Annotated in this window: 113 protein-coding genes and 2 tRNA genes (2 of these 115 only partly in view); 78 read left to right on the top strand and 37 right to left on the bottom strand. The window is 71.5% G+C overall.

Features of this window, described 5'->3' with window-relative positions:
* Together MUB56_RS23675 and MUB56_RS23670 are read left to right on the top strand one after the other, a co-directional pair.
* Nucleotides 1–1520, top strand: partial view of a M14 family metallopeptidase gene (locus tag MUB56_RS23675; protein ID WP_244929463.1) — the end only. It extends 1744 nt beyond the left edge of the window; 1520 of the gene's 3264 nt are visible here — the last part of the coding sequence; its start codon lies off the left edge, out of view; it ends in the stop codon at nt 1518–1520.
* Between the two features lie 79 nt (nt 1521–1599).
* Nucleotides 1600–2007 (top strand): cupin domain-containing protein, encoded by a 408-nt coding sequence (locus MUB56_RS23670; protein ID WP_244929462.1) that lies wholly within the window; start codon nt 1600–1602, stop codon nt 2005–2007.
* Nucleotides 2008–2069: 62 nt separating this feature from the next.
* Here the strand turns inward: MUB56_RS23670 and MUB56_RS23665 are convergent, their stop codons facing one another.
* Both MUB56_RS23665 and MUB56_RS23660 read right to left on the bottom strand, forming a co-directional pair.
* Nucleotides 2070–2717, bottom strand: a complete 648-nt coding sequence (locus tag MUB56_RS23665; protein ID WP_244929461.1) for a response regulator transcription factor — start codon at nt 2715–2717, stop codon at nt 2070–2072.
* Nucleotides 2714–3676: a histidine kinase gene (locus MUB56_RS23660; protein WP_244929460.1), complete on the bottom strand. Its 963-nt coding sequence runs from the start codon at nt 3674–3676 to the stop codon at nt 2714–2716. Before MUB56_RS23660 ends, MUB56_RS23665 begins: the two co-directional genes overlap by 4 nt.
* Nucleotides 3677–3817: 141 nt before the next feature.
* On the opposite strand from MUB56_RS23660, the gene MUB56_RS23655 reads away from it, so the two are divergent.
* From MUB56_RS23655 to MUB56_RS23630, 6 genes are all read left to right on the top strand, one after another.
* Complete coding sequence (locus MUB56_RS23655) at nt 3818–4285, top strand: SPFH domain-containing protein (protein WP_244929459.1); 468 nt, start codon at nt 3818–3820, stop codon at nt 4283–4285.
* A complete protein-coding gene (locus tag MUB56_RS23650) occupies nt 4282–5808 on the top strand; it encodes a potassium/proton antiporter (protein ID WP_244929458.1) in 1527 nt (508 codons plus the stop codon). The genes MUB56_RS23655 and MUB56_RS23650 overlap by 4 nt, the downstream gene beginning before the upstream one ends.
* Nucleotides 5805–7091 carry an ArsB/NhaD family transporter gene (locus MUB56_RS23645; RefSeq protein ID WP_244929457.1) on the top strand — a complete coding sequence of 429 codons (1287 nt, stop codon included), beginning with the start codon at nt 5805–5807 and terminating at the stop codon, nt 7089–7091. Before MUB56_RS23650 ends, MUB56_RS23645 begins: the two co-directional genes overlap by 4 nt.
* 7 nt (nt 7092–7098) lie before the next feature.
* Nucleotides 7099–7836, top strand: a complete 738-nt coding sequence (locus MUB56_RS23640; protein WP_244929456.1) for an SDR family oxidoreductase — start codon at nt 7099–7101, stop codon at nt 7834–7836.
* 235 nt (nt 7837–8071) lie between these two features.
* Complete coding sequence (arcC, locus tag MUB56_RS23635) at nt 8072–9019, top strand: carbamate kinase (RefSeq protein WP_244929455.1); 948 nt, start codon at nt 8072–8074, stop codon at nt 9017–9019.
* Nucleotides 9019–10113: a ring-opening amidohydrolase gene (locus tag MUB56_RS23630; RefSeq protein ID WP_244929454.1), complete on the top strand. Its 1095-nt coding sequence runs from the start codon at nt 9019–9021 to the stop codon at nt 10111–10113. The genes arcC and MUB56_RS23630 overlap by 1 nt, the downstream gene beginning before the upstream one ends.
* Before the next feature lie 213 nt (nt 10114–10326).
* On the opposite strand, the gene MUB56_RS23625 is transcribed toward MUB56_RS23630, so the two are convergent.
* On the bottom strand, nt 10327–10929 hold the full coding sequence (locus MUB56_RS23625; RefSeq protein WP_244929453.1) for a DJ-1/PfpI family protein: 603 nt from the start codon (nt 10927–10929) through the stop codon (nt 10327–10329).
* 58 nt (nt 10930–10987) lie between these two features.
* On the opposite strand from MUB56_RS23625, the gene MUB56_RS23620 reads away from it, so the two are divergent.
* Together MUB56_RS23620 and MUB56_RS23615 are read left to right on the top strand one after the other, a co-directional pair.
* Complete coding sequence (locus tag MUB56_RS23620) at nt 10988–14197, top strand: ATP-dependent DNA helicase (RefSeq protein ID WP_244929452.1); 3210 nt, start codon at nt 10988–10990, stop codon at nt 14195–14197.
* Nucleotides 14194–17454: an ATP-dependent DNA helicase gene (locus tag MUB56_RS23615; RefSeq protein ID WP_244929451.1), complete on the top strand. Its 3261-nt coding sequence runs from the start codon at nt 14194–14196 to the stop codon at nt 17452–17454. Before MUB56_RS23620 ends, MUB56_RS23615 begins: the two co-directional genes overlap by 4 nt.
* 165 nt (nt 17455–17619) lie before the next feature.
* Here the strand turns inward: MUB56_RS23615 and MUB56_RS23610 are convergent, their stop codons facing one another.
* Complete coding sequence (locus MUB56_RS23610) at nt 17620–18711, bottom strand: NAD(P)-binding domain-containing protein (protein ID WP_348536702.1); 1092 nt, start codon at nt 18709–18711, stop codon at nt 17620–17622.
* Between the two features lie 21 nt (nt 18712–18732).
* Here MUB56_RS23610 and MUB56_RS23605 point away from each other — a divergent pair, with 21 nt between their 5' ends.
* Nucleotides 18733–18918, top strand: a complete 186-nt coding sequence (locus MUB56_RS23605; RefSeq protein ID WP_244929450.1) for a hypothetical protein — start codon at nt 18733–18735, stop codon at nt 18916–18918.
* 76 nt (nt 18919–18994) lie between these two features.
* Here the strand turns inward: MUB56_RS23605 and deoD are convergent, their stop codons facing one another.
* Complete coding sequence (gene deoD, locus MUB56_RS23600) at nt 18995–19708, bottom strand: purine-nucleoside phosphorylase (protein ID WP_244929449.1); 714 nt, start codon at nt 19706–19708, stop codon at nt 18995–18997.
* 22 nt (nt 19709–19730) lie between these two features.
* On the opposite strand from deoD, the gene nudC reads away from it, so the two are divergent.
* Nucleotides 19731–20639, top strand: coding sequence for an NAD(+) diphosphatase (gene nudC / locus MUB56_RS23595; protein ID WP_244929448.1), 909 nt, complete (start codon nt 19731–19733; stop codon nt 20637–20639).
* Here the strand turns inward: nudC and MUB56_RS23590 are convergent, their stop codons facing one another.
* Nucleotides 20640–20891: a mycoredoxin gene (locus MUB56_RS23590; protein WP_280637330.1), complete on the bottom strand. Its 252-nt coding sequence runs from the start codon at nt 20889–20891 to the stop codon at nt 20640–20642.
* Nucleotides 20892–20969: 78 nt separating this feature from the next.
* On the opposite strand from MUB56_RS23590, the gene MUB56_RS23585 reads away from it, so the two are divergent.
* The 6 genes from MUB56_RS23585 to MUB56_RS23560 all read left to right on the top strand — a co-directional run bounded on the left by MUB56_RS23585 (nt 20970) and on the right by MUB56_RS23560 (nt 24647).
* Nucleotides 20970–23009 carry an ATP-dependent DNA helicase UvrD2 gene (locus tag MUB56_RS23585; RefSeq protein ID WP_244929447.1) on the top strand — a complete coding sequence of 680 codons (2040 nt, stop codon included), beginning with the start codon at nt 20970–20972 and terminating at the stop codon, nt 23007–23009.
* A 227-nt stretch (nt 23010–23236) separates the two neighbouring features.
* Nucleotides 23237–23476, top strand: coding sequence for a hypothetical protein (locus MUB56_RS23580; RefSeq protein ID WP_244929446.1), 240 nt, complete (start codon nt 23237–23239; stop codon nt 23474–23476).
* 107 nt (nt 23477–23583) lie between these two features.
* The gene (locus MUB56_RS23575; RefSeq protein ID WP_244929445.1) at nt 23584–23898 is read left to right on the top strand and encodes a WhiB family transcriptional regulator; all 315 of its coding nucleotides are present in this window, start codon (nt 23584–23586) and stop codon (nt 23896–23898) included.
* 83 nt (nt 23899–23981) lie between these two features.
* Entirely contained in the window at nt 23982–24146 is a 165-nt protein-coding gene (locus MUB56_RS23570) for a hypothetical protein (protein ID WP_244929444.1), read from the top strand.
* A 29-nt stretch (nt 24147–24175) separates the two neighbouring features.
* Nucleotides 24176–24370 carry a hypothetical protein gene (locus MUB56_RS23565; protein ID WP_244929443.1) on the top strand — a complete coding sequence of 65 codons (195 nt, stop codon included), beginning with the start codon at nt 24176–24178 and terminating at the stop codon, nt 24368–24370.
* 106 nt (nt 24371–24476) lie between these two features.
* A complete protein-coding gene (locus MUB56_RS23560) occupies nt 24477–24647 on the top strand; it encodes a hypothetical protein (protein WP_244929442.1) in 171 nt (56 codons plus the stop codon).
* A gap of 1 nt (nt 24648) precedes the next feature.
* Here MUB56_RS23560 and MUB56_RS23555 read toward each other — a convergent pair whose 3' ends face one another.
* Nucleotides 24649–25428 (bottom strand): TOMM precursor leader peptide-binding protein, encoded by a 780-nt coding sequence (locus MUB56_RS23555; protein WP_244929441.1) that lies wholly within the window; start codon nt 25426–25428, stop codon nt 24649–24651.
* Between the two features lie 142 nt (nt 25429–25570).
* Nucleotides 25571–25729 (bottom strand): DUF5679 domain-containing protein, encoded by a 159-nt coding sequence (locus tag MUB56_RS23550; RefSeq protein ID WP_091115022.1) that lies wholly within the window; start codon nt 25727–25729, stop codon nt 25571–25573.
* 185 nt (nt 25730–25914) lie between these two features.
* Here MUB56_RS23550 and MUB56_RS23545 point away from each other — a divergent pair, with 185 nt between their 5' ends.
* From MUB56_RS23545 to MUB56_RS23535, 3 genes are all read left to right on the top strand, one after another.
* On the top strand, nt 25915–26709 hold the full coding sequence (locus tag MUB56_RS23545) for an enoyl-CoA hydratase-related protein (RefSeq protein ID WP_244929440.1): 795 nt from the start codon (nt 25915–25917) through the stop codon (nt 26707–26709).
* Nucleotides 26710–27043: 334 nt separating this feature from the next.
* Complete coding sequence (locus MUB56_RS23540; protein WP_244929439.1) at nt 27044–28087, top strand: PHP domain-containing protein; 1044 nt, start codon at nt 27044–27046, stop codon at nt 28085–28087.
* Between the two features lie 46 nt (nt 28088–28133).
* A complete protein-coding gene (locus MUB56_RS23535) occupies nt 28134–28682 on the top strand; it encodes a M48 family metallopeptidase (protein WP_244929438.1) in 549 nt (182 codons plus the stop codon).
* Here MUB56_RS23535 and MUB56_RS23530 read toward each other — a convergent pair.
* Both MUB56_RS23530 and MUB56_RS23525 read right to left on the bottom strand, forming a co-directional pair.
* Nucleotides 28598–29230, bottom strand: coding sequence for an NUDIX hydrolase (locus tag MUB56_RS23530; RefSeq protein ID WP_244929437.1), 633 nt, complete (start codon nt 29228–29230; stop codon nt 28598–28600). The genes MUB56_RS23535 and MUB56_RS23530 overlap by 85 nt on opposite strands.
* Nucleotides 29227–30543 (bottom strand): zinc-dependent metalloprotease, encoded by a 1317-nt coding sequence (locus tag MUB56_RS23525; protein WP_244929436.1) that lies wholly within the window; start codon nt 30541–30543, stop codon nt 29227–29229. Before MUB56_RS23525 ends, MUB56_RS23530 begins: the two co-directional genes overlap by 4 nt.
* A gap of 54 nt (nt 30544–30597) precedes the next feature.
* Between MUB56_RS23525 and MUB56_RS23520 the strand changes: the two genes are divergently transcribed.
* The 22 genes from MUB56_RS23520 (at nt 30598) to leuE (ending at nt 54988) form a co-directional block, all read left to right on the top strand.
* Nucleotides 30598–31026, top strand: coding sequence for a molybdenum cofactor biosynthesis protein MoaE (locus MUB56_RS23520; protein ID WP_244929435.1), 429 nt, complete (start codon nt 30598–30600; stop codon nt 31024–31026).
* A 35-nt stretch (nt 31027–31061) separates the two neighbouring features.
* Nucleotides 31062–31289, top strand: a complete 228-nt coding sequence (locus tag MUB56_RS23515) for a hypothetical protein (RefSeq protein WP_244929434.1) — start codon at nt 31062–31064, stop codon at nt 31287–31289.
* 90 nt (nt 31290–31379) lie between these two features.
* The gene (locus tag MUB56_RS23510; protein ID WP_244929433.1) at nt 31380–32429 is read left to right on the top strand and encodes a PDZ domain-containing protein; all 1050 of its coding nucleotides are present in this window, start codon (nt 31380–31382) and stop codon (nt 32427–32429) included.
* A 1-nt stretch (nt 32430) separates the two neighbouring features.
* On the top strand, nt 32431–33009 hold the full coding sequence (locus MUB56_RS23505; protein WP_244929432.1) for a PPA1309 family protein: 579 nt from the start codon (nt 32431–32433) through the stop codon (nt 33007–33009).
* On the top strand, nt 33006–35975 hold the full coding sequence (locus MUB56_RS23500) for a UPF0182 family protein (RefSeq protein ID WP_244929431.1): 2970 nt from the start codon (nt 33006–33008) through the stop codon (nt 35973–35975). Before MUB56_RS23505 ends, MUB56_RS23500 begins: the two co-directional genes overlap by 4 nt.
* A gap of 48 nt (nt 35976–36023) precedes the next feature.
* A tRNA-Met gene (locus tag MUB56_RS23495) sits at nt 36024–36097 on the top strand.
* A 921-nt stretch (nt 36098–37018) separates the two neighbouring features.
* The gene (locus MUB56_RS23490) at nt 37019–39133 is read left to right on the top strand and encodes an MMPL family transporter (RefSeq protein WP_244932461.1); all 2115 of its coding nucleotides are present in this window, start codon (nt 37019–37021) and stop codon (nt 39131–39133) included.
* 24 nt (nt 39134–39157) lie between these two features.
* The gene (locus MUB56_RS23485) at nt 39158–40312 is read left to right on the top strand and encodes a histidine kinase (protein WP_244929430.1); all 1155 of its coding nucleotides are present in this window, start codon (nt 39158–39160) and stop codon (nt 40310–40312) included.
* Entirely contained in the window at nt 40309–40953 is a 645-nt protein-coding gene (locus tag MUB56_RS23480) for a response regulator transcription factor (RefSeq protein WP_244929429.1), read from the top strand. Before MUB56_RS23485 ends, MUB56_RS23480 begins: the two co-directional genes overlap by 4 nt.
* Nucleotides 40954–41436: 483 nt before the next feature.
* Nucleotides 41437–43059, top strand: coding sequence for an ABC transporter substrate-binding protein (locus tag MUB56_RS23475; RefSeq protein ID WP_244929428.1), 1623 nt, complete (start codon nt 41437–41439; stop codon nt 43057–43059).
* Nucleotides 43056–44438 carry an LLM class flavin-dependent oxidoreductase gene (locus tag MUB56_RS23470; protein ID WP_244929427.1) on the top strand — a complete coding sequence of 461 codons (1383 nt, stop codon included), beginning with the start codon at nt 43056–43058 and terminating at the stop codon, nt 44436–44438. The genes MUB56_RS23475 and MUB56_RS23470 overlap by 4 nt, the downstream gene beginning before the upstream one ends.
* Entirely contained in the window at nt 44435–45376 is a 942-nt protein-coding gene (locus MUB56_RS23465; protein WP_244929426.1) for an ABC transporter permease, read from the top strand. The genes MUB56_RS23470 and MUB56_RS23465 overlap by 4 nt, the downstream gene beginning before the upstream one ends.
* Nucleotides 45373–46281, top strand: coding sequence for an ABC transporter permease (locus MUB56_RS23460; RefSeq protein ID WP_244929425.1), 909 nt, complete (start codon nt 45373–45375; stop codon nt 46279–46281). The genes MUB56_RS23465 and MUB56_RS23460 overlap by 4 nt, the downstream gene beginning before the upstream one ends.
* Entirely contained in the window at nt 46278–48002 is a 1725-nt protein-coding gene (locus MUB56_RS23455) for an ABC transporter ATP-binding protein (protein ID WP_244929424.1), read from the top strand. The genes MUB56_RS23460 and MUB56_RS23455 overlap by 4 nt, the downstream gene beginning before the upstream one ends.
* Nucleotides 47999–49291, top strand: coding sequence for an acyl-CoA dehydrogenase family protein (locus MUB56_RS23450; RefSeq protein WP_244929423.1), 1293 nt, complete (start codon nt 47999–48001; stop codon nt 49289–49291). Before MUB56_RS23455 ends, MUB56_RS23450 begins: the two co-directional genes overlap by 4 nt.
* A complete protein-coding gene (locus MUB56_RS23445; RefSeq protein WP_244929422.1) occupies nt 49288–50547 on the top strand; it encodes a hypothetical protein in 1260 nt (419 codons plus the stop codon). Before MUB56_RS23450 ends, MUB56_RS23445 begins: the two co-directional genes overlap by 4 nt.
* A gap of 6 nt (nt 50548–50553) precedes the next feature.
* On the top strand, nt 50554–51378 hold the full coding sequence (locus tag MUB56_RS23440; RefSeq protein WP_244929421.1) for an aldo/keto reductase: 825 nt from the start codon (nt 50554–50556) through the stop codon (nt 51376–51378).
* Nucleotides 51379–51739: 361 nt separating this feature from the next.
* Nucleotides 51740–52264 (top strand): nuclear transport factor 2 family protein, encoded by a 525-nt coding sequence (locus MUB56_RS23435; protein WP_244929420.1) that lies wholly within the window; start codon nt 51740–51742, stop codon nt 52262–52264.
* Nucleotides 52261–53148, top strand: a complete 888-nt coding sequence (locus MUB56_RS23430) for an LLM class F420-dependent oxidoreductase (RefSeq protein WP_244929419.1) — start codon at nt 52261–52263, stop codon at nt 53146–53148. Before MUB56_RS23435 ends, MUB56_RS23430 begins: the two co-directional genes overlap by 4 nt.
* An 86-nt stretch (nt 53149–53234) precedes the next feature.
* Nucleotides 53235–53978: a hypothetical protein gene (locus MUB56_RS23425; protein WP_244929418.1), complete on the top strand. Its 744-nt coding sequence runs from the start codon at nt 53235–53237 to the stop codon at nt 53976–53978.
* A complete protein-coding gene (locus MUB56_RS23420; protein ID WP_244929417.1) occupies nt 53978–54295 on the top strand; it encodes a Dabb family protein in 318 nt (105 codons plus the stop codon). The genes MUB56_RS23425 and MUB56_RS23420 overlap by 1 nt, the downstream gene beginning before the upstream one ends.
* Before the next feature lie 36 nt (nt 54296–54331).
* Complete coding sequence (gene leuE / locus MUB56_RS23415) at nt 54332–54988, top strand: leucine efflux protein LeuE (protein WP_244929416.1); 657 nt, start codon at nt 54332–54334, stop codon at nt 54986–54988.
* A 19-nt stretch (nt 54989–55007) separates the two neighbouring features.
* Here the strand turns inward: leuE and MUB56_RS23410 are convergent, their stop codons facing one another.
* Nucleotides 55008–55751, bottom strand: coding sequence for a hypothetical protein (locus MUB56_RS23410; protein ID WP_244929415.1), 744 nt, complete (start codon nt 55749–55751; stop codon nt 55008–55010).
* Nucleotides 55748–56305, bottom strand: coding sequence for a TetR/AcrR family transcriptional regulator (locus tag MUB56_RS23405; protein WP_244929414.1), 558 nt, complete (start codon nt 56303–56305; stop codon nt 55748–55750). Before MUB56_RS23405 ends, MUB56_RS23410 begins: the two co-directional genes overlap by 4 nt.
* Nucleotides 56306–56540: 235 nt before the next feature.
* Between MUB56_RS23405 and MUB56_RS23400 the strand changes: the two genes are divergently transcribed.
* The gene (locus MUB56_RS23400; RefSeq protein ID WP_244929413.1) at nt 56541–56816 is read left to right on the top strand and encodes an HU family DNA-binding protein; all 276 of its coding nucleotides are present in this window, start codon (nt 56541–56543) and stop codon (nt 56814–56816) included.
* Between the two features lie 172 nt (nt 56817–56988).
* Here MUB56_RS23400 and MUB56_RS23395 read toward each other — a convergent pair whose 3' ends face one another.
* Nucleotides 56989–58647, bottom strand: coding sequence for an MXAN_6640 family putative metalloprotease (locus MUB56_RS23395; protein WP_244929412.1), 1659 nt, complete (start codon nt 58645–58647; stop codon nt 56989–56991).
* A gap of 98 nt (nt 58648–58745) precedes the next feature.
* On the bottom strand, nt 58746–59144 hold the full coding sequence (locus MUB56_RS23390) for an adenylyltransferase/cytidyltransferase family protein (RefSeq protein ID WP_244929411.1): 399 nt from the start codon (nt 59142–59144) through the stop codon (nt 58746–58748).
* 44 nt (nt 59145–59188) lie between these two features.
* Here MUB56_RS23390 and MUB56_RS23385 point away from each other — a divergent pair, with 44 nt between their 5' ends.
* Nucleotides 59189–60451 (top strand): DUF445 domain-containing protein, encoded by a 1263-nt coding sequence (locus MUB56_RS23385; RefSeq protein WP_244929410.1) that lies wholly within the window; start codon nt 59189–59191, stop codon nt 60449–60451.
* A 4-nt stretch (nt 60452–60455) separates the two neighbouring features.
* Complete coding sequence (locus MUB56_RS23380) at nt 60456–60704, top strand: RNA-binding S4 domain-containing protein (RefSeq protein ID WP_244929409.1); 249 nt, start codon at nt 60456–60458, stop codon at nt 60702–60704.
* 48 nt (nt 60705–60752) lie between these two features.
* Here MUB56_RS23380 and MUB56_RS23375 read toward each other — a convergent pair whose 3' ends face one another.
* Entirely contained in the window at nt 60753–61922 is a 1170-nt protein-coding gene (locus MUB56_RS23375; RefSeq protein WP_244929408.1) for a lactate 2-monooxygenase, read from the bottom strand.
* A 15-nt stretch (nt 61923–61937) separates the two neighbouring features.
* The gene (locus tag MUB56_RS23370; RefSeq protein WP_244929407.1) at nt 61938–62306 is read right to left on the bottom strand and encodes an FKBP-type peptidyl-prolyl cis-trans isomerase; all 369 of its coding nucleotides are present in this window, start codon (nt 62304–62306) and stop codon (nt 61938–61940) included.
* A gap of 152 nt (nt 62307–62458) precedes the next feature.
* Here MUB56_RS23370 and lepB point away from each other — a divergent pair, with 152 nt between their 5' ends.
* Nucleotides 62459–63199: a signal peptidase I gene (gene lepB / locus MUB56_RS23365; RefSeq protein WP_244929406.1), complete on the top strand. Its 741-nt coding sequence runs from the start codon at nt 62459–62461 to the stop codon at nt 63197–63199.
* A gap of 37 nt (nt 63200–63236) precedes the next feature.
* On the opposite strand, the gene MUB56_RS23360 is transcribed toward lepB, so the two are convergent.
* Both MUB56_RS23360 and hisN read right to left on the bottom strand, forming a co-directional pair.
* Nucleotides 63237–63668 (bottom strand): CBS domain-containing protein, encoded by a 432-nt coding sequence (locus MUB56_RS23360; protein ID WP_244929405.1) that lies wholly within the window; start codon nt 63666–63668, stop codon nt 63237–63239.
* Between the two features lie 73 nt (nt 63669–63741).
* On the bottom strand, nt 63742–64623 hold the full coding sequence (gene hisN, locus MUB56_RS23355) for a histidinol-phosphatase (protein ID WP_244929404.1): 882 nt from the start codon (nt 64621–64623) through the stop codon (nt 63742–63744).
* A gap of 41 nt (nt 64624–64664) precedes the next feature.
* Between hisN and MUB56_RS23350 the strand changes: the two genes are divergently transcribed.
* Nucleotides 64665–65111, top strand: a complete 447-nt coding sequence (locus MUB56_RS23350) for a DUF2231 domain-containing protein (protein WP_244929403.1) — start codon at nt 64665–64667, stop codon at nt 65109–65111.
* 127 nt (nt 65112–65238) lie between these two features.
* Here the strand turns inward: MUB56_RS23350 and rsgA are convergent, their stop codons facing one another.
* Genes rsgA through MUB56_RS23335 form a run of 3 tightly spaced genes read right to left on the bottom strand, consistent with a single transcriptional unit; the run spans nt 65239 to nt 68039 of the window.
* The gene (gene rsgA, locus MUB56_RS23345) at nt 65239–66231 is read right to left on the bottom strand and encodes a ribosome small subunit-dependent GTPase A (RefSeq protein WP_244929402.1); all 993 of its coding nucleotides are present in this window, start codon (nt 66229–66231) and stop codon (nt 65239–65241) included.
* Nucleotides 66231–67493 (bottom strand): 3-phosphoshikimate 1-carboxyvinyltransferase, encoded by a 1263-nt coding sequence (gene aroA, locus MUB56_RS23340; protein WP_244929401.1) that lies wholly within the window; start codon nt 67491–67493, stop codon nt 66231–66233. The genes rsgA and aroA overlap by 1 nt, the downstream gene beginning before the upstream one ends.
* Before the next feature lie 21 nt (nt 67494–67514).
* On the bottom strand, nt 67515–68039 hold the full coding sequence (locus tag MUB56_RS23335; RefSeq protein ID WP_244929400.1) for a DoxX family protein: 525 nt from the start codon (nt 68037–68039) through the stop codon (nt 67515–67517).
* 226 nt (nt 68040–68265) lie between these two features.
* Here MUB56_RS23335 and MUB56_RS23330 point away from each other — a divergent pair, with 226 nt between their 5' ends.
* From MUB56_RS23330 to rsrA, 6 genes are all read left to right on the top strand, one after another.
* On the top strand, nt 68266–68565 hold the full coding sequence (locus tag MUB56_RS23330; protein ID WP_244929399.1) for a helix-turn-helix transcriptional regulator: 300 nt from the start codon (nt 68266–68268) through the stop codon (nt 68563–68565).
* A 5-nt stretch (nt 68566–68570) separates the two neighbouring features.
* On the top strand, nt 68571–69875 hold the full coding sequence (locus MUB56_RS23325) for a type II toxin-antitoxin system HipA family toxin (RefSeq protein ID WP_244929398.1): 1305 nt from the start codon (nt 68571–68573) through the stop codon (nt 69873–69875).
* Nucleotides 69876–69943: 68 nt separating this feature from the next.
* Nucleotides 69944–70726, top strand: a complete 783-nt coding sequence (locus tag MUB56_RS23320) for an SOS response-associated peptidase (protein ID WP_244929397.1) — start codon at nt 69944–69946, stop codon at nt 70724–70726.
* Complete coding sequence (locus MUB56_RS23315; RefSeq protein ID WP_244929396.1) at nt 70723–71388, top strand: alpha/beta family hydrolase; 666 nt, start codon at nt 70723–70725, stop codon at nt 71386–71388. Before MUB56_RS23320 ends, MUB56_RS23315 begins: the two co-directional genes overlap by 4 nt.
* Before the next feature lie 63 nt (nt 71389–71451).
* Entirely contained in the window at nt 71452–72096 is a 645-nt protein-coding gene (locus tag MUB56_RS23310) for a sigma-70 family RNA polymerase sigma factor (protein ID WP_244929395.1), read from the top strand.
* On the top strand, nt 72093–72392 hold the full coding sequence (rsrA, locus tag MUB56_RS23305) for a mycothiol system anti-sigma-R factor (protein WP_244929394.1): 300 nt from the start codon (nt 72093–72095) through the stop codon (nt 72390–72392). Before MUB56_RS23310 ends, rsrA begins: the two co-directional genes overlap by 4 nt.
* Before the next feature lie 242 nt (nt 72393–72634).
* Here rsrA and MUB56_RS23300 read toward each other — a convergent pair whose 3' ends face one another.
* From MUB56_RS23300 to MUB56_RS23285, 4 genes are read right to left on the bottom strand one after another with little or no spacing between them, the layout of a single operon-like run.
* Entirely contained in the window at nt 72635–73003 is a 369-nt protein-coding gene (locus tag MUB56_RS23300) for a hotdog domain-containing protein (protein ID WP_244929393.1), read from the bottom strand.
* A complete protein-coding gene (locus MUB56_RS23295; RefSeq protein WP_244929392.1) occupies nt 73000–73494 on the bottom strand; it encodes a GNAT family N-acetyltransferase in 495 nt (164 codons plus the stop codon). Before MUB56_RS23295 ends, MUB56_RS23300 begins: the two co-directional genes overlap by 4 nt.
* Nucleotides 73495–73498: 4 nt before the next feature.
* The gene (locus MUB56_RS23290; RefSeq protein ID WP_244929391.1) at nt 73499–75175 is read right to left on the bottom strand and encodes an acetolactate synthase; all 1677 of its coding nucleotides are present in this window, start codon (nt 75173–75175) and stop codon (nt 73499–73501) included.
* A gap of 21 nt (nt 75176–75196) precedes the next feature.
* Nucleotides 75197–76045: a DUF2785 domain-containing protein gene (locus MUB56_RS23285; protein WP_244929390.1), complete on the bottom strand. Its 849-nt coding sequence runs from the start codon at nt 76043–76045 to the stop codon at nt 75197–75199.
* A gap of 83 nt (nt 76046–76128) precedes the next feature.
* Between MUB56_RS23285 and MUB56_RS23280 the strand changes: the two genes are divergently transcribed.
* The gene (locus MUB56_RS23280; protein ID WP_244929389.1) at nt 76129–77601 is read left to right on the top strand and encodes a PAS domain-containing sensor histidine kinase; all 1473 of its coding nucleotides are present in this window, start codon (nt 76129–76131) and stop codon (nt 77599–77601) included.
* 18 nt (nt 77602–77619) lie between these two features.
* Here the strand turns inward: MUB56_RS23280 and MUB56_RS23275 are convergent, their stop codons facing one another.
* On the bottom strand, nt 77620–77871 hold the full coding sequence (locus MUB56_RS23275; protein ID WP_011755173.1) for a WhiB family transcriptional regulator: 252 nt from the start codon (nt 77869–77871) through the stop codon (nt 77620–77622).
* A 259-nt stretch (nt 77872–78130) separates the two neighbouring features.
* Here MUB56_RS23275 and MUB56_RS23270 point away from each other — a divergent pair, with 259 nt between their 5' ends.
* On the top strand, nt 78131–78559 hold the full coding sequence (locus MUB56_RS23270) for a hypothetical protein (protein WP_244929388.1): 429 nt from the start codon (nt 78131–78133) through the stop codon (nt 78557–78559).
* Nucleotides 78560–78571: 12 nt separating this feature from the next.
* Here the strand turns inward: MUB56_RS23270 and MUB56_RS23265 are convergent, their stop codons facing one another.
* The 4 genes from MUB56_RS23265 to sodN all read right to left on the bottom strand — a co-directional run bounded on the left by MUB56_RS23265 (nt 78572) and on the right by sodN (nt 82508).
* Complete coding sequence (locus MUB56_RS23265; RefSeq protein ID WP_244929387.1) at nt 78572–79387, bottom strand: RNA polymerase sigma factor SigF; 816 nt, start codon at nt 79385–79387, stop codon at nt 78572–78574.
* A gap of 1 nt (nt 79388) precedes the next feature.
* Nucleotides 79389–79814 (bottom strand): anti-sigma factor, encoded by a 426-nt coding sequence (locus MUB56_RS23260; RefSeq protein ID WP_244929386.1) that lies wholly within the window; start codon nt 79812–79814, stop codon nt 79389–79391.
* A 163-nt stretch (nt 79815–79977) separates the two neighbouring features.
* A complete protein-coding gene (locus MUB56_RS23255; RefSeq protein ID WP_244929385.1) occupies nt 79978–81321 on the bottom strand; it encodes a hypothetical protein in 1344 nt (447 codons plus the stop codon).
* Between the two features lie 785 nt (nt 81322–82106).
* Complete coding sequence (sodN, locus tag MUB56_RS23250) at nt 82107–82508, bottom strand: superoxide dismutase, Ni (protein WP_244929384.1); 402 nt, start codon at nt 82506–82508, stop codon at nt 82107–82109.
* Between the two features lie 114 nt (nt 82509–82622).
* Between sodN and MUB56_RS23245 the strand changes: the two genes are divergently transcribed.
* The 9 genes from MUB56_RS23245 to MUB56_RS23205 all read left to right on the top strand — a co-directional run bounded on the left by MUB56_RS23245 (nt 82623) and on the right by MUB56_RS23205 (nt 92039).
* Nucleotides 82623–82955 carry a S24 family peptidase gene (locus MUB56_RS23245; protein ID WP_244929383.1) on the top strand — a complete coding sequence of 111 codons (333 nt, stop codon included), beginning with the start codon at nt 82623–82625 and terminating at the stop codon, nt 82953–82955.
* 147 nt (nt 82956–83102) lie between these two features.
* Nucleotides 83103–84284, top strand: a complete 1182-nt coding sequence (locus MUB56_RS23240; RefSeq protein WP_244929382.1) for an NADP-dependent malic enzyme — start codon at nt 83103–83105, stop codon at nt 84282–84284.
* Nucleotides 84285–84294: 10 nt separating this feature from the next.
* A complete protein-coding gene (locus tag MUB56_RS23235; protein WP_244929381.1) occupies nt 84295–85263 on the top strand; it encodes a zinc-binding dehydrogenase in 969 nt (322 codons plus the stop codon).
* A complete protein-coding gene (locus tag MUB56_RS23230) occupies nt 85263–85937 on the top strand; it encodes an SDR family oxidoreductase (RefSeq protein WP_244929380.1) in 675 nt (224 codons plus the stop codon). The genes MUB56_RS23235 and MUB56_RS23230 overlap by 1 nt, the downstream gene beginning before the upstream one ends.
* A gap of 79 nt (nt 85938–86016) precedes the next feature.
* A complete protein-coding gene (gene nhaC, locus MUB56_RS23225; RefSeq protein WP_244929379.1) occupies nt 86017–87495 on the top strand; it encodes a Na+/H+ antiporter NhaC in 1479 nt (492 codons plus the stop codon).
* On the top strand, nt 87492–88949 hold the full coding sequence (locus MUB56_RS23220; RefSeq protein WP_244929378.1) for a basic amino acid/polyamine antiporter: 1458 nt from the start codon (nt 87492–87494) through the stop codon (nt 88947–88949). Before nhaC ends, MUB56_RS23220 begins: the two co-directional genes overlap by 4 nt.
* A gap of 47 nt (nt 88950–88996) precedes the next feature.
* The gene (locus MUB56_RS23215) at nt 88997–90238 is read left to right on the top strand and encodes an arginine deiminase (protein ID WP_244932460.1); all 1242 of its coding nucleotides are present in this window, start codon (nt 88997–88999) and stop codon (nt 90236–90238) included.
* The gene (locus MUB56_RS23210) at nt 90238–91029 is read left to right on the top strand and encodes an META domain-containing protein (protein ID WP_244929377.1); all 792 of its coding nucleotides are present in this window, start codon (nt 90238–90240) and stop codon (nt 91027–91029) included. Before MUB56_RS23215 ends, MUB56_RS23210 begins: the two co-directional genes overlap by 1 nt.
* Nucleotides 91026–92039: a hypothetical protein gene (locus MUB56_RS23205; protein WP_244929376.1), complete on the top strand. Its 1014-nt coding sequence runs from the start codon at nt 91026–91028 to the stop codon at nt 92037–92039. Before MUB56_RS23210 ends, MUB56_RS23205 begins: the two co-directional genes overlap by 4 nt.
* On the opposite strand, the gene MUB56_RS23200 is transcribed toward MUB56_RS23205, so the two are convergent.
* The gene (locus MUB56_RS23200) at nt 92017–92637 is read right to left on the bottom strand and encodes a TetR family transcriptional regulator (protein WP_244929375.1); all 621 of its coding nucleotides are present in this window, start codon (nt 92635–92637) and stop codon (nt 92017–92019) included. The two genes, MUB56_RS23205 and MUB56_RS23200, sit on opposite strands and share 23 nt — an antisense overlap.
* 124 nt (nt 92638–92761) lie before the next feature.
* On the opposite strand from MUB56_RS23200, the gene MUB56_RS23195 reads away from it, so the two are divergent.
* Genes MUB56_RS23195 through MUB56_RS23185 form a run of 3 tightly spaced genes read left to right on the top strand, consistent with a single transcriptional unit; the run spans nt 92762 to nt 95189 of the window.
* The gene (locus tag MUB56_RS23195) at nt 92762–93850 is read left to right on the top strand and encodes a ferredoxin reductase (protein ID WP_244929374.1); all 1089 of its coding nucleotides are present in this window, start codon (nt 92762–92764) and stop codon (nt 93848–93850) included.
* Between the two features lie 20 nt (nt 93851–93870).
* Nucleotides 93871–94974: an acyl-CoA desaturase gene (locus MUB56_RS23190; RefSeq protein WP_244929373.1), complete on the top strand. Its 1104-nt coding sequence runs from the start codon at nt 93871–93873 to the stop codon at nt 94972–94974.
* An 11-nt stretch (nt 94975–94985) separates the two neighbouring features.
* Nucleotides 94986–95189 carry a hypothetical protein gene (locus tag MUB56_RS23185; protein WP_244929372.1) on the top strand — a complete coding sequence of 68 codons (204 nt, stop codon included), beginning with the start codon at nt 94986–94988 and terminating at the stop codon, nt 95187–95189.
* Between the two features lie 26 nt (nt 95190–95215).
* On the opposite strand, the gene MUB56_RS23180 is transcribed toward MUB56_RS23185, so the two are convergent.
* Nucleotides 95216–96397: a cytochrome P450 gene (locus MUB56_RS23180; RefSeq protein WP_244929371.1), complete on the bottom strand. Its 1182-nt coding sequence runs from the start codon at nt 96395–96397 to the stop codon at nt 95216–95218.
* 141 nt (nt 96398–96538) lie between these two features.
* Here MUB56_RS23180 and MUB56_RS23175 point away from each other — a divergent pair, with 141 nt between their 5' ends.
* Nucleotides 96539–97201, top strand: a complete 663-nt coding sequence (locus MUB56_RS23175) for a TetR/AcrR family transcriptional regulator (RefSeq protein ID WP_244929370.1) — start codon at nt 96539–96541, stop codon at nt 97199–97201.
* Here MUB56_RS23175 and MUB56_RS23170 read toward each other — a convergent pair.
* The 4 genes from MUB56_RS23170 to MUB56_RS23155 form a co-directional block, all read right to left on the bottom strand.
* Nucleotides 97095–97547: an MmcQ/YjbR family DNA-binding protein gene (locus MUB56_RS23170; RefSeq protein WP_244929369.1), complete on the bottom strand. Its 453-nt coding sequence runs from the start codon at nt 97545–97547 to the stop codon at nt 97095–97097. The genes MUB56_RS23175 and MUB56_RS23170 overlap by 107 nt on opposite strands.
* 4 nt (nt 97548–97551) lie before the next feature.
* Complete coding sequence (locus tag MUB56_RS23165; protein WP_244929368.1) at nt 97552–98181, bottom strand: acetoacetate decarboxylase family protein; 630 nt, start codon at nt 98179–98181, stop codon at nt 97552–97554.
* 99 nt (nt 98182–98280) lie between these two features.
* Nucleotides 98281–98457 carry a DUF6104 family protein gene (locus MUB56_RS23160; RefSeq protein WP_244929367.1) on the bottom strand — a complete coding sequence of 59 codons (177 nt, stop codon included), beginning with the start codon at nt 98455–98457 and terminating at the stop codon, nt 98281–98283.
* A 123-nt stretch (nt 98458–98580) separates the two neighbouring features.
* On the bottom strand, nt 98581–102342 hold the full coding sequence (locus MUB56_RS23155) for a multifunctional oxoglutarate decarboxylase/oxoglutarate dehydrogenase thiamine pyrophosphate-binding subunit/dihydrolipoyllysine-residue succinyltransferase subunit (RefSeq protein WP_244929366.1): 3762 nt from the start codon (nt 102340–102342) through the stop codon (nt 98581–98583).
* A gap of 168 nt (nt 102343–102510) precedes the next feature.
* Between MUB56_RS23155 and MUB56_RS23150 the strand changes: the two genes are divergently transcribed.
* Together MUB56_RS23150 and MUB56_RS23145 are read left to right on the top strand one after the other, a co-directional pair.
* Entirely contained in the window at nt 102511–103158 is a 648-nt protein-coding gene (locus MUB56_RS23150; RefSeq protein ID WP_244929365.1) for a hypothetical protein, read from the top strand.
* The gene (locus MUB56_RS23145) at nt 103155–104051 is read left to right on the top strand and encodes an LCP family protein (protein WP_244929364.1); all 897 of its coding nucleotides are present in this window, start codon (nt 103155–103157) and stop codon (nt 104049–104051) included. Before MUB56_RS23150 ends, MUB56_RS23145 begins: the two co-directional genes overlap by 4 nt.
* Nucleotides 104052–104101: 50 nt before the next feature.
* Here the strand turns inward: MUB56_RS23145 and MUB56_RS23140 are convergent.
* Nucleotides 104102–104174, bottom strand: a tRNA-Arg gene (locus MUB56_RS23140).
* 129 nt (nt 104175–104303) lie between these two features.
* On the opposite strand from MUB56_RS23140, the gene argS reads away from it, so the two are divergent.
* The 7 genes from argS to MUB56_RS23105 all read left to right on the top strand — a co-directional run.
* Nucleotides 104304–105959, top strand: a complete 1656-nt coding sequence (gene argS / locus MUB56_RS23135) for an arginine--tRNA ligase (RefSeq protein ID WP_244929363.1) — start codon at nt 104304–104306, stop codon at nt 105957–105959.
* A 2-nt stretch (nt 105960–105961) separates the two neighbouring features.
* Complete coding sequence (lysA, locus tag MUB56_RS23130; RefSeq protein ID WP_244929362.1) at nt 105962–107359, top strand: diaminopimelate decarboxylase; 1398 nt, start codon at nt 105962–105964, stop codon at nt 107357–107359.
* A complete protein-coding gene (locus tag MUB56_RS23125; protein WP_244929361.1) occupies nt 107359–108672 on the top strand; it encodes a homoserine dehydrogenase in 1314 nt (437 codons plus the stop codon). The genes lysA and MUB56_RS23125 overlap by 1 nt, the downstream gene beginning before the upstream one ends.
* Nucleotides 108673–108677: 5 nt before the next feature.
* Nucleotides 108678–109754, top strand: coding sequence for a threonine synthase (gene thrC, locus MUB56_RS23120; protein ID WP_244932459.1), 1077 nt, complete (start codon nt 108678–108680; stop codon nt 109752–109754).
* 90 nt (nt 109755–109844) lie between these two features.
* Nucleotides 109845–110750 carry a homoserine kinase gene (gene thrB / locus MUB56_RS23115; protein WP_244929360.1) on the top strand — a complete coding sequence of 302 codons (906 nt, stop codon included), beginning with the start codon at nt 109845–109847 and terminating at the stop codon, nt 110748–110750.
* Nucleotides 110751–111003: 253 nt separating this feature from the next.
* Complete coding sequence (gene rho, locus MUB56_RS23110; protein WP_244929359.1) at nt 111004–113058, top strand: transcription termination factor Rho; 2055 nt, start codon at nt 111004–111006, stop codon at nt 113056–113058.
* A gap of 104 nt (nt 113059–113162) precedes the next feature.
* Nucleotides 113163–113435, top strand: the 5' portion of a protein-coding gene (locus MUB56_RS23105; RefSeq protein ID WP_244929358.1) for a response regulator. The gene runs 99 nt beyond the window's last position; only the first 273 of its 372 coding nucleotides appear in the window; its start codon is at nt 113163–113165; the stop codon falls past the right edge of the window.

The following is a 113435-nucleotide window of genomic DNA, read 5'->3' as shown; positions in this document are numbered from 1 at the left end:
CGGTCCCGGCCGCGGGCACGGCACCGTCTGCGCCCGACTACGTCACCTTCGACGTCGCGGGTGTCTCGGACTACCGGGCGCTCAACGCGCTCCTGGAGGACGAGGTCCCGGTCTCGATGCTGGCGGACGGCTCCGCCGTCGTCGGCGCCGCGTCGTACCCCGCGGTGGTCGAGGCCGCCGAGGAGTTCGGCATCGACTTCGAGCCCGCCACGGACGCGGAGCTCGCTGCCCTCGACGACGAGGACACCAAGCCGCTGTCGGACCTGACGATCGGCTACGTCGGCAACCAGGACGACAAGCTGTCGCTCCAGCAGCTGGGCTTCGACGACCTGACCCAGCTCACGGCCTCCGGGCTGAACGGCAACCCGACGCTGCTGAACGGCGTCGACCTCCTGTGGGTCGGGACCAACTTCAGCACTGCGGACGTGCCCCCGAGTCAGACCAACCCGACCGGCACCAGCTTCGCCCCAGCCCGGGCCGCCGTCCAGAGCTTCGTGAACCGTGGCGGCTCCCTGCTGGGACGCACGAACGCCGGCTTCAACGCCGCGGTCGCGGCCGGCCTGATGACCGGCACGGTCACCAACGGCAACGGCTCGGGCAACGGCATCGTCGCGGTCGACACGCCGGCCGGCTCGGTGCTCGCGCCGTACGCCCAGGACACGTCGTTCATCTACCCGGCGTACTCCTTCTCCGCGCTGGGGGAGAACGTCAAGGTCGAGCAGACCTACGACGCGACGGACCCGCTGCTCGCGGGTCACTGGCGGGGAACGACGGCCACCAACGGTCCCGACTACGCCGCGGGCAAGGCCTCGGCCGTCTCGTCGGTGAACGCCACCACCGGGGCCAAGTCGCTCGTCTTCGGTACCTCGGTGTTCTTCCGCACCCACCCCAAGGGCGGGCTGAGCCAGGCGGCTCGGGCGCTGTTCTGGGCCGCTCCGGAGGGCACGGCCGTGGTCGCTCCCCAGGCGACCAGCGTCGCCATCGCCCCCGTCGCCGACGTGACCTACCCGGGCTCGGCGTCGGTCAGGGTAACCACCTCGACGGCCGGCACGGTCTCCATGCTGGCCGGCGGCAAGGAGGTCGCCAGCGGCCCCACCGCCGCTGGTGCGGCGACCCTGACGGTCTCGGGCCTCAAGCCCGGGTCCACCTCGCTGGTCGCGAGGTTCACGCCGAGCGACTCGAGCTTCGAGCCGTCGGTCAGCGCACCGGTGACGGTGCGCGTCGCGAAGGCGCGCTCGGCGCTGAGGCTCTCCGCCAAGGAGATCAAGGTCGCCAGGTCGGCGAAGCGGGGCAAGGCCAAGGTGACCATCACCTTCGCCGTCCCGAACGTGCCGACCAACGGCCGGATCGTGCTCACCGACAAGGGCAGGACGGTCAAGGTCGTCCGGCTCGCCGCCGGCCGGTCGATCACCTTCACGCTGAAGCTGACGAAGGGCAGGCACACGCTGCGCGCCAAGTATGCCGGCAGCAGCCTGGTCCGGGCCTCGGCCAGCCCGGTCAGGACGATCAGGATCCGCTGACCTGATCGGAGCTGACCCATCCGGACGGCCGGCATCCCGCAGGGGTGCCGGCCGTTCGGCGTCCCGGTACGGTCACGTCATGCATCCGCCGCTCGCCGTCTCGCTCGGCCTGGAGCCGCACCCGGAGGGCGGCTGGTACCGCCAGACCTGGGCGTCGCCGGTCGAGGTGGCGCTGCCCGACGGCCGGGTCCGCCCGACCGCGACGCTGATCTACTTCCTGCTGCCGGCGGGGGAGTCCTCGGCCTGGCACCGGGTGTCCTCCGACGAGCTGTGGCTCGCCCACGCGGGCGCGGTCACCCTCGAGCTCGGCGGCTCCGCCGAGAGCCCCGCCGACCCCACGAGCGTCGTGTGCGACATCGACAACCCGCAGGTGCTGGTCCCCGCCGGGGTCTGGCAGCGGACCGTCCCCACCGACGCCGACGCGCTGGTCAGCTGCCTGGTCTCACCCGGCTTCGACTTCGACGACTTCGAGCTGGCGTCGGGGTAGTCCGTCACACCAGGGATGGTTACTCGCGGGTAGACCCCCCTCGTGTGACGGACTACCCGGGATCACGGCTCGACCAGGCCCGCGCGGATCGCGTAACGGACCAGCTGGGTCCGGTCGCGCATCCCGAGCCGGGCCAGGATGTTCGCGCGGTGCCGCTCGACGGTCTTCACGCTGATGGTCAGCGCCTGGGCGATCTCCTTCGAGGACAATCCCTCGGCGATCAGCTTGAGCACCTCGTTCTCGCGCTCGGTCAGCGCGGTCATCGGCACCCGCTCGCCGCGGCGCAGCCGGTCCAGGTAGTCGCGCACCAGCGCGCTCATCGCGCCGGGGTAGACGAACGCCTCGCCGCGCATCGCCGACCGGCAGGCCGCGACCAGATCCTCGTCGGCGACGGACTTCAGCACGTAGCCGCTCGCGCCGACCTTCAGCGACTCGAAGAAGTACTGCTCGTTGTCGTGCATCGACAGCATCAGCATCCGCGGCGGCTCGCGGCGCCGGGCGATCTCCCGGGCCGCCTGCAGCCCGGTCATCCGGGGCATCGCGATGTCGAGCACGACCAGGTCGACCGGCACCTCCCGGAGCAGCGCCACCGCCTCGGCGCCGTCGCCGGCCTCGGCCACCACCTCCAGGTCGGGCTCCTGGTCGAGGATCAGGCGTACGCCGCGGCGTACCAGCGCGTGGTCGTCGGCCAGCAGGATCCGGACGGTCACGAGGACCCCGCCGGCACGCTCAGTCGCACCCGGGTCCCGCGGCCCGGGGACCCGGTCACCTCCAGCTCGCCGCCCACCGAGCGGGCCCGCTCCCGCATCCCGCGCAGCCCGGCGCCGCTCGCACCGGCCGGGAGACCGCGGCCGTCGTCCTCGACGCCGAGCACCACCCGGTCGCCCAGCCGCTGCAGGGTCAGCTCCACCCCGCGGGCGCCCGCGTGCCGGGCGGCGTTGGTCAGCGCCTCCTGGGCCACCCGGTAGACCACCAGCTCCGTCTCCGGCGGGAGCGCGGGCAGGCCCGGCGCGATCGAGCGGCGGATCGTCGCGCCGCCGTGCCCGGAGAACCCGGTCGCCAGCGCGGCCAGCGCGCTGTGCAGGCCCAGGTCGTCGAGCACCCCCGGTCGCAGCTCGCGCGCCACCCGTCGTACGTCGTCGAGACCGGCGCGCGCGCTCTCGCGGACCAGCTCCAGCTCCGCCACCAGCTCGGCCGGGGCCCGCTGCTGGACCTGCTTGAGGCCGAGGAGTACGACGGTCAGCTGCTGGCCGACCTCGTCGTGCAGCTCGCGGGCGATCCGGTGCCGCTCGTCCTCCTCGGCGGCCAGGGCCCGGGCGTCGCTGCTGCTGCGCTCGGCCTCCAGCCGGTCGAGCATCGCGTTGAAGCTGGCGACCAGACGGGCGCCGGGCCCGCCCGTGCCGGCCGGGAGCCGCTGCCCGGGCTCGAGCAGGTCGACCGTTGCCATCTGCCGCACGACCCGGTCGATCGGGGCGAGGCTGGCGCGCAGCAGCAGCGCGTTGGTCACCAGCATCACGGTCAGGCCCAGGGTCAGCACGACGGCCTCGGAGACCAGCGCCCGACGGGACACGCTGGCCGGCGACAGCAGCAGCGCGACGGTCCCGCCGAGGAACACGGTGCCGTTGATCAGGCACACCTTCCAGTACAGGGGCAGCGTCCAGGTGCGCACGCCGCCACCCTGCCACGCCTCGGCGCCGGGACCGGCGGGACCGGACCCGAACGGCCGAAGATGGGTGGTAGCCCCCATGGTCCCGATCCGGCCCTCCGCGAAGACTCGGAGGTGCCGGACGAGCACGGGACAGGAGGCGTCATGCAGGAGCCACAGGGTGCGGTCGTGGTGGTTCTCCTGCTGGTGTCCCTCCTGGCTCTGCTCGCCGGCGCCAGCTTGCGCTGGACGCCCCGCGACCACGTGCTGGTCGTCAGCCGGCGCGGCGTCGTACGTCGGGTCGTGGGCGGTGGGCCGGCCTGGCACTGGCCGCTGCTGGACGCGGTCGAGGCGCTCCCGCTCGAGGCGGATCCGCTCGCGGTCAGCGTGCACGCGACGACGCGCGACGGGCACGACGTGCGGCTGCTGGCCGAGACCACCGTGCCGGTCTGGCCGCCCTCCCCGGGTGAGCCCGCCGACACGGTCCTGCGCGCGCGGGCCGACGCCGAGGCCGACCTCGAGGACGAGCTGGCCCGCGCCGTCGGCGCCCGCGACGTGGCCGACCTCGAGCGGCTGGACGTGCGCGGCCTGGAGGTCGTCGGTCTCGACGTCGTGCTGAGGCCCGCTCGGTGACGACCGCCGAGCTCAACGTCGTCGTACTCATCGGCGCGGCGGTGCTGCTGGCCGCCGTGGCGGCCGTGCGCATCGTCAGCCGCGCCGGCCTGCCCAGCCTGCTGATCTACCTCGCCATCGGACTGGCCATCGGCGAAGGCGGGCTCGGCCTGCACTTCGAGGACGCCGACCTCACCCAGGTCCTCGGCACCGTCGCGCTCGCGGTGATCCTCGCCGAGGGCGGCTTCACCACCGACTGGCGGACCGTCCGGCCCGTCGCCCCGCTGGCCGGGGTGCTCGCGACGCTCGGGGTGTTCATCAGCGTCGCGGTCACCACCGGGCTCGTCCACCTGGTCCTCGACGTGGACCTGCGCACGGCGATCGTGCTCGGTGCCGTGGCCTCCTCGACCGACGCGGCGGCGGTGTTCTCGGTGCTGCGCCAGCTGCCGGTCCGCAGCCGGCTGCGCGCGACCGTGGAGGCGGAGTCGGGGTTCAACGACCCGCCGGTGATCATCCTGGTCACGGTCGTCACCTCGGACGCCTGGAACACCGCCGGACCCCTCGGCATCGCCGGTCAGATCGGCTTCCAGCTCGTCGTCGGGGTGCTGGTCGGCGGCCTGGTCGCCTGGGCCGGCACCTGGGTGCTGGTGCGCAGCGCGCTCCCGGCCTCCGGGCTCTACCCGCTGGCGACCATCGCCATCGCCTTCCTCGCCTTCGCGGTCTCCGGCGTGCTCGGGGCCAGCCCGATCATGGCCATCTACGTCGCCGGGCTGGTGCTCGGCAACTCCCGGCTCCCGCACCGCTCCGCGACCGAGTCCTTCGCCGAGGGCCTGGCCTGGCTCTCCCAGATCGGGCTGTTCATCCTGCTCGGCCTGCTGGCCAGCCCCGCACGGCTCCTCGACGCGCTCCCGACCGCGCTCGTCGTCGGCGCGGCACTCACGCTCATCGCCCGGCCGGTGTCGGTGATCGTCTGCGCGACGCCGTTCCGGATGCCGTGGCGTGACCAGGTCTTCGTCAGCTGGGCCGGCCTGCGGGGCGCCGTCCCGATCGTGCTCGCCACCATCCCCTTGAGCGTCGGCCTGCCCGGCGCGGAACGGATCTTCGACGTGGTCTTCCTGCTCGTCGTCCTCTTCACCCTGCTCCAGGGGCCGACCCTGCCCTGGGTCGCGCGGCGTACCGGCGCGGCCCGCCCGCACAACCCCCGCGACGTCGCGATCGAGTCGGCGGCGCTCGACGACATCGACGCCTCGCTGCTGCAGTTCACCGTCCCCGAGGGGTCCCGGATGGTCGGGGTCGAGATCTCCGAGCTGCGGCTGCCGCCGGGTGCCGCGGTCTCGCTGCTGGTCCGCGACGGCGAGATCTTCGCGCCGGCCCCGAGCACCGACCTGCGCGGCGGCGACCACGTGCTCCTCGCCGCGCCCCGCGAGGACGGGGAGGCGATCGAGCGACGGCTCCGCGCGGTCAGCGACAGCGGCCGGCTCGCCGGCTGGTACGACGGGGCCGTCGCGGCACCGCGCCTCGTCGACCTCGGTGGGCGCCGGTGATCACCGCCGCCGCGATCGGGGTCTTCCTGGTCGCCTACGCCTTCATCGCGACCGAGCGGATCGACCGGGTCGCCGCCGCCCTCGGCGGCGTGGCCGCGATGACGGTGCTCGGGCTCGTCGACGCCGACAGTGCGTTCTTCGACCACGACACCGGCGTCGACTGGAACGTCATCTTCCTGCTCTTCGGGATGATGGTCATCGTCGGCGTGCTGAAGCAGACCGGTCTCTTCGAGTACCTCGCGCTCTGGGCCGCCCGGGCCTCCGGCGGCCGGCCCGCGCGACTGCTGGGCCTGCTGATCGTGGTCACCGCGCTGGCGAGCGCGCTGCTCGACAACGTCACGACGGTGCTGCTGGTCGCCCCGGTCACGCTCTCGGTGTGCGCGCGGCTCGGGCTGCCGACCACGCCGTACCTGGTCTCGCTGATCTTCGCCTCCAACATCGGCGGCACCGCCACGCTGATCGGCGACCCGCCGAACATCATCATCGCGAGCCGGGCCGGGCTCAGCTTCAACGACTTCCTGGTTCACACCCTGCCGGTGACGGTCGTGATCGTGGCGCTCCTCGTGGTGCTGTGCCGGTTCCTCTACCGGCGCGAGCTGCGCGCCGTCGTACCTCTCGAGGACGCGGTGCAGCTCGACCCGGCGTCCGCGATCCGGGACCCGCGCCGGCTGGCGATCTGCCTGGTCGTGCTGACGGTGGTGATGGTCGCCTTCGGCCTGCACACGGTGCTGCACCTCGACCCGTCCGTGGTCGCGATGCTCGGTGCCGGCGCGATGGTGCTGCTGACCCGGACCAGCTCCGAGGAGTTCCTCGAGGAGGTGGAGTGGGGGACGCTGGTCTTCTTCATGGCGCTGTTCGCGCTGGTCGGCGCCCTGGTCCAGGTCGGCGTGATCGGCGACCTCGGCGAGCTGGCCGCCGACGCGCTGGGGGACCGGCCGCTGGTGGCCGCGACCACCCTGCTCTTCGGCTCGGCGATCGTCGGCGGCTTCGTCGACAACATCCCCTACACCGCGGCGACCGTGCCGATCGTGCAGGACCTGGTCGGGGCGTCCGGGGACACCTCCTCGGGCAACCCGCTGTGGTGGGCGTTCGCGCTCGGTGCCGACCTCGGTGGCAACACCACCGCGGTCGCGGCCGGCGCCAACGTCGTGGTCCTCGGCATCGCGCACAGCGCCGGCCGGCCGATCACCTTCTGGCAGTTCACCCGCAACGGCCTGATCGTGACCTTCATGTCGCTGTGCGTGGCCTGGCTCTACGTCTGGCTTCGGTACTTCGTGATGTGATCGCCGGGTGCGTCCTCTCACCCTGGTCACCGGCGGCACCCGCGGCATCGGGCGGGCGATCGCGCTCCGGCTCGCGGCCGACGGCCACGACCTGGTGCTCGGCTACCGCGCCGACGCCTCGGCGGCCGCCGCCTGCTCGGCCGAGGCAGCGGATCTCGGGGCCACGGTCATGCTGGTCGCGGGCGATCTCACCGAACCCGTCGCCGTCGACGAGCTCTTCGCGGCCGCGCCCCGGCCGCTGACGGGCGTCGTCAACAACGCCGGGGCGACCCTGCACCTCGGGCCGCTCGCGGAGACCCCGGTCGAGGTGGTGCGGCGCACCGTGGACCTGAACCTCACCGCCGCGCTGCTGGTCGCGCGCGCCGCCGTCCGCGCCCTCGGTCGCTCGTACGGCGGCTCCGGCGGAGTCCTGGTCAACATCAGCTCGGGCGCCGCGACCCTGGGCTCGCCGGGGGAGTACGTCCAATACGCCGCCGCGAAGGCCGGCGTCGACGCCCTCACCGTCGGCCTCGCCCAGGAGGTCGCCGCCGACGGGATCCGCGTCGTCGGTGTCGCGCCCGGCATCGTCCGCACCCGGATCCACGAGGACGCCGGTGAGCCCGGGCGGCTCGACCGGGTCGGCCCGCTGGTGCCGCTGGGCCGGGCCGGCGAGCCCGAGGAGGTCGCCGACGTGGTCGCCTTCGCGCTGAGCGGGCGGGCGTCGTACGTCACCGGTACGACGCTGCGGGTGGCCGGCGGGCGCTGACCCCTGGGCGGGGTCGTGGGGGACGCCCAGGGGCCTCAGGAGCCTCGGGTTCATCACGGTATGCAGGTGAGCTCGCACCTCCCATGGTGGGTACGCCGTGGGAGGTGCGAACTGATCTGCATACCGTGATGAATCTGCGATCGAGCTCCCGCACCCCCGGTCCTACCGCCCCCACCCCGATCCGTTGGCAGATCTCGCCAATGTCGCGCCGCGAGACCGCCCCTAGGTTCGACGCATGAGGGTCCTGCTCGCGCTCGGCGGCAACGCCATGACCAGCGCGGACGGTCGGGCCCGGCCCGAGGACCAGCTCGCCGCGGCGTCGACCGCGGCCGCCGCCGTCGCCGACCTGGTCGCGCGCGGGGACGAGGTGGTGCTCACCCACGGCAACGGCCCGCAGGTCGGCAACCTGCTGGTCAAGAACGAGCTCGCCGCCGCGGTCGTGCCGCCGGTCCCGCTCGACTGGTGCGGCGCCCAGACCCAGGCGACGCTCGGGTTCGTGCTGATGAACGCGATCGACGCCGCGCTGCTCGAGCGCGGCGTCGACCGGCGTACGGCGACCGTCGTGACCCGCACGCTCGTGGCCTGGGACGACCCCGGGTTCACCCGGCCGACCAAGCCGATCGGCCGCTACCTGCCGGCCGCCGACGCGGCGCTGCTCGTCGAGCACGGCGAGACCTGGGAGGACCGCGGCGAGAAGGGCTGGCGTCGGGTGGTCGCCTCGCCCGAGCCGCTGGCGATCGTCGACCTGGCCGCGATCGAGGCCCTGGTCGCGGCGGGCCTCGTGACCATCGCCGCCGGCGGCGGCGGGATCCCTGTCGTGGTCGACGCCGAGGGGCGGCTCCGCGGCGTCGAGGCGGTCGTCGACAAGGACCTCGGGGCGGCGGTGCTGGCCCGGGACCTGCGCGCCGACGTGCTCGTCGTCGCCACCGACGTACCGAACGCCGTGCTCCACTGGGGCACGCCGCAGGCCGAGCCGCTGGGCGAGGTGACCGTCCCGGACCTGCGGAAGTACGCCGCCGAGGGCCACTTCGCCAGCGGCTCGATGGCGCCCAAGGTCGAGGCCGCCTGCCGGTTCGTCGAGCAGGGTGGCCGGCGCGCCCTCATCACCAGCCTGAGCCAGATCACCGATGCCCTCGACGGCGCCGCCGGCACCGTCGTCGTACCCGAGAGGAAACCCGCCTGATGCCCAGCGCCATCGAAGTCCGCAAGGTCCCGATCCACTCCGTCGCCGACGCCAGCGAGCTCGCGAAGCTCATCGACGAGGGCGTGATGGAGGCCGGCCGCGTCGTCGCGATCATCGGGAAGACCGAGGGCAACGGCGGGGTCAACGACTACACCCGGATCATCGCCGACCGGGCGTTCCGCGAGGTGCTGGTCGAGAAGGGCGCCGACGCCGACGCCGTGAAGGAGATCCCGATCGTCTGGTCGGGCGGCACCGACGGCGTGATCAGCCCGCACGCGACGATCTTCGCGACCGTCGATGCCGAGCCGAGCGAGGAGCAGCGGCTGACCGTGGGCTTCGCGATGAGCGAGGTGCTGCTGCCCGAGGACATCGGCCGGACCGCGATGATCACCAAGGTGGCCGACGCGGTGAAGGTCGCGATGGAGCGGGCCGGCATCTCTGACGCCGCCGACGTGCACTACGTGCAGACGAAGACGCCGCTGCTGACCCTGAGCACGATCGCCGACGCGAAGTCGCGCGGCCAGGACGTCTTCACCGAGGACACCCTGCACTCGATGGACGTCTCCAACGGCGGTACGGCGCTCGGCATCGCCGTGGCCCTCGGAGAGATCGAGATGCCCCGCGACGAGGACGTGCTGAAGGACCGCTCGCTCTTCTCATCGGTCGCCTCCTGCTCCTCCGGCGTGGAGCTCGACCGCGCCCAGGTCGTCGTGGTCGGCAACGCGACGGGGGTCGGCGGTCGCTACCGGATCGGCCACTCGGTGATGAAGGACGCCCTCGACGCCGACGGCATCTGGGACGCGATCAAGGACGCCGGCCTCGACCTGCCCGAGCGGCCGCGCACCGGTGACCTCGACGGGAGGCTGGTCAACGTCTTCCTCAAGTGCGAGGTATCCCAGGACGGCGCCGTCCGCGGGCGCCGCAACGCGATGCTCGACGACTCCGACGTGCACTGGCACCGCCAGATCAAGGCCGCGGTCGGTGGCGTCACCGCCTCGGTGACCGGCGACCCGGCGGTCTTCGTGTCGGTCTCCGCCGCTCACCAGGGCCCCGACGGCGGTGGCCCGGTCGCCGCCATCGTCGATCTGGGCTGACGCCCGGGCCGTGCGCGGGTGACGGCCCGATCGGTGAGTTGTCCACCGTCTGCGGGCCCAGGACGGTGGATCTTTCACCCCCGCCACGGCGAGCCGCGCGACTCGCCGTACGGCGCGGTGCGTGGTCCACCTACTGCCGGTCCGTAACGGTGGATTGCCCACCGCCCCCCACGCCCCCCACACCCGGATCGGCCGACAGGCCCGCGCGGGCGGCTAGGAGCGCCAGCCCCACTCCATCTCGGAGACGGTCACGTCGCGGGTGTGCTCGTCGGTCAGCAGCTGCACGGCGTGCAGCGAGCAGTCGATGCCGGCCGAGACGCCCGCCGACGTCAGGATCGTCTGGGCGGAGCGGACGAACCGCTCGCCCCGCACGACCACGGTGGTGGGGGAGAGCGCCGCGAGCTCGTCGTACGCGTCGTGGTGGGTGGTCGCCCGGCATCCCTCCAGCAGTCCGGCCGCGCCGAGCAGCAGCGCGCCCGTGCACACCGACACGAGCAGCTCGACCTCGCCGGTGCGCTCCCGCAGCCACGCCAGCAGCCGCTCGTCGTCGAGCAGCGCCCGGGTGCCGGCGCCGCCCGGCACAACCAGCAGGTCCGAGGCCGGCGCGTCGTCGAGGGAGTACGTCGGCAGCACCGTGAACCCGCCCCGGCCGACCGCCGGACCCGTGGTCAGCCCGACCGAGAAGACCTCGAAGGGCCGATCCGCGCCGAGCTCGCCGGCCACGTTGAACACCTCGTACGGGCCCGCGTAGTCGAGCACCTCCATGTCGTCGAAGGCGAGGATGGCCACGGTGCGCCTGGAGGTCGGGGGAGTCATGGGCCCATCGTCGCGGGTGGTGCCGACGGTTGTCGGCGCCGGGTGCTGAGATGGACCCATGAGCGCGACCACCACCGAGACGCCGGCCTTCCGCCTGCGACCCGCACCGGCCGCGCCCGCAGCGCCCACGCTCGACGAGCACCAGCAGCAGGTCGTCGACCATCCCGGTGGACCGCTGCTGGTGCTGGCCGGACCCGGCACCGGCAAGACGACCACCCTGGTCGAGGCGATCGTCGCGCGGGTGGAGGCGGGAGCCCGCCCCGACCAGGTGCTGGCCCTCACCTTCTCCCGCAAGGCCGCCGAGCAGCTGCGCGACCGGGTGACCGCGCGGCTGGGCCGCACGATGGCGACGCCCCTGAGCTCGACGTTCCACTCCTTCGCCTACGCGCTGGTGCGGCGCTACGCGCCGGCCGAGCTGTACGCCGCGCCCCTGCGGCTGCTGTCGGCTCCCGAGCAGGACGTCGTGCTCCAGGAGCTGCTCACCGACAACCCGGAGTCGGTGCGCTGGCCCGCCGGGCTCCGAGCCGCGGTCGGCACCCGCGGCTTCGCCAAGGAGGTGCACGCCGTCCTCGCCCGGGCTCGCGAGCGCGGGCTGGATCCCGACCAGCTGATCGAGCTCGGCGAGCGCGAGGGCGCCCCCGAGCTGGCGGCCGCCGGCTTCTTCCTGGAGCAGTATCTCGACGTCCTGGGCGACCAGAGCGCGGTCGACTACCCCGACCTGGTCGCGCGTGCGGTCATCGAGGCCAACCTGCACCGCGACGAGCTGCGTCGCGAGCTCAGCCACGTCTTCGTCGACGAGTACCAGGACACCGATCCCAGCCAGGTCGCCATGCTGCGAGCACTGGCCGGCGACGGGCGCGACCTGACGGTGGTCGGCGACCCCGACCAGTCGATCTACGGCTTCCGCGGCGCCGACGTCCGCGGCATCCTCGACTTCCCCCGGCAGTTCCCGCGGGCCGACGGCTCGCCGGCCCGGGTGGTCGCGCTCGCGACGACCCGCCGGTTCGGTTCCCGGCTGCTGCGTGCCTCCCGGTCGATCGCGGCCGGCATCGGCGTCACCGGGTCGATCCCCGCCGCGACGTACGCCGCTTTCCGCGACCCGGCCCCCGTCGCCCACGAGTTCGGGCCCGGCACCGTCCAGGCGCTGACCTTCGACACCGCCCGCGCCGAGGTCGAGCACATCGCCGACCTGCTGCGCCGGGCCCATCTCGAGGACGACGTCGCCTGGTCCGACATGGCGGTGCTGGTGCGCTCGGGCCGCACCGAGATCCCGGGCCTGCGCCGATCCCTGGTCGCGGCCGGCGTGCCGGTGGAGGTCGCCAGTGACGAGACGCCCCTGGTCCGTGAGCCCGCCGCGGTGCCGCTGCTCGCCGCGCTCGCCGTGGTCGGCGACGCCGAGGTCGACGACCCGGCAGCCCAGGACCACGTCGGCGCCGACCGGGCCGAGGCGCTGCTGACCTCGCCGCTGGGCGGCCTCGACGCGACCGACGTGCGCGCGCTGACCCGGGCGCTGCGCGAGCGTGAGCCCGAGGCGGCGCCGCGCGAGCTGGTGCGCCGCGCCGTGCTGGAGCCCGCGCTGCTGGCCGGCGTGCCGGGCGACGCCGCGACCCGGGCCCGCCGGCTCGCGGTGCTGGTCGCCCGGGCTCGGGGCGAGCTCGCGGACGGGGCGAGCGTCGAGGAGGTGCTGTGGACCCTGTGGGAGGGCTCCGACTGGGGCCGCCGGCTGCGGCACGCCACCCGTGGCGGGGGCCACGGGGCCCGGCTCGCCCATCGTGACCTCGACGCGATCTGCGCGCTGTTCGAGACGGCCGCGCGGGTCGAGGAGCAACGCGGGCACACCAGCGTCCGGGCGTTCGTCGACACGCTGAGGGCCCAGGAGATCCCGGCCGACACGCTCGCCGACCGCGGTGTCCGCGGCGACGCCGTACGGCTGCTCACCGCCCACCGGTCCAAGGGCCTGGAGTGGCGCCTGGTGGTCGTCGCCCGCGTCCAGGAGGGCGCCTGGCCCGACCTGCGCCGCCGCGACACCTTGCTCCAGGCCGACCGGATCAGCCGTGACGGCCTGCTGCCGCCGCTGACCCGGGGCGCGATCCTGGCCGAGGAGCGCCGGCTGTTCTACGTCGCGGCGACCCGAGCCCGGCAGCGGCTCGTGGTCACGGCCGTGGCCTCCGCCGACGACGAGGGTGAGCAGCCCTCACGGTTCCTGCACGAGCTCGGGCGCGACCCCGTGCACCGGATCGGCCGGCCGCAGCGCCCGCTCTCGATGACCGGCCTGGTCGCCGAGCTGCGCCGCACCCTCGCCGATCCCGAGCAGCCCGAGCCGCTGCGCGCGGCGGCGGCACGACGACTCAGCCGGCTGGCCGCGACCGACGTGCACGGCCGGCCCGTCGCCGCGGCCGCCGACCCCGCGTCGTGGTGGGGACTCCGGGCGCCCACCCGGGCCACGCAGCCGGTGCGTCCGAGCGAGCAGCCGCTGACGATCTCGGCGAGCACCCTCGAGGGGCTGGTGACCTGCCCGGCGCAGTGGTTCCTCAGTCGGGAGGCCGGCGGTGCGGTGGTGAGCTCGGCGAGCCAGGGGTTCGGCAAGGTCGTGCACGCGATCGCCGACCGGATCGCCAAGGGCGAGATCGCCTCGCCCGTCGACGTCGATGCCGACCTGATGCCGCTGGTCGATGAGGTGTGGGCGCGGCTGGAGTTCCGCACCCCCTGGTCACGGGCCCGCGAGCGGGCGGCGGTCCGCGACGCGCTGGTCCGCTTCGTCGGCTGGCACGAGCGACCGGGCGCGCGCACCGTCCTGGCGACCGAGCCGCGGATGCAGGCGCAGGTGAGCCTGCCCGACGGTCAGGTGGTGCGGCTGAACGGGTACGCCGACCGCCTCGAGCTCGACGAGGACGGCCGGGTGGTCGTCATCGACCTCAAGACCGGCAAGTACCCACCCACCGGCCCCCAGGTCGAGCGGCACAGCCAGCTGGGCCTCTACCAGCTGGCCGTCGAGTACGGCGCGGCCGACGAGTGGCTGTCCGATGTCGACCGTCCGGGCCGGCCGGGCGGGGCCGAGCTGGTCCAGCTGCGCCACGGCGACGACCAGCCGAAGGTGCAGCGCCAGGCGCCGCCGGTCGAGGGAGCGGGGTTCGTCGAGGACCAGCTGGTCGCGGCCGCGACGCTGCTGCGCAGCGAGGAGTTCGTCGCCCGTCCCGGTGCGCACTGCGAGCGGTGCACCTTCCACGCCCTGTGCCCCGACAAGACCGCCGGATCGGTGCTCTCGTGACCATCACCGCGGCCGCCCCGCCGAGCGACATCACCACCCCCGAGCAGCTGCGCGACCTGATGCGTGCCGAGTGGACCTTCAGCGACCAGCAGTTCGCCGCGATCACCGCGCCGCTGGAGCCGGCGGTCGTGATCGCCGGCGCCGGCTCCGGCAAGACCACCGTGATGGCGGCCCGGGTCGTGTGGCTGGTCGCCACCGGCCGGGTCCGTCCGCACGAGGTGCTGGGGCTGACCTTCACGACCAAGGCGACCGCCGAGCTGCAGAGCCGGATCCGCGAGAGCCTGCGCCAAGCCGGCCTGCTGCCCGAGCGCGGCACCCGGCCGGTCGACCCGGGGCAGGACGAGGCCGAGGAGCTGGAGGAGCCGACGGTCGCGACGTACCACTCGTTCGCCTCCAACCTGCTCTCCGAGCACGGTCTGCGGATCGGGCACGAGCCGGACACCCGGCTGATCGCCGACGCCAGCCGCTACCAGCTGGCCGCCCGCGCCGTGCAGCGCTACACCTCCGCGGTCGAGACGCTCACCGACTCACCGAGCCACGTCGTCCAGTACCTCCTCGCCCTGGACGGCGAGATGAGCGAGCACCTGGTCACGCCCGCGCAGGTGCGGGCCCACGACGTGACCCAGCGCCCGCTGCTGGAGGCGGGGATGGCCACGGAGCACCGCAAGACCTACCGGGCGGTCAACGAGAAGGCGATCGCCGCGATCGACAAGCGCGCCGAGCTGCTCGGACTGGTCGAGGCCTACCGCCGGCTCAAGACCCACCACGGGCTGATGGACTTCTCCGACCAGATCGCGCTGGCCGCCCGGCTGGCCGAGGAGTGCCCCGAGGTCGGCGAGATCGAGCGCGGCAAGTTCAAGGTCGTGCTCCTCGACGAGTACCAGGACACCTCGGTGGCCCAGGCCCTGATGCTGAGCCGGCTGTTCAGCGGCCCCGACGCCGACCACGGGCTGGGGCACCCGGTCACGGCCGTCGGCGACCCCAACCAGGCCATCTACGGCTGGCGTGGCGCATCGGTCTCGAACATCCTGGAGTTCGGCCAGGACTTCCCGAGCCTCGGTGGGGTGGGTCGCACCTACCCGCTCACGGTGAACCGTCGCTCCGACGAGCGGATCCTGGCCTCGGCCAACCACCTGGCCGCCGAGCTGTACGCCGACCGCCCCGAGCTGCGCCCGCTCGAGCCGAAGCCCGGGGCCGACCCCGGTGCGGTGCGGGCGGTCGTGCACGAGACCTGGGACGACGAGCTGACCTGGCTGGCCACCGAGGTGATCGCGACGCACCGCGCGCTGACCGCCTGCACCGCCGACCCGTGCTGGAGGGAGATCGGCGTCCTGGTGCGCGACAACGCCCACGCCGCCGCGGTCTTCGACGCGCTCTCCGCGCGCGAGGTGCCGGTCGAGATCGTAGGTCTCAAGGGACTGCTGCGGCTGCCCGAGGTGGCCGAGGTCGTCGCGACGCTGACCCTGATCCAGGACGTCACCGCCAACGCGGCCCTGCTGACCGTGCTCGCCGGCCCGCGCTGGGCGATCGGCCTGCGCGACCTGGCCCTGCTGGGCCGGCGCGCGCGGGACCTCGCGGGCGGGGGCCCCGCCGTACGAGCCACCACGCTCGTCGACCTGCAGGCCGAGCTGGGTGCCGCGGTGGAGGGGGCCGACCCCAGCGAGATCCCGGCTCTCAGCGACGCCCTCGGCGATCCCGGCGACCCCCGCGACTTCGACTACTCGCCCGACGCTCGGGAGCGGTTCGGGCTGCTGGCCACCGAGCTGCGCCGCCTGCGCGCGTCCATCGGCGAGCCGCTGCTCGACCTGGTCCGCCGCATCGTCGACGTGACCGGCATCGATGTCGAGCTCGCCTCGTCGGTCAGTCCGGCAGCGGTCGCCCGGCGCGAGAACCTCGACCTGTTCGTCCAGGCGGTCGCGGAGTTCCAGGCGGTCGACGGTCAGGTGACGCTCGCGGCGCTGCTGGCGTGGCTGGAGGCCGAGGACGAGTTCGGCCAGGGGCTCGACGTCGCCACACCGTCGGAGGCCGATTCGGTCAAGCTGCTCACCGTGCACCGGGCCAAGGGCCTGGAGTGGGACGCGGTCTTCCTGGTCGGCGTGGTCGAGCAGAAGTTCCCGACCAACCGGACCCGGTCCAGCTGGCTGACCGTCCCGTTCGTCCTGCCCACGGCCCTGCGCGGCGACGCCCGCGACCTCCCGACGCTGGCCGGGCACACCCCCGAGGACCTCAAGGCGCTCGCGGCCCGCGCGAAGGAGCACCAGGCCCTGGAGGAGCTGCGGCTCGGGTATGTCGCCTGGACTCGCGCCCGGAACACGCTGTGGGTCTCCGCCTACTGCTGGGCGCCCCAGCGCAAGGGCGGACTCGGGCCCTCGTCGTACCTCCAGCGCACCCGCGAGGCGATGGAGGGCTGGGGCGCGTTCCCCGACGCCTGGCTCGACAAGCCCGCCAAGGATGCGCCCAACCCGTACGCCCAGGCGGCGTCCGACCTGGCCTGGCCGATCTCCCACCACACCCGCGAGGTGGAGCGCCGCCTCGAGGCGGCGGCCCGGGTCCGCGAGGCGGACCCGGAGGCCACCGACGATCTTGAGGACATGCTGCTGCTCGACCGGGTGGCGCAGTGGGACACCGAGATCGACCGGCTCCTGGAGGAGGCGACCCGCGACCGGGCGACGGTCGTCGAGGTGCCGCTGCCCTCCAGCCTGTCGGCGACCTCGCTGGCGCGGCTGCGCGACGACCCCGAGGCCTTCGCCCGCGACCTGGCCCGACCGATGCCGCGCAAGCCGTCGGCGGCGGCCCGGTTCGGCACCCGCTTCCACGCCTGGGTGGAGAGCCGCTTCGGCCAGCAGCTGCTCCTCGACCCCGACGAGCTGCCGGGTCGCGCCGACTCCGGGATCGCCGACGACGCCGAGCTGGCCGAGCTCGTGGAGCGCTTCGAGGCCGGCCCGTTCGCCGACCGGGTGCCGCACGCGGTGGAGCCGCCGTTCGCGCTGGTGCTGGCCGGTCAGGTCGTGCGCGGCCGCATCGACGCCGTCTACCGCGAGGGCGAGGGCTACCTGCTGGTCGACTGGAAGACCGGCCGCCACCTGGAGCCGGACCCGCTTCAGCTGGCCATCTACCGGGTGGCCTGGGCCGAGCTGCACGGCGTACCCCTGGATCAGGTCCGCGCCGCGTTCTTCCACGTGCGCTCCGGTGAGCTGGTCGAGCCGGAGGGGCTGGCCGGACGGGCGGAGCTGGAGAAGCTGTTCAGCGCGACCTGAGCCGGACGGCGGGTCGCTGCCGCGTCCGTTTGGTCCGGCAGGGTGGAATGGCCCCGCACGTCCTGACCCCTGTCGAAGGAGATCCCCATGCTGAAGAAGCTCGTCCTCGTCATCGCCGTCGTAGCCGTCGGCGGCCTGGTGGCCAAGAAGGTCACCGGCAAGTAGTCACACCGGCAGGCCCGCGGCGCTCGCGCTGATCCAGTCAGCGACGCCGCGGGCCGCTGTGCGTCCGGCCCGGTTCGCCCCGATGGTGCTGGCCGAGGGGCCGTAGCCGACCAGCTGCACCCGGCGGTCCGCGACCGCCGTCGTGCCGTCGAGCTGGATGCCGCCGGACGGCGAGCGCAGCCGCAGCGGCGCCAGGTGGGTCACCGCCGGCCGGAAGCCGGTCGCCCACACGATCACGTCGACGCGCTCGAAACGGCCGTCGGCCCAACGCACCCCGTCCGGCTCGACCGACTCGAACATCGGGAGCCGGCGATAGGCGCCGAGTCGCTCCGCCTCCCGCTCCTGCGGGCGGAGCGCGAGCCCGGTCACGCTGACGACGCTCGCCGGCGGCAGCCCCCGGCGTACCCGCTCCTCGACCAGCGCGACCACCCGACGCCCCAGCTCGGGAGTGAAGTCGTCGGTGCGCCACACCGGCTCCCGCCGGGTGACCCAGAGCGTGTCGGCGACGGGCGCCAGCTCGCCGAGGTGCTGCACGGCTGAGGCGCCGCCGCCGACGACCAGCACGCGACGGCCGCGGAAGGGGAGCGGTCCGGGGTAGTCGTGGGTGTGCAGCTGCTCGCCGAGGAACGTGTCCATGCCGGGGTAGCGCGGCACGAACGGGTGCGACCAGGTGCCGCTGGCGTTGACCAGGGTCCGCGAGGTCCAGGTCCGGTCGGCCGCGCGGGTGAGCAGCAGCCCGTTGTGCTCGGTGACCGTGTCGACGCGGATCGGCCGGACGACGGGCAGGTCGTGCTCGCGCTCGTACGTCGCGAAGTACGCCGGCACCACGACGTTGGCCCGGCCCTCGGGGTCGGTGGGGGACACCGAGTCCGGCAGCGCCGAGACCCCGTGCACGTCGCGCATCGCGAGCGAGTCCCAGCGGTGCTGCCAGGCCCCGCCGGGAGCGGCCTCGGCGTCCAGCACGACATGGTCGAGGCCCCGCCGTCGGAGGTGGTACGACGCCGAGAGGCCGGCCTGGCCGGCGCCGATGACGAGCGAGTCGAGGACCTCCACGTCGGTGGAACACCCCGGACCGGCTGCTACTTCCGTCACGGGGAGTGACATCCTCGACGCGTGACGGAATCCCGCGGCGTCTCCTGGCCGCTCCTGCTGCTGGCCCTGATGTGCGCGACCCCGGCCGTCGTCGGCGGACTCTGGGTCGCCGGTGGCGACGAGGACTACCAGGGGATCGGGTTCGCGGTCCTCGGCTTCTTCGGTGCCGGCGTCTTCGTACTCGGCCTCAAGGCCTTCCGCTCCTGACCCCGCCGGCGACCCGTCACTCAATCGGCACTTTTCGCGGCGTGTCGCCGAAGGATCGACGGGTCGACCGACTCGATCAGCCGTCGAGCCCGGCCGTCAGCGCGATCTCGACCATCGCCCCGAAGGTCTGCTCGCGCTCCAGCGCCGAGGTCTGCTCGCCGGTGACCAGGTGGTCGGAGACGGTGCACACCACCAGCGCCTGCCGGCCGAAGCCCGCCGCGATCGTGTAGAGCGCGCTCGCCTCCATCTCGACCGCCAGTACGCCGTGGTCCACCAGTCGGGCCGAGAGCTCGGGCCGGGCGGGGTAGAACGAGTCGCTGCTGTAGATCAGCCCGACGTGCACCGCGGCGTCGCCGGCGGCGCCCTGCGCAGCGTCGTACGCCGCCCTGAGCAGACCGAAGTCGGCGACCGGGGCGTAGTCGAGGCCCTCGAACCGGATCCGGTTCATCGAGGAGTCGGTGCAGGCGCCGGAGGCGATCACGATGTCGCGGACGGCGACCCGCTCGGTCATCGCGCCGCAGGAACCGACCCGGATCACCCGCTGCACGTCGTACTCGCTGAACAGCTCGTGGGCGTAGATCGCCAGCGACGGCTGGCCCATCCCCGACCCCTGCACGGAGACGGGCCGCCCGCGCCAGGTGCCGGTGAAGCCGTACATGCCGCGCACCTCGGTGTAGCACCGGGCGTCGTCGAGGAAGGTCTCCGCGATCCAGCGGGCCCGCAGCGGGTCGCCGGGCATCAGGACGACGGGCGCGATGGCCCCGGACTGGGCGCCGATGTGGGTGCTCACAGTCCGAGCCTAGGCTGACCGGGTGACCCAGCCCCACCTCCGGATCGTCGACAACCCGCACGACCGCGCCGCCGTACGACGCAAGGACGAGGCCTGGCTCGAGGAGCGCTGGGCCGACCCGAGGACCCGGGTGCTCGTGGTCGCCGGCACCCGCGTGCAGCCGCGCGACGGGGCGCTCGACTGGGTCTCGCCCGCGGAGGCGCCCGAGGGCGTGCGGGTGCTGCTGGGGGAGCGCGACGAGGCGGCGTGGTTCGCCGTCGTCACGGGGGTCGAGCTCGCACAGGCCGGCGGCGACTGGGCCGGGCTGCGCGACCTCCTCACGCCGCTGGCCGAGGGTTCTCTGGAGGGCGGACCGCTGCTGCTGCACGCGATCGGGCTCGCGGAGTGGCTCTTCGTGACTCGGTTCTGCCCGCGGTGCGGAGGCGGCCTCGTGCCGCGTGCCTCCGGCCACGAGCTGGCCTGCACCCAGTGCGGGCGCGCCCAGTTCCCGCGCACCGACCCCGCCGTCATCATGATCGTCGCCGCGGGCGAGCCCGGGGCCGACGACGAGCGTTGCCTGCTCGGCCGGCAGGCGGTCTGGCCCGAGGGGCGGTTCTCGACCCTCGCCGGCTTCTGCGAGCCGGGCGAGACGCTCGAGGACGCCGTACGCCGCGAGGTCGCCGAGGAGACCGGCATCTCGGTGGGAGACGTCGAGTACTTCGGCAACCAGCCCTGGCCGCTGCCGGCCAGCCTGATGCTGGGCTTCGTCGGCCGGGCGACCTCCACGGACATCGAGGTCGACCGGGACGAGATCGAGGAGGCGCGCTGGTTCACGCGCGCCGAGCTCCGCGCCGAGGCGGAGTCCGGGCGGGTGCGGCTGCCGCAGGGCGTCTCGATCAGCCGGTCACTGATCGAGCACTGGTACGGCGGGCCGCTGCCCGGCCACTGGTGATCAGGAGGCCAGCGAGGCCAGCTTCTCCTTGACCTGGATCAGCGACGGGTTCGTCTGTGCGCTGCCGTCGGAGTAGACGAGCGTCGGGACGGTCTGGTTGCCGTTGTTGGCCTGCTCGACGATCAGCGCGGCCTCCGGAACCTGCTCGATGTCGACGATGTCGAAGGCGATGCCCTCCCGGTCGAGCTGGCCCTTCAGCCGGTGGCAGTAGCCGCACCACGGGGTGCTGTACATCGTGAACGTGCTCGACATCAGAACTGTCGCCTCCGGCGTCTAGGGTCTGGAACTGCTACCCGATCCAACCACCGGTCCCCAGGAGATGTTCCCTCGATGCCCCCCGCGCCCGACGAGCTGCTGGCCGCTCTCGACCCCGAGCAGCGCCTGGTCGCGGAGGCGCTGCGCGGTCCGGTGCGGGTGTTGGCCGGTGCCGGCACGGGCAAGACCCGGGCGATCACCCACCGGATCGCGTACGGCGTCGCGTCCGGCGTCTATGCCCCGACCGAGGTCCTGGCGGTCACCTTCACGACCCGGGCGGCCGGCGAGATGCGGGGCCGACTGCGTCAGCTCGGGGCGGGCGGCGTCCAGGCCCGCACCTTCCACTCCGCCGCGCTGCGTCAGCTGCGCTACTTCTGGACAGGCGTCCACGGCACCGAGCTGCCCCAGCTGATCGAGTCCAAGATCGGGCTGCTCGCCTCGGCGGCCCGCCGGCAGCGACTCTCCGCCGACCAGGCGCTGCTGCGCGACCTGGCCTCCGAGATCGAGTGGGCCAAGGTCAGCAACGTCCACCCCGACGACTACGCCCGGGTGGCCACGTCCCGCGGTCGCTCGGTCACCGGTCACGACCCGGAGACGGTCGGCCGGGTGTTCGGCAGCTACGAGGAGGTCAAGCGCAACCAGGGCCGGATGGACATGGAGGACGTGTTGCTGTTCACCGCCGGCATGCTCGCCGACGACGAGCGGGTCGCCGCGCAGGTCCGCCGGCAGTACAAGTGGTTCGTCGTCGACGAGTTCCAGGACGTCTCCCCGCTGCAGTCGGCCCTGCTCGACCTGTGGCTCGGCGGGCGCAACGAGCTCTGCGTGGTCGGCGACCCCGCCCAGACGATCTACTCCTTCGCCGGCGCCAACGCCGACTACCTCCGCGACTTCCCGAAGAAGTTCCCCGGCACCACGTCCGTCGAGCTGGTGCGCAACTACCGCTCCTCACCCGAGGTCGTCGGGGCCGCCAACAGGCTGCTGGCCGGCTCGGAGAGCCAGGGCGTCAAGCTGCAGGCACAGCGTCCGTCCGGACCCACGGTCGCCTACACGCCGTACCCCGACGAGGTGGCGGAGGCCGAGGCGGTCGCCGCGAAGATCAAGGCGCTGCGCGACCGCGGCCGCACGCTCGGTGAGGTCGCGGTGCTGTTCCGCATCAACGCCCAGTCCGAGTCCTTCGAGGAGGCGCTCGCGGCCCGGGGGCTCCCGTACGTCGTCCGCGGTGCCGCCCGGTTCTTCGACCGGCCCGAGGTACGGGAGGCGGTGACCCGGATCCGCGGCGCCGCGCGGTCGGGGCAGGGCGAGGCGACCGGAGACGAGCTGTTGGAGAACGTGCACGGCACGCTCGCGGGCATGGGCTGGACCTCCGAGGCGCCCACCACCCGCGGCCAGACCCGCGACCGGTGGGAGTCCTGGCAGGCGCTGGTCGACCAGGCCTCCGAGTTCGCGGCCGCCGGGGGAGACCTCGGTGCCTTCGTCGACGACCTGGACCGTCGGGCCTCCGAGCAGCACGCGCCGGTGGCCGACGGGGTCACCCTGGCGACCTTCCACGCGGCCAAGGGTCTGGAGTGGGACTCGGTGTTCCTCTGCGGGCTCCAGGACGGCACCCTGCCGATCACCTACGCCGACACCCCGGCCGCGGTCGAGGAGGAGCGCCGACTCCTCTACGTCGGCATGACCCGTGCGCGCCTCGACCTGTCGCTGTCCTGGGCGCTGGCCCGCAACCCGGGCGGCCGGGCCGGGCGCAAGCCGTCGCGGTTCCTCGATCCGTTGCTGCCCGACGACGCCCGCGTCGAGCGGTCGCCGGCCCGCAGCCGGAAGGTCGCCGGCTGCCGCGAGTGCGGCAAGCCGCTCGACACCGGGGCGGAGAAGAAGCGCGGCCGGTGCGACAACTGCCCGGCGTCGTACGACGAGGAGCTGTTCGAGCGCCTGCGCGAGTGGCGCACGACGCGGGCCGGCGACGAGAGCGTCCCCGCGTTCGTGATCTTCACCGACGCGACCCTGCAGCTGATCGCGGAGCACAAGCCGCGCTCGGCCCAGGACCTGCTGCGCATCAGTGGTATAGGCCGGTCCAAGGTCGAGAAGTACGGCGAGGACGTCCTCGGCCTGGTCGGCTGAGGCTCTCTTTCTCCCTCAACGGAGCGGGAAACTCCACGCGCGCCGACGCCCGATCCGCGGTGTCGGGAAGCCGCGTGGAGACAGTTGAAAAAGAAACCCACGAAATAGTCATAAAATCGTTTGCTCCTTACCAAGAGCCCGCGGTAACTTTCCGTCACCAAGAACACACCGCGCATCACGGTCCTGGCACGACCAGCGCACGACACGTACCGAAGGAGGTGGTCCCTGTGAACAGCACCAAGCTCATGACGACGGTTCAGACCCCGTCTCGCTTCGCCCTGCCCATGTGCGGCCACGCCTTCGACGCGACCGTGCGGGGCGCCGGTTTCGGCACGTTCGCCGGCACCGGCACGTCCCTCGCGAAGCGCGACCGCGTCGCCACCCAGATCACCGAGATCAAGGGCGGCTGGGGTCTCGTCCCGGCCTACGTCCCGGGGACCACTGCCTGGAGTCCACCGACCAGTTGAGAAACACTGTGTCGTCGCCTCCAGGCCGCGGATCCCTCACCGGGATTCGCGGCCTTTGTGTTTTCCGCGCATCAGACGCAAGCGATCAGATCCGAAGGAGGTGAAACATGACCATCAGTGTTCTCGACCGCACCGAAGCAGCCAGCCTGGGCCAGCTGCACGACGAGGCGGAGCGGGTCGACGACGAGCGGCTGCCGTGCCGGGTGAAGAACCCGGAACTGTGGTTCGCCGAGTCGCCGGCCGACGTGGAGTTCGCGAAGACCCTCTGCCAGGAGTGCCCGGTCAGGTCCCGATGCCTCGACGGCGCTCTCCAGCGGCGCGAGCCGTGGGGAGTCTGGGGCGGCCAGCTCTTCCTCCAGGGAGCGGTGATCCCCCGCAAGCGGCCCCGCGGGCGTCCCCGCAAGGACGAGACCGCCGCCTGAGCGGCACCGCACCACGCAGCACCGACCCACGCAGCACCGCACCACCACCATCCGCCGAACCACCTCCGAGAAGGACCACCGAGATGAACGTCATGAACGAGAACCTGGCTCGCGCGCAGATGTCCGCGCGCCTGGGAGAGGCGCAGCAGCTGCGTCGCGGCTACCAGCTGGCCCGCGCGCACCGGATGACCCGCCGCGCGGAGCTCGCCGCGTCGCAGGCTCGCACTGCCCTCGCCCGCGCGCTCTGAGCGCCTGACTGAGAAGGACCTACCCCGACATGAACACCTACCTGAACCGGAGCAACGACATGAGTCTCATGAACGAAGATCTGGCCCGCGCACAAATGTCCGCGCGCCTGGGAGAGGCGCGCCAGCTTCGCGTTGGCCACCAGGTGGCCCGTGCCGCACGTCTATCCCGCAAGGCCGAGCGAGCCGCGCAGCAGGCGCGGCTCGCCCTGGCCCGCGCACTGTGACGGGCCACCCCAGCGCACCCTGATCGCGGGTGTCTGATGCAGGAGCCGGGTACGACCCTCGAGGTCGTGCCCGGCTCCTGGCGTTCGTGGCGCCTACCCTGGAGTGGTGCGCACCTGCGACTTCTGCGGTCGCCGAGACAGCGAGGACGACGACCCGGCGGCGGCCCTGACCTGGACCACCGCGGTCGAGCGCGGCCGGACCCGGACCTTCTGCCCGACCTGCTCGCGCGAGCACCTGCGCGCGATGGAGGGCAAACTCGACAGCGAGTGGTGGTGAGCTACCCGGTCAGCGCCTGGTCCCACGCGCAGCCACAGCCGGGGTGCCGCGCCCACGGCGTGCGTCGTACGTCGAGGCTCGCGTCGAACCGGACCGTGGCCGACCAGGTCGACGGCACCCGGCCCTCGGCCCACGCGACCAGGTCGGCGACCGCCCAGGCCAGCGCGACCGCGTGCAGCACGGGTTCGCGGGGCACCCGGACCGTCGCCTGCTCCAGGAGCAGGGCGCGCCGAGGGTCGGCGAGGCCGAGGTGGGCGTCCACGCACCGCACGCAGGCGGTCCGACCGGGCTCGACGAACGGACCGACGATCATGCCCACCGGTTCGGTGGACACCAGGAGGTGGGGCGTGCCGTCGCGGGCGTACGGGTCCAGGTGCTGCCGGGGGACCTGACCGTCGCTCAGGACCAGGAGTACGCCGGCCTGGTCCAGGTCGGCTGCGACCACGAGATCCGCGGCCCGCAACCGGTCGGTGACGGGCCGGGTGAGGTCGGCCGGGGCATCGAGACCGACGGTGACCTCGAGCCGGCTGGCCCGTCGACGCTCCAGCTCGTCGAGGTCGGCGAGCAGGCCGGCGCGGGCCAGTTGGTCGAGGGCCTGGGCACCGGCCTCGGTCCGGGGGAGAGGCGGCTGACCGGCGTGCAGCTGGGCGAGTACCCGTCGTACGTCGGGATCGTCGCGGACCACCGCGCATCGAGGCGGGTCCAGGCCGATCTGGAGGTGTCGTTCGTCGCGTCGCAGGACCGGGAGTCCGGGAAGCAGGACGGGCCGGGACGGGAGCATGCCGTCAGCCTCACACGCGGCGGGCCGGTGCTGCCGGGCGTCGTCCACAGGCGCGGAGCGACGCGCGAGTGCGTGCCGAGACGTTGACGGCGGCGTCCCCACGAGGGGACGCCGCCGTACGCAGCTCATGGGGCGAGTGACGTCACGCCTTGCCGAGGATCCGGTTGAGGTTGGTGCTACAGACGGGGCACACGGCCTTGGCCATGCGGGTGCCCTTGTCGTTCACCTTGACCTCGCCCTCGGCCTCGCGCTTCTCCTTGCACTTCACGCAGTAGAACTCGCCGCTCCAGGTCTCCGCCATGACGGCCTCCTTGCTTCTCGTCTCACGTGGGTCGTCGCGACGGGGTGGGTGGGGAAGCCCGCCGGAAGTCCCGCGGCGGATGCCGTCGGGCCGTATCGACCCTACGACACCCCCGAGCCGGGGCGCAGGAGGCGCACCGCCGGGGTTTCGGGGCTCGATCCGACCCACCATCTAGTCTCCCGGACATGACGGACCTCCCCCACCTGCGTCTCGAGCGCCCCGCCACCGGCGTCGCGCTGATCACCCTGGACAACCCGGACCAGCGCAACGCGATGTCCGAGGAGATGACGTCGTCCTGGGTCGCGGCTGTCGAGGAGCTGGCCGCCGACCGGTCGCTGCGCGTGCTGGTCGTGACCGGCGCGGGCTCGGCCTTCTGCTCCGGCGGGGACACCAGCTGGATCGCGAGCGAGCCGGACGCCTCCGTCGACCACCTGCGGAGCCGGATGCTCGCCTTCTACCGGGCCTGGCTCTCCGTACGCCGGCTCGAGGTCCCGACGATCGCGGCCGTGAACGGTGCCGCGATCGGGGCCGGGCTCTGCGTCGCCCTCGCCTGCGACCTGCGGTACGCCGCTCGCGGGGCCAAGCTGGGCGCCCCGTTCGTGAAGCTGGGCATGCACCCCGGGATGGCGGCGACCCACCTGCTGCCCGAGGTGGTGGGGGAGGCGCACGCCCGCGACCTGCTGCTCACCGGCCGGATCGTCGACGCCGACGAGGCGCTCCGGCTCGGCCTGGTGTCCCGGGTGCACGAGCCGGACTCCTTCCTCGACGAGGTGCTCGACACCGCCGTCGGGATCGCCGCGACCGCCCCGATCGCCAGCCGGCTCACCAAACTCGCGCTCGCCGACGGCGGGCACCGCGACCTGGAGAGTGGCCTGCAGTGGGAGGCGATGGCGCAGCCGATCACGCTGGCCACCGATGACCTGCAGGAGGGCATCCGGGCGAGCCGCGAGAGGCGTCCGCCCACCTTCACCGGCTCCTGAGCGCACCAGTGGCCCGACACGGCAGTCCGGGCACGACAGCCCGACACGACAGCGGCCCCCGGCCCACCTCGCGACCCTCGCCTTCCCCTTGCGAGGGTCGTTCGGTGGCCCGGAGGCCGTCTGCGCGCAACGCTAGGGACCGCCCCGATGCGGGTCAACGCCCGGAAGTCAATGCCTGTGGACAGAGCTGTGGAGAACGCTGTGGACGAGCGGCTCGTTCCGTGGAGGAACCGGCTCCAGACCTGGAGAAGCCTGTGGAAAACTATCGCGTCGCGGCGGCGTACCCTGCCCTGACCAGCGGGAACGCCTGTCCAGGACCTGTGGAGGAAAGACAGTGAGCGAGTCGTACGACGGTGGGCCGGTCACCGCCCTGCGCCGGATCGCGTTCCTGCTAGAGCGCGGCCGCGAGGACACCTACAAGGTCAAGGCGTTCCGGGGGGCGGCAGCGGCGGTGCTGCCGCTGCCCGAGGACGAGCTGCGCCGGGCCGCGCAGGCGGGGACCCTGACCGACCTGCCGGGGGTCGGGGCGAGCTCGGCGAAGGTGATCGCCGAGGCCCTCGCCGGGCGGCTGCCCGAGCGGCTCGCGAGAGCCGAGCGCGAGCACGGCGGCCCGCTGACGACCGGCGGCCACGCCCTGCGGGCCCGGCTGCGCGGTGACCTGCACTCGCACTCCGACTGGTCCGACGGCGGGTCTCCGATCGAGGAGATGGCCTTCACGGCGATGGAGCTGGGTCACGAGTACCAGGTGCTCACCGACCACTCGCCGCGGCTCAAGGTCGCCCGCGGGCTCAGCGCCGAGCGCCTGGCCCGTCAGCTCGGGGTCGTCGATGCGGTCAACGAGCACCTGGTCACCGGCGGTGCGGAGTTCACGCTGCTGAAGGGCATCGAGGTCGACATCAACGAGGACGGCAGCCTGGACCAGACCGACGAGCTGCTCGCGCGCCTCGACGTCCGGGTGGCGAGCGTGCACTCCAAGCTCCGCTCGGACGCCAAGACGATGACGAAGCGGATGCTCACCGCGGTCCGCAACCCGCGGACCAACGTGCTCGGCCACTGCACGGGCCGGCTGGTGACCGGCGGCCGCGGCACCCGGCCGCCGTCGGAGTTCGACGCCCAGGCGGTGTTCGAGGCCTGCGCCGAGCACGACGTGGCGGTCGAGATCAACTCGCGTCCGGAGCGGAGAGACCCGCCGACCAGGCTGCTGGAGCTCGCCCGCGACCTCGGCTGCCTGTTCTCGATCGACACCGACGCGCACGCGCCCGGCCAGCTCGACTTCCTCGTCTACGGCGCGGAACGGGCCGAGGCGGCGGGCATCGACCCGGACCGGATCGTCAACACCTGGGCGAAGGACCGCCTGCTGGAGTGGGCGAACAAGTAGGCGAATGCGGGGCCCGAAGTGGCCCCGGATGGCCTAGATTCCGGTCATGGCCCGTCCGGACGTGGAGGTGCGCCGCTCCAAGCGGCGCCGCCGCACCGTGTCCGCCTACCGTGACGGCGACAAGGTCGTGGTCCTCATCCCGGCCTCGCTGTCGCGCAAGGAGGAGCGGGACTGGGTGGCGACCATGGTCGCCCGGCTGGAGAAGTCCGAGCAGCGGCGCGCGCCCTCCGACCAGGAGCTGCTGGAACGGGCGCTGGAGCTGAGCGACCAGTACCTGGGCGGCATCGCGGTCCCCGAGTCGGTGCGCTGGGTGGACAACCAGCAGTCGCGGTGGGGGTCGTGCACGCCGGGGGACCGGACGATCCGGCTCTCCCACCGGCTGCAGGGCATGCCGTCGTGGGTGCTCGACTACGTCATCGTCCACGAGCTCGCCCACCTCTTCGAGCCCGCCCACGACGAGCGGTTCTGGAGCTGGGTCGACCGCTTCCCGCAGGCCGAGCGGGCCAAGGGCTATCTGCTGGGCTGGTCGGCGGCGGCCCAGGTCGACTCGCCGCCGGGGGAGTCGCCGCGCGGGGGCTCCTCGGAGGTCGACTGAGCCAGGGCGTGCGTGACGACCTCGACCAGGTCGGGGTCCGGCAGGTCGTCGACCGGCCACCATCGGACGTCGAGGGACTCGTCGCTGGTCCGGTGCCGGGCATCGGCCGGGGCGACGGCGACGAACCGTACGTCGAGGTGGTGCACGTCGGCGGCCGGCCCGCAGAACGGCACCTCGTGCTCGTCGAGGTGCACGGGCCGGGGAGCGAGTCGCAGGCCGGGTATCCCCGACTCCTCCGTCGCCTCGCGCAGGGCGGCGCCGGCCAGGGTCGCGTCGCCGGGCTCGCAGTGCCCACCGAGCTGGAACCAGCGCTGCGCCTTCGCGTGCAGGGTCAGCAGCACCTGGCTACGGTCGGCGCTCAGCACCACCGTGGAGGCGGTCAGGTGGTCGGGCCGGCAGGCGCGGGTCAGGCCGTCGGGATGCGCGCGCAGGTGCGCGACGTACCGGTCCCGCAGTGCCCCCTGGGCCGCCGAGGGCGGGTCCCAGGCGGTGAGGACGGCCAGCGCGTCGGCGTGGAGGCGTCGGTGTTGCCGGTGGTCGTCGCTCACTCGCCGTCGAGCATCTTCTTCAGCTCGCTGTCGAAGTCGTCGTCGCTGAGGATCTCCGGCGCGGTGGCGTCCTCACGGAAACCGAGCGGGTCGTCGAGGTCGGCGGGCGTCGGCAGCAGGTCGGGGTGCATCCACACGCCGTCGCGGGCCTCGACGCCCTGCCGGGTGCGCAGCGAGCCCCACAGCGTGGAGGCGTCGCGCAGCCGCCGGGGGCGCAGCTCCAGGCCCACGAGGGTGGAGAAGGTGTCCTCGGCCGGGCCGCCGGCCGCCCGGCGCCGGCGGAACGTCTCCTGCAGCTTCGCCGCGGCCGGCATCCGCTCGACGGTGGCCTGGCTGACGACCTCGTCCACCCAGCCCTCGACGAGGGCGAGCACCACCTCGAGTCGCTGGAGGGCTGCCTCCTGAGCCGGCGTCTTCGGCATGTCGAACATGCCGCCCTCGAGGAGCGACTGGATCGCCTCGGGGTTGGACGGGTCGATGCCGCGCAGCTGCTCGTCCATCCGCGCCTGCATGCCCTCGACGTTGACCTGGATGCCGTGGGCGAAGTCGGTGACGGCCCCGATGACGTGGTCGCGCAGCCAGGGCACGTGGGCGAAGAGCCGTTGGTGCGCGGCCTCGCGCAGCGCCAGGTAGAGGAGCAGGTCGTCCTCGCTCACGTCCAGGCCCTCGGCGAAGGCCGTGACGTTGGTCGGGACCAGTGCGGCCCGGCCCGCGGGGCCGAGGGGGAGGCCGATGTCGGAGACGCTGAGCACCTCGCCGGCCAGGGCGCCGAGCCCCGATCCGAGCTGGGTGGCGAGGATCGCGCCGACGGCCTTGCCGAGGATGCCGAGCAGCGGGCCGGCCTGGGCCTGTGCCTCCTCCGGCAGGGCGCCGCTGATGCCGTCCACCGACTGCTTCGCGATCGGCTCGACGAGCACCTTCCAGACCGCGAGGGTCTGCTCCACCCACTCCGCGCGGCTCCAGGCCGCGGTCGACTGCACCCCGGAGGGGAAGTCGGTGGTCGCGTCGAGCCAGTGGTCGGCGAGCCGGACGGCGTCGGCGATCGCGTCGCGCTGGCGCTGCGAGGGGGTCGGGTCGGGCTCGGTGGCGACCTGCTGGCGCGCGAGGTCGGTCGCCAGGGTCCAGTTGAGCGGGCCGTCGTACGGCTGCATCAGTTGCTGGAGCTGGCCGAAGAGCTGGGTGAGGTCGGGGAAGCCGCCGGCACCGCCGGATCCGCCGAGGCCGCCCATCGCGCCGCTGAAGAACTGCTCGAAGGGCGTGCCCTTGAAGGGGTTCCGGCCGTCGTCGGGCTGGTCCGACGGGTCATTGGTCATGGGGACAACGGTACGCCGTCCCGGCAACCGGCACGCGTCAACTATCGTCGCGACGTGCCCCATTCCGCCGTGCGCCTGGTCGAGCTGCGCGACACGCCCCTCGACGTCGCCGAGGTCGTCGGCGCGCTCGACGACGACGCCTCCGGCGGACTGACGCTGTTCGTCGGCCGGGTCCGCGACCACGACGGCGGCAAGGGCGTCACCGGGCTGGACTACACCGCCCATCCGACCGCACTGGACCGCTTGCGGGCGGTGTGCGACCGGGTCGCCGAGGAGTACGACGTGCAGGGGGTCGCCGCCGTCCACCGCACCGGGACGCTCGCGATCGGAGACCTGGCGGTGATCGTCGCGACCACCGCGGCCCATCGCGGCGAGGCCTTCACCGCGTCCCGGGCGCTGATCGACACCCTGAAGGCCGAGGTGCCGATCTGGAAGCACCAGCGCTTCGGTGACGGCACGGAGGAGTGGGTCGGCGCGCCCTGACCCGTGAGCGCGTCCCGGACGCCTACCCTCGAGGCGTGGAGATCCTGCTCTGGCTCGTGCCGTCCGCCGTGGTGACCGCGGTGGCGATGTGCTGGGTCGGCTGGGCCGGTCGCGAGGGCCGGGGCGAGGTCGACCGCGACGTCGCCGCCGATCGCCTCGGCCGCGCCCTGCAGCACGAGCACCCGCGTCGCTACGCCGCGCCGGTGCCCGAGCGGGACCGCAGCACCGGCGTCGCCGTCCGGCCGTCCCGACGCGCCTCCTGAGCACCTGACCCCACCCCGCAGCCGCCCGTCGGGCCGGCTGGTGAGAGCCGCAGCGGTCGGCGATTGGGGCGTGATGAGAGGCTTTGCCGCATGACGCAGCGCACCGTGGCCGCCATCGTGGCCGTGCCGCTGCTTCTGGCGTTGCTCACGCTCGCCTTCGTGGTGCCCCTCCCGTACGCGACGTACTCCCCGGGGCTGACTGTCGACGTGCTGGGCAAGGACGGTGACCGGGAGATCATCTCGGTCACGGGCCACCCGACGTACCGCGACGGAGGCCACCTGCGGATGACCACGGTGTACGTCTCGCTCGCGGGCCCGGACGGCGAGAAGCGGCTGCCGGAGCTGATCGCCACCTGGCTCGACGACGACGACGCGGTCTACCCCTACGACGTCGTGCACCCCGACGGCCAGACCCGCGAGCAGGACGAGCGCGAGGGCGCCGTCGACATGGTCACCTCGCAGGACACCGCGACCGCCGTCGCGCTCGCCGAGATGGGGGAGAAGGTCGAGCCCGAGCTCGGGGTGTCGTACGTCGAGAAGGGCATGCCCGCCGACGGCGCCCTCCAGGTCCGCGACCTGCTCCTGGCCGTCGACGGTCAGCGGATCACCGACAGTGCGCAGGTCACCTCGGCCGTGCAGGCGGCGGGTGACGAGCCGGTCGCGTTCAAGGTGCTGCGGGCCGGGAAGCGCATCACCGTGCGGGTGACGCCGAAGCTGGTGGAGGGAACCCGGCAGATCGGCATCAGCCTGGGGCCGGCGTACCGCTTCCCGTTCGACGTCTCGGTCAACATCGACCCCGCGATCGGCGGACCGAGCGCGGGGCTGATGTTCTCGCTGGCCATCTACGACACCCTCACCCCGGGCCCGCTCACCGACGGCCACGATGTCGCCGGCACCGGCACCATCTCCGCCGACGGCAGCGTGGGCCCGATCGGCGGGATCGAGCAGAAGATCGCCGGCGCCCGCACCGACGGCGCCGACCTGTTCCTGGTGCCGCCGGACAACTGCGACGAGGCCCTGCGCGTCGAGCGGCCCGGCCTGCGCCTGGTCAAGGCCGACACCATGCACGACGCCCGCGAGGCCATCGAGGCCTGGGCCGCCGACCCCGACTCCGACCTCCCGAGCTGCGAGGCCCCCTGACATGACCTCTCCGACCGACACCAGTGACTTCGACGTCGATCCCGCGCTCGCCGCGGCGGTCCTCGAGATCGAGTCGCACATCGCCGAGGGTGGCTGGGACCAGCCCGCCCGGCTCTACGCGCTCGTCGACACCGCCCAGCTGGTCGAGCGCGAGCCCGCGCTCGCCTCGCTGATGGGCCTGGACGCCGCCTCCGCCCAGGGGTCGCTGACCCCCGTCGAGCAGGACCAGCTGACGCCGGGCCAGCTGCTGGAGCAGCTGCTGGAGTCGATCACCTGGCCGCCCGGCGTGGCCGGCTGCGCCGCCGTCGTGGAGCGGCTGGTGCTGCCCCCCGGGGCCGACGACGCGATTCCCGACGACCCCACCAGCGCGGAGGAGTTCGCCCGCGAGCACCCCGACCGCCAGGAGGTGCGGATCGTGGCCGGTGTGACCCGCGCCGGCTCGACGTACTGTGCCCTCCGACTGCGTGCCCACGACGACGCCCAGTCCGTCGTCGGCGGCTCCGATCTCGTCCCCGGCCTGCTCGCGCTGCTGGTGGACACCCTGCACGACGACCCCGAAGGACCCGAGGTAGACCAGTGAGTGAGCTCTTCGACCAGGACCCGCGCGACACGGCGCCACCGCCGCGCAGCGCACGATCCCGCGCCCTGATCGTCACAGCGGTGGTGCTGGTCCTGGCGTTCTTCGGTCTGACCACCTTCGCCTCGATCTACACCGACCGGCTGTGGTTCAACGACACCGGCTACGGCGACGTGTTCTCGACCCTGCTCTGGACCCGGGTCGCCCTGTTCCTGGTGTTCGGCGTGGTGATGGCGCTCGCGGTCGGCGCGAGCATGTACGTCGCCTACCGCACCCGGCCGCTGTTCCACCCGAACTCCCCGGAGCAGACCGGGCTGGACCGCTACCGCGAGGCGGTCACCCCGATCCGCACCTGGCTGCTGGTCGGCATCTCGGTGGTGCTCGGCGTCTTCGCGGGCACGTCCGGCGTCGGCCAGTGGCGCAACTACCTGCTGTGGCGCAACGGGGTCGACTTCGACCAGGAGGACGCGGAGTTCGGCCGTGACATCGGGTTCTTCGTCTTCGACCTCCCGTGGCTGCACTTCCTCGTCGACTTCGCGATGGCGGTCCTCGTCGTCTCGCTGATCGCCTCCCTGGTCGTCAACTACCTGTACGGCGGGATCCGCCTGCAGTCGCCGGGGGACCGGCTCTCGGGCGCGGCCCAGGCGCAGCTCTCGGTGCTCGTCGGCCTGTTCGTGCTGGTCAAGGGGCTCGACTACTGGCTGGACCGCTTCGACGTCGCCTACCAGTCCGGCGGCCTGTTCGACGGCGTGAAGTACACCGACGCGAACGCCGTGCTGCCCTCCAAGAACATCCTGATCGGCATCGCGGTCATCTGTGCCGTGCTCTTCTTCGTCAACGTGTGGCGGCGTACCTGGATGCTGCCCTCGGTCGGCATCGCGCTGCTCGCGGTCTCCGCGATCCTGCTCGGGATGATCTGGCCCGCGATCATGCAGCAGTTCCAGGTCAAGCCCTCCGAGGCGGACAAGGAGGAGGAGTACATCGCGCGCAACATCGAGGCGACGCGGGCGGCGTACGACCTCGACGACATCGTCGTCGCTCCGTACTCCGGATCCGATCCGGAGTCGGACGCGGCCGGGCTCGGAACCGCGACCACCTCGGTGCCGCTCGTCGACCCGCAGCTGGTGAGCCGGACCTTCCAGGAGACCCAGCAGGGTCGCGCCTACTACTCCGTCGCGGACGTCCTCGACGTGGACCGCTACGAGCTCGACGGCGAGGAGCGCGCGCTGGTGCTCGGCGCGCGCGAGCTCAACCAGGACGACCTGAACGACAACGACAAGAACTGGTCCAACCTGCACACCGTCTACACGCACGGCAACGGCATCATCGCGGCCTACGCCAACCAGCGCGGGACGGACAACCAGTCCCTGAGCACCGAGACGCAGTGGGCTGAGGGCAACCAAGGGGCCGACCAGGACGCGCTCACCCGTGCGGCCGGTCCCGACGGCTACGAGAGCCGGATCTACTTCGGCGAGGACAGCCCGGAGTACTCCGTGGTCGGCAAGGCCGACGAGGACGACGCGAGCGTCGAGCTCGGCCTGGCCGGGGCCACCGACGACCAGGAGCGGGCCACGACGTACGACGGCGCCGGTGGGGTGCCGGTCGGGTCGACGCTGCGCCAGCTGATGTACGGCATCAAGTTCGGCGAGACGAACTTCCTGCTCTCCGGCCGGGTGAACGGCAACAGCGAGGTCATCTACAACCGGACGCCGCGCGAGCGGGTGGAGAAGGTCGCCCCGTGGCTGACCATCGACGACGACGCGTACCCGGCCATCGTCGACGGCAAGGTCGTCTGGATCCTCGACGGCTACACGACGACCGACCGCTACCCGGGTGCGGAGAAGGAGTCGTTCGAGACGATGACCGACGACTCGCTCCAGCAGGACACCGGGCTGCAGACGCTGCCGACCGACGAGATCAACTACATGCGCAACGCGGTGAAGGCGACCGTGGACGCCTACGACGGCACGGTGACCCTCTACGGCTGGGACGAGGACGACCCGATCCTGAAGGCGTGGCGTGGGGCGTTCCCCGGCACGGTCGTCGACAAGGACGAGATGTCTCCCGAGCTGCTCGAGCACATCCGCTACCCGGAGGACCTGTTCAAGGTCCAGCGCTACCAGTTCGCCCGCTACCACGTCACCGACGCCGGCGACTGGTACCAGGGCAACGACCGCTGGCAGGTCCCCGAGGACCCGAACACGCAGGGAAACAGCCTGCAGCCGCCGTACCGCCTGTTCGTCGACGTGCCCAGCGTCGAGGGTGAGGACGGCGAGACCATCGAGGGTGGCCGGCAGTGGTCGCTCACCTCGAACTTCGTGCCGTTCGGTCGCAACAACCTCGCGTCCTTCGCGACGGTGAACTCGGATGCCACGTCGGAGGACTACGGCACCATCACGGTGCTGCAGATGCAGGACCAGAACACCAGCGGGCCGAGCCTGATCGCCAACGAGATCAACGCCGACGAGAACGTGCGCGACCGCTTGCGCGCCTTCGAGACCGGCCAGTCGCCGATCTCCTACGGCAACATCCTCACGGTGCCGATCGCGAACGGCCTGATGCACGTCGAACCGATCTACGCGGTCCGCGTGGGCTCGTCGGGCGGCTATCCGATCCTGCAGTACGTCGTGGTCTCGATCGGCGACGAGATCGGGATCGGCACCACCCTCACCGACGCGATCGGTGACGCCCTCACCGGTATTTCGGCGCCGCCGCCCGGCGACGAGGGTGAGGGGGAACCCGGCGACCAGCCGACGGAGCCCCAGGGCTCGACCGAGGAGCGGATCCGCGCGCTGCTCGCCCGCGCCGAGGCCGCGTTCGCCGAGGCCGACGCCGCCCTCGCCGAGGGCAATCTCGCCGGCTACGAGGCGGGCGTGAAGAAGGCCCAGCAGGCGATCGACGACGCGGTCGAGCTCTCGGGCATCACGCCCTCGCCTGCGCCGACTGAGGAGTCACCCGCCGCCGAGTGACCCCGATTTGGAGTGCCACCCCCCATGTCGTAATGTTCTGTTCAGCGGCGCGGGGTGGAGCAGCTCGGTAGCTCGCTGGGCTCATAACCCAGAGGTCGCAGGTTCAAATCCTGCCCCCGCTACAGAAGTCGAGAGGCCCTCACAGTCTGACTGTGAGGGCCTCTTGCATGTGCGCAACCATCCCAAGCTATCTCCCGGACCGCGGCTGATCTGATCCCACCGGAGTCGAAGAACGGGCTAGTGCGGGCTAACGCCGGTGCATCCAGCAGATCCTCTCAACCGGCCCCATCATCTGGATCCCTCCGGTCTCCACCCGCGGTAGGTCCGCGATCGCCAGGGTGTGGGCGGTCCTCGACCAGATGCTCACGAAGCCGACGTGGTGCGTTCGCGGGCGTCGTCGTCGACGGGCTCGTATCGGACGACGCCTCCAGCTCGTGGCTCTCGACCCGCAGGCGTGGCAGTCCCCGGGTCGAGCCACGTCGGGAGCCACCAATTGGCCTTGCCGAGCAGCGCCATGGTCGCCGGCACGAGCACCATCCGCACCTCGACCGGCTGGCCGACCTTCGTCCCGGGGAACGGGGCGTCACGGGCCGAGCACGTTGTCCAGCGGCTCGGGGAGCTGGAGCCACGGCTACGGGACGGCACCGTCACCGCGACGGGGAATGCCGAGATCTCGGAGCCACCTGAGGGGCGCTCCACTGATCCACCGCCTCGATAGATGCAGCAGGGGGCGCAGACGGGTCGGACAACGGTTGGCGCCCTCGGCGAACAGCTCATGACCGTCCAGGGTGGGCTCGATCTGCGGCGCGGCGGTAGGCAACAGCCCGGAGCCAACCTGGAGGGCGGCAGGTCCAGGGGCGATTCTGGGCAGCCACCTGCGCCGGCCGCAGCTTCTGTCGTCCGCCGTAGCTACCCGACCTGGTCGCCTGGCCCGAGCCGCCAGCCGCCAGCCGCCAGCCGCCCGCCGTACTCCGCACGGAGTACGGCGAAGTGTCTGCCGTGGCCAGACGCGTCAGCCCCGCCTGCTTGACAGCGTGATCGCCATGACCACTGAACTAACGGCGCCTGACCACACCGGTGCCGACAAGAGGCCGAAGAGATCACGGACCAAGACCCTGCTGCCCTGGCTCATGGTGGCCGTGTGGATCGGGCTGCTGGTGGGCGCCTACTCACTCGCCGGCAAACTCGACTCGGTGACCCGCGACGGGCAGGCCGACTACTTGCCGGCCAGCGCCCAGTCGACCAAGGTGCTCCAGGCCGAGGCCGGCCTGCCCGGCGGCGAGAACGGCCTGCTCATGGTCGTGTACGAACGACCGGGCGGCCTCCAGTCGGGCGATCGGGAGGCGGTCGAACGCGGCCAGTCCGAGCTGGCGGAGCGATTCGGCAACGACACCGACGCACTGCCCGAGATCGTCGACTCCGACGACGGCACGGCCCTGATGTACGCGCTTCCGCTCGACCGTGATGCGGTCGCCGAGGAGGCCGGCGCCACTGCGGATACGCGTGCCCTTCTCGACGACCGGCCGAGTGGCCTGAACGCATATGTCACCGGTCCGACCGCGCTCGGGGCCGACATGGACGAGGTCTTCGATGCCGTCGATGCGACGTTGATGCTCGCTACTGCCGTGGTGGTGGCGCTCCTGCTGATCCTGACGTACCGCAGTCCACTGCTGTGGCTGGTCCCGCTCGCCTCGGTCGGGGTCGCGGCGATCACGTCGATGGGTACCGTTTACGCACTCACCCAGATCTTCGACTTCACCATCACGAGCATGAGCTCGGCGCTGCTGATCGTCCTGGTCTTCGGCGCGGGCACCGACTACGCCTTGCTTCTCGTGTCTCGCTACCGCGAGGAGCTGCACCGCCACGAACGGCCCATCGACGCGATGCTGGCGGCGCTGCGTGGGGCCGGGCCGGCCATCCTCGCTTCGGCAGCGACAGTGGTCGCCGGCCTGTTGTGCCTGTTGGCCGCGGATCTCAACAGCATCAGTAGCCTCGGCCCGGTGGGTGCGGCGGGCATCGGGGCCGCATTGCTGGTCATGCTGACACTCTTCCCGGCCCTGCTGGTGGTGCTCGGGCGCCGCGTCTTCTGGCCGTTCGTGCCGCGACTTGGGGCTGAGGTACGCGCATCCGGATCGCGGTGGGCTCGGCTTGGCGAGCTGGTCGCGCGCCGCCGCGTCGTCAGCTGGGCGGTTCCGCTGGTGATCCTGGGCGGTCTCGCGCTGGGCACCGTTGGTGTCAACAGCGCCCTTCCGCAGCTGGACCAGTTCGCCCGTTCGACACCGGAGTCGGTGACCGGGGCGAAGCTGATCGAAGCGCGCTACCCCGACCAGGGCGGTCAGCCGCTGACCGTGATGAGTCGACCGGACCACAGCCGTGAGGTCCTGGCTGCCGTCGAAAGTACGTCGGGGGTTGTCAGCGCCGAGATCGGCCGGACCAGCGACGACTGGGTGGAGATCTCGGTGATCCCGGTCGACTCGCCAGAGAGCGCGGGTGAGACCGCAACGATCAAGCAGCTTCGGGAGAACGTACGCGAGGTCGCCGGTGAGGCCGCGCTGGTCGGCGGTCCGAGTGCCGAAAAGCTCGACGAGGCCGAGACCAACAAGAGCGACCGCAATCTGGTGATGCCGCTGATCCTGCTGGTGGTGCTCGCCATCCTCGGGCTCCTGCTACGGGCGATCGTGGCTCCGCTGGTGCTGGTCGCCACCGTCGTGGTGTCGTACTTCGGAGCCCTCGGACTGTGCAACCTGTTGTTCGACCATGTGCTCGGATTCGCCGGGTTGGAGTCGTCGGTGCCCCTGATCGGGTTCCTCTTCCTGGTCGCGCTCGGTGTCGACTACAACATCTTCTTGATGACCCGGGTACGCGAGGAAGCCGTCCGGCACGGCACTGTCGATGGCACGAAGCGGGGCCTCGCAGTGACAGGTGGCGTGATCACCTCGGCCGGCGTCGTGCTGGCGGCGACGTTCGCGGTGCTCGCCTCGCTGCCGCTCGTCATGCTCGTCGAGATTGGGATACTGGTCGCCGTCGGCGTGCTCATCGACACCTTGCTGGTGCGGTCCATCGTGGTTCCCGCACTGACGATGTCGCTGGGTTCGAGGATCTGGTGGCCCAGCAAGCTCTCGCGGACGAGTGAGGACAGTGTCGATGACCGTGTGTGAACGATGACGGCACTCCGTCCGCCAGTGGCCGATCGGCTGCTGGCGGCGGGGTCGTTCGTGCTCGGCGTCGTCGTCGCGATCACGCTCGAGGCGGTCGATTTCGACGGCGAGCGAAGCGTGGATCTGTGGGCGATCGCGCTCCTGGGCGCGGTGTCGGCGCCGCTACTGGCCCGCCGGCGCTGGCCGATCCTCGTCGCGCTCGCGGTCCTCGCCGTGTCGACGCCGTACCACCTCCTCGACTATCCCCATGAGGCCACGATGCCGGCCTCACTGGTGGCGGCGTTCACGGCGGCGCGCTACAGCGAGCCACAGCGGCGGGCCGTCGCCGCCCTGGTGGCGGTGGGTGCGGTGACCGTGCCTGTCGTCGCCGACGAGGCGTCGGGGGCACCTGGCGATGCTCTCCTCGGCGTCGGCTGGCTGCTCATGGCCTTCTTCGCCGGGCTCGCGGTCCGCTTCCATCAAGACTGGAGTGCCTCCGTCACCGCGCGGCTCGAACAGGAGCGTGCCGACGAGGTCGAGCGGCGGGTCGCCGAAGAGCGGGTACTGATCGCTGCCGAACTGCACGACGTCCTGGCACACGGCCTCGCGGTCGCGAACGTCCAGGCGTCAGTCGCTGCGCACCTGATCGACCAGCTGCCGAGGCCGGCCGATGCGCCGCTGCGGGAGCTGTCCAGCACACTGCACAACCTGTCGGACACGAGCCGAGCCACGCTCCATGAGCTGCGTGCCATTCTGGACATCCTGCATGGTGGCGAGGCCGAGCCGACCGAGCCAGTGCCCCAACTCGGTGAGTTGCAGCGTCTGGTGGACATGGCCGAGGCGGCTGATGTCCGGGTCGACGTGGAGGCTGCCGGGCTGCCGGACGAGTTTCCGTCGACGGTGTCCGTCGTGGCCTATCGAATCATCCAGGAGTCGCTGACCAATGTCATTCGACACTCGACGGCCAAGCACGCGACCGTCCGACTCGACCAGGACGGCCACCGGCTGCGGATCGCGGTCGTCGATCGCGGGCCCGCGCGACCGGACTCGACCGTGACATCGGCCGGCTTCGGGATCGTCGGGATGACGGGCCGGGCTCAGGCCCTCGGGGGCGAGCTGTCCGCCGGGCCTGGCGAGTCCGGAGGATTCGAGGTACGGGCCAGCCTGCCGCTGCCGGGGTTCTGGCGGGTGCCGTCGTGATCCGGGTCCTGCTCGCCGACGACCAGACTCTGGTGCGCGGCGCGTTCGCGCTGCTGGTCAACTCCGCTGATGACATGGAGGTCGTCGGGGAGGCCGGCACCGGCGAGGAGGCGGTGACGCTGACCCGGGACCTGCGCCCCGACGTCGTCTTGATGGACATCAGGATGCCGAGCACCGACGGCATCGAGGCGACTCGGCAGATCTTCGCTGCCGATGGATCGAGCGGCAGCAAGGTGCTGATCCTGACCACGTTCGAGACTGACACCAACGTCCTGCGCGGTCTTCGCGCGGGGGCGGGTGGATTCCTGCCCAAGGACACCCGTCCGGATGCGCTGCTGGACGCCATCCGCACCGTCGCGGCGGGGGAGGCGCTGCTGTCGCCCGGCGCGACCAGGGCGGTGATCACCCGTGCGCTGAGTCGCCCCGACGCGCCGGTGCCCGAGCGGCTGGCCAGCCTGACGGCGCGCGAACGCGAGGTGCTTCGGCTGGTCGCCGCGGGCCGAAGCAACCAGGAGATCGCGGACGAGCTGGTCGTCAGCCCGCTGACCGCCAAGACTCACGTGGGCCGCATCCTCGCGAAGATGGGCGCTCGCGACCGGGTCCATCTCGTGATCGCCGCGTACGAAGCCGGGCTCCCCTAGGTGGGCCCGAACTCCCGGATCTTCCGAGCCGCGCTCCGGGGCCCCTTCCTCCCGGGGAGGCACGCCTCGCGCATCGGGGTAGACCGTCCAGCCAGTGGATGTGGGCTGGCTCACTAGGCGGCCCCGAAATGGGCAGACGTGGCACCCCTTGCCCCCGCCGATGCGCGCTCGCGCTCAGAGGTCGATTCGCCGTGCGGTGAAAGGAAAGTCCGAGCACCGCGCCGTGCGGGTGCGGTCTGAGGCTGTGTCGGCGCTCGGCTCCTCCTATCAGGTGCCGGACGTGGGGCTGGTTGGGGTGCGGGCACGACGCGATGCCGGCGATGTTCGGACCGGGTGATCGGCCGCACCGATGCCTGCATCGATAAACACGTAAGTGCAGTAGTTAGGTGTACTTACGTTTGTCCAGTTCACTAATGGACACGCAGCTCCGCGCTACGTCTCGGACGCAGCCCCTTCGTTGTCCTCTGCCCATGAAGGAACCTCATGCATCGACTCACTCGGCTGGCGCCCAGCGCGGTCCTGATCGCGGCGACTGCGCTGTCCGTCGCGGCCTGCTCCTCCTCGGCTTCGACGTCCCCAGGCGCCAACTCCTCGACGCCGACCCAGGGTGGCTCGCTGACCTTCATCCAGCAGATCGAGCCGTCCTGCCTGGACCCGGTCCAGCTCGGCGACATGCACCAGGCGACGTTCGCGCTCCAGTACCTGGACTCGCTGGTCGCCACCGACGCCGACGGCAAGGTCCTCCCGTGGCTCGCGACGTCGTGGGAGATCTCGCCGGACGGCAAGGTCTACACCTTCCGACTCAAGGAGGGCGTGAAGTTCACCGACGGCACCCCCTTCGACGCAGCAGCGGTCAAGGCGAACTTCGACCGGATCAAGACCACTACGGGATCGGCCTCGCAGTACCTCATCTACGTCGACAAGACCGAGGTCGTCGACGCGAACACGGTCGAGGTGGCGCTGAGCCGGCCGTTCGTTCCGTTCCTGCAGCAGATCGCCCAGTCGTTCGTCGGCATTCAGTCGCCCACGGCACTGAAGCGGGGGGACGACGAGAACTGCCAGTCGCCGGTCGGCACCGGGCCGTTCATCGTGGACAGCTACACGCCCGGTGATCAGGCCGTACTGGTGCGCAACGAGGACTACAACTCCGCACCCCCGACGGCTGAGCACGACGGCCCGGCCTACGTCGACCAGGTGGTCTGGCGCTTCATCCCCGACCCGACCGCGCGATTCTCTGCTGTCAAGACCGGCCAGGCCGACGCCGCTGACGGGCTCACGGCGATCAACGAGAAGCAGGCGGCGAAGGACGACAGCCTGGCGGTGCAGTCCCACGACTACCCGGGACACCCCGAGGGCGTCATGTTCAAGACGAACCTCGCCCCCTTCGACGACGTACGTGTGCGTCAGGCGTTCAAGTACGGCGCGGATGTCGATGCGGCCCTGGAGAGCATCTTCTTCGGGCTCTACGAGCGACCGGGCGTGCTCAGCCCGACGACCACGGACTTCGACCCGAGCAGCGTGGACGCCTACACCCACGACCCCGACAAGGCGAACGCCCTTCTCGACGAGGCTGGCTGGACCGAGCGCACCGCAGACGGCTACCGGGTCAAGGACGGCGAGAGCCTGACGGTGCACTGGCTGATCAACGAAGGATCCCAGCTCGACACCTACCGCACCTTCGCCGAGCAGATCCAGGCGACGGAGAAGGAAATCGGCATCGAGGTGGTCTTCGAGAGCGCGCCCGCCACCGACTGGACGGCATACACGAAGCCGGAGTACCAGGCGACGTACATGAAGTACACGCTGAACAGCCCGGATGTGCTGCGCCTGCTCTGGGCGACCGATGCGTTCATCAACACCGATGGCCTCTTCGTTGACGACCCCGACCTTCAGAAGGCGGTCAGCGACGCTGCCATCGAGTCCGACCCAGCCAAGCGGTCCGAGCTGTACGCCACGGCGCAGCAGCGAATCAGCGACCAGGCGTACGGCCTGACCCTGTTCCCCGAGAGCGTGCGGATCCTGTCCAACACCTCTCGGGTCCAGGGAATCCGCCAGGAGCCGGTCCTCGGCCTGGTGAACCTTCAAGATGCGTGGGTGACCAAGTGACGACCGATACTCCCAAGCCCCTGATCTTCTCGGCGTTCGTGATGAACACGCCGTCGCACATCATGCAGGGCACCTGGCATCTGCCGGGTTCGACCTCGACGGAATTCAACTCCGCCCAGCACTGGATCGACCTCGCCAAGCTGCTGGAGAAGGGGCGCTTCGACTTCATCTTCTTCGCAGATGTGATCGGGTTGTACGGCGACTACCGGGGTGACTACCGCAAGTACGTCGAGACCGGACTCCAGGTCCCCAGCAACGACCCGTCGGTGCTGGCCTCGGCCTTGGCGGTGGCAACCGAGCATCTCGGAATCGCGTTCACCTCCTCGATCGTCCAGGAGCACCCGTTCAACTTCGCACGCCGGGTGTCGACCCTCGACCACCTCAGCGGCGGCCGGATCGCGTGGAACATCGTGACCAGCCACCTCGAGAACTCGTTCCGCAACTTCGGCCATCCGGCTCTCGTCGCTCACGACGAGCGGTACGTGTGGGCCGAGGAGTACCTCGACGTGCTGCTCAAGCTCTGGGAGGGTTCCTGGGAGGAGGATGCCGTGCTCGCCGATGCTGAGCGCGGGGTCTACGCCGACTTCGACAAGGTCCACAAGATCTTCCACAAGGGCGACCGGTACGAGGTCGAGGGGCCCCACCTCGTGGCTCCTTCGCCGCAGCGGACCCCACTGCTGTTCCAGGCGGGCTCGTCGCCTGCGGGCCGTGATTTCGCGGCGCGCAACGCCGAGGCCACCTTCATCGCCGCGAACTCGCCGGAGACCGCGCGCGCCCAGATCATCGACACCCGGCAGCGGGCGGCGGGCTTCGGCCGCAATCCCGACGACATCAAGTTCTTTCCGGGCCTCAGCTTCGTCATCGGCAGCACCGAGGACGAGGCGCGGCGCAAGGAGGCCGAGCTCGAGGAGACCCTCGACTGGGACGGCCACCTCGCCCACATGTCCGGCAGCATGGGCGTCGACCTCGGGCACCACGACCTTGACGCCCCCGTCGGGAACCTGAACCTCGAGACCGTCCAGAGCCTCGCCGGCATGCTCCAGGCAGAAAGCCCGGACAAGGAGGTGACAGTCCGCGACCTGGTGCGTTGGACCGCAGGCAGCAACCGCCTGGTGGGCACCCCGGAGCAGATCGCCGACCAGCTGGAGGTGTGGCGCGACGCCGGCATCGACGGCGTCAACGTCATCAACGTGACTCGCCCCGGCACGTACGTGGAGTTCATCGAGCACGTGACCCCGGTGCTCCAGGAGCGGGGGCTCCAACGGCGCGAGTACGACGAGGGCACCCTGCGCCACAAGGTCTTCGGTGCGGACCGACTGCCGGAGAGCCACCGCGGCGCTGGGTATCGAGGTGCCTTCGGGCGGAGCGAGATCCAGTGAGCCGACTGCCTCGGGCCTCGGTGATCCTGCCGCGACTGCTCGGTGGCGTCCTGGTCGTCTGGGTCGCGGTGACCTTGACGTTCGTCTCGATGCAGCTGATGCCCGGCGACATGGTCGACGTCATCATCGGGGGGCCGGGCGGGAACAACAGCCCGGAGGCCCGGCAGGCGGTGATCGATCAGTACGGTCTCGACCAGTCCGTCGCCGTGCAGTACCTGCACTACCTGGCCAGCATGTTCAGCGGTGACTTCGGCACGTCCCACGTCTTCCATCAGGACGTCACGTCGCTGCTCCTCGACAGGATCGGGCCGACGTTGATGCTGGGGGCGGCTGCCCTGGTGCTGGCCTGGGTGCTGGCCGTAGGGCTGGTGATGCTGACCGCCGGTCGCGGGCGTATCGCCTCCAGCATCGGGTCCGGGTTGGAGATCTTCGCGGTCTCCACCCCGCAGCTCTGGCTCGGGATGGTGCTGCTGCTCGTGTTCTCCTTCCAGCTCGGGTGGTTCCCGATCGCGGGCGGCAGCGGCATCGGCTCGCTGGTGCTCCCGACGGTGGCGATGGCCGTCCCCTTGGCCGGCTACCTCGGCCAGGTCTCTCGGGAGGCCACCGAGCACGCGCTGGAGCAGCCCTTCGTGCTCACCGCCCGTGCCCGCGGCATGAGTGATCTCGGGGTTCGCTTCCGGCACGTGCTGCGGCACGCGGCGCTGCCCGGCGTCACCCTGTCGGGCTTTGCTGTCGGCTGGCTCTTCAGCGGCGCGGTCGTGGTCGAGTCGCTCTTCGGCCGTCCAGGTCTCGGCAGCACCCTCCTGGCCGGAGTGCAGGGGCGCGACGCGGCCCTCACCGGCGCGATCGTCGTGGTCAGCGCCGTGCTCTATGTCGTTGCGAACCTGGTCGTCGACCTCCTGTATCCGCTCATCGACCCGAGGATCCGTGTGCGATGACTCAGACGACCCAGGCCATGTCGCCTCCACTGGTTACGTCGGCCGAGCCGACCCGGCCGGTCGACGAGACGTCCCGGCGCGCTGGGTGGCGCCGATGGACGATCCGCCCCGTCCTGTGGGGGGCCACCCTCTTCCTGCTGGTCGGCCTCCTCGCAGCGGTGTTCCCGGCCACGCTGACCGACGTCGACCCGTTGGCCATCAGCCCGATCGACGCGCTCCGGGGCCCCTCCCTCGCCCATCCGTTCGGCACGGACCAGTCGGGCCGTGACGTGTTCGCGCGAGTCGTCCACGGTGCGCGGGACTCGCTGACCATCGCCCTGCTCTCCACCCTGATCGCCACCGTCCTCGGCATGGCGCTCGGGCTCGGGGCGGGCCTCGGCGGCCGTCGTACCGATGCGGTCATCAGCCGCGTGATCGAGGTGCTGTTTGCGTTCCCGTCGCTGCTGCTCGCGCTGCTCGTGCTCACCGTGTTCGGCAACTCGGTCACCACCACGACCATCGCCGTGGGCGTCGCGCTGTCGCCAGGTCTCGCCCGCCTGGTCCGAGGCGAGGCACTGGTGGTCCGGGAGTCGGGCTACGTCGAGGCCGAGCGGCTCTTCGGCCGCCCGCGGTGGCGCATCATCGCCGCCACCATCGCGCCCAATGTGCTGCGTCCGTTGATGTCGTACGCGCTGCTCAACGTCGGCGGCGCCCTGATCTGGTCGATGACGCTGAGCTTCTTCGGATTCGGCGCCCGGGGTCCGGCACCGGAATGGGGAGCGATGCTCGCCGACGGCCAGGAGTTCCTCATCTACTGCTGGTGGCTGCCGGTCTCGGTCGGCCTGGCCGTGATCCTCACCGCCGCATCGGCCACGGTGCTCGGTCGCCACCTCCAGTCACGACTCGCCGGACGGAACCAGACATGAGCACCGAACCCTACGAGGACCTTCCCGCGCGACCACTGGTCTCCGTGCGCGACCTGCGGGTGTCCTTCGGCCGTGGCCGTAGCGCCCGGCAGGTGGTCCACGGCGTCGACCTCGACCTGATGGCCGGGGGATCGTTGGCGATCGTGGGTGAGTCCGGCTCCGGCAAGAGCGTCACCGCTCGCAGTCTCGTGGGGCTGGCCGGTGCCACTGCACGAGTCCAGGCCTCCCGACTGGAGGTGTGCGGTGCGGATGCTCGCGACCTCTCCGACCGGCAGTGGCGGCGGATCCGCGGCAGCCGGGTCGGGCTGGTGCTCCAGGACGCCCTGGTCTCGCTCGACCCGCTGCGTCCGGTCGGCAAGGAGATCGCGGAGAGCCTGAAGCTGCACGGGTACGGCGACGCGTCCGCTCGTCGCGCCCGGGTGCTGGAGATGCTGGCGGCGGTCGGCGTCCCCGAGCCGGAACTGCGCGCGGCACAGCGCTCCGGCGAGCTGTCCGGGGGACTGCGCCAGCGCGCCCTGATCGCCGCTGCGCTGGCACTCGACCCGGAGCTGGTCATCGCCGACGAGCCCACCACCGCTCTGGACACCACCGTGCAGGCGCAGGTCCTGCGGCTGCTCGAGGAGACCCGGGAGCGGGGCAAGGCGCTGCTCCTCATCAGCCACGACCTCGCGGTCGTGAGCCGCATCGCCGATCACGTCGTGGTCATGCAGCACGGCCGGGTCGTGGAGTCCGGCCCGACCGAGCAGGTGTTGAGCGACCCGCAGGACCCCTACACCCGCACGCTGCTCGCGGCGATCCCGTCAGGGGCCTCGCGCGGGACCCGGTTGACCTCCGGGGCGGGTGCGGCCGCCTCGTCGGAGCGCCGTCGTCGCGGGCCCGCCGGCGGCAACTACGGCTCGGCGGCGGACCCTGCGGTGGTCCTCGACGCACGTGACCTCACCAAGCGCTACCTGGGCCCGGACGGTGTGACCCGCGAGGTCGTCTCGAAGGTCTCCTTCCAGCTCCGTGCGGGGGAGTGCCTGGGCGTGGTCGGTGAGTCCGGATCGGGCAAGACGACCGTCGGGCGGATGGCCCTGGGCCTGCTGAGGCCGGACGCCGGTGAGGTGCTGCTGCACGGGCGCGCATGGAGCGCCGCCACCGACCGTGACCGCCGACCTGATCGGCGCCGGGTCGGAGCGGTCCACCAGGATCCGCTCGGATCCTTCGATCCCCGCCACGACGTGGGGGCCGTGGTGATGAATGCGCTGCCACCGGGGCTGGGGAAGACGGATCGGCGTCGCCGCGTCGTCGACCTGCTCGAGCAGGTGGGGCTCCAGGCCGACCATGCCGAGCGCCGTCCCGCCACCCTGTCGGGCGGGCAGCGGCAGCGGATCGCGATCGCCCGGGCCCTGGCCGCGAAGCCGGAGACCCTGGTCCTCGACGAACCGGTGTCGGCGCTCGATGTCTCCATCCAGGCCCAGGTCCTCGACCTGCTCACCGACCTGCAGCAACGCCTCGGCCTGAGCTATCTGTTCATCTCCCACGACCTCGGCGTGGTTCACCACCTCTGCGACCGCGTGCTCGTGATGAAGGACGGCCAGGTCGTGGAGACCGGCACCGCTGACCAGATCTTCGAGCAGCCCACTCACCCCTACACGCAGGCGCTGCTCACCTCCGTACCCCGCGTCGCCGCCGTGCCGCGGCGACTGACCACCACTGACACGACAGGAGTAGCGCGATGACGCTGACTCATCCCACCCCCGAGGTCGACCAGGAACGGGGGAGTGCCCCTCGTGCCGAGGGTGCGCCGAGCGATGCCGAGCTCCGCGCCCGTTTCGCCCCCGTGTTCGAGGAGATCAGAGCCGGAGCGGCGCTCCGCGACCACGAGCGGAGATTGCCGTTCGCCGAGGTGAACGCACTGCGAGAGGCGGGGTTCACCCGCCTGACGGTGCCGGTCGACTTCGGTGGGTACGGCAGAAGCATCCCGGAGCTGTTCGCCTGGCTGGTCGAGCTGGCGGCCGCAGACTCCAACGTGGCCCAGCTGCTGCGTGCGCACTTCGGCGTCGTCGAGATGCACCGAGCCACGCCGCACCGCCCCTGGAGCGCGCAGCTGCTGACGCTGGCCGGGTCAGGAGCCATCGTCGGCAACGCCAGCCACGAGCGCGCCGGTGCCGAGGTCGGCCGCCTCAACACCCGGCTCACCCGGGGCGGAGAGGGATGGCATCTCAATGGGACGAAGTACTACAGCACCGGCAGCCTCTTCGCCGACTGGGTCGTCGTGGTGGCCGAGGACGAGCAGGCTGCGGTGCGCTCGGTGCTGCTGCCGGTCGCGACACCCGGCCTGGAGCTGGTCGATGACTGGGACGGCTTCGGCCAACAGCTCACGGGCAGCGGGACCACCCTGATCAACGACGTCGTCGTCAGCGCTGAGCAGATCGACGAGGCGGGTGCGCCCGGCCCGACGTACCTGACCGCCTTCTTCGAGCTGGTCCTGCTCGCCGCGCTCGCCGGCGTGGCCGCCGCGGTGGCTCGTGACGCAGCCGACTTCGTCCGTAACCGCACCCGGGTCTACAGCTCGGGGGCCGCGCCGCAGGCGCGCCTGGACCCCCTGGTGCAGCAGGTCGTCGGCCGGCTGCAGAGCACCGCCTTCGCGGCGCGGGGGCTCGTGGCGCAGGCGGCCCTGGTCGTCGAGGAAGCGAGTGAGTCCAGCATCGCGGGCCGCGGAACCGGGGCTCCGGAGCTGATGGAGGCCGCCGAGTTGGCCGCCGTGCAGACCCAGATCGTGCTCGTCCCGATGGTCACTGCGGCCGCCACTGAGCTGTTCGAGGTGGGCGGTGCCTCTGCCACCAGCACCGCGCGGCGTCTCGACCGGCACTGGCGCAACGCGCGCACCATCTCCTCCCACAACCCGACGATCAACCAGGAACGAGTCATCGGCGACCACCTGATCAACGGCGCTGGCCTCGTCTACCACTGGGCAACCGGCACCAGTGCCACGCCCGAGGCGACCACGAAGGGTGACCAGGCGTGAGCGCCGTACAGCAGTGGTCGGACACCACGCCGATCTCCGACCAGGAGCTCGACGAGCTGTTCACGCCGGTCTACGGGCGGATCGCCGCCGGTGCGCTCCAACGCGAGATCGACCGCCTGCTGCCGTTCGAGCAGATCCAGTGGCTCCGCGAGTCCGGCTTCGGTCGACTCCGGGTGCCCCGCGAGTACGGCGGCTTCGGGGTGAGCCTTCCGCAGTTCTTCCGCCAGCTGGTGGCCTTGGCCGCGGCCGACTCCAACCTGCCGCAGGCACTGCGCGGCCACATCGGCTTCCTCGAAACCAGGCTCGTCCACCCCGTCGCCGCGAACCGTGAGCGCTGGCTCACCCGGATCGGCTCCGGCGACCTCGTCGGCAACGCCCAGAGCGAGCGCGGCAGCTCCTCTTTCTGGACCCCGAGCACCCGGGTGACGCGGCACGGCGACGGTTGGCGGCTGAGCGGCGAGAAGTACTACACGACCGGCAGCCTCTACGCCGACTGGATCCAGGTCTCGGCCGGCTTCGATACCCGGAACCACGCGGACGTCCTGGTGCGTGCCGACGCGCCGGGCATCGTCCGGGTCGACGACTGGGACGGATTCGGACAGCGGCTCACCGGCAGCGGCACCACGACCTTCACCGAGGTGGACGTCGACGCCGACCACGTCGAGCTCTATCCGCCGGGGCTGGTGCAGGGCTCCTACCTGGGTGCGGTGTTCCAGCTCATCCACCTGGCCTGCTTGGCCGGCGTCGGCCGGGCGGCGCTGAACGAGGTCGCCGCCTTCGTGCGAGCCAAGAAACGCAACCTGTTCAATCCCGCCTTTCCCTCGCCCGGTCTCGACCCGCACGTGCAGTCGATCGTCGGCAAGCTGGCTGGAGCGTCGTTCGTCGTGGACTCAGCGGTGGAGGCTGCTGGCGCCGTCATCGAGGAGACCTATCAGGCGCAGGTGCGCGGCGAGGTGACCGCCGAGCACTTCGACCGCTCCGACATCGCGGTCTATGCGATCCAGGGTCAGGTCGTCGAGCTGGTGCTCGACCTCACCGCCCGCCTGTTCGAGGTCGGCGGCGCCTCCGCGGTGAGCGAGAGGCTTCAGCTCGACCGACACTGGCGCAACGCGCGCACCATCGCCTCCCACAACCCGGTGGTCTACCGGAACCAGATGGTCGGTGACCACGTGCTCAACGGCACCAGCCCGCACGAGTTCATCGCCCAGCACCTGACCGCACCCGGCGGGTCGCCCTCGACCTCCACCGAAAGCTGAGTAGGCATGGCTCCCTCTTCTGACCACTTCGAGCTGTCGACCGGCGCCACCATCCCCAGCGTCGGCTTCGGCACCTGGCAGATCCCCGAGGGTGCTCCCGCCTACGACGCCGTGGCGGCTGCGCTCGCGGCCGGCTACCGGCACATCGACACGGCCCACGGCTACGGCAACGAGGCCAGCGTCGGCCGCGCGATCGCTGAGAGCGGACTCGATCGAGCCGAGGTCTTCGTGACGACCAAGATCCCCGCGCGGCTCAAGACCTACGCCAGCGCTCGTGCCAGCATCGAGGAGTCGCTCGCCGCGCTGGGGACGGACTACGTCGACCTGCACCTGATCCACGCGCCCTGGCCGTGGGAGGACATCGGCTCGGACCACCGTGCGGGCAACATCGAGGTCTGGCGGGCGCTCGAGGAAGCCTACGAAGCCGGTCGGGCGCGTGCGATCGGAGTGTCCAACTTCGAGGTGACAGACCTCGAGGCCCTGGGAACGACCCACGTCGTCCCGCACGTGAACCAGATCCGGGTCCACGTCGGACACCGCCAGTCCGAGCTCACGGCGTACTGCCGAGACCAGGGGATCCTGGTCGAGGGCTACTCGCCGCTGGGCACCGGCGCGATCCTGAGCGACCCGGTGCTGGGCGAGATCGCGGCGTCGTACGGCCGATCGGTCGCCCAGATCGCTCTGCGCTATCTGCTGCAGCGCGAGATCCTTCCGCTGCCCAAGACCGTCACCCCGGTGCGGATCGCCGAGAACCTCGACCTCGACTTCGAGATCTCGGAGAGTGACGTGCGCCGACTCGATGGGGTCGAGCTGGCCGAGGCCACGTCCTAGTCGTCCACCATCGGTGGCCGGTCCGACACGTGCGTGACAGTCGATCGGTCAGTCCAGTTCTGTCAGAACATGACTGGTCGCAACGGGATGACCCTGGCCTTCGGCCGGGCCTTAGGTGGGGTCTCCGTGGTAGCGACCCGAGCGGGAGGTCTGTTCGTCCAGGACGAGCGTCAGCAGGCCGGGGAAGTGCTGTGCATCTCTCGGCATCGTCTTCCGAGACCGCCCATCCGGCCGACGCGCCGGCAGGGCGCCCGCTTCCATCCACCGGGAACACGACGACTCCCCGAACCGGGACGCAGGTAGACACTCCTGGCAGTGGCCATCGACGGCCTCGAGTACTGCCCTCGCGGGAGGAGCGACGATGGAACGGACCGAGTGGTCGGACCGGCAGCAGATCCAGGACGTGGTGCTGCGCTACTGCCGAGGCATCGACCGGCTCGACATGGAGCTGGTGCGCTCGGCCTTCCATCCGGACGCGATCGATCATCACACCGGCTTCGAGGGCCCAGTCGACGAGTACCTCGCCTGGGTCGAGCCGAAGCTGAGAGCGCGGCTCGGGGGCACGATGCACATCGTGGGCAACCACCTCGTCGAGCTCTTCGGCGACACCGCGATCAGCGAGACCTACGGCACCTCGGTGCACTGGGGTACGCCGGAGGACGATCCCCGCGCCAACTTCACGAGCGGCGTCCGCTTCGTCGACCACATGACCTGGCGCGACGGCCGCTGGGCCATCGCAGAGCGCTGGGCGGTCCGGGTGTGGACGCGATCGGACGCGGGCCGGTTCATCGGCAAGGAAGCGGACGGCCCGACGGCCAGCCGGGACGAGCACGATCCCTTGATCCAGCTGCAGAAGAAGCTGGCCCAAACGGAGGACGGCGCATGAAGGTAGGAATCAGCTCACCCATCGTCGCGCTCTCGGGCCGGCGCCCCGAGTGGGAGCAGCACGCGGGTCCCGCAGAACTGGTGCGAGTCGCCCGCGCCGCCGACCGGCTCGGGTTCGACTTCATGACCTGCGGCGACCACGTCGCGGTCCCGGCCGGGATCGCCCGGGGAGAGCGCTTCTACGACCCGTTGTCGACGTTCTCCTACCTGGCCGCGAGCACCAGGCGCCTCCGCTTCCTGCCGTTCGTGCTCGTCCTGCCCTTCTACCACCCCCTGGAGATCGCCAAGCGCTACGGAACCCTCGACCACCTCAGCAACGGCCGCCTGATCCTCGGTCTCGGCGTGGGGAACCTCGAGGAGGAGTTCGACCTGCTCGGGGCTCCCTTCGCCGACCGCGGACCCCGCGCTGACGACGCGCTGAAGGCGCTCCGGGCGGCGCTGGGGAACCGAGTGGTGTCGTACGACGGCCCGTACTTCAGCTTCGAGAACCTGGTCGTGGACCCGCATGCGGTCCAGCCACGCGTTCCGCTGTGGATCGGCGGCCACAGCAAGCGCGCCCTCCGGAGGGCGGTCGAGCTCGGCGACGGCTGGTCGCCGGCACCCCAGGCCTTCCGCGGCCCCACTCCCGAGCTGCTGCGTCAGATGCTCGACGAGGCCGAGGCGCCCGCTGACTTCGATGTCGTGTTCTCACCCGGAGGCCGACAGGATCCGATCGGCGACCCCGACGGCGTCCTGGCCATGCTCGAGACTGCGCGGATCGCGGGCGGCACGCTGGTGAACCTCACCGTCGAGCACCAGTCGCTGGAGCAGTACCTCGAACAGCTCGAGGCCTTCGCCGAGGTCGCCGGACTCGACGTCGAGGCGGGCGCACCCCACCTCGACTGACCTGCGGCCACAAACAAGGAGAGAATATATCCTCTACACTTGGTGATGGGCGGGCCTGCCGCTCGTCTGCCACCAAGGAGCCTCGCATGACCCGTGCCGTCACCAAGGGACGCAAGTTCGCCCTGGTCCTGCCCTCGACCAATACCTCGGTGGAGCGCGAGTTCCACCACCTCCGCCCGCAGGACTGCTCCTGGCACACCGGCCGGATCATGATCAAGGCGCCGGCGCTGGACTCCGCCGACGCGTTCGGGGCCTTCCGCGAGTGCCTCAACGAGGCGCTGCCCGACGCGCTCGAGGTGGTGCTGACCTGCCGGCCCGACTACATCGTGATGGGCATGTCGGCCGAGACCTTCTGGGGCGGGGTGCAGGGCAACGCCGCCTTCGAGCAGAACGTCCGTGACCTGACCGGCCTCGAGGTCACCACCGGCGCCACCGCGGCCGGGGAGGCGCTCAAGGCCTTCGGGGCCAAGCGGATCGGCATCGTGACGCCGTACCAGCCGGTCGGTGACGAGCAGGTCGTCGCCTACTTCAGCGAGCTCGGGTACGACGTCGCCGCGATCACCGGGCTGTGCTCGGCGTCGGCGACCTCGATCGCCGACGAGACCCCGGAGACGCTGCGTGCGGCCTTCCTGTCCGTCGACGGACCGGACGTGGACGCGCTGATCCAGTGCGGCACCAACCTGGAGTGCATCGCGGTCGCCGCCGAGCTCGAGAAGGAGCTCGGCAAGCCCGTCATCGCCATCAACCTGGCCACCATGTGGCACGCCTTCCGGGTCAACGGCATCAACGACCAGATCTCCGGCTACGGCCGCTTGCTCGAGGAGCACTGATGTTCAACCACGTAGGCCACCTGACCCTGCAGTCCGAAGTCACCGACACTCAGGTCGACGCCATCATCGATGGACTGCTCGCCCTACCCGGCCAGATCGAGGGCCTTCTCGGCGCGGAGGTCGTGCGCGACGCCGGCCTCGTCGATGGCAACGCCACCCTGCGCTTCCACCTGCGCTTCGAGTCCCAGGCGGCCTGGGAGGCCTACAAGACCCACCCCGCCCACGTCGCGGTCATCACCGACCACATCGCTCCGGTGCTGGGCTCCAAGGCGTTCGTGCAGTACGACGACGCGGACGTCCGGGTCGCCACCGCCTGATCCTCACGGCGTGGGAGGATCCGCACCGTGTGGGGAGTGACGGACCTGGGGTCCTACCTGGTCGGTCTGGTGCTGATCATCCTGCTGCCCGGCCCGAACTCGATCTACGTGCTCTCGGTCTCGGCCCGGCGGGGGATCCGAGCGGGCTACCAGGCGGCCGGCGGCGTCTTCACCGGCGACGCGGTCCTGATGTTCCTGTCGGCAGCCGGGGTGGCGTCGGTCCTGCGCACCAACGACGTGCTGTTCGGCGTCGTGAAGTACCTCGGCGCCGGCTACCTCGGCTGGCTCGCGATCGGCATGCTGCGCGGCGCCTGGACGGCCTGGCGCCGCCGGTCGGTCCCCGAGATCGAGGACGCACTCGACGAGGGCGTGCCGACGCGCGAGCCGGTCGAGCGGCCCTACCGCCGTGCGCTCGTGGTCAGCCTGCTCAACCCGAAGGCGATCTTGTTCTTCATCGCCTTCTTCGTGCAGTTCGTCGACCCGGGGTACGACCGGCCGGTGCTGTCGTTCCTGTTCCTGGGGGTGCTGGTCGAGATCGCGAGCTTGCTCTACCTCAGCGCCCTGATCCTGTGCGGTGCCCGGCTCGCCGCCGTCGTACGACGCCGTCGCGCGCTCGCAGCGGGTGGCACCTCGCTGGTCGGGGCCGTCTTCCTGGCCTTCGCCGTCAAGCTCGCCACGACGACCAGCGCCTAGGCCAGGCGGGCCTGCCGACCTAGTGCTCGCGGAGCAGCACCCCGGAGCCCGTGACCTGGTCGGCGATGCCGTGCTCGCGCAGGGCGTGCCAGAGCGTTGCGGCGTTGATCGCGACGACGGGCTTGCCGAGCTCGGCCTCCAGGGTCTCGCCGAGGGAGACGAAGGACAGGTTGGTGCCGACCTGGACGACGGCCTCGACGTCGGGCCCGTCGAGCCCCGCAACCACCTCGCGCAGCCGGGGCTCCTCGACCCGGGCGATGTCGGTGGCGGTGGGGCACCGCAGGCCGGTGATGGAGACGACGTCGAAGCCGGCCTCGGTGAAGTAGCGGCCGACCTCGCGGTCGGCGATCGGCTGGTACGGCGAGAAGACCGAGATCCGGCTCACCCCGAGGGCCCCGAGGGCCGCCCGGCAGGCGCTGGCGCCGGTGGTCACGGGCAGCCCGGTGCGCTCCGCGAGTCGCCGCTCGAAGGCGGCGTTGCCCTCGACGCCGCCCCAGAAGGTCTCGGCGGACATGCCCATGACCATCCGGTCCGGCTCCGCGGTGAGGACGTCGCGCACGGCCGTGTCGATCGACGCGCGGATCTGGCCCAGCAGCGCCTCGAAGCCGGCGTCGCCGTCCATCGTCGGGTCGGCGATGTGCATGGACCCCGTCCGGTAGGCCACGCCGGGGACGCCGGCTCGCCAGTAGTCGTGCTCGACGACGGTGTTGGTGCTGGGCACGATGACGCCGAAGACGGCGCGCGACCCGACGACGTTGGTCATCGGGCGACCGCCGAGAGGTGCAGGTCCACGGCGCGGTGGGCGCGTGCCCGGGCCGTCGGTCGGCCGAGCAGCAGCGCGTCGACCAGCAGCGGTGCGACGACGGACGCCACGGCGTCGTCGGCGGTCGTGCGGGTGACGCCGGCCGTGCGCAGGACGGTGTGGAACGGTGCGAGCAGGTCCTCGACATAGCGGTGCCGGAGCGCGGCGGCCGCGGTATCGGCGACCGCGGTCGCGGTCAGCGCCTGGAGGAAGGCGGCCACCGGCCGGTCGCGGAGCCGGTTGCACAGGACGTCGACCTCGCGGTGCAGGTCCCTCAGCACGTCCCCGGACCCGGTCGGGGGCGGGCTGGGGGCGACGTCGATCAGGCCGGCGAGCACGTCGGTGGGGGTCGGCCAGTGGCGGTAGATCGTCGACCGCGACACTCCGGTCGCCTGGTGGAGCCGCTGGGCCGTCAGCGCCCCTGCTCCTTCGCGCAGCAGGAGGTCGAGGGCGGCGGTGAGCACCACCGTCGTCGTGTCGGTTGCCGGCCCTGCGGGGCGCCCGGTCCTGGCCATGAATAAACGATACAAGATGTATCGACAATCGGTGCCGAGGGCGCGTCGGGTGGGACCGGACGCGGGCCGCGCGCGGCCGGGGGAGCGGGACCCCGGTTGACGCCCGGACGCGGGGTCGTAGGCTCAGGCGGACCGTGTTCTGGTCGACGACCAGGCGCGCTGACTGCCGTACGGCGGGCGCGATCACCTACGATGTCGGAGAATCGACAATCGTTCTCAGCACAGAGGAGCTCAGATGAACAAGGCCCAGCTTCGGGACGCCATTGCCGAGGCGACCGGTTCGAGTGCCGCCGAGGCCGACCGTGCCCTGGAGGCAACCCTCCAGGCGATCACCAAGGCCGTTGCCGGTGGCGACAAGGTGACCATCCCGGGCTTCGGCACGTTCGAGGCGCGCGAGCGCTCCGCGCGGACCGGGCGCAACCCGCAGACCGGCGCGGAGATCCAGATCGCCGCGAGCAAGGCCCCGGCGTTCAAGGCCGGTTCGGCGTTCAAGGCGGCCGTCGCCGGCTGATCGGCTGACGTCCCACGTGGGGCCTGACCCGAAGGGGTCAGGCCCCACGTGCATTTCCCGGGTGGATCGTCACCCCACAAGCCAGACGCCCGACCGGCTCGGGAAGCGAGCCGATCGGGCGTCTGGGTGTGGAGCCGTCAGTGGACCTGTCGGGCGGTCCGGGCGGGTGGCCTCAGCGCTTGACCACGCCGAACTTCAGCGCGAACACCTGCTGGTCGTCCCGGGCGATGCCCGCACAGCTGAAGCGCGGGTCGGCGGGCGCGTCCGGGCGGTAGCAGTCGAAACGGGTGGAGGCATTGACGGCCGTGGCCGTCACGCTCCGGACCTTGCGGCCGCTGAAGGACACCTTGATCTGGCCCTTGCCCTTGCGGTTCAGCCGGATCGACTTGCGCACCAGTTTGCCGCTGCGCAGCTGCACGGTCACCACGACCGCCGGCGACGTCTTGCGCGACGGACCGTCGACCTTGATCCGCAGCTTCCAGCTCTTGCCGCGCAGGCTCTTCGCGGGCCGCACCCGGACGTGCTGGGCGGCCAGGTGGTTGAGGGTGAGGGTTCCTGCCTGCGTCCGCTTGCTCTTCGAGAGCCGGAGCGAGCCCGAGAGGGTCGGGGCGGGCCAGCGTCGGCCCTCGCGGTAGGCCCGGGCCGGGAACGCGTTGGCGGCGGCGTAGGAGCGGTAGACCTTCGCGAACCCGCCGCGGCGGCGCAGCTGCTGCTTCAGCGCGGCGATGGCGAAGGTGTTGCGCTTGCCGCGGGGAGCGGCGCCGGACCACACGTTGCGCACGATCTTGGTGCCGTACCGGCTGCTGAGGTACTCCCAGAAGGCCCAGTTGCCGTACTGGAACGACGCGGACCTGGAGAACGTGTCGAGCGGGACCCAGGGGGCCCGGACCTGGCTGGAGTTGAGGTACTGCCGGTTGTCGTTGACCGAGTCGAAGACCCGCTCCTCCATCCAGGTGGCGGTGGACTCCATGAACCACGGGTCCTCGGTGTAGTCGTAGGAGAACTGCACCGCGTGGAAGAACTCGTGGGCGGCGGTCGCCTTCAGGGTCGGCTTCGGTGCGGTGCCGAACTGGGCACGCGCGAAGTCGTTGTCGAGCACGCAGTACGAGATCGCCCGCCCCTGGTACTTCTTGCCGCGCAGCCCGGCCTCGGCGGCGCAGTAGCCGTACAGGCCCCGGGAGCCGAGGTCCTTGAGGTAGACGTCGAACTTGCTGTTGCCGCCGTTGCGGCTCCGGCCCAGCGCCCGGTCACTCAGCGGCTTGCGGTAGCCCATCCGCTTGACCTCGTGCTTCCAGACCTTGGTCATCTGGCGCAGGGTGTAGTTCACCCAGCCCTTGCTGGGCGGGGCGTCGGCGGTGCTCGTGACGTAGTGGACGCAGATCGCGGTCCCGCACTTCTTCTTCGCCGGGACGGCGTACCCGTTGCCCTGGCGATCGGCGGCTCCGTCGGTCGGCCGGGCGAGCAGCGCCTCGGCGTGCTCCCGCTCGGCGCCGCTGAGCCGCGGCAGGGCGAGATACAGGTCGCGCATGGCGAGGGTGAGGTCCGGAGCCTCCTCGGCCGCGGGGGGCTCGGCATCGGTCTCCGGTACGGACTCCAGGCTGGTCTCCGGGGCGGACTCCACGCCGGGCTCCGGGGTGGACTGGGGGGCCGGACCGCCCTCCACGAGCTCGGTCACCGCGGCGAGGGCCCGGTCGGCCTGCTTGTCCGTCGCGATCTGAGGCACGGCCTCGGTCGGCACCGTGACCTCGTCGGCGGCGCTCGCGGATTGAGCTGGCAGGACCGTGAAAGCGGTGGCCATGGCCACGACAGCCGCGGCGATGGTACGGCGCATGCAAATGCCTATCTCTTTGATGCGGCACCCCTGAGGTACCGCGGTCTGGTCAAGCCTGCCCCGGGCGCAGGTCGGCCCAAACCCGGGTGGCCTCGTGCTCAGCTGGTCGAGGAGATCTTCTCGATCAGGGCCGTCGTCGAGATCGCGGGAGTGCGGGGGAGGTAGACGACCTCGCAGACGTCGCGGAACTCGTCGAAGCGTCCGGCCCAGTCGTCGCCCATGACGAGCACGTCGGCGCCGTACCGGAGGATGTAGTCGCGCTTGAGGTCAAGGCTCTCCTCCACGAAGACCTCGTCGACCGGCTTGAGGGCGGCGACGATCTCGAGCCGCTCACCCTCGCTGAACACCGGCTCGCGACCCTTCTTGCTGACGTTGAGCTGGTCGGCAGAGACGCCCACCACCAGCCGGTCACCCAACGCCGCCGCTCGCTCGATCACCCGAAGGTGACCGACGTGGAAGACGTCGAAGGTGCCGAACGTGATGACCGTGCGTGACATGAGGGAGATTCTCCCAGTCACCGGGCCTCGGCAAGAATCGCCGGATGGCGACCATCGAGATGATCACCGGGGATCCGGCAGCCGACGAGGTACGCCGCCGCGGCCTGCGCCAGATGCGCACCGTCGCGGTGTCGCTGCTGCTGCTGGCGGCTGTCGTGTACGTCGCCACGCTGGACCGCGACGGGTTCCTCGGGTTCGTCAACGCCGGCGCCGAGGCGTCGATGGTCGGTGCCATCGCCGACTGGTTCGCGGTGACGGCCCTGTTCCGGCACCCGCTCGGGCTGCCGATCCCGCACACCGCGCTGATCCCGCGCCGCAAGGACCAGCTGGCCCAGGGGCTGGAGGAGTTCTTCGGGGAGAACTTCCTTCAGGAGGGGATCATCCGCGACCGGATCGCGGCGGCCACGGTCTCGCTGCGGGTCGGCCGCTGGCTGCGGGTACCGGCGAACGCCCGCCGGGTCGTCGAGGAGGCCTCGGACGTCGCCGCGATCGGTCTGGGCAAGGTCCGCGACGAGCACGTGGAGAGCCTGGTGCGCGACGCGCTGGTGCCCCGGTTCCGCGAGGAGCCGATCGCCCCGCTGCTCGGAAGCCTGCTCGACGAGACGCTGCGCGACGATCTGCACCACGCGCTGGTCGATCTGGCGCTGCGCGAGCTGCACGACTGGCTGGTCGCGAACCCCGACACGGTCGCCGAGGTGCTGGTCGAGCGGGCGCCGTGGTGGACGCCGCCGCGGCTCAACGAGCGGGTCAGCAGCCGGATCCACGTCGAGCTGGTCCGCTGGGTGGCCGACATCCGCGACGACCCGCGGCACCAGGCCCGTGCCGCCCTTGACTCGATGCTGGCCCAGCTGGCGCACGACCTCCTCGAGGACCCCGACACCCAGGCCCGCACGGAGCGCTTCAAGGAGCGGCTGCTCGACCACCCGCAGGTGCTGGCGTCGGCGACCTCGCTGTGGAACGCCCTGCGGCGGGTGCTGACCTCGTCGCTGCAGGACCCCGACGGGGCGCTGCGCCAGCGCCTGCTCGTCGAGGTCCACGCGTTCGCGGAGCGACTCGTCGACGACCCCACTCTCCGCGGGCGAATCGACGGCATGGCCGCGGACGCGGCCGTCTTCGCCGTGGAGCGGTACGGCGAGGAGCTCACCGCGGTCATCACGCACACCATCGAGCGCTGGGACGGCCGGGAGGCCGCCCGCCGGATCGAGCTGCACGTCGGGCGCGACCTACAGTTCATCCGCATCAACGGCACCATCGTCGGCGGCCTGGTCGGGGTGCTGATCCACACCATCTCGGTGCTGGTTGACTAGTCCCATGAGCTCCGAGCCGTTCGACGTCGCGATCAAGGACGAGTCGATCCGGCTCGGCCAGTTCCTCAAGCTGGCGAACCTGGTCGAGTCGGGGGCGGAGGCCAAGCCGGTCATCGCTGCCGGAGAGGTGAGCGTCAACGGCGAGGTCGAGACCCGTCGCGGCCGTCAGCTGGTGAAGGGCGACGTGGTCACGCTCGGCCCCCAGGCGGCCCGGGTCTCCGACGAGTCGACCTCCGACGACCTGCCCTGGTGACAGTCCCTGACGCTCCGCACCCGTAGCGGGCGTACGTAAGGTCAGGGACTATCGGGGTGCGGCGGCCAGGGAGTCCCGGCCCAGGTCGCGGTGGGTGCGGTAGCCGGCGTTGCCGAGGGTGAGGTCGAGCTCGGCGAGCAGGCAGCGCAGCACGTGCTCGACGCCGGCCTGGCCGGCGAGCGCCAGGCCGTAGAGGTAGGGCCGCCCCAGCAGCACCGCGTCGGCGCCGAGGGCGAGCGCCTTGACCACGTCGGGCGCCGACCGGATGCCGGAGTCGAAGAGTACGGCGAGCCGGTCGCCGACCGCCTCGGCGATCGCGGGCAGCTGGTCGAGCGACGCGGCGGCTCCGTCGACCTGGCGGCCGCCGTGGTTGGAGACGACGATCCCGTCCACGCCGTGCTCGGCGGCCAGCCGGGCGTCGTCGACGTGCTGGATCCCCTTCAGCAGGATCGGGCCGGCCCAGCGCTCGCGCAGCCAGGGGAGCTGGTCCCAGTCGAGTCCCGGGTTGGGGAAGACCGAGGCGAAGGCGATGCCGGCAGCGCCGGGGTCCTCCTCGACCGGCTTCTCCAGGCGGCGCTGGAAGACCGGGTCGCTGGTGTAGTTGGCGATGCCCACGCCCTGGAGGAACGGCAGGTAGCCGCGATCGAGATCGCGCGGGCGCCAGCCCAGCAGCGTGGTGTCCACGGTGACGACGAGGTGGGTGTAGCCGGCGGCCTCGGCCCGCGACAGGAAGCTCTCGCACAGCTCCGGGTCGGTCGGCCAGTACAGCTGGTACCACCGCGCCCCGCCGTCGCTGGCCGCGGCGGCCTCCTCGATGGAGTGGCTGGCCTGCGTCGAGTGGACGTAGGGGAGTCCGAGCGCGGTGGCGGCGCGGGCGGTCGCGAGCTCGCCGTCGGGATGGGCCAAGGTCTGTACGCCGACCGGTCCGAGGAGCACCGGCGCCGCCATCGAGGTGCCGAGTACGTCGGTGGCCAGATCGCGGAGCGCGTGGTCGCGCAGCATCCGCGGCACGATCCGCCAGCGGTCGAAGGCCGCGACGTTGGCCCGGGCGGTGGCGCCGCCCCCGGCGCTGGGCACGATGTAGCCCAGCGCCTCGGGGGAGAGCACCTCGGCGGCCCGCGCCTCGAGGGCGCCCAAGTCGGTCGGCAGGTCCGGGGTCTGGCCCAGGAACATGCCGTTGAAGTAGATCGACGACTGGTGGTCGCCGAAGTGCGCCATCGGGTCAGGCTCCGGTCAGGAGACGGCGATGAGGTCCACGACGAAGATCAGCGTCTCGCCGGGCTTGATCGCGCCGCCGGCGCCGCGGTCGCCGTACCCCAGGTGGGGCGGGATGATGAGCTTGCGCCGGCCACCGACCTTCATGCCCTGCACGCCGGTGTCCCAGCCGGAGATGACCTGGCCGACGCCGAGGCGGAACTTCAGCGTGTCGCCGCGGTTGTAGGAGGCGTCGAACTCCTCGCCGGTCGAGTGGGCGACGCCGACGTAGTGGACCGAGACGGTCTGGCCGGCGCTGGCCTCGGGGCCGTCGCCGACGGTGAGGTCCTCGATCACGAGGTCGGTGGGCGGGTCGAAGTCGGGGAAGTCGATCTCGGGCTTGTCCATGAAACCACCCTAGGCGACGCCCACGATCCGGCTCGACGAGCCGGCGCTCTCGCTCGTTCTCGACGAGCCGGACGTGGGTTTCTCAGTTCGGCATGCCACCATTGCCCCGCCCGGTGTGCTGTCGGGTCGGGAGAGCGGGGAGCAGGGTGGACGTGCACGACGACGAGGGGGCCACCTCGCCCCGGCCCACTCCCCGGCGCGAGCGGCGCCTCTCGCTGTGGCAGGAGACCGTGGTGCTCCTGGGAGTGGCGCTGGTGCTCTCGTTCATCGTCAAGACCTTCTTCATGCAGGCCTTCTACATCCCGTCCGGCTCGATGGAGCCCGGCCTGGAGATCAACGACCGGATCCTGGTCCAGAAGGTCTCCTACTGGGGCGGCGGCACCCCCGAGCGCGGCGACGTCGTCGTCTTCGAGGACCCGGGCGGCTGGCTCGGTGAGGGTGAGACGGTCGGCCCGACCAGTCCGGTGGGCAAGGTGCTCGGCAAGGTCGGGCTCTACCCGACCGGCGGGCACCTGGTGAAGCGGGTGATCGGCGTGGCGGGGGATGTCGTCGAGTGCTGCGACGACGAGGGCCGGCTCCTGGTCAACGGGAAGCCGATCGAGGCCGACTTCACCCGCAACGACTTGGACTGCGACGGCCCGATGGTGACCGACTGCGAGGCCGACTGGACGGCCGGGCCGGTGCCCGAGGGCGAGCTCTTCGTGATGGGTGACCACCGCGACGCCTCGGCCGACTCCTCCGAGCACCTGTGCCGCGAGGACGAGACCGAGTGCGTGACCGGCAGCGAGTTCGTGCCGGCCGACCTGGTCGTCGGCAAGGTCTTCGCACGGGTCTGGCCGGCCAGCCGGTTCTCGATTCTGGACAAGCCGGCCACCTTCGCCGACCTCGACTGACCTCGGGCGCGCGGCGGTCGGCGGTCGGCAGGCCCGGCTAGGTCCGGTGGACGTAGCTGTCGAGCTGGTCGCGCTCGAACTCCAGCTGGTCGATCCGGTGCTTCACCACGTCGCCGATGCTGATGATGCCCACCAGCCGGCCTCCGTCGACCACCGGGACGTGCCGGACCCGACGCTCGGTCATCGTCTTCATCAGCGTGTCGAGGTCGCTGTCGGGCGCACAGGTCTCGACGGCGGTGGTCATGATCGCTCCGACGGTGTTGTTGACGACCGTCCCGTCGTGGTGGAGGCGGCGCACGACGTCGCGCTCGCTGACGATGCCGTCCACGCTCGTGCCGTCCGCGCTCACGATCAGGGCGCCGACGTTGTGCTCGGCCAGCAGCGCGAGCAGCTCGCGCACGCCGGCATCCGGGCCGATGGTCACGACAGCCGGGTTGGCCTTGGCCCTCAGGACGTCACCGATGTGCATCTGCACCTCCAGGTCAGGATGTCTTGACCGTAGTGCTGAGGACCGTCACATTTCTACGCCCAGTCGGGGACGTCTAGGACAGGTCCTGGGTCGGTGGGCGCCGCGGACGCAGGTCGCTGACGGAGCCGGGACCGGTCCGTCGTACGTCGGGGTCGTCGTCGTCATCGCCCAGCGAGCCGAGGAAGGACAGCGCGGCCTCGTGCAGGTGGGCGTTGGTCGCCAGCGCGTTGCCCCCGAACGGCCCGTCGGTGCCGTCGAGCGAGGTGAACCGTCCGCCCGCCTCGCGCACGATGACGTCCAGGGCGGCCATGTCGTAGACCTCGAGCTCGGGCTCGGCCGCGATGTCGACGGCCCCCTCGGCGAGCAGCATGTAGGACCAGAAGTCGCCGTACGCCCGGGTCCGCCAGCAGCGCCGCATCAGGGACAGGAAGTCGTCGAGCCGGCCGCGGTCGTCCCACCCGTCCAGCGAGGCGTACGACAGCGAGGCGTCCTCCAGCCGGCGTACGTCGGAGACCTGGCACCGGGTCGCCTTGAGCAGCGACCGGCCGGTCCAGGCGCCGTTGCCGGTCGAGGCCCACCACCGGCGCTGGAGTGCCGGGGCGGACACCACGCCGACGACCACCTCGTCGTCGACGACCAGGGAGATCAGCGTTGCCCAGACCGGCACGCCGCGCACGAAGTTCTTGGTGCCGTCGATGGGGTCGATGATCCAGCGGCGCTGGCTGTGGCCGGTTGAGCCCTGCTCCTCGCCGGTGATGGCGTCGCGGGATCGGGCGCGGCCCAGGGTGCGCCGGATCATCTCCTCGACGGCCTCGTCGGCGTCGGTGACGGGGGTCAGGTCGGGCTTGCTCATGACGTGCAGGTCGAGCGCCTTGAACCGCGCCATCGTGAGCGAGTCTGCGTCGTCGGCGAGGACGTGCGCGAGGCGCAGGTCGTCGGTGAAGTCGGTGGGCACGAGCACAGGCTACTTTCAGCAAACTCACTTAATGTTCAACCATGGAGATCAACGGACTTCCCCTGCATGCCCTGGTCGTCCATGCGGCGGTGGTCTTCGGGCCCCTGGCCGCCCTCGCGGGGCTCGGTTACGCCGTACCGCGCTGGCGTGACCGGCTGCGCTGGCCGCTGGTCGTCTCGGTCCTCATCGCCACCGTCTCGGTCTGGGTCGCCTACCTGTCGGGCGAGCAGCTGACCGAGGCCAACGAGTACGGCGGCCCGCTCGCCGAGCTCGTGAAGACCCACGAGGACCGGGCCGGCGTGCTCCGGATCAGCGTCACCGCGTTCGCGCTCGTCTCGTTCGTCGCGGCCTGGCTGCACACCCGCACCGGTCCGACCCGGCTCGTGCTCGCCGTACTCGTCGGCGCGCTGGCCCTCTTCACCGCCGTCACCACCGTGCTCGTCGGCGACGCCGGCGCGCAGATCGCCTGGTACGGCACCTCCCCCTGACCGTTGAGTCGGGCCCCCTGACCGTTGAGTCGGGCCCCCTGACCGTTGAGTCGGGGAGTCTGGTGCTCAGGACCCCGGACTCAACGGTCAGGATCCCGGACTCAACCGTCAGGGGGCACGACTCGACTTAGTACAACGGCTCGCTGCGGGCGGCGAGCAGTCGGCGGAAGGACGCGACCCGGTCGGGGTCGACGGTGGCGGCGGTGAGGGCCTCGTCGAGTCCGCACTCGGGCTCGTCGTCGCCGTGCGTGCACCCGCGCGGGCAGTCCTCGGTCATCTCGTCGAGGTCGGGGAAGGCCTCGATGAGGTGCTCGGGCCGGACGTGCGCGAGCCCGAAGGAGCGGATGCCGGGGGTGTCGATGATCCAGCCGCTGCCTCCCGGCAGCGGCAGCATGTAGGCCGAGGTGGAGGTGTGCCTGCCGCGTCCGGTCACCGCGTTGACGATGCCCACCTCCCGGTGGGCGTCGGGCACCAGCGCGTTGACCAGGGTGGACTTGCCGACGCCGCTGGAGCCGATCAGCGCGCTGGTTCGCTCCTGCAGGCGCTCGCGCACCTCGGCGAGGTCGCCGCCGCGTCGGGTCACGACCCAGGGCACCCCCAGGGAGCGGTACGTCGAGAGCAGCGTCTCGGGGTCGGCCAGGTCGGCCTTGGTCAGGCACAGCAGCGGCTGCATGCCGGCGTCGAAGGCGGCCACCAGGGCCCGATCGATCAGGCGGGGCTGCGGCTCGGGGTCGGCGAGCGCGGTGACGATCACCAGCTGCTCGGCGTTGGCGAGGATGATCCGCTCGACCGGGTCGTCGTCGTCGGCGGTCCGACGCAGCACGGTGAGCCGCTCGGTCACCTCGACGATCCGGGACAGGCTGCCGTCGACACCGGACACGTCGCCGACGACGCGCACCCGGTCGCCCACGACGACACCCTTGCGGCCCAGGGGACGGGCCTTCATCGCCATCACGGTCCGCCCCTCGACGAGCAGCGTGTAGCGGCCCCGGTCGACGGTCACGACGACGCCGGCCACCGCGTCGTCGTACGTCGGGCGCTCCTTGGTGCGGGGGCGGGTCCTGCGACGAGGCCGGTCGTAGTGCTCGACGTCCTGGTCGGAGTAGCGCCCGGTCGTCATCAGAACAGCCCGGACCAGAAGTCGGCGAAGTCGGGGAAGGTCTTGCCGGTGGTGGCGATGTTCTCGACCAGTACGCCGTCGACCGCGGCGCCGACGATGACTCCCGCGTGGGCCATCCGGTGGTCGCCGTAGGTGTGGAACAGCCCGCCCCCGAGGCGCGCCGGGCGCAGGGAGAGCCCGTCGGGGCGCTCGACGACGTCGGCGCCGAGGCCGCCGAGCTCCTTGGCGAGGGCCGCGAGCCGGTCGGTCTCGTGGTGCCGGATGTGGGCGATGCCGCGCAGGTGGGACGGGGTGGTCGCCAGCGCGCAGAGCGCCGCGACCGCGGGGGCGAGCTCGCCGACGTCGTGCAGGTCGAGGTCGACGCCCTGGAGCTCGTCGGGTCCGGTGACGGTGAGCCCGGCGTCGGTGAACGCGACCCGGCAGCCCATCTGCGTGAGGATCTCGCGCAGCGCGTCGCCGGCCTGGGTCGTCTCCCGGGGCCAGTCGCGCACCGTGACGGTGCCGCCCGAGACCGCGGCCAGGGCCAGGAACGGTGCCGCGTTGGAGAGGTCGGGCTCGATGACGTGGTCGACGGCTCGCACCGGTCCGGGGGCGACCGTCCACCGGTTGGCCCCGGCATCGTCGACCTCGACGCCGTGCTGACGCAGCATCGTGACGGTCATGTCGATGTGGGGGAGGGACGGGACGGGCTTGCCGTCGTGGCGCACGTCCACGCCCTGCTCGTAGCGGGCACCGGCCAGCAGCAGCGCCGAGATGAACTGGGAGGACGCCGAGGCGTCCACCACGACGGTGCCGCCGCGCACGGCGCCACGACCGCGAAGCCGGAACGGCAGCGCGTCGCCGTCGATGTCGACCCCGAGTCCACGCAGCGCGGTCAGCACCTCGCCGACCGGGCGGGTGCGCATGTGCGCGTCGCCGTCGAAGGACACCGTGCCCGCGGAGAGCCCCGCGATCGGCGGGACGAAGCGCATGACGGTCCCGGCGAGGCCGACGTCGACCGCGGCGTCGCCCGCGAACGGCGCCGGGGTGACCGTCCAGTCCTCCCCGCCGGTGTCGACCGCCGAGCCGAGCGAGGTCAGGGCCGCGGCCATCAGCGCCGTGTCGCGCGAGCGCAGCGCCCGTCGTACGACGGAGGGGCCATCGGCCACCGCCGCCAGCACCAGGGCGCGGTTGGTCAACGACTTGCTCCCGGGCAGCGTGACGACGGCGTCGACCGGAGCGGTCGCGCGGGGGGAGGGCCAGGGATCGGGGACGCTCGTCACCCGCAGAACTCTAGTGCCGGCTCAGGTGACCTTGGCCTTCGCCAGCCGGGCCTCGCGCCGGGCGGTCGCCGCAAGGTGCCCGGCCTCACGGCGGGCGTCCTTGGCGACCCGTCGGGTCCGCCAGACGACACCCGGCTTCCCGTCGGTGTCGCCCGCGGCGATGATCAGGCCGCCGAGTGCCGAGACGTTCTTGAAGAAGTGCAGCTTCTGCTGGGTCCGCTGGGCGGGGTCGGAGACCTCCCAGAACCGGTGGCCGGCAACCGTCGTCGGCACCAGCGAGGCGGCCAGCACGGCGGCCGAGAGCCGGGGGGCACGTCCGGTGGCGAGGCCGAGCCCACCGGCGAGCTGGAGGCCCGCGTTGAGCCGGACCAGGGTGGCCGGGTCCTCGGGCAGCGGGATGCCAGCCTTCTTGATCGTGGGCACGACCTTGTCGGTGACGGACTTCGCCTTGGCCGCGGTGGCCTCGGTGTTCTTCAGCGCGGTGACGGCCCCGACGAGGAACATCGAGGCGAGCATGGGGCGGGCGACGAGACGGCTGACGGTCATGCCTACTTCTTACCCGGGGTGCTACCCGTCCAAGCGCCTCGCGGCCTCGGGTGCGAGCGAGCAGTCGTCGATCGGTTCGCGCGGCCACGGCACGCACCCTGACGACGCCAGCCGTTCGGGAGCTTCCTGCGCACTCCACGGAGCCCGGGAATTCTGCGGTTCTGGCTGTCTCGTTATTGCGACATTATGGTCATCTGGCACACTAATGCCTGTGAAACGAGACAGTGTGCGGGAGGTTGAGGAGCGGCTGGGGGCGGCGCTCCGGCAGTGGCGCATCGATCAGGGCTACTCCCAGCTGGAGCTTGCCGAGCGGGCCGGGCTGTCACGTGCTGCCGTGCACCGCCTGGAGAGCGGCTCCGGGGTGTCGATGGGCACGCTGGTGGCCGTCCTGCAGGCCCTCGATCAGGTCGACGCCCTCGAGGTGTTCACGCCGCGCACCGAGCTCAGCCCTCTGGAGGTGCTGGAGCAGGAGCGCAAGGCAGCCAAGGCAGCTCGCCGCGGCCCGGCACGGGTGAAGAGGAGCTGAGCTCCGTGCCGTTCCAGCACGCAGCAGTCATCGAGGTCCGCTACGGAGACCGGCTGGTGGGCGCGGTGACGATGCAAGGGCGCACCGGAGCGTTCCAGTACGACCCGCAGTGGCGTCGTACCGGGCCCGAGCTTGCGCCGTTCCTCATGTCGCACCAGGCCCGCGCCCCGATCTTCCGCTTCCCACGGCTGAGCCCCGAGACCTTCCACCACCTCCCCCCGATGCTGGCCGACTCCCTGCCCGACCGGTTCGGTAACGCGCTCATCGACGCCTGGCTGGCCACTCAGGGCGTCAGCTCCGGCGACATCACGCCCCTGGACCGTCTCGCCTACGTCGGCGATCGGGCCATGGGTGCGTTGGCCTTCCGCCCTGTCCAGAGCCCCGGGAGTGAGCGGCCCGACGTCCTCGACCTGGCTGAGCTCACCATGGCGGCCCGCCGAGCGATCGAGGCTCGACTCGACGAGGACGGGCCGGCCACCTCGCACGCGGTCGCGCAGATCCTGAAGGTCGGGACCTCGGCAGGCGGGGCGCGGCCGAAGGCCGTGGTGAACATCGACGACACCAGTGCGGAGATCACCGCTGGGTCGCTGCCGCCGCGGGACGGGGAGTCCGCGTGGCTGCTGAAGTTCGACGGCGTGACGGACGCGAGGACGTTGGCCGACACTCAGCAGTACACCCGCATCGAGTACGCCTACTACCTGATGGCACTCGAGGCCGGCATCACGATGACCGAGACCAAGCTCCTTCACGAGAACGGCCGCGCGCACTTCCTCACCCGCCGCTTCGACCGGCCCGGCGGGCCGCGGCGGGTGCACATGGCGACGCTGTGCGGCATGAGGGGCCTCGACAACGACCTGGTCGCCACCCACGACTACGCCCAGCTGTTCGACACGATCCGCACGCTCGACGGAAGCGAGGAGGAGCTGCGTGAGGCGTTCAGGCGGATGGTGTTCAACGTCGCGGCGGTCAACCACGACGACCACACGAAGAACCACTCGTTCCTCCTGGACCCCGAGACCCACACCTGGCAGCTCTCCCCGGCCTACGACCTGACGTACGCCAACGTGCCCGGGCACCCCTACATGGGGCAGCACTGCATGGGCGTCGGTGGGGTCTTCGCGGGCATCACCGACGAGATGATGCTGAAGCTGGCCGACACCTACCGGATCCCGGCGGCCAAGGCCGATCTCCGGCGGGTCCGCGAGGCGGTGGAAGCCTGGCCGGAGTTCGCGGCCCAGGCCCAGGTTCCCCGGGCCGAGATCGAGGGCGTCTCCCGCGCCCACGCCACCCTCGGTATCGGCAAGAGCTGACCGGGATCCCCGAACTCCCCACCAGACTCGCCGGAACCTGGGAGCGAAGCGCCACTAGGGTGGGTCGCATGTGCGGCCGGTACGCGTCCACGCGACGCCCCGAGGACCTCGTCGAGGAGTTCGAGATCGCCGAGGAGATGATCGAGGCGCCGCTCGAGCCCGACTACAACGTCGCGCCCACGAAAGAGGTGTACGCCGTCCTGGAGCGGCCTCCCAAGAAGTCGGGGGAGCGCACGGAGCCGACCGAGGCGGTGCGCCAGCTGCGGGTGCTCACCTGGGGACTGGTGCCGTCCTGGGCCAAGGACCCGTCGATCGGGAGCCGGATGATCAACGCCCGGATGGAGACGGTGGCGGAGAAGCCGGCGTACCGGAAGGCGTTCGCGAAGCGGCGCTGCCTGCTACCGGCGGACGGCTACTTCGAGTGGTACCCCACCTCGCAGACCCAGAAGAACGGCAAGCCGGTGAAGCAGCCGTTCTTCATCCGGCCCAAGGACGGCGGCACGCTCGCGATGGCGGGCCTCTACGAGCTGTGGCGCGACCCGACGAGGGCCGACGACGACCCGGCCCGGTGGCGCTGGACCTGCACGGTGATCACCACCGACGCCGAGGACTCCCTCGGCCACATCCACGACCGGATGCCGCTGATGGTCGAGCGCGAGCGCTGGTCGGAGTGGCTGGACCCGGAGCAGTCCTCCGACGCGCTGCTCGACCTGCTCACCCCGGCCGCCCCGGGCATGCTCGACGCGTACGCCGTGCCGACGCTGGTCAACAACGTCCGCAACAACGGTGCCGAGCTCGTCGAGCCGCTGCCACTCGCGGAGATCGAGGAGATCGAGGCGGTCGCCGAATGAGCGCCCCGGTCGAGCGGCGCATCGAGACACCCCGCGGCGAGGCCCGGCTGGTCACCCATGCCGCGGCAGACCCCGCGGCGACGGTGCTGCTGAGCCACGGAGCCGGCGGCGGGATCGACGCGCGCGACCTGGCCGCGCTGGCTGCCGCGCTGCCCGGGCAGGGCTTCACCGTCGTCCTTCTCGAGCAGCCGTGGCGGCTCGCCGGCCGGAAGGTCGCCACCGCGCCCCCGACCCTCGACGAGGCGCTCCTCGCCGCGGTCGCCGCCCTGGAGGAGACCGGGCCACTGGTGCTCGGCGGCCGCTCGGCGGGCGCCCGCTCCGCCGCCCGCTGTGCGGCGCAGGTCGGCGCGGCGGGCTGCCTCGCGCTGTCGTTCCCGCTGCACCCGCCTGGCAAGCCGGAGAAGTCCCGGCTGTCCGAGCTGACCGGAGCCGGCGTACCGACCCTGGTCGTGCAGGGCGAGAACGACGCGCTGGGCCGGCCGGAGGAGTTCCCGCCCGACACCGAGCTGAGCGTCGTACCGGGCGCCGACCACGGCCTGAAGGTCCCCGCACGTGCTGGGATCTCACAGGCCGACGCCATGGAGATCGTGGTGGAGTCGACGCTGGAGTGGCTGGTGCGGGAGGTCGTGGGCAACGTGGCCGGGAATGGCGCGCCAGAATGAGGTGTTCCACCCTGCGTGACGGCACTCCTGGAAGCACCCGCCCCCGGCGTAGGCTGGGCGACGATGACTGACTTCACCGACGCCACGCTCGACGACCTCGAGGCTGTCGACGTCGCCACCGAGACCGAGACCGACCGGGTCGCGCGCTTCGAGCGCGACGCCCTGCCGTTCCTGGACCAGCTCTACTCCGCCGCGATGCGCATGACCCGCAACCCGGCCGACGCCGAGGACCTGGTGCAGGAGACCTTCGCGAAGGCGTTCTCGTCGTTCCACCAGTTCCGGCCCGGCACCAACCTGAAGGCCTGGCTGTACCGGATCCTGACGAACACCTTCATCAACACCTACCGCAAGAAGCAGCGCCAGCCGCAGCAGTCCATGGCCGAGGACGTCGAGGACTGGCAGCTCGCGCGCGCCGAGTCGCACCAGTCCAGCGGGCTGAAGTCCGCCGAGACCGAGGCGCTCGAGCACCTGCCCGACTCGCAGGTCAAGGACGCGCTCCAGCGACTCCCGGAGGAGTTCCGGCTCGCGGTCTACCTCGCCGACGTCGAGGGGTTCGCCTACAAGGAGATCGCCGAGATCATGGAGACGCCGATCGGGACCGTGATGTCCCGCCTGCACCGCGGTCGCCGCCAGCTGCGCGACATGCTCCAGGACTACGTCCGCACCAACGACCTGCTGACCGTCGGCCGCGAGAGGGGCGACAAGTGAGCACCATCGACGACGCCGGTCACGCCGGCCACGAGCACGGCGAGGTGTCCGAGCGCGAGTGCGCCGACTACCTCGAGCAGATCGTCTACTTCATCGACAACGAGCTCGCCGAGGCCGACTGCGACGTCGTCCGGGCCCACCTGGACACCTGCAACCCGTGCCTGGAGAAGTACGACCTCCAGCGCACCGTGAAGTCGGTCGTCGCCCGGTCCTGCTCGGAGGCGGCTCCCGAGGAGCTGCGCCAGCGGGTGATGTTCCGGATCCGCGAGGTCCAGGTCCGCATCAGCGACTCCTGAGCTCGCGACGGTCCCGCCGCCGTCCACCATCACGCAACGAACCCCCGGCCCAGCGGGCTCGGGGGTTCGGATGCGTGGTGCCTGCGCTCAGGCGTTGGGGCGCTTGCCGTGGTTCGCGCCCTTCTTCTTGCGAGCGCGACGCTTGCGGCCGGTCTTGCCCATGGTGATCTCCTCGGGGAATCGGTGTCGACCCAGACAGAGGGCCATCAGACAGTCTCTCAAATCTGCCCGCTGAGGTGAAATCAGAGCCGGGACATGAACCGTTCGGCGTCGACGACCACTCGGGTGATCTCGCCGGACGCGACGATCTTCGGGGACCCGACGTTGCGCGCGGCGACGGTGAAGCGGTGCAGGCGGCCGTCGACGTACGACGACGAGGCCGTGACCTCGACCTGCTGGCCGACCACCGACGGTGCCAGGTGCTCCAGCGAGACCCGGGTGCCGACCGAGGTCGACCCGGGCGAGAGGGACGGCTCGACGGCCGCACAGGTGGCCGCCTCGCACCAGGCCAGCAGGCGCGGGGTGCCGAGCACCGGGAGCGAGCCCGAGCCGACGGCCACCGCCGTGTCCGCGTCGGTCACGGTGAAGGTCAGCGTGGCGGTGAGCGTCACAGCGACCTCCGGAAGGCGATCAGGTCGACGTCGGGGCGCGGCTTCCAGTCCCGCTCCGGCAGCCGGGTGAAGCCCAGCCGCTCGTAGAGCCGGTGCGCGGCGGTCATCTCGCGCAGGCTCGAGAGCGCCACCGCCGAGGCGCCGTCGGAGCGGAACCGGTCGAGCACCAGGTCGACCAGCGCCCGCCCGACCCCGCGGCCCTGGGCGTCGGGGGAGACCGCGAGCATCCGGAACTCGCCCTCGTCGTCGCGCGCGATCTCGCGCCACCGGGAGCCGGGCGGACAGATCGTCACGCAGCCGAGCACCGTGCCCTCGCCCGACGTGGCGACCCACAGCTCGGCCTCGACGTCGCGGGACGCCGCGTCGGCGAGCCGGGCGACGTAGTCGTCGTCGGCCGCGTCGCCGGTGAAGGGCTGGTACGCCGCCAGGGTCACCGCGCCGGCGCTCGCGTAGTCGGCCGGATCCGCTCTCCGCACGATGAGGTCGGACACCGGGTCAGATCCCGAAGGTGGAGCGCGGGTAGGCGGCGTCGACGTCGGTGATGACGTTGACGAGGTACGGCACGTTCGCCGCGAAGGCGCGGTCGATCGCGGGCCCGATCCGGCGCGGGTCGGTGACGGTCTCGCCACCCCCGCCCAGCGCCTTGACCACCTCGTCGTACGCCGTGCGCGGCGCCAGGTCGGCCGCGACGTCATAGCCGTAGAGCATCTGCATCGGGCCCTTCTCCAGGCCCCAGGCGGAGTTGTTGCCCATTACCATCACCACCGGCAGCCCGTGGCGCACCAGGGTGTCGACGTCCATCAGCGAGAAGCCCGCGGCACCGTCGCCGAGCAGCAGCACCACCTGCGCGGACGGCCGGGCCAGCCGAGCGGCGATCGCCGCGCCGAGACCGGCACCGAGGCAGCCGTAGGGCCCGGGGTCGAGCCAGCCGCCGGGCTGCTGCGGCTCGACGTACTTGCCGGCGAAGCTGACGAAGTCGCCGCCGTCGCCGACGACCACGGCGTCGGACTCCAGGCGCGGGACCAGCTCGCCGTAGATGCGGGCGGGGTGGATCGGATCGGCCTCGGCGCCGAGCAGCTCGGCGTCCCGGGCGGCGCCGACGCGGACGGTGTCCTGCAGGTCGGCCGTCCAGGACGCCCAGTCGCCGCCGGCGAAGCGGGCGTGCAGGCCGTCGAACACCGCAGGCAGGTGGCCGGCGACGGACGCTGCCAAGGTGGCGTGCCCGGAGACCTGGCCGGGGGAGTCGGCGACGTGCACGACGCGCGCGTCCCCGAAGACGCCGTAGGAGAGCCGGAAGTCGAGCGGGGTGCCGACCACGACGACCAGGTCGGCCTCCTTCAGCGCCTTGCCGCGGGCCTTGGTCACCAGCAACGGGTGACCGCCGGGCAGGATCCCGCGCCCCATCCCGTTGGTGAGGGTCGGTAGCCCCGCCGCCTCGACGTAGCGGAGCGCGGCGACCTCCGCTCCGTCGGCCCACACGTCGGTGCCGAGCACCAGCACGGGCCGGGAGGCGCCGGCGAGCAGGGCGGCGATCCGGTCCAGGGCGTCGCCGTCGGGCTCGACCGGGGTGGGACGGGCGGCCACCGGCACCGGCCCGGAGGCGGAGCCGAAGAGCTCGTCCATCGGTACGTCGACGAACACCGGACCGCGGTGCGATGAGCCGGCAGCGGCGAACGCCTCGTCGAGTCCCGGCAGTACGTCGGCCGCGGTCGGCAGAGTCCGGGCCAGCTTGGCGACCGGGGCGATGATCGGCGGCTGGTCGAGCTCCTGCAGGCTGCCGGTGCCCCAGCGGTTCTGCGGGGCCCGCCCGCCCACGACCACCATCGGCGAGCCGGCGAACTGGGCCTGCGCGATCGCGCTCACCCCGTTCGTGACGCCCGGGCCCGCCGTCAGCACAGCCAGCCCGGGGACCCGGGTCAGCTTGCCGGTCGCCTCGGCCGCGAACGCCGCGGTCTGCTCGTGGCGGACGTCGAGGATCCGCATCGGCGGGTCCGCCTTCACCGCGCCGTCGTAGAGGGGGAAGACGTGGGCGCCGGACAGGGTGAACAGGGTCTCCACCCCGTGTGCGCGGGCGACGGCGACCGCCAGCTCGCCGGCGTGGCCGGACAGGTCCTCGGTGGGGGTGGCGGGCCCTGAGTGGGATCCTGCGTCGGGCACTGTGACGTCGGTCATGGGCCGGACGTTACCCGCCGGTCACGCCCGCGGGGCGAGGTACTCGGGGTTCGTCGCGCGCAGTGCGTCGACGACCACGAGGAGCAGGTCGGAGCGGACCGCGGGCGGGCGCGGGCCGAGGGCGAGCTGGAGGTAGAGCGCGCGCAGGAAGGCCTCGGCGTTGCCGCCGACGAGGTGCGGGTCGCGGTCGTCGTACGACGACCGGGTGCCCGCCGCGGCGGCCAGCCGGGCCACCCACGGCTCCAGGATCGCCAGCGGTACGACGTCGCGACGCAGCACCCGCAGGACGGCCTGGGCGAGCCGGTCGGGCTCACCGTTCGTGAACAGCCGGTCCACCGGCAGCACCAGCCGGTCGGCGACGACGTCGAGGAGGACGGTGAGCTCGGGCTGCTCGAGGTGTGGCGAGCCGGCGAGGGCGCCGAGCGCATCGGCGCCGTGGGCGACCGCGTGCGCCCAGCCCTGGCCCGGGACGAAGCCGCGCAGGTCGCGCTCGCGCAACAGCCAGGTGGCCAGCCGGTCGCCCCATTCGAGCATCTTGCCGCTGGGGACGAGAGGCCGCTGGTTGTCCCGGGTGATGCACTCGCCCAGGACCCGGGCGGAATAGCTGCGTCGGAAGACCCCGTCGTCCTCGACCTCGCCGACCCGGACCGCCAGGCCGGCGGCCATGCCGTCGCCGAGGCCGGTGAGCAGGTCGTCGTACACCCCGCGCCGGACCCAGGTCGACAGCGTCGGGTAGGCCATCCCGTCGCGCAGCTCGGGGTCGGGATCGCCGAGCATCCGGGTCAGCTCCGCGGTGAGATCGTCGAGAGGGCGGTCCTCGGGCACCGCCAGACCGGCGGCGTGGACCTGCTTCCAGTAGGACCCCGACATGGGGGCCATCCTGCCAAAGATCCGGCCCGCTCTGGACCATGGGCCTCGGCTGGCCCCGTGCTTCACGCCACTAGCCTGGCCACGTGCCCACCTTCAGCGAGCTGGTCCGCAGCCACACCGACCTGGACGAGACGGACGTCGCCTGGCTGCAGCTGCTGCAGGCGGACTGGCAGATCATCGCCGACCTGTCCTTCGCCGACCTGGTGCTGTGGCTGCCCGACCGGGAGGGGAGCGGGTTCTGGGCGGCCGGGCAGATGCGCCCGACGACCGGGCCCACGGCGTACGTCGACGACATCGTCGGCACCTTCGTCCCCGCCGGTCGCCGGCCGATGCTCGACGCGGCCTACCGCGACGGGCGCCTGGTGCGCGAGGGCGATCCGGAGTGGCGTGACGACGTCCCGGTCCGCGTCGAGACCATTCCGGTGCGCCGAGCCGGTCGCGTGATCGGCGTGGTCGGCCGCAACACCAACCTGCTCGGGGTGCGCACGCCCAGCCGGCTGGAGCTGTCGTACCTGCAGACCGCGGCCGACCTGACCCAGATGATCGCGAACGGGCACTTCCCGTCGCCCGGTCAGCGCAGCGACCACGCCGACTCGCCGCGGGTGGGTGACGGGTTCCTCCGAGTCGACGCCGGCGGCCGGGTCGTCTACGCCAGCCCGAACGCGCTGTCGGTCTACCGGCGGCTGGGGCTGTCCGGCGACCTGGCGGGCCTGGCCCTCGCGGACCTGACCCGCGACCTGGTCCCGCCCCGCAAGCGGCCGGACGAGGAGACGCTGAGCGCGGTGCTCGGCGGCCGCGCGCACCGCGACACCGAGATCGGCTCCGACGACGTCTCGCTGATCGTGCGCAGCATTCCCCTGCGGCCCCAGGGCGAGCACCTCGGGGCGGTGATCCTGGTCCGTGACGTGACCGACCTGCGGCGCCGAGACCGCGAGCTGGTCACCAAGGACGCGACGATCCGGGAGATCCATCACCGGGTCAAGAACAACCTGCAGACCGTGGCCGCGCTGCTGAGGCTGCAGGCACGCCGGATCGACTCGGAGTCGGCGAAGGCCGCTCTCGAGGAGGCCGTACGACGGGTCGGGTCGATCGCGATCGTCCACGAGACGCTCAGCCAGGCTGGCGAGGATTTCGTCGAGTTCGACGAGATCGCCGACCGGCTGGGCGCGATGGTCACCGAGGTCAGCGCCATCGGCGGCCGGGTCCGGGTCCGTCGGGAGGGCTCGTTCGGCGTACTCCCGTCGGACGGGTCGACCGCACTCGCGATGGTGCTGACCGAGATCCTCCAGAACGCCGTCGAGCACGGCTACGACCCCGCCGGTGACGACACCGGCGAGATCCTGGTGCGGGTCGAGCGGATCGTGGGCCGGCTGCACCTCACCGTCGACGACGACGGTCGGGGGCTGCCGGACGGGTTCACCCTCGACGGGTCGACGAACCTGGGGCTCTCGATCGTCCGGACCCTGGTCGAGTCCGAGCTCAATGGTCAGTTGGAGCTCGGCCCGGCTCCCGGAGGAGCCGGGACGCGCGCCGTGGTGGACGTACCGCTGGAGTGAGCCTTGTGTGAAGCGGGGTCAGGCGGTGCGGACGCGGGCTCGGGCGTTGCGGCGCTTGAGTGCGCGTCGCTCGTCCTCGCTGAGGCCGCCCCAGACCCCGTGGTCCTGGCCAGCCTCGAGCGCCCACGCGAGGCACTGCTCGCGCACCTCGCAGCGTCGGCACACCTGCTTGGCCTCCTCTATCTGGAGGATGGCCGGACCGGTGTTGCCGATCGGGAAGAACAGCTCCGGGTCCTCGTCGAGGCACGCGGAACGGTGGCGCCAATCCATGGCTGGGGAATCCCTCATCTCTACTACGCACGTGCAGGCCAGGGGCAGCTCAGGCCTGCGGAAAGCTCGGGTGGGCATCACGATGTGAACGCGTTCACGAGCGCCGGTCCAGCCTGGCAAGGATTGAAGCGTTAAACAAGACCCGGCGTGGTCTCGTTCATCACAGGGCGCCGGCTCCGTCCGTCGGCGGCTGCCGGGATGGGCAACGACCTGCGGTACCCCGAATGTTCCTGCGGCACCGGTGTCTACGCTGTCCGCCGTGACCGGCTCTCGACCCACCCTGCCCCGTCCGCTCCTCGTGGCAGCCGTCCTGGCCGCCCTGGAGGCGGTCGTGCTGATCGCCAGCGCGGTCCTGGAGCTGGTCAACATCTCGTCGGTGCGAGTCACGATGGGGCTCACGACCGCGCTGTTCTTCCTGGTGTACGGCGCCGCCCTGGCCCTGTGCGCCTGGGGCCTGACCCGGCTCGCCGGCTGGTCACGAGCGCCGGTGGTGCTCGCCCAGCTGATCCAGCTGGGCGTGGCGTGGAGCTTCCGGGGTGGCGAGACCACCGCGGTGTCGATCGTCCTGGCCGTGGTGGCGGTGGCCGTCCTGGTCGGGATCTTCCATCCGGACAGCACCGCCGCGCTCGTGGACGACCCGACCGGAGCGACCCGTGAGGACGGGCCGGACGGGCCGGAAGCCAGGTAGCCAGCCAGTCGGCTAGTCGGCCTGCTCCAGCGAGGTCCGCAGCTGCTCCAGCGTGCGGCTGAGCAGCCGGGAGACATGCATCTGCGAGACGCCGATCTCCTGGGCGATCTGCGACTGCGTCATGTTCTTGAAGAACCGCAGCAGCAGGATCTTCTTCTCGCGGGCGTCGAGCCGGTCGAGCAGCGGCTTGAGCGACTCACGGATCTCGACGTGCTCGAGGCCCGCGTCGTCGACACCGATGGCGTCGAGCATCGTGGCCGAGCCGTCGTCGGAGTCGTCGGTGGCGTCCAGGGACAGCGTGGAGTACGCGTTGCTGGACTCGATGCCCTCCACGATCTCCTCGACGCTGCACCCGATGACCTCGGCGAGCTCTCGCGGGGTGGGGGAGCGGCCGAGCGACTGGGTCAGCTCGGCGCTGGCGGAGCCGATCTGCATCCGCAGCTCCTGGAGGCGCCGCGGCACCCGGATCGCCCACCCCTTGTCCCGGAAGTAGCGCTTGATCTCGCCGATGATCGTCGGGGTGGCGTACGTCGAGAACTCCACGCCGCGTTCGGTGTCGAAGCGGTCGACGGACTTGATCAGGCCGATGGTGCCGACCTGCACGAGGTCTTCGAACGGCTCGCCGCGGTTGCGAAACCGACGCGCGCAGTGCTCGACGAGAGGCAGGTGCAGGCGCACCAGGGCGTCCCTGGCGCCGTCGCGGCCGGTCTCGCTCTGCGACTCGTCGCGCAGGACGACGAACAGCTCGGCGCTGCGGCGACGGGTGATCTCGATGCCGGTGGGCGGTAGGTCCGGGATGGCGATCGGGTCCCGAGTGGGGCCATCCATGTCAGGCGTCTGCTCGGGGCACGGCCGGCAGGGCGCTCGACTCCATCATCAAGGTGACGGTGAACTGACCGGCTGTGGAGTCGACGGCGGCGTCGCCGGCCAGGGTGGTCAGCACCTGCCACGCGAAGCTGTCGTAGTCGGGGGTGGCGGCCGAGGAGGTCTGCACGCCGACCGACACGGTGAGTCGGGAGGGGGAGAGGTGGAAGAGGGCGAGCAGCGAGGAGCCCGGGTCGGCCTCGGGCAGGACCATCGCGCACGCCTCGCCCACCGCGATCCGGAGATCCTCGATGTCGTCGATGGTGAAGTCGAGGCGGGCCGCCAGGCCGGCCGTGGTGGTGCGCAGGACGGAGACGTACGCCCCGTCGGCGGGCAGCCGCAGCTCGACGTCGGCGCGCGCCGATCGCGGGTCGGGATCGCTCACAGCCATCGTTCGTCCTTCGTCGCAGGTGACCTGGCCGGAACCCTAGGCCACCGCGGGCGATCCGACGCAGTGGGGCCGACCGCCGGATGGGTGCCCGTCGTCGACTCGGGTGCGAACTCCTCGCGGCCCTCGACGCTCTCGACCTGCGCCGGCCCGACCCGGGAGCTCGCTAGTGACGAATCGCTCGGGCTCTGAATCGCTTCTGGACGGCACCAGCGGACTGGCCAACCAACGACTCGACGTCCTTGTTCGCGAACTGTGCCTCGTCCAGCTCGGAGTCGGAGTCGGTGTTGTACGAGGCGTCGCCACCCGCTCCGGTCAGGGCGCGCGGCCCGTCCCCATCGTGCTGGGGCAGCCGGGTGGGGAGTGCGGAGCCGGGACTCGCGGAGCTCTTCGGTGCCTTCGCGGCGCGACCGCGCGTCGCCAGCAGCTTCCGGAACTTCTCCCGATGCACCTGGCCCAGGCTGACGTTCAGACCGTCCTTCGCCCGTTTGTCCAGCTCGTCCGCGAACCAGGTGCAGATGACGTCCTCGCTCATGCCCGTGGCGAAGTCGAAGGCGAACTCCATCGCGGTGTTCGCCGACTTGTTCCAGTGCAGTCCGGGACGCGCGCCGAACCTCAACCCGGACAGTCCGAGCTTTTCGTGGGCGAAGGTGAGGGCCAGGAAACACCCCAGACACGGACGTTTCGTGCCGTTGAAGTAGACGGTCTGCGACCTCAGGTCGCCGTGACGCTGCGACGCAGCGAGAAGCGCCCACAGGAGCTGCTGCTCGGCGTGGGTCTCCAGCTCGTCGCCGCCACCGAGGGCCTCGACGAAGTAGAGCTGGAGTCTCGCGTCCTGGGCCGGCGGCGCGGCGAGCTTCCGCGCGGCCTCCTCCCGGCTGATGGTGGTGAACAGCTCCGCCGATGCCGGACCTCGCAGGAAGTCACGAAGCGCGGCGGCTCCTTCCTGGGGGTCGGCGAACTTCCCGGATCGCTCTCTCTCCTCCATCGAGGTGAGCTTCACCGCCGCGCTCAGGACCGGCTCCGTCGGCGGCCTGAAGGACCTCTTCTTGGTCTTCTTGCGCGGTGTCGGCTCGGCGGCCGCAGTCGCCATGGCCGGTCCGTCGTCCGCGGACTCGGCGTCCAGGTCGGCCGGCTCCGCGAGCTCGTCGGGCTGGTCGGGCACAGTCTGCTCCGGCGCGGACGTCAGCACGCGTCCGCGCGTCGCGGCGGCCACCCTGGTCAACGCCGAGCCCATCGTCAGCCGGGGGTCGTCTTCGAGGGTGGCGAGGGCGGCCTGGACATAGCGCTGGACCTCGTTGGTCTTGTTGGACGCGACGAAGATCTGCCGGCCGACGTACATGGCCTGGACCTCTGGCCCTCCCTGGATCGAGTGCCAGATGAGGGCGCACATGTGATCCAGCATCTGCTGGACCCGTTCCCGGTCGAAGGGCCGGTGGTACCGCACCGTGACGAGATTCTGCCGCCCGGCGCGGTCGTTGCCGGTCATCTTGTCGACGGTTCCCCGCATGCGCGCGCTCTGGGTGTTCCTCGGTGAGAACAGGGTTCGGGTCGGTCCGAGGTCTTTGCGGGCGCGCTTGGCGGGGCGCTCCTCGTGCGGCTCGCGCTGCGCCTGTTCCAGCACCGCGTCCCGTCCGGGTTCGACGTGGTCCGGTGCCTCGCCGAGAGCTTCGCGGGCCTTGCGTTTGGGAGGGCCACCCTTCCCGGGCGCCACCCGCGACGGGGGGTCGGGAGTGGGCTGAGGCGCGCGCAGACGGTCCAGCGGAGAGGGACCGTCCGGTCGGTGCGGCGGCGGGGAGCCGAAGGGGGACCAACCGGACTCCACACCCCGACCGGTCATGCGCTCTCGCGGGGGCAACCGGTCGAGGGGGTGGGGGTCGGACCCGACCGGCGACCACGACGAGAAGGCGCTGGGCGAATCGCTGATCTGCGGAGGCTGGGCAGAGGCTCTCGGCACACTGCCGGGTGGCCGGCCCCGGGTTCGCGGGGCCAGGGGGAACGGCGAGGACGGCGCGGTCGCCTCGACGTCCATGGCCGACGACTGCCCGCTCGCACTCATCGACACGGACCCCGTGTCGTGCTCGCCGGGTTGTGCCGTCATCGACGCACCGTAGCGCTCCCGATGCCCGGCCGCGGGTGAACGCGCGAGTCAGGCAAACGCCGCCGCAGTCGGTCTCTGTGTGACCTGGTCGGGAGCGCACCGGCGGTCTGGACGCGCACGACGCCGCCCGGTCGTGGGACCGAGGCGGCGTCGAGGGGTGCGAACGCGCAGGTGGAGACCTGCGAGATAGGGCCTCAGCCCTTCTTGGTCTCCCAGAAGATCACGGCGATCTCGTCGATCTTCGCGAGCAGCTCGTCCGCCTTCGCGGCGTCGAGCTCCCCCTTGGTGCCACCGGCACCGGCGAGCTTGGTCGCCTCGTTCACCAGGGCGTGCAGCTGCGGGTACTTCTCGAAGTGCGGGGGCTTGAAGTAGTCGGTCCACAGCACCCACAGGTGGTGCTTGACCAGCTCGGAGCGCTGCTCCTTGATGAGGATGGCGCGGGTGCGGAAGTCCGGGTCGTCGTTGTCGGCGACCTTCGCGATGATCGCCTTGATGGACTCGGCCTCGATCCGGGCCTGGGCCGGGTCGTAGACACCGCAGGGCAGATCGCAGTGGGCGGAAACCTCGAGGGTGGGTGCGAACAGTCGCGCGAACATGCGGGTCCTCTCGTCGTGACGTCTTCGGTTGTCGGAGCACGCCGCCCGGGGCAAGCGGTCTCGGCTGCGAGACTACTCCGTGTGGTCCGCGCAGCTCGAGGAGTCCGACGTCTGATGGGACGGGTACCCCTGCTCGGCCTGGCGCATGTCTCCGGCGACTCCATGCTCCCCGTCCTGCGGGCGGGGGACCGGCTGCTCGTCGATCACCGCGGGACGCTCGGAGCCGGCCGGCTGGTGGTGGCGCGGTTCGCCGACGGCACCGTCGTCGTCAAGCGCGCCACGGAGCGTCGTACGACGCGCGCCGGCGGCGCGGGCTGGTGGTTGCTGAGCGACAACCCCGACGTCGGCGTCGACTCCCGCCACCGCGGCCCGGTCGCCGACGAGGACGTGGTCGCGGTGGTCCGGGCCAGGCTGTGGCCGCGCCCCCGGCCGGCCCGGTGGTTGTGACGGAACCCACCCGGGTCCGGAGGAACCCTGTGCGAGACTGCTGAGATCCCACCTGCCCCGTGCACCTGGTTCCACGGCACCACCCTGCCCGTGTTGAGCCGGAGCCCCGAGTTCCGACGGCCTCGCGCCTGGAAAGCACCGGTCACCATGAACGAAGCACAGCCCCACCCGCACGCCGGCGACCCGGTCTTCGACCTGCACGTCGGGGGCAAGATGGAGATCAGCTCCACCGTCGCGCTCGCGGGCCGCGACGACCTGTCGATGGCCTACACCCCCGGCGTCGCCCGGGTGTGCGAGGCGATCGCCGCCGACCCCGCGATGACCCAGCACTACACCTGGGTGCCCAACACCGTCGCCGTCGTGACCGACGGCACCGCCGTCCTGGGCCTCGGCGACATCGGGCCGGCGGCCGCGATGCCGGTGATGGAGGGCAAGGCCGTGCTGTTCAAGCAGTTCGGCGGCGTCGACGGCATCCCGATCTGCCTGGACACCACCGACGTCGAGGAGATCATCGAGACCGTCGTCCGGATCGCCCCCAGCTTCGGCGGGATCAACCTGGAGGACATCTCGGCGCCGCGCTGCTTCGAGATCGAGGACCGGCTCAAGGCCCTCCTCGACATCCCGGTCTTCCACGACGACCAGCACGGCACCGCCGTGGTGGCACTGGCGGCGCTGACCAACGCGCTCAAGCTCACCGGTCGCACCTTCGAGTCGACGCGGGTCGTCATCGGCGGCGCGGGCGCGGCGGGCGTCGCGGTCACCAAGATCCTGCTCGAGGCCGGCATCAAGGACTGCGTCGTCGTCGACCGCAAGGGCGTCCTGCACTCCTCGCGGGAGGACCTGACGCCGACCAAGAAGGCGCTGGCCGAGATGACCGCCGACCTGACCGGCCGGACCGGCTCGCTGGCCGACGTGCTCGTCGGCGCCGACGTCTACATCGGCGTCTCGGGCGGCAACGTCCCCGAGGAGCAGATCGCCCCGATGGCCGCGGACGCGATCATCTTCGGCCTGGCGAACCCCACGCCGGAGGTGCTCCCCGAGGTCGCGCACCGGCACGCCCGCGTGGTCGCCACCGGCCGCTCGGACTACCCGAACCAGATCAACAACGTGCTGGCCTTCCCCGGCATCTTCCGCGGGGCCTTCGACGCGCACGCCACCGCGATCACCGAGGGCATGAAGCTCGCGGCGGCGCAGGCGCTCGCGGCGCTCGTCGGCGACGACCTGGCCGAGGACATGATCATTCCCTCGCCGTTCGACCCGCGGGTGCCCGGCGCGGTCTCCTCGGCGGTCGCCGAGGCCGCCCGGCGCGACGGCGTCGCGCGGCGCTAGGTTCGAGGCCATGTACGCCGTCTACGCCGACACGTTCTCGAAGGATGACCCGGTCTCGGTCCTGCGGGTGGGGGAGCGCCCGGACCCGCAGGTCCCCGACGGGTGGACCACGGTCACCGTCAAGGCCGCGTCGCTCAACCACCACGACCTGTTCTCCCTGCGCGGGGTCGGGCTGCGCGAGGACGCGCTGCCGATGATCCTGGGCTGCGACGCGGCGGGGTACGACGAGGACGGCAACGAGGTCGTCGTGCACGCCGTCATCAGCGACCCGTCCTGGACCGGTGACGAGACCCTCGACCCGAAGCGGTCGCTGCTCTCCGAGCGCTACCAGGGCACCTTCGCCGAGAAGGTCGCCGTCCCGCGGCGCAACGTGGTGCCCAAGCCCGCCTCGCTGTCGTTCGAGGAGGCCGCGTGCCTGCCGACGGCCTGGCTGACGGCGTACCGGATGCTCTTCACCCGCGGTCAGCTCAAGGCCGGCGAGACGGTGCTGGTGCAGGGCGCCGGCGGCGGGGTGGCGACCGCGGTCATCACCCTGGCGCGCGCGGCCGGGCTGCGGGTGCTGGCGACCAGCCGCGACGAGGCCAAGCGGGCCAAGGCGCTGGAGCTCGGCGCCCACGAGGTCTTCGAGTCCGGCGCCCGGCTGCCGGTGAAGGTCGACGCGGTCATGGAGACCGTGGGCCGGGCGACCTGGTCCCACTCCATCCGGGCGCTGCGCCCCGGGGGCCGGATCGTCACGTCCGGTACGACGTCCGGCCCGAACCTCGACGACGCCGAGCTGACCCGGATCTTCTTCCTGCAGCTGAGCGTCATCGGCTCGACGATGGGCACCCGCGACGAGCTGGCCTCCCTGGTCGCGCTCCTCGACGCCTCCGGTGCCCGGCCCCTGGTCGACCGGGTGCTGCCGATGACCGACGCGGCCGAGGGCTTCGCGGCGATGGCCGGCGGCGACCTGTTCGGCAAGATCGTCTTCACGAACTGATGGCCCGGCATCTCATCACCGGGGCCGGCTCCGGCATCGGGGCGGTGCTGGCCGCCCGACTCCTGGAGCGCGGCGACGAGCTGGTGCTGCTGGCCCGCTCGCCCGAGCGGGCCGAGGAGCTGGCCGCCGACCTGCCCGGCGCCGAGGTCCTGGTCGCGGACCTCTCCTGGCCCGAGTCCGTCGAGTCGCTCGCGCTGCCCGACGCCCTGGACTCGGTCGTGCACGCCGCCGGGATCGCCCAGCTGGGGTCGGTCTCCGAGCTGAGCGTCGAGGCCTGGGCCAGCCAGCTCCGGGTGAACCTGGTCGCGCCGGCCGCCCTGACCCGGGTCGCGCTGCCTGCGCTGCGGGCTCGCCGGGGCACGGTGGTGCTGCTCAACTCCGGCGCCGGGTTGCACGCCCACCCGCAGTGGTCGGCGTACGCCGCCTCCAAGCACGGCCTGAAGGCGCTCGCCGACGCGCTGCGCGCCGAGGAGGCGCCGCACGGCGTCCGGGTCACCTCGGTCTACCCGGGCCGGACCGCGACCGCGATGCAGGCGGAGGTGCACCGCCAGGAGGGCAAGGCGTACGACCCCGCGGCCTGGATCCAGCCCGAGACGGTGGTCGACGCGATCGTGCACGTGCTGGACCTGCCGCGCGACGCGACCGTGCCGGACCTGACCCTGCGCCCCGTCTGAGCCGAAGCCTCACCCGAATCTGGTGAGGTCGGGGTGACCCGGTCCTCCCTACGCTCGGCCTCCGACCAGGAGGTACGACGTGGCGGGGACCCGGGGCGTGCAGGTCGAGCGCGACCCGTCGCTGCTCGACGCCCTGGTGCCTCTGGTCGTGCTGGCCGGCCTGATCGCGGCGGCGCTGGCGTTGTTCGGCCTGGACGCGCTCGACGGGCCGATCCAGGTCGCGCTGGTGCTGTGCTGCGCGGTCGCGGCGCTGATCGCCGTGAAGAACGGGCACCCGTTCTCGGCGGTCCAGGACACCGGCAAGGAGGCCGTCGCCTCGGTCACCAGTGCGGTCTTCATCCTGCTCGCGGTCGGCGCCCTGATCGGGGTGTGGAACCTCAGCGGCACCATCCCGACGATGGTCTACTACGGCATCCAGGTGCTCTCTGCGGGCTGGTACTACGCCGCGACCGCGATCATCTGCGGCATCGTGGCGCTGAGCATCGGCAGCTCGTGGACGACGGCGGCCACCATCGGGGTCGGGCTGGTCGGCATCGCCGAGCTGATCGGGGTCTCCCCGGCGATCACCGCGGGCGCCGTCATCTCCGGCGCCTACCTCGGTGACAAGACCTCGCCGCTCTCGGAGACGACGATCCTCACGGCGCAGATGGTCAAGGTCGACGTCTACCAGCACATCAAGCGGCAGGTGTGGACGTCGGTGCCGGCGTTCCTGATCGCCGTCGTCGTGTTCTCGATCCTCGGCGCGACCGGTCCCGACACGGTCAGCGAGGCCGAGACCACCTCGGACCTGGACGAGCTCGACCAGATCTTCAACATCACGCCGCTGGCCCTGCTGCCGATCGCGCTGCTCGCCGTGCTGTCGATCCGCAAGGTCCCGGCGTCCCTGGCGCTGCTGGCCGCGACGCTCTTCGCCGGCGTGCTCGGTGCCTTCCTCCAGCCCGACGTCTACCAGGCGTTCATCAGCGGCACCGGCAACGTCCTCGTGGAGTCGGTCAAGGCGATCTGGCTGGCGATGGCCAACGGCTTCTCGATCGACTCGGGCATCGCCGACGTGGACCGGCTGCTCTCGCGCGGGGGCATGGACAGCATGCTGCTGACGATCTGGCTGATCCTCGGTGCGGTGACCTTCGGGGCGATGCTCGACGAGTTCGGGCTGATCGCCCGGCTGGTGGACCCGATGGTCAGCGCAGCACAGAGCACCGGGCGGCTGTACGTGACCGTCTTCGCCTGCGGCTTCGGGCTCAACGTGGTCGCCGGGGACCAGTACATCGCCCTGGTGCTGCCGAGCCGGATCTTCCGGGCCGAGTTCGCGCGCCGCGGACTTGCCCCCACCAACCTGTCCCGGCTCGCCGCCGACAGCGGCACCGTGACCTCACCCCTGGTGCCGTGGAACTCCTGCGGCGCGTTCATGGGCGCCACCCTCGGCGTCTCGACGCTGCTCTACGCGCCGTACGCGATCTTCTGCTACGCCAGCCCGGCGCTCAGCGTGCTGTACGGCATCACCGGATTCAAGATCGAGAAGGTCGAACCCACCGAGCTCCAGGAGGAGACGGCATGAGCACGCAGACCGAGAACGCACCCGCCGGCGGTGCCGTCGCGAAGATGAGCGTCCCGACGCTGACCGCGATGGTGGTCGGCGGGATGGTCGGTGCGGGGGTCTTCTCGCTTCCGGCCCGCTTCGGCGTCGCGACGGGGATCCTCGGGTCGCTGATCGCCTGGGCGATCGCCGGCACCGGCATGCTGATGCTGGCCTTCGTCTTCCAGACCCTGGCGATCCGGAAACCCGCCCTCGACTCCGGGGTGTTCATCTACGCCAAGGCGGGGTTCGGCGACTACGCCGGCTTCAACTCCGCGATCGGCTTCTGGGCCAGCTCGGTCGCCGGCAACACGTTCTACTGGGTGTTCATCGGCGCCACCGTCGGTGGGTTCTTCGACAGCTTCGGCGACGGCGACACGGTCCTGGCGGTCGCCGTGTCGACGGTCGGGGTCTGGCTCTTCCACTACCTGATCGCCCGCGGCGTCCGCGACGCCGCGGTCATCAACCGGATCGTCACGGTCTTCAAGATCATCCCGATCCTGGTCTTCATCGTCGTGATGTTCTTCGCCTTCGACGCCGACGTCTTCGCCGACAACTGGACCGCCTACGGGTACGGCGATCTCGGGAGCCTCAACGAGCAGGTCCGCAACACGATGCTGATCACGACCTTCGTCTTCATCGGCATCGAGGGCGCGAGCGTCTACTCCCGCTACGCGAAGCGGCGCGAGGACGTGGGCCGGGCGACCGTCCTGGGCTTCTTGAGCGTGCTGTCGATCTTCGCGCTGGTCACGCTGTCCAGCTACTCCGTCGTGCCGCAGCCCGAGCTCGCCGGTACCCGGCAGCCGTCGATGGTCGGCGTCTTCCAGTCCCAGGTCGGCGACTGGGGTGAGGTCTTCATCAGTGTGGCCGTGATCGTCTCGGTGCTCGGTGCCTACCTGGCCTGGACCCTGATGGCCGCCGAGGTCATGTACATCCCGGCGCGCGCGGACGACTTCCCCGAGTTCCTCGGCCGGGAGAACGAGGCCGGCACCCCGATCACCGCGCTCGTGGTCACCTCGCTCGGCGTGCAGGGACTTCTCGCGCTCACGCTGTTCGTCAACGACGCGCTGAACTTCATGCTCGACCTGGCCACCAGCCTGGCCCTGCTGCCCTACCTGCTGGCCGCGGCGTACGCCCTCAAGATCGGGCTGACGGGGGAGTCCTACGAGGACGTCCCGGCCGGGGTGCGCCGCAAGGAGACCATCGTCGCTGGCGCCGCCACGGCGTACACGATCTTCCTCTTCGACGCGGCGGGCATGAAGTTCCTGCTGCTCTCCACCGTCATCCTCGCGCCGGCCGCGCTCCTCTACGTCAAGGCCCGCAGCGAGCACGGCAAGCGCCTGTTCACGCCGGCCGAGATGGGGCTGTTCGCCCTGATCGTGACCGGCGCGATCATCGGCGGCATCGGTCTGTGGACCGGCCGCATCACCCTGTGACCTCGATAGGACCTCGACAGAAAGGCAGGATCCCGATGACTGAGAGCGTGTCCTCGACCTACGGAGTGCACTCCGAGGTCGGCAAGCTCCGCAAGGTGCTGGTCTGTGCACCCGGCCTCGCCCACCGCCGGCTCACCCCGAGCAACAGCGACGACCTGCTGTTCGACGACGTCCTGTGGGTCGAGAACGCGCAGCGCGACCACGCCGACTTCGTCCACAAGATGACCAACCGCGGCGTCGAGGTGGTCGAGCTGCATGACGTCGTCGCCCAGACCCTCGCCGTGCCGGGCGCCCGGGACTGGCTGTTGGATCGCAAGGTGGAACCGAACCACGTCGGGCTCGGCCTGGTCGAGGACACCCGCGCCTTCCTCGAGAGCCTCCCGGCGCGCGACCTGGCGGAGTTCCTCATCGGCGGGCTCGCGACCCAGGACCTGCCCCAGGACTTCCGGTCCGGGTACGTCGAGCTGGCGCGGGAGTCGACCGGGGCGCGGGAGTACCTGTTGCCCCCGCTGCCCAACACGCTCTACACGCGGGACACGACCTGCTGGCTGTACGGCGGGCTCACGATGAACCCGCTCTACTGGCCGGCGCGCAAGGACGAGACGCTCCTCTACCGGATGGTCTACGACTTCCACCACGACTTCGTCGGGTCGAAGGTGTGGTGGGGAGACCCCACGCAGGACTGGGGGCAGGCCACCTTCGAGGGCGGCGACGTGATGCCCGTCGGCAACGGCGTCGTCCTGGTGGGGATGAGCGAGCGCACCTCGCGGCAGGCGATCACCCAGGTCGCGGCCGCCCTGTTCGCCCAGGGTGCCGCGGAGCGGGTCGTGGTGGCGGGGATGCCGAAGCTGCGGGCCGCCATGCACCTGGACACGGTCTTCACCTTCGCCGACCGTGACATCGTGACGCTCTACCCGACCATCATGGACGCGGTGCACACGTTCAGCCTGGTGCCCTCGGACCGCGCTCCCGGCGTCGAGGTCATCGACGAGGGCAGCACCCCGTTCGTGGACGTGGTGGCCCGGTCGCTCGGCCTGCCGGGGCTGCACGTCATCGAGACCGGCGGCGACGTCTACCAGTCCGAGCGTCAGCAGTGGGACAGCGGCAACAACGCGGTCGCGCTCGAGCCGGGCGTCGTGATCACCTACGACCGCAACACCCTGACCAACACGCTGCTGCGCAAGGCCGGGGTCGAGGTGATCACGATCGTGGGGGCCGAGCTCGGCCGCGGCCGCGGCGGCGGGCACTGCATGACCTGCCCGATCATCCGCGACCCCGTGGAGTTCTGATGACCCGGCGGATCGCTCCGGCCGTCCTGCTGGTCGCGGCCATGACGCTCACGGGCTGCGGGTCCGAGAACGACAGCGGGAGCGAGCCGCCGGTTCCGGTGTCGGTCGGCGACCTCGACGGCACGTCGTACCTCTCGACCGAGGTGACGGGCCGCGACCTGGTGGCCGGGACCCGGGTCCGGTTGGCCTTCGAGGACGGCGTGCTGTCCGCCTCGGCGGGTTGCAACACGATGTTCGGCGAGTACGCCGTGACGGGGGAGACCCTGGCCTGGACCGACCCGCCGGCGAGCACGGCGATGGGCTGCGTGGAGGACGTGGCCGAGCAGGACCGGTGGCTCTCGGCCCTGATCGAGGACGGGGCCACCGCCCGGCTGGTCGACGGCGACCTCCGGCTCACCCAGGACGACGTGATCCTCACCCTCGCCCCGACCACCGACGTCGAGCTGCCGGCCGCACTGGGCCGGACGTGGACGGTCGTCCAGACGGTGACCGGCGATTCCGCCACGTCGATCCCGGCCGGCACCCGCCGGCCCCGGCTGTCGGTGCGCAGCGACGGTCTGGCCCGGCTCTTCACCGGGTGCAACACCGGCCGGACGACGGTCCAGGTCGCCGAGGGTGCGCTCACCTTCGGGACCCCGGCGATCACCCGGACGGCCTGCCCCGAGCCCGCCGCCGGGCTGGAGCGGCACGTGCTGGCGGTGCTCGACGGTCGCAGCGACCTGGTCACGTTCGACGGGTCGCTCCTGGTCGTCACGAAGGGAGATCTCGGGCTCGTGATCGAGGTCGGATGAGGGTCCCCGGACGCCGCGCCTGGGCCGTCCGTCTGGTGCTGCTCGCCGTCGCGCTGCTGCTCACCGTCGTGGTCGTCCGGCTGGTCGGCCAGGTCGACTGGGGCGAGGTCTGGGACGCCCTCGGGCTGCTGACCTGGTGGCACCCGCTGGTCCTGCTGGTGGTGTTGTTGGTCCGGCAGGTGCTCAACGCGCTGCCCCTGGCGCTGTTCATCCCGGGGATCTCGGCGTACCAGGCCACGCTGAACGACCTCGCCGCCATCCTGATGGCGACCCTGGCCCCGCCGCCGAGCGACCTCGCGCTCCGGCTGGCCATCTTCGGGTCCTGGGGCGTGCCCACCGTGAAGGCCGTCGCCGGGGCGTTGATGAACACGCTGACCTTCTACGTCGTCCGGTTCGCGGCGCCGGCCGCCGGCTTCGTGCTCCTGCTGATGCTCGGCCGCGCGCCGGGCCCGCGCTGGGTGGAGCTGCTCAGCATCGCCATCTCGCTCGCGATCCTGGCCGGTGTGCTGCTCGTCGTCCGCAGCGAGCAGCTCGCGCTGGCCGTGGGCGGCGGCGCCGGCCGGGTGGTCCGCCGGATCGGGCGCGAGGTGGACCCGGAGGCCTGGGCCCGAGCGTGTGCGGAGTTCCGGGGCGAGATCGTCGCGCGCTTCCGGCGCGGGTTCCCCCAGTCGCTGGTCGCGCTCACCGGCATGCTGGTCGCCGACCTCGCCCTGCTGGTGCTGAGCCTGCGCTTCGTGGGGGTGGACGCGACCGAGGTCGGGCTCGCGGAGATCGCGGTCGCCTACCTGTTCGCCTACCCGTTCACCATCTTCCCGTTCTGCGGGATCGGGATCGTCGACGCGCTGGTGCTGGCCGGCCTGGTCGAGGCTGGCGGGTCCGAGGTCGAGGCGGCCGGTGTCGCCGGCCTCGTGGTCTGGCGGGTCTTCACGGTCGGCGGGCCGGTGCTGCTGGGCCTCGGCGCGCTGGGGGTGTGGCGGCGCCGGACGCCTAGGTCCGCGAGCGCCAGTTGAGCGCCCCGACGAGGACCATCCGCAGCTGGGTCCGCGCCGTCTCGGTGAGCTGCTTCTCCAGGTCCGCCCGCGGTCCGGCCGCCACCAGGCTCTCCGCGGTGGCGACCATGGCCGTGACGATGAGGTTCGAGAGCACCCGGAGGTCCTCGGCCGACCAGGGCGCGGTGCCGGGCAGTCGGGCGAGGTCGGTGGCGAGCTCGCGCTCGCACAGCTCGATCTCGTGACGGATCGCCTCGCGCACCTGGCGCGGGCCGGCGGCCCGCTCCCGGCCGATGAAGGCGAAGTGCGCATGCTCCCGGCGGACGTGCTCGGCCAGGATGTCGACCGAGCGGTCGACGATGTCGGCGTACGACGGCTCGCCCCGACGGATGTCGCGCAGCATGGCGCGCAGCGAGACGAACGACTCGTCGACGAGTGCGAGGCCGAGGGCCTCGATCGACTCGAAGTGCCGGTAGAACGCGGTCGGCACGATGCCGACCTCCTTGGCGACCTGCCGCAGCGAGAGGGCGACCAGGCTGCTGTCCTCGCAGAGGGCCAGGGCGGCGTCGAGGATGGCGCGTCGGGTGCGCTCCTTGCGCTCGACACGAGTCTCCGTCACGACCGTCGATGTTATCAGTGCACATGTGTGCACCGTCACGAGCGACGCGCCTTGACGGGTGCGGACGGGTGCCGCAAGAGTTTGGGTGTACATACGTGTACTCAACTTCTCGGAAGGAGCGTCGATGAGTCTCGCCGGCACCGTCCTCCGCTCCCGGACCCTGGCCGCCCTCACCTCGCCGCACAGCGTCGACCGCTACCTCGAGCTCGTGAACCCGATGTGGGCCGCACGCGAGGTACGCGCCCGGATCGTCGACGTCACCCGTGAGGTCGACGTGCCCGGTCACCCGCCGGTCGCCACGCTGACCCTGCAGCCGACCTCCACCTGGCGCGGTCACCGCGCCGGGCAGCACGTCCAGGTCGGTGTGGAGGTCGACGGGGCGCGTCGTACGACCCGGGTCTTCTCGATCTCCAGCTCCGACTCGCGGCCCGGCGAGCGGTTCACGATCACGGTGCGGGCCAACCCCGACGCCTCCCGCCGGCAGAGCGTCAGCCGCTGGCTCGTCGAGCACGCGCGGCCCGGCACGGTGCTGCACCTCTCCCAGGCGCAGGGCGACTTCGTGCTGCCCGACCGGGTGCCGGAGCACGTCGTGATGATCTCCGGCGGCTCCGGCATCACCCCGGTGATGTCGATGCTCCGCTCGCTGCAGCGGCGCTCCCACCGCGGCCGGGTGACGTTCCTGCACTACGCGCAGAGCCCCGAGCACCAGATCTTCGCCGGCGAGCTCGAGGAGGCACGGCGCTCGGGCCACGGCATCGACGTACACCTGCTGCATCCCGAGCTCGGCGACCCGGCGCTGTCGCCGGCGTACCTGCACCGGCTGGTGCCGGGCTACCGCGACGTGGCGACCTGGGCGTGCGGGCCGGCGCCGCTGATGGAGGCGGTGCTGGCGTCGTACGACGGCTCGGAGGCGCTGCGCACCGAGTACTTCCGGCCACCGCGGGCCGGCACCGGCGCGAGCGGCGGCGAGCTGGTCTTCTCCCGCTCCGGAGCGGCGGCGGCGAACTCCGGCGCGCCCCTGCTGGAGCAGGCCGAGGCCGCCGGGCTGACCCCCGAGTCGGGCTGCCGGATGGGCATCTGTCTGTCCTGCGTCTCCCGCAAGAGCGAGGGGACCGTCCGCAACGTCGTGACCGGCGAGGAGTCCTCGCTGCCCGACGAGGACATTCGCATCTGCGTCTCCGCCCCCGTGGGCGACTGCACCGTCTACCTCTGACCGACCTCCGAGAGGACCACATGACGAACCCCGGAATCACCCTGACCACCGAGCAGCTCGAGGAGTTCGGCGACGAGCTCGACGCCATCCGGCAGCGGATCCTGGCCGACCTCGGCGAGGCGGACGCGTCGTACATCCGCGACGTCGTGCGCGCCCAGCGGGCCTTCGAGGTCGCCGGCCGCGCGCTGTTCTACCTGCCGCCGGCCTGGCCGCTGGCCGTCGCGGCGCTGAGCATCTCCAAGATCCTCGACAACATGGAGATCGGCCACAACGTCATGCACGGCCAGTACGACTGGATGGGCGACCCGGGCCTGAACTCCCGGATGTACGAGTGGGACAACGTCTGCCCCTCGGAGCAGTGGAAGAACAGCCACAACTACATCCACCACACCTACACGAACATCCTCGGCAAGGACCGCGACATCGGGTACGGCGTGCTGCGGATGGACGAGGACCAGCCCTGGCACCCGTACTACCTCGGCAACCCGGCCTACGCCTTCCTGCTGATGGTCTTCTTCGAGTGGGGCGTGGCGATGCACGACCTCGAGGTCGAGAACCTCGTCGCCGGCCGGCGCAAGGTGGAGGACAACGCCGCCCTGCACGCGGGCATCATGCGCAAGGTGAGGCGGCAGGCGGTGAAGGACTACCTGCTGTTCCCGGCGCTGACCGGCCCGCTCTTCCCGCTCACCCTCGCCGGCAACGCCGCCGCCAACCTGGTGCGCAACGTCTGGGCCTTCAACATCATCTTCTGCGGCCACTTCCCGGCGGGAGTGGCGACCTTCTCCCAGGAGGAGTGCGAGGACGAGACCCGCGGGCAGTGGTACTTCCGACAGCTGCTCGGCTCGGCCAACATCACCGGCAGCAGGCTCTTCCACCTGATGACCGGCAACCTGTCGCACCAGATCGAGCACCATCTCTTCCCCGACCTGCCCGCCCGGCGCTACCCGGAGATCGCCACCGAGGTCCGCGAGCTCTGTGAGCGCTACGGCCTGCCGTACAACACCGGCTCGCTCGGCCGGCAGCTCGGCAGCGTCGCTGCGAAGATCTGCCGACTCGCGCTGCCCGACCGGCGTGAGCGGTCTCGCACCCCCGGCCCGGTTGTCGCGGAGCCCACTGCGGCCTGACACTGAGGCCCATGAGGGACCACCTGAGCAAGGCCGAGATCCGCAAGGACGCTCTGCAGGGCACGGTCGAGGCGGCCGCCTCGACCGTCGGCCAGGTGGCCACGATCATCACCGGCGCCGTTCGCGACGTCGCCTCGGCCTTCGGTGGGTTCGCCACCGAGGTCTTCGAGATCCGTGACTCCGCCCGCCGGGCCTCGGAGCAGACCGAGGACTGAGCGGCCGGGCTGACCGTCCCCCTGCGTCACTGCACGGGCAGTGAGGCGAACCCGCGGATCGGACCCGAGCGGAGCCGCTCGGCGCCCGATAGGTCGACGTCCCAGTTGAACGTGCGGCGGTCGAGGAGCACGTCGAGGGCGATCCGGGTCTCCATCCGCGCCAGGGATGCCCCGAGGCAGAAGTGGATGCCGCGACCGAGCGCGACATGTCGCTCGGGACGGCGGCCGATGTCGAAGACCTCGGCGTCGGGGAAGGCGCGCTCGTCACGGTTCGCGGACCCGAACAGCAGCAGCACCGAGTCTCCGGGCTCCATCCGCTGTCCGTGCAGCTCGACCTGCCGGGTCAGGGTGCGCCCGATGCCCTGGACCGGCGAGTCGTAGCGGAGCAGCTCCTCGACCGCGAGCGGCACCAGGTCCCGGTCCTCGCTCAGCTGGTGTCGGCTCTCCGGGTGCTCGGCCAAGAGGACGGCGCCGTTGGAGAGCAGGTTCGTGGTCGTCTCGTGCCCGGCCACGAGCAGCAGGAGGCAGAAGCCGAGGAGCTCATCCTCGCTGAGGTGCTGGCCCTCGACCTCGGCCTGGACGAGCGCCGACATCAGGTCGTCCTCGGGCCGCGCGCGGCGTTCGGCGAGGAAGGTCGAGAAGTAGTCGTAGAGCGCGGCCGCGGCGTCCAGGCCGGGTCCCATCTCGCCGCGGATCGGGTTGGACTGGACCAGGGTGGTGGACCAGGTCCGGAAGCGGTCCCGGTCCTCGCGCGGTACGCCGAGCATGTCGGCGATGACGATGGCCGGGAGCGGCCCGGAGAACCCGGCCACGAAGTCCCAGGTGCCGTCCGAGGGGGCCTGGTCGAGCAGGTCGTGGACGATGGCGTGGACGCCCATCTCCAGTGCGGCGATGCGGCGAGGCGTGAAGGCCTTGCTGACGAGCTGACGCAGCTGGGTGTGCCGGGGCGGGTCGCTCATCACGAGCATGGGCAGGAACAGCTCGGTCATGTCCACTCCGGGCGGAGTGGGGTAAACGCCCGATGCCGAGGAGTACGTCGTCGGGTCGGTGAGGGCTGCGGCGACGTCGTCGTACCGGCTCAGGACCCAGGAGCTCGTCTCCGGCGACCAGTACACGGGCGCGCTGTCGCGGAGCTCGCGGTAGACGGGGTACGGGTCCGCGATCATCTCCGGATCGAATGGGCTGTAGGTCAGTTGCTGGTCGGTCATCGGACCCCTCTCGGACGATGCGCTCCACACCTTTGAATCAACAGTTTGGACTCGCAGTACAACATAGGATGTGGTCGAAGGTCGAGGCCCTCGGCGAGCCGGACCGCGCGGGATGGCCGGATGCGAGAACGTAGGTGGACGATGAGGAAACTCCCGGCCAAGCTGGCCAGCAAGCTGTACGACGCGGCCGAGCTGATCGCCGAACGCGGCCTGGACGGCACCAAGATCGACGACATCGCCGAGGCCACGGGCATCCCGAAGGCGACCATCTACTACCACCTCGACGGCAAGAACGGGGTCCTGCTCTTCCTCATGGGTGACCTGCTGGACATGGTGGCCGGCGCGGTCGGAGTGGCGGTGAGCGAGCCCGAGAACGCGAGGACCAGGCTCGAGGGCGCCGTCGTGGCGCAGCTCGGCGTGATGCTCGAGCATCCGTTCCTGTGCCGGGCCCTGATCGGTGACCTGGGACGGGTGACCCGGCTGCCCGAGCTGGCGCCCGCCATCCACGCCACCTTCTTCGAGCCGATCGAGCAGCTGCTCGAGGAGGGAGTCGCCGACGGCTCGCTGCGCCAGGTCGCGGATCCGGGCACGGTCGCGATGAGCATCTTCGGCGCGATCACCATCGCCGGACTCAGCGTCGCCGTCGAGGGGCCACTCGACGATCCGGCCGCGCATGCGGCCCGCCTCGGTGCCGCGATCAGCGAGCTGATCCTCGACGGTCTGGCGACTCACCCTGACGAGGCGCTCCGGCGTCCAGTCGGCGTACCAGGAACTGCGGCGCGCGGAGGCGGTAGGACTCGGTGACCAGCTCGGCCACCTCACCCCAATCGGTGTCCTCGTCGAGCACCAGCCCGACGATCGATCCCGACCAGGGCGGCTTGTAGAACGGCGGCCCCGCGTGGGTGAGGGCGAGCAGCTCGTCGCCGCCGGCGTGGAAGGTCAGCACCGTCCGCGGCGTCGGGTCGCCGGTGATCTCGCGGTACGACGACTCGTAGCCCTCCTGGGCCACCATGACGTGCGCGAAGGTCTGGGTGCGGATCCGCCAGCGCACGCCGGTCCAGGCGTCCTCCTCGTAGGCCTCGGGGAGGACGGTCGCGGTCGCGGCGATCCGGCGTACGACGTCGGGCTCGGGCTCGATCCTGCGGGGCACGGGGTCAGGCGAAGGACATCCGGAAGCCGGACATCCGGAAGGAGACCAGTGGCCGCCGCCCGGCGAGCCAGCCGAGCGGGCCGTCGGGGGCGAACTCCCACCGGCCCCGGCACGGCAGCGCCTTCGCCGAGCCGGTCAGCCGGGCCGTGACCGGGCCCGCGTGGTCGTCGATCGGGGGCTGCCAGGTGGCGCCCTTGAACGGCGTGCGGATCGCGATCCGCGAGACGTCGCTGAATCGGGCGTGGGCGATCGGCCGCCGCTCCGCGGAGGCGGACCACTCGGTGCGCGACAGCGGGCCCCGGTAGCTGGACTCCAGGGAGAAGTCGCACAGCTCCTTCGGGATCGCCCACAGACCACGCCCGCCCGCCACGGAGGCGGGGGAGTCGACCCAGATGTCGGTGATGCTGACGGCCTTGACGCCGTCCTCCTGCACCGGCCGGGCGATGAGCAGCTCGGAGTAGGTCAGCGGGCTGCCCTCCTCGTAGGACACGAACGCCGCGCCGTAGATGCCGGCGGGCCGCAGGTCGTCGACGGCGTCCTTGATCCGGAACAGCGAGAGCCACAGCTGGCCCACCATGTCCCACGGGGCCGGCGGGTAAACGACGTCGTACGACGGGTCGACAGGGCTGGTCATGCCCGACACCCTAGGCCGAGCCGGCGCAAATGTGGTGCCGAGTCAGCACTACTGGTGCTGACTCGGCCCACCATTCGTGCTGACTCGGCGGGGGGCGGGTCAATCCTCGGGGTCGTCGAGCCGAGCCAGCCAGGTCGCGAACCGCTCGACGGCGGTCTCGAACTCCGGGTGGGCGTCGGTGAAGGCCTGCAGCTGGTCGCCCAGCCAGGCCAGGGTGACCTCCTCGTCACCCCGCCGCTTCTGCAGCTCCTCGATGCCGCGGTCGGTGAAGTACACGTCAATCACTCCTCGACACTGACTGGGTCTCGATACCGCGGTCGCGACCTCGTCCCTCGGTCGCGCGCCTACTCGACCTGCCTGACGAGTGGTCGGGGCCCTCGTGTCTCGGGCCCCGACCGGTCAGGCAAACGCGCGCTCCATCAGTTCCTTCTGCTCCGCCTGGTGCCGCTTGACGGTGCCCACGGCGGGCGAGGAGCCCTCCGGCCGGGTGACCGCCACGACCTGCGCGTCGACGTCGGGCCAGACGTTGAGCGCGTAGTGCGGCCACGGGCCCATGTTGAGCGGCTCGTCCTGCACCCAGCGGACCTGCTTGAGGTGCGGGTAGCGGGCGATCTCGGCCCTGATGGCGTCGATCGGACGCGGGTAGAGCTGCTCCACGCGGCCGATGGCGAACCGCTCGGAGTCCTCGCGCTTGGGACGCTCGACCATCAGGTCCCAGGTGACCCGGCCCGAGCACAGCAGCAGGGTGTCGACCTTGTCCGGGTCGGCCGCCGCGTCGCCGATGAACGGCTTGAACGTGCCCGTGGTGAAGTCGGCCGGCTGCGAGGCCGCCTCCTTGCGCTTGAGCATCGACTTCGGGGTGAAGACGATCAGCGGCCGGTGCTCCTCGCCCAGCGAGTGCTGGCGCAGCAGGTGGAAGTACGACGCGGGCGTGCTCGGCTGGGCGACCACGAACGCCTCGTCGGCGGCCATCTGCAGGAACCGCTCGATGCGGGCCGAGGAGTGGTCCGCGCCCTGGCCCTCGTAGCCGTGCGGGAGCAGCAGCACGACGCCGGACTGCTGGCGCCACTTGCTCTCACCGGCGGAGATGAACTCGTCGATGACGGTCTGAGCGCCGTTGACGAAGTCGCCGAACTGCGCCTCCCACAGCACCAGCGCGTCCGGCCGGGCCACGGAGTAGCCGTACTCGAAGCCGAGCGCGGCGTACTCGGAGAGCAGCGAGTCGTAGATGTAGAACTTCGCCTGGTCCTCGGTGAGCGAGGAGAGCGGCGTCCACTCGTCGGCGTTCTTCCGGTCGATGATGGTGCCGAAGCGCGACACGAAGGTGCCGCGACGCGAGTCCTGGCCGGCCAGGCGGACCGGGCGGCCCTCCATCAGCAGCGACCCGAACGCGAGGATCTCGCCGGTGCCCCAGTCGATCGGGCCGTCGGTGATCGCGGCGGCGCGACGCTGCAGCTGCGGCATCACCTTCGGGTGCACGGTGAAGCCCTCGGGCGGAGTGACGTACGCGTCCGACATCCGCTTGAGGTACTCCTGCGGCACCGCGGTGTCGGTCTCGCCGATCGGCTTGTCCGGGTAGTCCGGGACCGTCGTCCACTCCGAGGGCTGGGTGCTGGCCTCGCGGACCTCGGTGAAGACCCGCTCGAGCTGCTGCTGGTAGTCGCGCAGCACCTGCTCGGCCTCCTCGATCGTGATGTCGCCACGACCGATCAGGGACTCGGTGTAGAGCTTGCGCACGGAGCGCTTCTGCTCGATGAGGTCGTACATCAGCGGCTGGGTGTACGACGGGTCGTCACCCTCGTTGTGACCGCGGCGGCGGTAGCAGACGAGGTCGATGACGACGTCCTTGTTGAACGCCTGGCGGTACTCGAAGGCGAGCCGGGCGACGTGGATGCACGCCTCCGGGTCGTCGCCGTTGACGTGGAAGATCGGCGCCTGGACCATCCGCGCGACGTCGGTGCAGTACAGCGACGAGCGGGACGAGCCGGGGGAGGTGGTGAAGCCGACCTGGTTGTTGACGACCACGTGGATCGTGCCGCCGGTGCGGTAGCCGCGCAGCTGGCTGAGGTTGAGCGTCTCGGCGACGACCCCCTGGCCGGCGAAGGCGGCGTCACCGTGGACGAGCAGCGGCAGGACGGGGAACGCCGCGCCCTGGTCGAGCACGTCCTGCTTGGCGCGGGCGATGCCCTCCAGGACCGGGTCGACGGCCTCGAGGTGGGACGGGTTCGCGGCGACGGAGACCTTGATCGTGTCCTTGGAGCCGGCGACGAACTCGCCCTCGGCACCGAGGTGGTACTTCACGTCGCCGGAGCCCTGGACCGTGCGCGGGTCGATGTTGCCCTCGAACTCGCGGAAGATCTGGGAGTACTTCTTGCCGACGATGTTGGCCAGCACGTTGAGCCGACCGCGGTGGGCCATGCCGATCGTGACCTCGTCGAGGCCCGACTCGGCCGCGGCCTCGCAGATCTCGTCGATGACCGGGATCGTGGTCTCGCCACCCTCGAGGGAGAAGCGCTTCTGGCCGACGAACTTGGTCTGCAGGAAGGTCTCGAACGCCTCGGCCTGGTTGAGCTTCAGCAGGATCCGCAGCTGCTCCTCGCGGGGCGGCTTGGCGTGCGGCTGCTCGACGCGCTCCTGGATCCAGCGGCGCTGCTCGGGATCCATGATGTGCATGTACTCGATGCCGGTGGTGCGGCAGTAGGAGTCGCGCAGGATGCCGAGGATCCCGCGCAGCTTCATGAACCGGCGACCCTCGCCACCGAACGATCCGGTGGCGAACTCGCGGTCGAGGTCCCACAGGGTCAGCCCGTGCGACTCGATCTCGAGGTCGGGGTGGCTGCGCTGGCGGTACTCCAGCGGGTCGGTGTCGGCCATCATGTGGCCGCGCACCCGGTAGGCGTGGATGAGCTCGAGGATCCGGGCCTGCTTGCTGATCTCGTCGTCGTGCGACGTCGAGATGTCGTTGCTCCAGCGGATCGGCTCGTAGGGGATGCGCAGCGAGCGGAAGATCTCGTCGTAGAAGTCGTCCTGGCCGAGCAGCAGCTGGTGCACCCGCTTGAGGAACTCGCCCGACTGCGCGCCCTGGATGACCCGGTGGTCGTACGTCGAGGTCAGCGTCATGACCTTCGAGATGGCGTTGCGGGCGATCGCCTCCGCGGACGCGCCCTGCCACTCGGGCGGGTACTCCATCGCGCCGACGCCGATGATCGCGCCCTGGCCCTTCATCAGGCGGGGGACGGAGTGGCTGGTGCCGATGCCGCCGGGGTTGGTCAGCGAGATCGAGGTGCCCTGGAAGTCGACGACGCCGAGCTTGCCGTCGCGCGCCTTGCGGACGATGTCCTCGTAGGCGGTCCAGAAGCCGGCGAAGTCCATGTTCTCCGCGGCCTTGATGCTCGGGACGAGCAGCTGGCGCGAGCCGTCGGGCTTCGGTACGTCGATCGCGAGCCCGAGGTTGATGTGGGCCGGGGTGATCAGGTTGGGCTTGCCGTTGACGACGTCGTAGCCGTTGTTCATCTCGGGCATCGACTTCACCGCCTTGACCAGCGCGTAGCCGATCAGGTGGGTGAAGGAGACCTTGCCGCCGCGGGCGCGGGCGAGATGGTTGTTGATCACGGTGCGGTTGTCCCACAGCAGCTTCACCGGCACCGAGCGGACCGACGTGGCGGTCGGCACCTCCAGGGAGGCGTCCATGTTCTGCACGGTGCGGGCGGGCGCGCCACGCAGCACGGTGTACGTCGGCTCGTCGCTCGCCGCGGCCGGCTCGGCCTTGGGGGACTCCTTCGGCACCGGCGAGGTGGTGCCCTTCGCGGGCTCGGCGGCCTTGGCCTCGGGGCGCGGCTTCGCGACGGGGGCGGGCTTGGCCTCGACCTTGGTCTCCGGCTTGGCCTCGGTCTTCGCGGGTGCCGCAGGGGCGGACTTCGTCGCGGCGGGCGCCGCGGGCTTCGCCTTCGCGGGCTCGGCCGGGGAGCCGTTGGTCGCAGCCGGGGCGTTGCTACCGTGGCCGTTCTTGAAGTACGTCACCCACGTCGCATCGACGCTGCCGGGATCCTTCTGATACTGCTCGAACATCTCCTCCACGAGCCACTCGTTGGCTCCGAACTCGTCGGACGGGGGACCCGCGGAGGTGGAGTGGGTGGACTGGCTGCCTGAGGACTGCGGCACGACTTAGCTTCGCCTCTTCCGAATGACGCGCGTGAATGGGTTTCCGGTGTTCCAGGCTAGACCCCCGACCCAGCAAATGCCGAGGTCAGGGCCGCCAATCACGCACTGGGTGGAATGCGATCCGCGCCACATGCCCCTCGATCGGACGAAATGGGACTGAGCATGAACGTGAGAACGACTGCTGCTCGACGACAGGCCCGGGCGGCCGCTGCGCTGCTCGCCGCGGCACTGGTCGTGACCGCCGGCGGCTGCAGCGGGGACGACGGTGGTGACGACGCGGGCGGGGGGCCGCCGCGCTCGCCCGCCGCGTCCGTCTCGCCGACTGCGGCGCCGGCGCCGGTCACCACCGCCAGGATCGGCCGGGTGGCCGGCACCCGGATCTCCCGGGCGACCGGTGAGACCCTGCAGCGGCAGGTCGTGCCGATCGTCGACGCCTGGTTCGACGGGGCGTACGTCGGCGGCACCTGGCCGCGCGCCGGCGTCGGCGGCGCGTTCGCCGGCTTCACGGCGGGGGCGCGCCGCGACGTCCGGCGGGACCGGCGGGTGATGAGCAACGTCGACATCGGTGACCGGATCACCGGCGTGAGCGTGCGGCGCCGGGCGGTCGCCCTCGACGTGCTGGCCGTGCAGCGCCGCGCCGTGGCGGTGACCGCGCGGGTGTCGCTCCGCTTCCGGACGACCGGGGAGGTCGCACGCGTCGAGACGGTGCGAGGCAGGCTGTTCCTCACCAAGGGCGGCGGCCACGGCTGGCAGGTGTTCGGGTACGACGTCTCGGCGGGCGCCCGGCCGGCCGCCACTGAGGGGAGGAGCCGATGAACCGGCTGTTGAGGCTGCTCACGCTGGGCCTGGTGCTGGCGGTCGCGGCGCTCGTCGTACCCGACTCGGCGCCACGCTCGGAGGAGGTCTCGCTGGTCAAGGTGGACCGCTCCGCCGGCCTGGCCGTCGCGCCCGGGGTGGTGTGGATCCTGGCCGCCGGCTCCGACGCGAGGCCGGGGCAGCCGATGCTCCGCTCCCGCGCCGACGCCCTGCAGCTGATCGGCCTGAACACCCGTACCGGTGCGGCGACGTCGATCGGGATCCCGCGCGACTCGTGGGTTCCGATCCCGGGACACGGGTCGAACCGGGTCAACGCCGCGCTGTACTTCGGCGGACCGCAGCTGCTGGGTCGTACGGTCGGCAACCTGGTCGGGCTGCAGCCGGACTACGTGTTCGTGACCCGGTTCGAGTTCTTCGAGCGGATGGTGGGCACGATCGGCGGGATCGAGGTGCGCAACCCGCGCCCGTTCGCAGACCAGTACCTCCGGCCGAACGGCTTCAAGGCCGGACGGATCCGGCTCGACGGCATCGGCGCGATGGCCTTCGCCCGGATCCGCAAGAGCCTGGCCGGCGGCGACTTCGACCGGTCGGCCAACCAGCAGCGGGTGCTCCGCGGCATCCACGCCGCGATCCGCGCTCGAGCCGACCGGCCGGGCTTCGTCGAGCGGGGCGTGGCCTCGGTGCTGCAGCACCTGCACACCGACCTCGGGCCGGCGGAGCTCTACCGCCTCGCCCAGGCCGTCGCGCAGGTCGAGCCCGGGAAGATCACCACCTGCGTGCTGCCGGGCGGGATCGGCAACGTCGGCGGCGCCAGCGTGGTCATCCCGAACGTGTCGGCCGCGCGCCGCTACGGCGCCGACGCGCGGCGGGACGCGACGATCAAGCGCTGCTGAACGGCGGAGGCCCTCGTCCCGACGTGCGGGAGGAGGGCCTCGTGCGACTGTGCCCCCGGCAGGATTCGAACCTGCGGCACCTGGTACCGGAAACCAGTGCTCTATCCCCTGAGCTACGGAGGCGCACGCACCGGCGGGCCGGTGCGGTTGTGAACCTTACAGCCGACCCGACGTGGACGTGCAATCGCCTCCACGCGTCCCACGGCAGATATCGATGCGGGGCCCGCGTCGCTGCGCCGATACCCTGGGGAGGTGACTCCCGAGCAGCTCTCAACCGCGATCGTCGACGTCTTGACGACCCTGTCCACCGAGGGTGCGCTCACTCTCCCGGAGGGTGTCCCGACGACCGTGACGGTGGAGCGACCCCGGCAGAAGGGGCACGGCGACTACGCCACCAACGTCGCGCTCCAGCTCGCGAAGAAGGCAGGCACCAACCCGCGCGCCCTCGCCGAGCTGGTGGCCGAGCGGCTGACGAAGACCGACGGCATCGGCGCCGTCGAGGTCGCCGGACCGGGCTTCCTCAACATCACCGTCGAGGCGGCCGCGCAGGGCCAGGTCGCTCTGGAGATCCTCGCCGCCGGCGAGCGGTACGGCGCCAACGACGCCTTCGCCGGGGAGAAGGTCAACCTCGAGTTCGTCTCGGCCAACCCGACCGGGCCGATCCACATCGGCGGGGTCCGCTGGGCCGCGGTCGGCGACGCCCTCGGCCGGATCTTCACGATGACCGGCGCCGAGGTCACGCGCGAGTACTACTTCAACGACCACGGCGGTCAGATCGACCGGTTCAGCGGCTCGCTCCTGGCGGCGGCCAAGGGCGAGCCCGCCCCCGAGGACGGGTACGGCGGCCAGTACATCCACGACATCGCAGCCGCGGTGCTGGAGCGGCGGCCCGACGCGCTCGAGCACGACGACGAGGCGGCGCAGGAGATCTTCCGCGAGGTCGGCGTCGACATGATGTTCGCCGAGATCAAGCAGAGCCTGCACGACTTCGGCGTCGACTTCGACGTCTACTTCCACGAGGACGAGCTGCACAAGAGCGGCGCGGTGGACCGGGCGGTGGCCCGGCTCGGCGAGCTCGGCAACACCTACGAGAAGGACGGGGCGATCTGGCTGGCCACCGAGAAGTTCGGTGACGACAAGGACCGCGTCATCATCAAGTCCGACGGCCAGGGGGCGTACCTCTCCGGCGACCTCGCCTACTACCTGGACAAGCGCGAGCGCGGCTTCGACCGCTGCCTGATCATGCTCGGCGCCGATCACCACGGCTACGTCGGCCGGATGATGGCGATGTGCGCGGCCTTCGGGGACCAGCCGGGGACCAACCTGGAGATCCTGATCGGCCAGATGGTCAACCTGCTCCGCGAGGGGCAGCCGATGCGGATGTCCAAGCGCGCCGGCACCGTGGTCACCATCGACGACCTGGTCGGCGCGATCGGGGTGGACGCCGCCCGCTACGCACTGGCGCGCTACAGCTCCGACTCCAACATCGACCTCGACCTGGACCTGTGGGCCAAGGCCAGCAACGACAACCCGGTCTACTACGTCCAGTACGTCCACGCCCGGGTCTCCTCGATCCTGCGCAACGCCGCCGACCTGGGTCTCGAGCCGGGGGAGCGGATGGACCTGCTCACCGACGAGAAGGAGGGCCAGCTGCTGCGCGCCCTCGCCGAGCTCCCGCGGGTGGTGGCCAGCGCTGCCGAGCTCCGCGAGCCGCACCGGGTCGCTCGCTACCTGGAGGACACCGCCGGGATCTACCACCGGTTCTACGACAGCTGTCGGGTGCTGCCGATGGGCGACGAGGAGCCGAACGAGCTGCACCGCGCTCGGCTGGCGCTGGTCGCGGCCACCCGGGTCGTGTTCGCCAACGGCCTCGACCTGCTCGGCGTCTCCGCGCCGGAGCGGATGTAGTCATGTCGCACGAAGCCGGCTGGGCCCACGCGCCCGGCGCCCTGCGCAGCCCGTCCTGGCTGCGCGAGCCCGTCGACCCCAACGATCTCGTCCCGCACCTGTGGTCGTCGACCGCGCACAAGGTCGACGGCGAGCTGCACGTGGGCGGGATGGCCGTGGCCGACCTGGTGGCCGAGCACAACACCCCGGCGTACGTCCTCGACGAGGACGACTTCCGTGCGCGGGCCCGAGCCTTCCGCGACGCGTTCTCGGCGTACGACGTCTACTACGCCGGCAAGGCGTTCCTCTGTACGGCGGTGGCGCGCTGGGTCTTCGAGGAGGGGCTCAGCCTCGACGTGTGCTCCGGCGGCGAGCTGAGCGTCGCCCTGCGAGCCGGCTTCGACCCGGCCCGGATCGGCTACCACGGCAACAACAAGTCCGTCACCGAGCTGCGTCGGGCGGTCGCCGTGGGCGTGGGCCGGATCGTCGTCGACTCCTTCCAGGAGATCGAGCGGATCGCGATGGTCGCGCAGGACACCGGGCTGCCGGTGCGCGTGATGATCCGGGTGACCGCGGGCGTCGAGGCGCACACCCACGAGTACATCGCGACCGCCCACGAGGACCAGAAGTTCGGCTTCTCGATCACCTCCGGCGACGCCTTCGAGGCCGTACGACGCGTGGAGGCGGCTCCGGGCGTCGAGCTGCTCGGTCTGCACTCCCACATCGGCAGCCAGATCTTCGACTCCTCCGGGTTCGAGGTCGCGGCCCGGCGGGTGCTCGCGTTGCACGCCCGGGTCTCCGACGAGCTCGGCGTGACGATGCCCGAGATGGACCTCGGCGGCGGCTTCGGCATCGCCTACACGACCCAGGACGACCCGTCCGACCCGGCGCAGCTCGCGACCGAGATGTCCAAGATCGTCGAGCACGAGTGCCGGGCCCTCGGCATCCCCGAGCCGCGGCTGTCCATCGAGCCGGGCCGGGCGATCGTCGGCCCGGCGATGTGCACCGTCTACACCGTCGGCACCGTCAAGCCGGTCCGCCTCGACGGGGGAGCGGTCCGCACCTACGTCAGCGTCGACGGCGGGATGAGCGACAACATCCGCACCGCCCTGTACGACGCCGACTACTCCTGCACGGTCGCCTCGCGCGCGTCCGACGCGGCGCCGGTGCTGGCACGGGTGGTCGGCAAGCACTGCGAGGCCGGCGACATCGTGGTCAAGGACGAGTTCCTGCCCGGGGACGTCGCGCCGGGCGACCTGCTGGCCGTGCCGGGCACCGGTGCGTACTGCCGTTCGATGGCCTCCAACTACAACCACGCGCTGCGGCCCCCGGTGGTCGCGGTGCGGGACGGTGTGGCGCGGGTCGTCGTACGCCGCGAGACTGAGGAAGACCTGTTGGCTACAGACGTGGGTGATCTCTGATGGTGTCCCGACAGGCCCGGCAACCGGGCCAGTCGCTCAAGGTGGCCGTGCTCGGCTGCGGCTCGGTCGGATCGCAGGTGGTGCGGCTGCTCGACGAGCAGGCGGCCGACCTGGCGGCCCGGGTGGGTGTGCCGGTCGAGCTGGCGGGCGTCGCCGTACGCCGCCTGGACGCGCCTCGGGAGGTCGAGGTGCCCGAGGGCCTGCTGACCACCGACGCGGCCGGCCTGGTGCGCCGTGACGACATCGACCTGGTGGTCGAGGTGATCGGTGGCCTCGAGCCCGCCCGCAGCCTGATCCTCGCCGCGCTCGAGAACGGCGCGAGCGTGGTGACCGCCAACAAGGCGCTGCTCGCCGAGGACGGTCCCACGCTGTTCGAGGCCGCCGAGAAGCATGGCCGCGACCTGTACTACGAGGCGGCCGTGGCCGGTGCCATCCCGATCCTGCGCCCGCTGCGCGAGTCGCTGGCCGGGGACAAGGTCACCCGGGTGCTCGGCATCGTCAACGGCACCACGAACTTCATCCTCGACAAGATGGACACCGCCGGCAGCGGCTTCGCGGAGGCGCTGGAGGAGGCCCAGGAGCTGGGCTATGCCGAGGCCGACCCCACCGCGGACGTCGAGGGCTTCGACGCCGCAGCGAAGGCCGCGATCCTGGCGTCGCTGGCGTTCCACTCCCGGGTGACCGCCTCCGATGTCTACCGGGAGGGGATCTCCGAGGTCACCGCCGCCGACGTCCAGTCCGCGCGCGAGATGAACTCCGTGGTCAAGCTGCTGGCCATCTGCGAGTTGAAGGACGACGCGGTCGCCGTCCGGGTGCACCCCGCGATGATCCCGCGCTCGCACCCGCTGGCCAGCGTGCGCGAGGCCTACAACGCGGTGTTCGTCGAGTCCGAGGCCGCCGGCCAGCTGATGTTCTACGGCCCCGGCGCCGGTGGTTCGCCGACCGCGTCGGCCGTGCTCGGAGACCTGGTCACCGTGGCGCGCAACGTGCTCGCCGGCACCCGCGGCGTCGGCGAGTCGGCGTACGCCGACCGCGCCGTACTGCCGATGGGGGAGACCCGCACCCGCTACCACGTCGCCATCGACGTCGACGACCGGGCGGGCGTCCTCGCCCAGGTCGCGCTCGCGTTCGCCGAGCACGACGTGTCCATCCAGACGGTGCGCCAGGAGGGCCGCGACCTCGACGCCCAGCTCGTCGTGGTCTCCCACGAGGCGACCGATGCCCAGCTCAGCGCCACCGTGGAGCACCTGCGTGGCATGGAGACCGTGCGCGAGGTCACCTCGGTGATGCGCGTCGAAGGAGAGTCAGAGTGACCGCCGTGACCCCCGTCCGCACCCACCAGTGGCGCGGCGTCATCGAGGAGTACCGCCACCTCCTGGAGATCCCCGAGGGCACGCCCGCGGTGACCCTGCGCGAGGGCGGCACCGCGCTGGTGCAGTCCGAGTGGCTCTCCGGCCTGACCCGCGGCGAGGTGTGGCTGAAGGTCGAGGGCGACAACCCGACCGGCTCCTTCAAGGACCGCGGCATGACGGCGGCCATCTCGGTCGCCAAGCACGACGGGGCCCAGGCGGTCGTCTGCGCCTCGACCGGCAACACCTCCGCCTCGATGGCGGCCTACGCCGCCAAGGCCGGCCTCAAGCCGCTGGTGCTGGTCCCCGAGGGCAAGATCGCCGCCGGCAAGATGGCCCAGGCCATCCTGCACGGCGCCCAGGTGATCATGGTCCGCGGCAACTTCGACGACTGCCTCGCGATGGCCAAGGGACTGGCCTGGGACTACCCGGTCGCCCTGGTGAACTCCGTCAACCCGGTGCGGCTGCAGGGGCAGAAGACGGCCGCCTTCGAGATCGTCGACTTCCTCGGCGACGCACCCGACTACCACCTGCTGCCGGTCGGCAACGCGGGCAACATCTCGGCGTACTGGCTGGGCTACAACCAGTACGCCGACCTCGGGCTGGCCAGCCGCAAGCCCGTGATGCGCGGCTTCCAGGCCGAGGGTGCGGCGCCGCTGGTCACCGGCGAGCCGTTCCCCGACCCCGAGACGCGCGCGACCGCGATCCGGATCGGCAACCCCGCCTCGTGGAAGCTCGCCGAGGCGGCCCGTGACGAGTCCGGTGGCTCCTTCGAGTCCGTCACCGACGACCAGATCCTGGCCGCCCAGCGCGAGCTGGCCCGCCACGACGGCGTGTTCGTCGAGCCGGCCTCCGCCGCCGGGGTCGCGGGGCTGCTCCAGCAGCTCGCCGCGGGCATGTCCTACGCCGGCAAGCAGCTGGTCATCACCGTCACCGGCCACGGCCTGAAGGACACCGCGACCGCGCTCGAGGGCTTCGGTCCGCTCGTGGACACCGTGGTCGACGTCGACGTGACCGCGGCGGCCGAGGCCGCCGGGCTCGCGTGAGCACCCCCCGGGATCGCACGTGAGCACCCCACGGAATCGCGTGCTTCCCCCGCTGCGCTCCGCCAGCCCACGATTCCGCGGGGACCCCGCGTGACGTTCGTCGACGGACCGGTCCGGGTCTCCGTCCCGGCCACCTCGGCCAATCTCGGTCCCGGCTTCGACTCGCTCGGCCTGGCGCTCGACCTGCGCGACCGGCTGGAGGGCGAGGTGCTGGCCGACGGGCTCGTGGTCGAGGTGCGCGGGGCCGGCGAGGGCGGCGTACCCCTCGACGAGAAGCACCTGGTCGTGCGCGCGATGCGCGCCGCCTTCGCGGCGCTCGGGCAGCAGCCGCCCGGGCTGCGCCTGTCCTGCGAGAACCTCGTCCCGCACGCCCGCGGCCTCGGCTCCTCCTCGGCGGCGATCGTCGGCGGTCTGGTCCTCGCCCGGGCGCTGGTCGCCGACGGCGCCCATCGGCTCGACGACGACGCGGTGCTGCGGCTCGCCGCCGACCTCGAGGGCCATCCCGACAACGTCGCGCCGGCCCTGCTCGGCGGGTTCGTGATCTCGGGCCGCGAGGCCGAGCAGTGGTACGCCGTGGCCTCGCCCGTGCACCCGGGAGTGGGTGCCGTGGTCTTCGTCCCGAGCGAGCCGGTCTCGACGGAGGTGGCCCGCGGGCTGCTGCCCGCCTCGGTCCCGCACGCCGACGCGGCGGCCGACGCCGGTCGCGCGGCGCTGCTCGTCGCGGCCCTCGCGGGCAGCCCCGAGCACCTGCTGCTCGCGACCCGCGACTACCTCCACCAGGACTACCGACGCCCGGCGATGCCGGCCTCCCTGGACCTGGTGGCCGAGCTGCGCGCCGCCGGGTATCCCGCCGTCGTCTCCGGTGCGGGTCCGACGGTCCTGGCCTTCTGCGAGATCGGCGCCGAGGAGTCCGTCGAGGCGCTCGTGGCACGTGGGCCCGCGGGCTGGACGGTGCACCGGCTGGCGGTCGACACCCGGGGTGCGACAGTCGACTGATCCGTTCGGTGGTCCGCGTCCCACGCGTACCACCGGGTGGTACATTGAGGCCACGCCGCTCAGCTCGGTGTAGTACCTCTCCGGACTCCTCGCGGACGTCTCGCCGGGTGCGACCACTCCTCTTCCCGCACGGACCTTCCGTGCCCCCACCAGTCCTCCCTCGCGGCGGGCACCGGTGACGAGGAGCAGACCTGACCAGCAGCCGACGTCGCCCGGTGGGCGGCTCGGCCGCGATACGTGCGAAGGACCTCACGTGACGGAGACCATCGACTCCTCGGCAGCGGCCACGGACTCGGCTCCGGCCGCTGCGAAGAAGCGCGGCGCCGGACTCAACTCCATGCTCCTGGCGGACCTGAAGTCCGTGGCCGGCGGGCTGGGGATCGCCGGCGCCGGCGCCATGAAGAAGGCTCAGCTCGTCGAGGCCATCAAGGCCGCCCAGAGCGGTTCGGGGTCGGGCGGTACGCCGGCCCCCGCGGCCGCCGCGGCCGCTCCGGCGACGGAGAAGCCCGCGCGGCAGCGGACCCGCCGGCCGCAGCGTGAGGCCCAGGCCGAGCTGCCCGTCGCCGAGCCGGCGCGGGCCGAGGTCGCTCCGGCCGAGGTGGCGCCCGCCGAGGTCGCCCCTGCCGTGGTCGCCCCTGCCGAGGTCGCCCAGCCGCAGGTCGAGAAGAAGCCGCGGCAGAGCAGGCAGGGCAGGCAGAGCAAGTCGAACAGGCAGGAAGCCCAGGCCGAGGACCAGCAGGACCGCCAGGACCAGCAGGACCGCCAGGACAAGCAAGACCACCAGGACCGTCAGGACCACCAGGACCGTCAGGACGCCCCGCGCCAGGAACGGCAGGAACGGTCGGACTCGGACGAGCCGGACGACCGGTCCGACGGCGGCCAGCAGCGCGAGCGGAACCGCGGACAGAACCGTGACCAGGGCCGCGAGCAGAACCGCGAGCAGAACCGTGACCAGGGCCGCGAGCAGAACCGTGACCAGGGCCGCGAGCAGAACCGCGACCAGAACCGCGAGCAGAACCGCGACGAGCAGGACCTCGACGGCGAGGGCCGCGGCCGCAACCGCCGCCGCCGCGGCCGGGACCGGGACCGCGAACGGACCGGACCGGCGCGCCCGGCGGACGCGCCGCCGCGTGGGCGCAACGAGCCCGACACCACGATCCTCGAGGACGACGTGCTCGTGCCCGCCGCGGGCATCCTCGACGTGCTCGACAACTACGCGTTCGTCCGCACCAGCGGCTACCTCCCGGGGACCGACGACGTCTACGTGTCGCTGTCGATGGTCCGCAAGTTCGGCCTGCGCCGCGGCGACGCCGTCGTCGGCCAGGTGCGCCAGCCCCGCGAGGGCGAGCGCAAGGAGAAGTTCAACCCGATGGTGCGCATCGACAGCGTCAACGGGGCGGAGCCGGAGACCTCCAAGCACCGGGTCGAGTTCGCCAAGCTGACCCCGCTCTATCCCTCCGAGCGGCTGCGGCTGGAGACCGGCCACGACAACATGATCGGGCGACTCATCGACATCGCCGCGCCGATCGGCAAGGGCCAGCGCGGCCTGATCGTCTCGCCCGCCAAGGCCGGCAAGACGATGGTGCTGCAGTCCATCGCGAACTCCATCGCCACCAACAACCCCGAGTGCCACCTGATGGTGGTCCTGGTCGACGAGCGGCCCGAGGAGGTCACCGACTTCGAGCGCTCCGTGAAGGGCGAGGTCATCTCCTCGACCTTCGACCGGCCCGCTGCGGACCACACGATGGTGGCCGAGCTCGCCATCGAGCGGGCCAAGCGCCTCGTCGAGCTCGGTCACGACGTCGTCGTACTCCTCGACGGGATCACGCGCCTGGGGCGGGCCTACAACCTGGCCGCCCCCGCGAGCGGCCGGATCCTCTCCGGCGGCGTCGACTCCGCGGCCCTCTACCCGCCCAAGAAGTTCTTCGGCGCCGCCCGCAACATCGAGAACGGCGGCTCGCTCACCATCCTGGCGACCGCGCTGATCGAGAGCGGCTCGAAGATGGACGAGGTGATCTTCGAGGAGTTCAAGGGCACCGGCAACATGGAGATCCGGCTGCGCCGCGACTTCGCCGACAAGCGGCTCTTCCCGGCCATCGACGCCCTCCACTCCGGCACGCGGCGCGAGGAGCTGCTGCTGTCGAAGGAGGAGCTGGCGGTCGTCTGGAAGCTGCGCCGGGTGCTGTCCTCGCTCGACGGCCAGCAGGCGCTCGAGCTGCTCCTGGAACGGCTCAGGAAGTCGCAGACGAACTACGAGTTCTTGATGCAGGTGCAGAAGACCACGCCCACGGCGGGCGACGACGACTGAGCCTTGTTCATTGCGGCGTGGGGACGTCGGCTTGCGGCTAGGCTGCACGCCGAGGCCGTCGCGCGGGGGGACAGTGCGGGGCTCATGGCAGGGAGGAACAGGACGTGGCACGGATCCTGGTCGCGGACGACGACGTCGACATCCGGGAGCTGGTCGAATTCAAGCTGTCGACCCTCGGGCACGACATCACGGCGGTATCGGACGGGCAGGCGGCCATCGAGGCGTGCCAGGCCGAGCGCCCGGACCTCGCCGTGCTGGACGTGATGATGCCCGGCGTCTCGGGTCTCGACGCGATCCGGGCGATCCGCGCGGACCCGGGACTCGCCGACCTGCCGGTGATCCTGCTGACGGCTCGGGCCCAGGAGTCGGACGTGGAG

The sequence above is a fragment of the Nocardioides sp. W7 genome, assembly GCF_022919075.1.
Taxonomy (GTDB): domain Bacteria; phylum Actinomycetota; class Actinomycetes; order Propionibacteriales; family Nocardioidaceae; genus Nocardioides.
This window is presented reverse-complemented; position numbering and strand designations above follow the sequence as displayed.

Excerpts from the sequence above, each read along its gene's own strand:
- MUB56_RS23670 (WP_244929462.1), top strand. The coding sequence starts at position 1,600 with ATGCATCCGCCGCTCGCCGTCTCGCTCGGCCTGGAGCCGCACCCGGAG.
- MUB56_RS23655 (WP_244929459.1), top strand. The coding sequence starts at position 3,818 with ATGCAGGAGCCACAGGGTGCGGTCGTGGTGGTTCTCCTGCTGGTGTCC.
- arcC (WP_244929455.1), top strand. The coding sequence starts at position 8,072 with ATGAGGGTCCTGCTCGCGCTCGGCGGCAACGCCATGACCAGCGCGGAC.
- MUB56_RS23630 (WP_244929454.1), top strand. The coding sequence starts at position 9,019 with ATGCCCAGCGCCATCGAAGTCCGCAAGGTCCCGATCCACTCCGTCGCC.
- MUB56_RS23625 (WP_244929453.1), bottom strand. The coding sequence starts at position 10,929 with ATGACTCCCCCGACCTCCAGGCGCACCGTGGCCATCCTCGCCTTCGAC.
- MUB56_RS23620 (WP_244929452.1), top strand. The coding sequence starts at position 10,988 with ATGAGCGCGACCACCACCGAGACGCCGGCCTTCCGCCTGCGACCCGCA.
- MUB56_RS23590 (WP_280637330.1), bottom strand. The coding sequence starts at position 20,891 with ATGTCGAGCACGTTCACGATGTACAGCACCCCGTGGTGCGGCTACTGC.
- MUB56_RS23585 (WP_244929447.1), top strand. The coding sequence starts at position 20,970 with ATGCCCCCCGCGCCCGACGAGCTGCTGGCCGCTCTCGACCCCGAGCAG.
- MUB56_RS23575 (WP_244929445.1), top strand. The coding sequence starts at position 23,584 with ATGACCATCAGTGTTCTCGACCGCACCGAAGCAGCCAGCCTGGGCCAG.
- MUB56_RS23570 (WP_244929444.1), top strand. The coding sequence starts at position 23,982 with ATGAACGTCATGAACGAGAACCTGGCTCGCGCGCAGATGTCCGCGCGC.
- MUB56_RS23565 (WP_244929443.1), top strand. The coding sequence starts at position 24,176 with ATGAACACCTACCTGAACCGGAGCAACGACATGAGTCTCATGAACGAA.
- MUB56_RS23555 (WP_244929441.1), bottom strand. The coding sequence starts at position 25,428 with ATGCTCCCGTCCCGGCCCGTCCTGCTTCCCGGACTCCCGGTCCTGCGA.
- MUB56_RS23550 (WP_091115022.1), bottom strand. The coding sequence starts at position 25,729 with ATGGCGGAGACCTGGAGCGGCGAGTTCTACTGCGTGAAGTGCAAGGAG.
- MUB56_RS23545 (WP_244929440.1), top strand. The coding sequence starts at position 25,915 with ATGACGGACCTCCCCCACCTGCGTCTCGAGCGCCCCGCCACCGGCGTC.
- MUB56_RS23535 (WP_244929438.1), top strand. The coding sequence starts at position 28,134 with ATGGCCCGTCCGGACGTGGAGGTGCGCCGCTCCAAGCGGCGCCGCCGC.
- MUB56_RS23525 (WP_244929436.1), bottom strand. The coding sequence starts at position 30,543 with ATGACCAATGACCCGTCGGACCAGCCCGACGACGGCCGGAACCCCTTC.
- MUB56_RS23510 (WP_244929433.1), top strand. The coding sequence starts at position 31,380 with ATGACGCAGCGCACCGTGGCCGCCATCGTGGCCGTGCCGCTGCTTCTG.
- MUB56_RS23505 (WP_244929432.1), top strand. The coding sequence starts at position 32,431 with ATGACCTCTCCGACCGACACCAGTGACTTCGACGTCGATCCCGCGCTC.
- MUB56_RS23490 (WP_244932461.1), top strand. The coding sequence starts at position 37,019 with ATGACCACTGAACTAACGGCGCCTGACCACACCGGTGCCGACAAGAGG.
- MUB56_RS23475 (WP_244929428.1), top strand. The coding sequence starts at position 41,437 with ATGCATCGACTCACTCGGCTGGCGCCCAGCGCGGTCCTGATCGCGGCG.
- MUB56_RS23460 (WP_244929425.1), top strand. The coding sequence starts at position 45,373 with ATGACTCAGACGACCCAGGCCATGTCGCCTCCACTGGTTACGTCGGCC.
- MUB56_RS23455 (WP_244929424.1), top strand. The coding sequence starts at position 46,278 with ATGAGCACCGAACCCTACGAGGACCTTCCCGCGCGACCACTGGTCTCC.
- MUB56_RS23450 (WP_244929423.1), top strand. The coding sequence starts at position 47,999 with ATGACGCTGACTCATCCCACCCCCGAGGTCGACCAGGAACGGGGGAGT.
- MUB56_RS23440 (WP_244929421.1), top strand. The coding sequence starts at position 50,554 with ATGGCTCCCTCTTCTGACCACTTCGAGCTGTCGACCGGCGCCACCATC.
- MUB56_RS23435 (WP_244929420.1), top strand. The coding sequence starts at position 51,740 with ATGGAACGGACCGAGTGGTCGGACCGGCAGCAGATCCAGGACGTGGTG.
- MUB56_RS23430 (WP_244929419.1), top strand. The coding sequence starts at position 52,261 with ATGAAGGTAGGAATCAGCTCACCCATCGTCGCGCTCTCGGGCCGGCGC.
- MUB56_RS23425 (WP_244929418.1), top strand. The coding sequence starts at position 53,235 with ATGACCCGTGCCGTCACCAAGGGACGCAAGTTCGCCCTGGTCCTGCCC.
- MUB56_RS23420 (WP_244929417.1), top strand. The coding sequence starts at position 53,978 with ATGTTCAACCACGTAGGCCACCTGACCCTGCAGTCCGAAGTCACCGAC.
- MUB56_RS23410 (WP_244929415.1), bottom strand. The coding sequence starts at position 55,751 with ATGACCAACGTCGTCGGGTCGCGCGCCGTCTTCGGCGTCATCGTGCCC.
- MUB56_RS23405 (WP_244929414.1), bottom strand. The coding sequence starts at position 56,305 with ATGGCCAGGACCGGGCGCCCCGCAGGGCCGGCAACCGACACGACGACG.
- MUB56_RS23400 (WP_244929413.1), top strand. The coding sequence starts at position 56,541 with ATGAACAAGGCCCAGCTTCGGGACGCCATTGCCGAGGCGACCGGTTCG.
- MUB56_RS23395 (WP_244929412.1), bottom strand. The coding sequence starts at position 58,647 with ATGCGCCGTACCATCGCCGCGGCTGTCGTGGCCATGGCCACCGCTTTC.
- MUB56_RS23390 (WP_244929411.1), bottom strand. The coding sequence starts at position 59,144 with ATGTCACGCACGGTCATCACGTTCGGCACCTTCGACGTCTTCCACGTC.
- MUB56_RS23385 (WP_244929410.1), top strand. The coding sequence starts at position 59,189 with ATGGCGACCATCGAGATGATCACCGGGGATCCGGCAGCCGACGAGGTA.
- MUB56_RS23380 (WP_244929409.1), top strand. The coding sequence starts at position 60,456 with ATGAGCTCCGAGCCGTTCGACGTCGCGATCAAGGACGAGTCGATCCGG.
- MUB56_RS23375 (WP_244929408.1), bottom strand. The coding sequence starts at position 61,922 with ATGGCGCACTTCGGCGACCACCAGTCGTCGATCTACTTCAACGGCATG.
- MUB56_RS23370 (WP_244929407.1), bottom strand. The coding sequence starts at position 62,306 with ATGGACAAGCCCGAGATCGACTTCCCCGACTTCGACCCGCCCACCGAC.
- MUB56_RS23360 (WP_244929405.1), bottom strand. The coding sequence starts at position 63,668 with ATGCACATCGGTGACGTCCTGAGGGCCAAGGCCAACCCGGCTGTCGTG.
- MUB56_RS23350 (WP_244929403.1), top strand. The coding sequence starts at position 64,665 with ATGGAGATCAACGGACTTCCCCTGCATGCCCTGGTCGTCCATGCGGCG.
- rsgA (WP_244929402.1), bottom strand. The coding sequence starts at position 66,231 with ATGACGACCGGGCGCTACTCCGACCAGGACGTCGAGCACTACGACCGG.
- MUB56_RS23335 (WP_244929400.1), bottom strand. The coding sequence starts at position 68,039 with ATGACCGTCAGCCGTCTCGTCGCCCGCCCCATGCTCGCCTCGATGTTC.
- MUB56_RS23320 (WP_244929397.1), top strand. The coding sequence starts at position 69,944 with ATGTGCGGCCGGTACGCGTCCACGCGACGCCCCGAGGACCTCGTCGAG.
- MUB56_RS23315 (WP_244929396.1), top strand. The coding sequence starts at position 70,723 with ATGAGCGCCCCGGTCGAGCGGCGCATCGAGACACCCCGCGGCGAGGCC.
- MUB56_RS23310 (WP_244929395.1), top strand. The coding sequence starts at position 71,452 with ATGACTGACTTCACCGACGCCACGCTCGACGACCTCGAGGCTGTCGAC.
- MUB56_RS23290 (WP_244929391.1), bottom strand. The coding sequence starts at position 75,175 with ATGACCGACGTCACAGTGCCCGACGCAGGATCCCACTCAGGGCCCGCC.
- MUB56_RS23285 (WP_244929390.1), bottom strand. The coding sequence starts at position 76,045 with ATGTCGGGGTCCTACTGGAAGCAGGTCCACGCCGCCGGTCTGGCGGTG.
- MUB56_RS23275 (WP_011755173.1), bottom strand. The coding sequence starts at position 77,871 with ATGGATTGGCGCCACCGTTCCGCGTGCCTCGACGAGGACCCGGAGCTG.
- MUB56_RS23265 (WP_244929387.1), bottom strand. The coding sequence starts at position 79,387 with ATGGATGGCCCCACTCGGGACCCGATCGCCATCCCGGACCTACCGCCC.
- MUB56_RS23260 (WP_244929386.1), bottom strand. The coding sequence starts at position 79,814 with ATGGCTGTGAGCGATCCCGACCCGCGATCGGCGCGCGCCGACGTCGAG.
- MUB56_RS23255 (WP_244929385.1), bottom strand. The coding sequence starts at position 81,321 with ATGCGGGGAACCGTCGACAAGATGACCGGCAACGACCGCGCCGGGCGG.
- sodN (WP_244929384.1), bottom strand. The coding sequence starts at position 82,508 with ATGTTCGCGCGACTGTTCGCACCCACCCTCGAGGTTTCCGCCCACTGC.
- MUB56_RS23245 (WP_244929383.1), top strand. The coding sequence starts at position 82,623 with ATGGGACGGGTACCCCTGCTCGGCCTGGCGCATGTCTCCGGCGACTCC.
- MUB56_RS23240 (WP_244929382.1), top strand. The coding sequence starts at position 83,103 with ATGAACGAAGCACAGCCCCACCCGCACGCCGGCGACCCGGTCTTCGAC.
- MUB56_RS23235 (WP_244929381.1), top strand. The coding sequence starts at position 84,295 with ATGTACGCCGTCTACGCCGACACGTTCTCGAAGGATGACCCGGTCTCG.
- MUB56_RS23230 (WP_244929380.1), top strand. The coding sequence starts at position 85,263 with ATGGCCCGGCATCTCATCACCGGGGCCGGCTCCGGCATCGGGGCGGTG.
- MUB56_RS23220 (WP_244929378.1), top strand. The coding sequence starts at position 87,492 with ATGAGCACGCAGACCGAGAACGCACCCGCCGGCGGTGCCGTCGCGAAG.
- MUB56_RS23210 (WP_244929377.1), top strand. The coding sequence starts at position 90,238 with ATGACCCGGCGGATCGCTCCGGCCGTCCTGCTGGTCGCGGCCATGACG.
- MUB56_RS23205 (WP_244929376.1), top strand. The coding sequence starts at position 91,026 with ATGAGGGTCCCCGGACGCCGCGCCTGGGCCGTCCGTCTGGTGCTGCTC.
- MUB56_RS23195 (WP_244929374.1), top strand. The coding sequence starts at position 92,762 with ATGAGTCTCGCCGGCACCGTCCTCCGCTCCCGGACCCTGGCCGCCCTC.
- MUB56_RS23190 (WP_244929373.1), top strand. The coding sequence starts at position 93,871 with ATGACGAACCCCGGAATCACCCTGACCACCGAGCAGCTCGAGGAGTTC.
- MUB56_RS23185 (WP_244929372.1), top strand. The coding sequence starts at position 94,986 with ATGAGGGACCACCTGAGCAAGGCCGAGATCCGCAAGGACGCTCTGCAG.
- MUB56_RS23180 (WP_244929371.1), bottom strand. The coding sequence starts at position 96,397 with ATGACCGACCAGCAACTGACCTACAGCCCATTCGATCCGGAGATGATC.
- MUB56_RS23175 (WP_244929370.1), top strand. The coding sequence starts at position 96,539 with ATGAGGAAACTCCCGGCCAAGCTGGCCAGCAAGCTGTACGACGCGGCC.
- MUB56_RS23165 (WP_244929368.1), bottom strand. The coding sequence starts at position 98,181 with ATGACCAGCCCTGTCGACCCGTCGTACGACGTCGTTTACCCGCCGGCC.
- MUB56_RS23145 (WP_244929364.1), top strand. The coding sequence starts at position 103,155 with ATGAACCGGCTGTTGAGGCTGCTCACGCTGGGCCTGGTGCTGGCGGTC.
- lysA (WP_244929362.1), top strand. The coding sequence starts at position 105,962 with ATGTCGCACGAAGCCGGCTGGGCCCACGCGCCCGGCGCCCTGCGCAGC.
- MUB56_RS23125 (WP_244929361.1), top strand. The coding sequence starts at position 107,359 with ATGGTGTCCCGACAGGCCCGGCAACCGGGCCAGTCGCTCAAGGTGGCC.